The following is a 115,343-nucleotide window of genomic DNA, read 5'->3' as shown; positions in this document are numbered from 1 at the left end:
TGAAATTGCCGGTTCCTCACCTTTCTTAAAGCGTACCAGCGGCGTTTTCAAATCAACATTCGCAACAATACAATCCTTTGTAGTCAAATTTGGAATCAACAAATATTCACCAAAAGTTCTTGATGGTTCCTGAATAATCTTAGCCATAGCATTCCCTCTCTTTCTTTCGCAAGACTTTCCTGAGTCTTAATATTTTAGTTAGATTACCACAAAAATCTACAAAAATCAATTGATTATGAAAAATTTTCATCATTACTTAATCCGTCTGCTGGTTGTTCTTAATAAACTTCAATATAATTTCTTCCAAATGACTGCTGTTAATCCATAAATCAGGCTGAAAGCCTTCAAATTCCTGATAATACTCAGGATCATACTCACTCCATGAATTTCCAAAAGCAACCTTGATTTTAGAGTTAGGCAGTACCAGTACATTACCATTATCAGACTGCAGACATCCGGCAGACGATGTACCGACAAAGATTACATTTTCTACATTATGCAGGGCATCAATCATATACTCTGCTGCAGATGCCGAATAGCCATTCATTAATACAAACAGTACCCGATCATTGGCAACCGTCTCATTATGACAATTATTCTTCTGATAAATACCCTTACCAATCGGGGTAGCATTAAAATAATCAATGATCTCACTCATTTTCTGCGAATCATCAGCCAATAGATGATCATTTATCTCTAAGTCACCATCATAAATCATAATGCCGGAGCTATTCAAACCAACCCGCTGACCAACGTATCTTTCAATCCATTTTAATGGCAATAAGCCATTGCCGCCATTATTATTTCTTATGTCTAAAATTGCCGCGTCGCTCTTGCTTAACAGTTCAGCGCTGTTAAGGAACTGATCCGCCAATTTCCTATTCTCACCATATTCAGTAAACATTTCTCCAATCTGGACAATCGGAACACCTTCCAGAACACTCTCTGTATATGCCGGTGTATTTTTCAGATAAACATAATCAACCGAAATTGGCTCTTGTTCACCAGTATCATACGTCAATACATAAGAGGGCTGCGGATATTGCTTCAGCAATAAACCAAAATGCCAGCATACCTGTCCTTCATCATCCAAAGACAGATAGAAATAATTCTCTGCCGCCTGATCCTGATCAACCGCTGTAACCTGCCTGCCCTTCGCATCATAGATTTTATTATCCTTTTTATAAAATGACAGCTCTTCATTTGAGAAATACTTACTGGCCGCATTGGAACGTTTGTTGCCGATCGTAAAATGATTATCCTTTACAAAGTTAGTTGCTGTCAGCATGATCAATACAAGCTTATTTGTTTCAATCAAGCCAGTTTCATTCAAATAAGACAGACACTCTGCCTTTGCCTGTTCAAACCGCTCATCACCGCCAAAGTGCAGATATCCGCCATAGAACTGACGCAGCATCTGAAAGTAAAACTCAATATCCTCTCGGGCAGCCTCCATTGTTATCGCTGTCCTGGGAATTTCACCATTATAAAAATACGATAAATATTCATCGTAGCTTACATACTCGCCTCTATCGAATGTTTGGTATTGCTGAAAGTCTACCGTAGGCTTATTCAACCCCTCATGATCGTTGTTGAACTGTGATAAATACATATTAAAATCATCTGACCATTGCTTATTTTCAGTTGAGCACCCCGCAGCCATAAGGACAATCAATACCCCAATGATGAATTTCCTCATATGTCCCCCTCTGTGACTATTATTTATATAATAAACTTCATTCCATACTTCTTCAACTAATTATCGAAAAAACAACAATTTACTACAAAAAGAAAACAATGATCCTAAGCTTTCAGACAACCAACCAAAAAAAAGAGGCTTTTTCAGCCTCAAATTAATTCTAGTAGTTGTGAGCTTCTTCAGCAAATACAGCTTTAGGGTTTCCGCAAACTGGGCAAACACCAGGTGCATCTGTACCTTCATGACGGTAACCGCAGATACCGCATACCCATACAACTTTATCTTCTTTCTTGAATACTTTGTCGTTTTCAACATTAGATAATAAAGCAAGGTATCTTTCTTCATGATGTTTTTCAATCTTGCCAACAGCTTCAAATAAGAATGCTAATTTCTGGAAGCCTTCTTCTTTTGCTTCTTTAGCGAAAGTTGCATACATGTCAGTCCACTCATAGTTTTCACCAGCAGCTGCATCCTTCAGATTTACATCGGTATCAGCAATCTTATCTTCATGTAATGCTTTGAACCATAATTTAGCATGTTCCTGTTCATTGCGAGCAGTTTCTAAGAATAATTCAGCAATTTGATTAAAGCCTTGTTCTTTTGCTTTTTCAGCATAGTAAGTATACTTGTTTCTTGCCTGTGATTCACCTGCGAATGCAGCCATTAAATTTTGTTCAGTTTTTGATCCTTTTAATTCCATGATTTTGTTCTCCTTTTCAGTTTTTAATTTTACAGTTTTGACATATACCCGTAAAAGTAATGTCATGTGCTTCCGCATCAAAGCCACAGTTATCTGCGATCTGATTCACTTCTTCCATATATCCGACCGGCAAATCGATTAATTGATTGCACTTGCGGCAGAAGAAGTGATAATGCTTCTTGCACGTTTTATCGTATACATAGCCATAAGAAGGGTGCGCAATTTTTCGGATTTCATTCATATCCGCCAATATATTTAAGTTACGATACACAGTCGCCAAAGAAATTGGATGGATTTCATTTAGGTCCTGATAAATTTGCTCAGCACTTACATGACCCTGGATGTTTTTCATGTAACTAAGAACAAGATCCCGCTGTTTTGAACTTTTATATTGCATTGTCTCACTCCTTTCTTAAGAACTATTCTTAGTATAATTCTTAAGTTTGAATTTGTCAACACCTAATTAAGAATAATTCTTAATTTTATAAAAAAGATGCGCACAAAGTACACATCTTCATATTCAACTATAATTCACTGCCATTGGTTTTAATAACTTGTTGATACCAATAGAAACTATCTTTGCGGATACGCCTGCCGCTGCCATTGCCCCGATCATCCTGATCGACATAAATATAGCCATAGCGCTTGCTCATTTCTCCCTGTGAACAGCTGATGATGTCAATCGGTCCCCAAGATGCGTAGCCAAAGACCTCCGCCCCGTCTTTAATCGCTTCCTTCATGGCCTGAATATGCGCCTTTAAATAATCGATGCGGTACTGATCATGAATTTTTCCGTCCTCAGAAATTTCATCAAGCGCACCTAAACCATTTTCCGCGATAAACATCGGTTTGCCATAACGGTCCCAATAAAGATTCAATGAATTTCTTAGCCCGAGAGGATCAATACCCCATCCCCAAATCGAAGCTTTGATTGTAGGATTCTTTACCATAACGCCCGGCTGTTTTTTATCGCTGACTCTGGAATAGTAATAAGAGAAAGAAAGGAAATCAGCAGGATTTTCTTTCAACAGCTTCAGATCCTCCTCACTTCTTTCAAAGTGTATCTGATGATCCTCAAAATATCGCAGGGCATACCGCGGATATGCTCCCCGCATAAGAACATCGGAATAGAAATAAATCATCATCTGATTCTGCTGGGTGTTTAAAAACACATTATCTGGTTCACAGGTTGCCGGATAAAGAGCGTCATCCCCCAGCATCATACCTATTTTAAGATTACTGTTCAGTTCATGAGCCAGCTTTGTTACCATGGCTGAGGCGGTAAACTGATTATGCACAGCCTGATAAGTAGCGCTGCGCCAATCTTCATAAGCGCCTTCCAGCATGCCTAAAGAGCCAAACTCACCCCAGCCGCCCAAGCAGTTGATCTGATTAAAAACGATCCAGTATTTTACCTTATCCTGATATCGCTCAAGCATTGTACGCGCATATCTGACAAAGCAATCGATGACCCGGCGGTCATTCCAGCCATTATACTCGGTAACCAGATGCACCGGCATCTCATAATGCGACAATGTCATGATTGGTTCAATACCATTTCTTAATAGCTCGTCAATTAGATCATCATAGAACTGCAAACCCTTTTCATTCGGTAGCAGCTCATCACCATGCGGATAAATCCGCGTCCAATTGAATGAGGTACGGAAGCATTTGAAACCCATCTCTTTAAATAAAGCGATATCTTCCTTATAGGTATGATAGAAATCAATACCCTTCCGTCTTGGATAATAACCATCATGATCATTTAAGGCAAATTCAATATCTTCTTTTGTATGAGAAAATCCAACGACCTTCTGGCGGCTGTACGTCAGCGGCAGAATTTCTATATCGGCAATTGACGGCCCCTTGCCGTCAGCATCCCAAGCCCCCTCACATTGATTGGCAGCCACAGCACCGCCCCACAGAAAATTCTCATGAAAGCCCTGTCGGTTAACCATTGATTTTATCCTCCAGTTTCTTATATAGCTTAATCATATGTTTCACTAGCAGAAGTTCACTGTTAATCGTCATTAAAGTATCTTGGGCATGCGTAAACAATAACGAAGTCGGCTGATTTTCATCCATAATTGTCCCCTGAATCATCGCTGTCTGAAGTCTGTGCGCCTCTGTTATCTCTGCCTTCGCAATCTTCAGCTTCTCCTCTGCACCCGCCATATCATCCTCATAAACAGCATTAAGAGCATCATTTAAAACCTTTCGGCAGTCACCGGCATGTAGTATGATCTGCATTGCTGCCTGATTCAGATCTTCAATCGTATAATTTTCCATAACATCGCCACCTAACCTTTTTGTATAGCCTTTTGTTCTTCTTCTAAGCATTGTTTATCATAGATTTTAAAGAAGGGGTAATAAACGATCCATGATATTGCGAAAATAATTGCCAGTAAAATCAACCCCTGCATGCCGCCTACCACAAAGGCGCCAATCGGTTTCGGCAGATACCAGAACGACCATAAGATTGATATTCTAGGTACCAAATTAAAGTTTAATGCAAACCATGTAACAACTGGCGCGATGAAACCAATGATCCACATCGGTACCATTAAAATCGGGTTAAAAGCTACCGGTGCGCCAAATATTAAAGGTTCATTGATATTAAAAATACTCGGAATAATTGTTGCTTTGCCAATCAGTTTATTCTTCTTTGATTTTGCCATGAAGCAGAACATTAAAGCCAGAGCCAGCGTACAACCGCCGCCGCCAATCGTAATATAGTTTGTTACACCGTATACATTCAGTTTTGCCGCCATTTCACCGGCAGCCACCGCCGCTTGATTCTCTGCTAATGCCGCATAGACAATGGCTGATTCCAACGGCCAGATAACCCATGTAGAAATACCAAACGTATATAGAAATACATAACCGATAAAATATATAACCAGAAAACCAATCAGACTATCGCCAATTGATGCCACCGGCGCAAACGCATTTGAAATTACATCAAACATATTAATGTTCATAACAAATACTAACAGCCAGCCGGTAACCATGACAATCAGCATCGGAATCAGTGTATCAAACCAGATCGTAATAAAATCCGGAATCTGTGAATCCTCTTTAAAGAATGTAAAGCCGGCAAAAGCATTCATTACAAAACCGGCAAATAAACCTGCTACTAAAGAAGCAATCATACCGCCGCTGCCAAGATTCCAGAATGTAAAAGTTACATTGCCGTCAGCAAACACCGGGCCGCAGAGCATCAGGAATAATGACAAGCCGGCAATACCTGCTTCCTTTTTACATTTTCTATGCTTCTTCTTTTCCAGAATATTATATGGAATCAAATAAGCCAAAAAGACTGACAGCAGACCCATAGAAAAATCAATCAGCGGATTCACATCCGGAAAACCTTCAATAAATTCAGCAAGAATTCCAATCATTGTTACAAACGAACCGATAAAAATAATCGGCATACACGTAAGAATCCCTTCCTGAACAGCCGCAACCCAAGGATTACGGGCAATCTTATTCATTTTAGGAGCAACAACCTGAGTCATCCATTCAATTAGTTTATTCATTCATTTTCTCCTTTATTTTAATATTTCAACAATTAAATCAGCAACTGCTTCACCATCTAATGAACCATAAGCCTCTTTCGGAATAATTCTTACCGGAACATGATAAGGCTTGGCGATTTCTTCAAGATCAGCAAGCATATAATCAAGATGAGGACCTACTAATAATAATGATATATCTTCAATATAATCCTCTAAAACGGAATCACTTCTGGCCTTAACATCATAAGACAAGCCTCTAGCTTTGATTGCCTGTCTAATATTTTTAGCCATAAAACCACTGGAAGCGCCAGTACCGCATACTAATAAAATCTGTTTCATTTTCATTTTCTCCTATAAAATTGAATGGAATTTTGGTATACTAACCTTGAGATATTTGGAAAACACATGTGCCGCATTTGTTTATTTGAATATCTCTTTTTTATAGGACTACCCTCCTTTCTGTATCAGCCTTCCATCTGATTTCAGTATAAACAATGAATGAACTACCGACAAATAAACCAATTTCCTGCAAAGTGGAAATTTTTTTATTATATTTATTTTAATGAATTGATTAAAATAGATTTAGAAACAGGGGATCATATGAAAATCAATAAGAAAAAAATGCTTATTAATTATCTTAAAGATCACAGCAATCAGTATGTCAGTTCTCAAGAGCTTACTGATTTTTTACATGTATCCTCAAGACAGCTGCGCAATTATATTACCGATATTAATAACGGTCTTAGTGATCTTTTAATCTTATCAGCCAAACAGGGTTATAAGCTAAACAATGAAAGTGAAAATTTCCCGGCGCTTTTAAAACGCAGTCTGACGGATGAAGAATCACCTGACCGCCGTAAGGAAATCATCCTTCAGAAGCTGATCAGCTCCACAAAAGGTTATGATATCTTCGATCTTGCCGATGAGTGCTTTGTCAGTGTCCCAACCATTGAAGCTGATTTGAAAACGGTTCGCTGTACATTAAATCAATTTGATCTTCAGCTTAAAAGAGAGAAGAATATACTGTTTTGTCATGGCAAAGAAATCAATAAGCGCAATCTGATGAGTACACTGCTTTTCCATGCTGATGAAGCCTTCATTCTAAACAATCAGCTTCAGATCTTATCCCATGATTATCTATTAGGTAATTTCCGTCAGAAATTAAAGGATATCTTCACCGAGAATGACATCTTCGCCAACGATTATGCTTTAAACAATACCGCATTGCATCTGATTATCACGATTGATCGTATCCGCAGCGGCTGTGAAATCAATGAACCATGCAGCAGTCAAATTTTCAAAGGAACGAAGCCATGGAATGCCGCCATGCAGATAGCCGGTTTTATTCATTCAGAGTATCAGATAGAAATTAATGAATCAGAAATTGTCAATCTGACATTGATAATTTCAAACAACACATCAATTACTGATTATTCATTAATCAATCCAAGCAATATACAGAATTACATTGAAGAAGAATACATCCATATTACTAAACGTATCATTCATAAGGTAATTAACACTTATCATTTATTTGAATTTGATGATGAATTCTTTGTTAAGTTTACACTGCACATTAAGAATCTATTTTTAAGAATAAAGAATAATTATACAGCGAAGAATCCGCTGACCCAGAAAATTAAAACCGATTTTCCGCTGATCTATGATATTGCCGTTTACATTGCCCAAATATTAAACAAAGATTATTCAGTATTAATCGATGAAGATGAAATTGCCTTTATCGCCTTTCACATTGGCAGTTATCTTGAAAACTCAAACAAAAATCAGAATAAAATATCCTGTATCTTCATTTATACCGATTATTACAGTATGCATCAAAAAGCTGTCGAAACAATTATTAAAAATTTTGAAAATGAATTGAATATGAAAGCGGCGATTCCATTAGATCAATATGATTCAGCGCTGATGCATGCTGATTTAATTATCAGTACCAATACACTGCCTGATGTTGACGCGGATAGCTTTATTCATCTGTCCCCTTTTGTCAGTCAAAAGGAGTTAAAGCAAATAAAAAACAGTATTACCCTGATCCGTAATCAAAAGAAAAATGAGCGGCTGCGCAAAGAGCTGATTCAGTTATTTTCTAAGGATCTATTTTATAAAAATATCAATGCGAAATCCCGCGAGACAGTGATTCAGCTATTAGCGAATGAGGCTTATCAAAAGGGCTATGCCATGGCTTCTTTTCTTGATGATGTACTTAACAGAGAACGTTTATCAAGTACCGCATTTAATGATGTGGCAGTCCCGCATTCATTAGAAAATAATGTAAATCAAAGTTTCATTTCCATTTGTATATTTGATAAACCTATTCTATGGAATACTAATTATGTCTCCGTCGTTGCCTTGCTTGGACTGCATGAAGACAGTAAGGAATTATTTGCGGAAATCTTTGATTATTTTATTGAAATCATCAGTAATCCTAAGAATATAAGTATCCTGATCACAGTTGAAAATTATGAGGACTTTATTGAACGAATGACAGATATGATTAATGAATTATCTGACCATTAAAAAAGCAGGCTGACTAATCCAGGCTGCTTTGTTCATTGTTTAATTCTGATTCAGGATTTAACTGCTCCTTTTTTAATAATAAATGCTTTAATTTTTCATTCATTTCACCTAACACATAGATTATGACTGAAAATAAAAACGGACTTGCGCATTGTTCATAATAATATGAAATGACATCCCGCATGTTTTCACTGATAACAAAGCTTTGTTCAGTAACTAATGACGAGATATAAGTCATTGTGCCATAGAGCCGATAAATGGTAAAGAGTAATAGAAGTATGGATAAGCCATACATAAAGATTGTAATTCCTGATAATTTTCCTTTGTTCATATGTTCTCCTTCATCTGATTGGCCTATTATATCATTTTCAGCGTGTCAGAATGTGATGAACAAATGAAAGATTATAAGTAAAAATAAGGATACAGCTGTAAGTAACTGTATCCTAATGTTTCTTATTTATTTAAAATATATTCTGCAGCTTTTTCACCAGAAATTCTGCCAAATACAACAGATGAACTGTAAGCACCGGTAGTTGCGGTAACTTCACCAGCTGCATACAAGCCTTCAACCGGAGTGTCATCATTATTTAATACCTGGGCATTTTCATTTGCAACAACGCCGCCCTTTGTCATATGAATTGCTGATTCAACCTGTACACCATAATATGGGCCAGTTTCACTGAATGCTTCAGTAAATGGTTTTTCTCTGAATGGGTCAGCAGCTTCACCGCTTACGCCTTTGTTATAGGCATCTTTAGCAGCTACAAGATTTTCTGCAGGAATTCCCAGTTTTTCAGCTAATTCTTCTAACGTATCTGCTTTCACATGATAGCCTAAATTATTATGCTTCTCTAAGCGATATGAAGTATCATATAATCTTTGATCATAAATATAATAAGCTTTACCATCAGGCTGAGCAAGGATAGTGTGAGCCATTTCCAAGCCTGATTTGCTTTCATCAATGAAGCGATTGCCATCTTTATTAACAAGCATGAAACCATCACCAGCACCTGTCAGGTCACGGCGATTGGCAATGATCATCTTAAAGATACTTAAAGTATCCATGTTATCCATTTTCAGATCATATTTTTCAAATACCGGTACAAAATCACCTGTAGCTCCCATCTGATTAGAAGTATTTACATCTTCTGAACCAGGTGCATATTTAGCTAATAATTCTTTATTGAATGAGAAACCGCCAGTTGAAACGATAACTGCTTCAGCCATAATATCATAGCTTTCATTCTGATTATTAGTGACCTTTACACCGACAGCCTTGCCGTCTTCCATGATTAAGTCATAACCCTTAGTACCAGTGCGGATATCTACATTCAGTTCTTTAGCGCGTTTTTCTAAGCCTTCCTGAATATGTTCACCCGCGTAAGCATCAGCCTCTGCCATGTGGTTTGTGCCACCATTGCTTTGGTTTAATTCAATGCCCATGCCACGCAGCCAAGCATCCAGTGTATACTCGCCTTCAGCCCATGCTTCAATACGTTCAGGTGAATCCGTTGATGTTTTCTTATCTTCTATAAATTGTTCCTTTGTATATTCAATACCTGCTTTTTTCTGTGCCTCTGAATTAATCAGGTCAAAGAAGTTCATATCAAATTTACCGTTACCACTCAGGATATCCAGTTTTTCAATCAGAATGACATTTTCCAAGCCAGCTTCTTTCGCAGAGATTGCCGCAGATAAACCAGCCGGACCGCCGCCGACAATAACTAGCTGAGTTTGAACTGCTTCTAATTCTTTAGCTGGTTTCTCTTCACCCTTTGTAGTGAAAGTGATTTCACCAAAATCAACACCGCCCTGCTTAGCAGCTTCTGCTACTGCAGCCTTAACCGCATAAGATGAGAAGGTTGCTGCACTGACACTGTCTACAATTGGTGATTGTGCTTCTAAAATGCGTTCTTTGATAACTGGTAATGCACGGCTGAATACCGGTGATGATTCCTTATGTTCAATAACACGGATATCCTTGATTTCACTGCCAAGCATATCAACTTCAACCGTAAGCTCTCCGCCATAGCCGCTGCCTTTACCTGTGTAGGTGGCTAATTCTTGTTCTGTTTTGCCCCCATCGGTCGGTTCGTTTTTTGTTGTGCAGCCAGTCAATACCATGGCTCCAACACACAATAAACAAATCAATTTTTTCATACTATTTTCTCCTTGCAGCAGTTGTCATGTCTTTATTTGGACAGCTACAACTGTTCCTCAAAAACTGTCCAAGACAACAATTCATTTATAAAACATAATATTATACAGACATTACCCTTTGTCTTAAATACTGAAATGAATTGTCCATAACATTATATGATAATCAATTCATAAAATCAATCCTATATGAACAAATAAATACAACATTTTTTTGTGCTTATAGATTAATCACACATTTGTATAATTTGCCGCTTATCACCTTGCAGCTCATTTGGCTTTTCTATTCAGCTAAACAAAATAAAAAAGCTGACTAGCAGCTTCCTATAAATCGATTAAAGGCCTCAACACCTTGTTTATCTTCTTTAAATACACCAGCATCCTGAAGTACCCGCTTGAATACTTGGCCTACCGCATTTTGAATGATAGCTTCAACATTTTCCTCATTGATATCAGCTTCATTTTCTAATATCTGCTTTACAAATTCACTGTGTTTCTGCAAAGCCTCTTCTTTTAATTCAGAATCACGGCGCAGCAGATAAGGCTTCAATGCATTCATCTCATCCTTTAAACGTGCCGGCAGCACAGCTAATCCCATGACTTCTATCAAGCCGATATTTTCCTTTTTAATATTGTGAACATCGGCATGCGGATGGAAAATACCTAATGGATGTTCCTCTGAGGTACGATTATTGCGCAGTACCAAGTCCAGTTCATAATAATTTTTATTAAATCTGGCAATCGGAGTAATCGTATTATGCGGCTCACCATTTGTTTCCGCAAGTATATCTGCACTTTCATCACTATAACCGCGCCATACTTCAAGTATATGGTTCGCACATTCTATAATTTTTTCTTTATTGCGTGTTTTTAGACGCAATACCGATAAAGGCCATTTCAAACGGCTGATAACCACATCTTCATAACCAGCCAGCGTATAATTCTCCAACACTTCCGCAGTCTCCATCGCAAACTGATAACGGCCGCCCTGATAATGATCATGACTTAAGATTGAACCGCCGACTATTGGCAGATCAGCATTGCTGCCGACAAAATAATGCGGCAGTACCTCAATGAATCCCAGCAGATTCTCAAAGGTTTTCTTGCGGATTGACATCGGTGTATGATTAGCATTTAATACAATGCAGTGTTCATTATAATAAGTATAAGGAGAATACTGAAGGAACCAATTTTCACCAGAAAAGCTCATTGGTATTAAACGATGTGTATTTCTTGCCGGATGGTTCATATTACCATAAAAGCCTTCATTTTCACGGCATAATAAACATTTAGGATAAGCCGTAGACTTAACCAGCTTAGCCTTCGCAATTTCCTTAGGATCTTTTTCCGGCTTACTGAGATTGATTGTAATATCCAAATTACCATATTCAGTGGCTGTTTTCCAGCATATATTCTTATCTGTGCGATCCTTGCGGATATAATTACTGGCAATACTTAATTGATAAAAATAATCCGTTGCCTGCTTTGGACTGTTCTCATAATAATTATTATAAGTCTGAATCACTTCACTTGGCCGCGGCATCAGACAGTTCATTATTTTAGTATCAAGCAAGTCACGCTCAGTAACCGTATTCTCTATCAATCCACGGGATACGGCATCATCAAGCAAGCTCTCCAAAATCGGTGTTGCGGTAGGCAGTGCTTCTTCAATAGCTACATATTCAAATTCACTTAGACCCAGAACCCCTAATAATTGATTAGCGGCATATACTTTATCTTCTTCATGAATCAAACCTTGCTGAAGCGCAAAATTCAAGAGTCGATTAATTTCATTATTCATCAGGTTACCCCCTTTGTACTTTCTTATTTTAGCACAACTGACAGCCGCCTAACAGATAGAAATTTCATTTTGCGTGATCTGTCTGATTAATGTTTTGATAATTGGCAGCATATAGCGTTCTTTGTTATAAACTAAATAGATACTTCGCTGTTTAACTTCATCTAATTCTTTAAAGTACAAACTGCCTGTTTGGATTTCATTTAGAATCGTTATTTTAGGCAATACAGCGATGCCTAATCCCTTCTTTACTAAGGTTTTAATTACCTCACTGCTGTTTACTTCAATAATTTTATATGGCTCAAAGCCGCTGGATTTCAGCCATGATCTAGTAAATTCATAGGTACTGGATTGCTGGTCATGCATGAAAAAACATTGTGCATTAATCTGCTTCAAACATTCCTGACTGCCTGCCAATACCATCAGATCCTGACGCAGCGCAATTGACTGCAGATGCTCATTGTCAGGTTCATGGTTCATGGAAACAAAGCCTAAATCAATTTCTAGCTGTTCTAGCATTGTTAAGATAGTTGCAGCCGGATGAATTGACACACTTAATGGATTCTGCGGATATTCATGAACTAATTCACCGATGATTTCTGATAAATAATATTTACCTGGGATCAAGGAAGCCCCGATTTTCAAAGGCCGGCTTTTGAAATTATAGCTTTCCAGTACATTTCTTGCATCTTGGGATAGCCTTATGATTCGTTTTGCATAATGAAGTAATATTTCACCATTCTCACTCAATATGATTTTACCGCTGGCATGGATAAATAATTTCATACCATATTCTTTTTCCATATTTTTCATATGAAAAGAAATCGTCGGCTGAGTCAGTTTGAGTATTCTGGCTGTCTCTGTAATATTTTTTGTTTCATTGATAGAAATTAATATTTCAGCTTGTTTCTCATTCATTAATTTTCTCCCGCTTATTGATTTTTTCTTTCAGTATAGTTTAATCAATTGAATAATTCATGAATTATCTGTTAATATTCTGTAAATTTCAAGCATTAACAGCATTATAGATTTTATCTATGGATTTGAATAATGAATTAATTTTTTATTAACAATCTTTTAACGAACCATTAACAGAAAGAAAAAGACTCAGTATTATAATGCTTTTGTAATGGAGGAACACTCATGGAAATCAGAATCAGTAATCTATCTAAAAGCTTTGGCAGTAAACAGGTGCTGAAGAATTTGTCACTTACGATCAAGGATCAGCAGTTCACAACTATTCTCGGTCCTTCCGGATGCGGTAAAACCACCTTGCTGAGAATTCTTGCCGGACTTGAGAAGCCTGATGCCGGTGAAATTTATTTCGATGAACAGTGTGTATATTCTTCAATCCGCAAGCTTTGGGTACCAGCTGAAAAAAGGCATTTGGGATTTGTCTTTCAGGATTTTGCATTATGGCCGCATATGAGTGTTTTTGAGAATGTTGCCTTCGGTTTAAGAGCACAGCATAAGACGCAAAACCTTTCTGAAGATGTTTTATCAGCTTTAAAAACCGTGCAGCTGGAAGGCTATGAGCAACGTTATCCACATGAATTATCCGGCGGTCAGCAACAGCGTGTAGCCTTTGCAAGAGCGATGGTTATCAATCCTGACTGCATTCTTTTTGATGAACCGCTGAGTGCTTTAGATGCTCTGTTACGCGAAAGCATGCGGTTTGAAATCCGCAGAATTGTCAGTGAGCGTAAGATAACATCAATTTTTGTAACTCATGATCAGTTGGAAGCCATGAGTATGAGCGATGAAATTATTGTTATGAATGACGGTGAAATTGCACAGCAGGATACACCGGAAAATCTTTACAATCATCCTCAGAATCACTTTGTTGCCAATTTCATTGGGAAATCAAACTGGCTTAGTAATACGGACATGATACGGCCTGAAAAACTGAGTATTGATGCGGGGGGAAGGCTTGAAATGAAGGTTGCTGCCTGTCAGTTCATGGGCAGCAGTTATGAGGTTCTGCTTGAACATGGTGATCAGCCTTGGATCTTACTGTCTGATTATAAAATGAACATTAATGAGATGATTCGGCTGAACTTAAATGAAAATGCTATTATTCAACTTAGAGGAGAAGAACAATGAAAAAAATCACACGAATTGCAGCTGCCTTTTTAATGGCAGCAAGCTTAACTGCCTGCAGTAAGCCAAATGAAGAAACGGCATTGCAAGATCCGATCAATCAGCAGGAAGAGCCACAAAAATTAGAGGGAAAAGTTGTTGTGTACTGTCCTAGTCCAGCTGGCATGGCAGATAAGATTGCGGAAGCCTTTACCGCTAAAACGGGTGTTGATGTTGAAATGTTTCAGGGTACAACCGGCGAAATTTTGGCTCGTTTAGAAGCTGAACAAGCAAATCCGATTGCTGATGTAGTAATCATGGCTTCATGGGCTGACGGCTTAAGCATGAAAAAAGATGATTTGCTGCTTAGTTACACACCTGCAAATGCTGATAAAATGGTTCAGAATTGGATTGATGAGGATGCGATGCTTTATGGAACCAGCGCCTCTGCAGTTGGGGTAATTTATAATACTACTATTGTTTCTGAATTAAATGCAGATTGGCATGAATTAGCTCAAAACTCTGAATATAAAAATGAATTAGCAATTCCTGATCCAGTAAAATCAGGCTCGGTAAAAGATTTCTTATCTGGTTATGTTTATAAATATGGTGATGAAGCATGGCAGAACCTTGAGGGTATGGCTGATAACGGCATGATGATTCCAGGTGCAAATAAAGCTGCTTTAGAAGCCGTAACAACCGGTGAGAAAGGCATCTTAGTTGCTGGGGTAGATTATAATGCATATAGCTCTATGGCTAAAGGTGAACCATTAAACATTTATTATCCAGCAAGCGGTACAGTCATCAATCCCCGTCCGGCGATGATTCTTAAATCAAGTAAAAATGTAGACAATGCGAAAGCTTTTATGGATTTCCTGTTATCTGATGAAGGTCAGCAATTGGTAGTAGATGCTTATCTGCTGCCAGGCCGAGAAGATATCACTACGGATAAACGGACAAATGTTTCAGAAATACCGGTATTTGATCTTGACTGGGAATGGATGATGGACAACTCTGAGGATATCGCCCAGCAATTAATTGATCTCTGCAGTAAGTAATGAAAAGCTTTATCAGAGAATCTAAGCTGCAGCTTTTGCTGCTGATAGCTTTGACTATTCTCATTCTTTGTCCTTTATTGATGATTTTTACCAAAGCGGTCTTTGTCAATGGCCGCTTTGACTTTACCTATGCATTTGAAATCATCTTTAAAAATGAGAATATTCAAACTGTCTTCAACTCACTTTCACTGGCTTTCTGGGTTGTCATTGTTTCATCTTTGATTTCCCTGCCGCTGGCTTTTTTACTTTCTAAAACAGATCTTGGACAGCATCATTGGCTGGATCTAATACTAATGATTCCCTTTATGACACCTCCTTATATCAGTTCAATGGGCTGGATTTTATTTATGCAGAAAAATGGTTTGCTTCAGCAGCTTCTGCCTTCCCTTTCATGGCTGACTGACGCATTTTTCAGTTTCGGCGGTTTAGTGTTGGTTATGAGCCTGCATGTTTTCCCATTTATGCTGTCATTATTAAAAAATGCCATGCTGAATGTACCGGCATCTTTAGATGAAGCAGCGGCTCTCTTTGGCTTAGGCTTTATGGATCGAATTCGTAAGGTTCTGCTGCCCTTAGTTTCCGGCAATTTCGCGATTGGTGCGCTGCTTGTTTTTGTAAAAACGCTCTCTGAATATGGAACACCCGCTACCTTGGGTCAGCGAATCGGGTTCACTGTGTTTACTACTGATATCCACCGTTATTCAACAACCTCTCCAATTGATTTTGGACGTTCCGCCTCGCTTTCTGTAATCTTAATTCTGATTTGTCTGCTGCTATGGCGTTCACAGAATAAGATAACAGAAAAGAAAACATACCGGCTCGTTTCTGGCAAGGGCAGCCGAACGGCTATGATAACTCTTAAAGGTAAACAAAAAATCAGCGCATGGCTGTTTATTGGTTTTATTTTATTACTGGCACTTGGCATTCCTTATTTTTCAGTAATTTCCACATCATTAATTAAATTGCGTGGTTATGGTTTAGCCTTAGATAATTTTACTTTCAGTCATTATCTCTCCTTGTTTACCGAGAATACAAAAGCCGTGAAAGCAATTCAGACAACCTTTATGCTTGCATTTAGTTCAGCAATGATTGCATCATTGTTTGGCACTGCCGCGGTTTTAATCATCAGGAAAAAGAATCGCTTAAGCAAAGTTTTAGAAGCTGTCAGCCTGCTGCCTGAAATGCTGCCCAGCATTGTCTTAGTCATCGGCATTATGTTATTTTATAATCAGATTTATACTTGGCTGCCCATTTATAATACTTTGGGAATGATGATCATCGCTTATGTAATTCTCTATCTGCCTTATACGATTCAATATGTTACTTCAGCAATGACACAAATCAGCGATTCACTGATGCAGGCTGGCAAAACCTTTGGCGGATCACCGCTGATGATTTTTAAAAGAATCACATTGCCTTTAATTTTTAAGGGAATCCTCAGCGGCTGGATCATGACCTTTATTATTTCACTGCGTGAATTAGTGGCAGCCAGCATGATAGCACCGCCTAGTGTTTTGACAATTTCAACCTTTATTGTTCGTGAATTTGAGCAGGGATCAGTATCCAGCGGTATGGCTATGGCAGTGTTATGTGTGCTATTGACAACTATATCACTGCTGATTCTGAAAATCTTTGAAAGGAAGACAAAATGATAAGGTTATCGGTTGCTGGTGGTATCGGTGAACATGGACGCAATTGTTTCTTAATCAGACAGTCACCGTTTACCTATATTCTTGACTGCGGACTTTCACAAGATACGTTTGATCCTTACCCCCATCTTGATTCAACAGAAATAAATCAAGCTGACTTTTTGATTATCAGCCATTGTCACAGTGATCATGCCGGTGCTTTTCTATGGCTGAGACAGCAAGGTTTTCAAAAACCTTTGCTATGTACACGGGCTACATATGAATTGTTACATCTTGATTATGATAATACGATATTTATTGATGAGACTTTTCCAAGGATGAAAACATCTCTTTGTTTTCCAGGTCTTGAAATAAAATGGGGACGCAGCGGACATTGTATCGGTTCTATTTGGCTGACATTAGCAACTTCACAATCAAAATTGCTTTATTCAGGCGATTATTATCCTGACTCTCAATTATACTACTGTGATAGTATTGATCAGACAGATGCTGATCTGGCTATTATTGACTGTGCTTATGCAACACAAACATTTACAGCGGCGGATTGGCTGTATCAGTTCAACAACCTGCTTGAAAGATCCAATCATAATCTGCTGATGCCGGTGCCTAAAAATGGCCGTGGTCTTGAGTTAGCTGCTTTAATACTTAATCAAAAACCCGATTTAAAATTAATCCTTGATGAATCATTATTTAAACAATACACTCAGCTTGAACAAAATAAGCTGTGGCTGAAGCCTTATAACCTCAAATCTTCAGATGGCATTCGATCAGTACATCTGATCAGCGACCCGCAGATTCAGCTAGATAAAAGCCGTCAATTGGCTGAATGGTATTAAAAAAACGGTACAATCATTTTAAGCGGCACTTGTTATAAAGACAGTTATGCTGAACAAATCAGCCGCCAGCAGCATGTTCATACGCTCATATATCCAATACACCCTAATCTGACTATGGTTAAAGAATTAATCAAACATAATTATTTTAAGAAAGTTGTGCTGTTTCACAGTCAGGAAATTATTGAAATTTAAACAAGTCAATGCTCAATCATTGACTTTCTTTATTTCAAGAATAAAGCAGCTGACATATAATCAGCTGCTAATAATTTTAATCATATTTTGATCTTACTACCTTCATAAAATTTTCAACTAATGTCAAATCCACATGTTCTCCTTTCTTGAAACCACGGCCAACAATAACAGCATCAGCATATTCCAAATAATTAAGAACATTTTCGCATTTAACTCCAGCACCAATTATAATAGGGAAATCTCCTACTGCTTCACGCATAGCCTTTACTTCATCAATAGTGACCCGTTGATTGAAATCATTTTCAGTAATAATTACTGCTGCTGAATCATGATTTTTAGCATTTTGTGCCGCTTCATTAATCGGTATATTTGGCATACCATAAGTCTCTGCCGTATGTACATCGGTAAATAACAATGTATTTGAAGGATAATCCTTCATTATTTTAGCAATTGGTGTTGAACACGCTTCAAGATAACCAAAAGAACCTGCACGATTATCTACGAATGCCTCCAATCTTATAAAATCAGCACCTACAGCATAAGCCATAGCCCATTCCTGACGATATGCATTCATTTCGATATTGATGCCAAACGGAAGATTACAGAAAGCTTTAATTTTTGTTGCAATATTAAGCATTAGAGAATAAGCTTCTAACGGAATTTCCGTACTGTACTGCGGCCAATCACTGAAATTTTCTAATGCAATTGCATCGACACCTCCCTTAATTAAAGTTTTAGCATCTTCAATAGCTCTTAACTCAATCTCATCCTTATTATTCTGATATGCTGCATTACCAGGCAATGGCAATAAATGTACCATTCCAATAATCATTTTCTTTTTAAAAAATTCATTACGCATTTTACTATCCTCCTAGTTTTATTAATCACATAACTTTCCGCCATCAACAACGAGATTCGCACCATTGATATAGCTTGCTGCATCACTGCTTAAAAAATAAACAGCTTCTGCAATCTCGATTGGGTCCGCTGGCCTATTAATTGGACCAATATTAACTGTCTCTGACAATCCCAGCTGCTTATAATTGATTAATGTTTTTTTCATCATATCTGTATCTACCCAACCAGGTGATACAGAATTAGCCCGAATACCACAGCTGCCATATTCATTTGCTATATTTTTAGTCATACCGATTACAGCCCATTTACTTGAACCATATGCAATTTCATAAGTGTAGCCTCTCAACCCTGAGACAGAACCAAAATTAACGATAACTCCTGCTCGCTGATCAATCATAATTGGCAATACATTCTGCATCATTAGAAATGTACCAAATACATTTACATCATATATTTTTTTGAAATTGGAAATTGATGTATCAATTGCTTTTGCATATTCACCACATATACCTGCCGCATTAATTAAAACATCAATGCGCTGATATTGCTGAAAAATGTGTCTAAGAATATTTTTAACATCATTTTCATCAGTTATATCCAAAGGATAATAAGCTGCACGATTCAATTTAAAATCCATTGCCTTCATCACATTCTCAAGCTTTTCCTTATTGATGTCTAACAGGATAATATAATAATTCTGATCATAGAACTTTTTAGCTATTTGCGAGCCTATTCCTCCTGAGGCACCTGTGATAATACAATATTTTTCACTCATAATTGACAGCCTCATTTTTATCCATCAGTTTGAGCTTAGACATTAAATTCTTTACTCTCAAAAAATCAATTGGATTTAGAACTTTTCCCTCTTTTTTAAAACTGCTGCCTATGATTGCTCCATCTGCTTCACTCATAAAAGTTTGAATTGTATTTTCATTTACGCCGCTACCAATTAAAACAGGAACTGAACCAGCTAAACGTTTCATTGCCTTTACATCATCTAAGTCTGGACTTTTACCAGTAGTTATACCTGTACAGATCAATGCATCTGCACCGCCTTCAATTATTGACTCTACAGTAAAGTCTAAAGGTTGATCTACTATTGGAAATGTATGCTTAACATGGACATCAGCAAGTAATGCGATCTCCTTTGGAAACCTTCCTTTTAAACGCATTAACTGCGGACCACAGGCATTACATACACCATTAGGTCCCATACGGTTTTCTGCAAACACTTCAACTCTTATAAAATCAAAATCACCACTATATGCAATTGCCCATTCAGCTTCAAAATCATTGAATTGTACATTTATACCCATTGGTAATTTACATTGTTCCCGCAATTTGACAGCAATAGCTGAAAAAGCAATTGTAGTTAATAATTCATTTTGTGTTGGATAAGGAATATCGCCGAAATTTTCAATAAGCACAGCATTAGCACCACCTTGAATTAAAGCATTTAAATCTTCACAAGCTGCTTCATAGATATTTTTCATATCCCCCATATAAAGCGGAGAGCCAGGCAGCGGTTTTAAATGAATCATGCCAATAATTGGCTTTTCATTACCAAACACTTTATGATATACACTCATAATTGATCAACACCTTCTTTCTGAATCATTCATCAGGCACTTACTTCCAATATATTATCCTCGAAAGTGATAGCACGAACTTCTTTACCACCTACTGTTGCTGGCTCATAAAGTATTTCATAACCTGAAGCCTTAAATTTAGTGATTACCTCATTCAGCTTCTCTAAACTATCTACTTTCAAACAAATATGAATTAATCCTGCCTGATTTCGATCTTTTTTTATATCTACAATCTCTGGTTTATTCATTAACTCTAATTTAGGTCCTTCATCGAATTTTAAAATATAGGATTTAAATCCATTGTCCTCTTCATAAATATCATGTATTTGAGCATCGAAAGTGGTCATAAAGAATTCCTTTGCTCCCTCTAAATCATTTACATACATACCCACGTTACTGATTTTCATATCACTAGCTCCTAACTGTATTAATTTTTTTACTTATGCTATCAGACCAAGAATTCCCAAAACAAAACCTAAACCCATGGTCGCAAATGTAATTGTCGAACTTTTAACACCTTTTTTAGCTGCAAAATATACTCCAAGTGTCAGCAGCAAAGGCATAAGGTTGGGTACAATTGCGTCGAATACACCAGTCTGCAGATTAAATATTTCCACTTCATTTTGGACCATGACAATATTCCAATTGAATGAAACATAATTACAGATTAATGCACCTGCTACCGCGCAGCCAAGAATACCAGCTATTTCTATAACCTTATTAAACAAACCGCTCTCCATGAGCCTTAAAACAGTTTCACCACCGCTTTTATAACCAATAAACAGCATCCAATAACCAACACCATAAAATATAGATAAGAAAATTATTGTATATGCGATTGGTGCCCAAACAGCCCCCTGTGTTGCTAGATTTATAAAGATAACAGCTAATACAGGAATTAATACTACCTGTGATAATGTATCTCCTATACCTGCACATGGTCCCATTAAACCTGATTTTAATGAAACAAAAGCTTCATCAGGAATATCTGCTCCTAATTTCTTTTGTTCCTCCATCGATGTACATATACCAAGAATCATGCCGCCGAAATCATGATCTGTGTTAAAAAACATTGAATGACGTTTCATAGCTGCTATCAAACCAGCCTTATCATCCTTATAAATTTTATTTAATACTGGTACCATTGCAGTACAGAAACCGATCCCCTGCATACGTTCATAGTTATAGCAAGACTCATTATAATATTGCCAACGCAGCCAAGCATGAACTAACTCTTTCTTATTAATAATTTTATATGTATTTTCATTAGTATCGCTCACCTCTTTAAAAGCAGCAAAATCTGTGGCTGTAAAGCCTACTACCACGATTGCAACGATACCAAAAATAAGTGATACAGCAATTGTATTTAAGCCTAAAAAGCTAGTTGCTAAAAAGCCTAAGAACAGAAACCACTTTGCTCTGCCTTCAAAAATTGTCAACAACATCAGTCCTATACCAACAGCAGGTAATAAACCACCCATAACACTTAAAGCATCAAGCACTGGTCCGCTTAATGATTCAGAAATAGAAACTACTGCACTTGAACCAAAATATAGAATCACGTAGATTGCAACAAATCGAATAATCCATTTAATTGCATAAGGAATATATACATTGACAAACATTAAATGATTAGATTTACCCTCACTGATCCATTTATCAGCTAATGTTACAAAAAAGCATTGTCCAGTCATCGTAAGAACATTCAAAACTGAACCAAACAAACCTAAAGGAACAGCTAACGCCAAGGCAGCATTGATATCCAAGCCGCCAATTAATGCAAAGGAAGTTCCAAGTATACCAGCCATTCCTGAATCAGCAGGCAGTGAACCACCCGCAGAAATAATTCCTAAATACATAATATTAATCGTTGCGCCAATGATTGTACCCTGTACTGGATTTCCCAAAATCATACCAATAATAAGACCGGATACCATTGGACGATTAATAGTTGCCCATGTTCCCATTGAACCAAAAGGCCATGCAGTTTCAGCTAAACAATAATATAGAGCAATCAAACAAATCTGTATAATACTTACTTCCATACTAATCTCCTTTCTAATCTATCGATTATAGAAGCCCCTTAATATTTTCTTTTGAATCGGCAGGTATCATTTGACAATAAATAGACACCCCGCAATTAATAATTTCTCTCATATCCTGAATTTCTTCAGGACTTGCTGAAATATTTCTGCTGAACATCTTTCTTCCTTCTGCTCCGCCCATATTACCTAATATAATTTCATGTAATATAACACCCTCTTTAATAATCTGAAGCAATGGTTTCGGTACCTTTGTAATAATAAAAATTTTTTCACCAGGTTCAGATGCTTCCTTCAAATATACGGCTGCATCAGTATGTGTCATTACATAAACTTTTAACTCTTTAGGTGCGGCTGCCAGTAAAACACGTTTTAAGAAAGTGTTAGAAGCTGAGGCATCATCAATAATCAGCACTACATTAGCACTGCTTACTTTCAGCCATGATGTCATTACCTGACCATGAATTAATCTTTCATCAATTCGTGTTAATACAATATTCCTCATTTATAAACCTCCTTTCTTTTAAATTATCATTTCTATTTGCGCCCCTTAGAAATGAAATTTCCTAATTAATTACAATTCCAATGCTTTTCTCACATTAATGATTGAAGCAGGACCTTTATGCTCTATTAACTCGCACATTTCTTTTAAAGACAGGCTATTACTGTTAGCAATAACTTCCATTAGAATTGCTAAATTAACACCGCTAAAACATTCAATACAAGAATAATCATCACTTAATTCATTAAGTACACACGCTGTCATATTAAATGGTGAGCCACCATAAATATCCAGGAAAATTAATAATCCGTCTTTTGTATATTGCTTTTTTATTAGTGAAGCGATGCTATTTTTAAGTGAATCAATAGCTTCATTTGGATACAAACCTATCGTAAAAATATTTTCTACATCATTGCCGAAAAACATTCTCAAAGTTTCTTTAAATGCTTCAGCCAATGGTCCATGTGTAATAATTACATACTTAACCATGCATACGCCAACCTTTCTACTCATTAATCGAGATTACTTCATGTTTATCTGATATAGTTATATCATCGTTTCTTCATAGCAAATTCCAACCATTTGCAGTAAGCTTACTGCATCTTCTGCAATTCATCTAATACAATTCTAAATTCATTACTATTTCTGGCTTTTATCATCTTTTTAACTAAATTTTCATCACTAATTAAATTTGACAGATAATACCATAGCTGTAATGCTCTTGCATTATTCTTTTCAATACAAACCAAAAGGATCATTCTGACATTATGATTATCTTGCCATACAATTGGTTTCTTTAAGATAGCTAAAGCAATAAAAGTATCATTGCTGATCATTTGCTCAGGATGAGGTATAGCAACAAAATTTCCATAATAAGTTCCCCCAATTTCTTCCCTTCTCATTACCTGTTCATTTAAATTCTTCAATGCATATTTTCTTTCCGCTTTTAGGCATAATAATTGGATGATTTCTGTTTTATCTTCTGCATTGCCAAAATACATCAATTCATCATCGAAATAATTTTTTAACTGACTAACATCATTGATACCATTCAAAGCAAGCTCAATACGTAAATAATCTTTTTCATCAAGGAAGTAATTGATATGAATTGCTTGTATAGTATCGTTTACTACTTGCTCTTCAGTAGTAAAAATAACATCATAATCTGTTAAATTAATATCAGAAAATCGATAGGAAGGCGTAATTGATAAATCCTGAATCTGTTGGCGAAAACGACGGTAAATCTGTTGAGTTAATAGCAATGTTTCACTTTTGCGATTCGGGCAAATTAATAACACACGCTTTGGTTCTGCCATTTTCTTATCTTGTTCCATACACAAATTAATATGAATTGCCAAATAAGCAGTTTCATCATCAAGTGCTTTATACCCATATGATTCATAGATTCCCATCATGATGCTTGCAGCGATATCATAAGCAAGCGGATAGTTCTGCTTTACATTTAAAGTAATTGAATTTGTCAACTGCATGTGATACTGCATCCTTTTAAGCATAGGAGCTATATGTAAAGCTAAAGCGATTCTAAAATTCAAATCACATGTGAAATCTAGATTATATTCGTGATTTATTTTTATTAGTTCTTCTAAAATAAAATCATTCAGTTCCTGAGATATTACATCATCTTCATCATAATTTTTTTTACCTAGTAGATTAATTGACAATAAGTAAATTTCAGATTTTTTAAGTGGAAAACCAAATTTTTTAGATAGTCGTGTCAATATATCCAGTGCTATCAAATATTCTGTTCCATCCTCTTTTATCTCTTCTATTTCTTCATCATTTACAAAACTTCCTTGAATCATCCGTTGTACTGAAAGTTCAACATGAATAATCAAACTTTGAAAAATTACATCTGATACTATATACCTATGTGAATTTAAGACTTCTTCTACGATGATTGTAATTTCTTTATTGAAATTTTGTTGTGTTATTTGATTCATTGATTGAAACTGGATATTTTCCTTCAGGATTAGAATTCGCTTATTAAGTTCGCTGCCTCTTATTTGTAATCCTGAATGTGAATTATAGAATAGCTCAAGATGATATTCCTTTAGTAATTGTTTAACATTCTTTAGATCAGCTGATAGTGCTGATTTAGATATATATAATTCATTCTGCAGTTGTGTCTGTGTAAGAAAACTCTTTTTTGTTGTGAATAAGCGCATAATTATATAGTGATTTCTTGATAATGGATCATCAAAATGAAATTTTTGATAGTAATTGTTAAATAAATTATTCATATAAATTTGAAATTTTTCTTTATTTATTATCTGTAAACAATACCCTTTAGAACTTATTGCTTTTATTGTTGCATAATGATTGTCTAATTCAGTTTTTAAATATGATATATCCTGATAAATTGTTCTTAAACTCACATGAAAATAATCAGCAAGCTCATCAGCAGTCTGATATCCATCATCTTTTTCACTAAGCTTCATTAACAATTCAATTTGACGTTTAGTAATCATAAAATACTCCTTTCTAAGGTCATCCTAATCATAATCTATTATAAGATGATGGGTTTCAGGTAATTTTTTCCTTTTACAGGAAGCTTACTGAAATTTATAATTTCTGATTTTCTTATCGCTTTTCATAAAAAAAAGTGACCCTATACAGAATAAAATCTGTTGGATCACTGTTTTACTTTAAAATTTTAATACTTATCTTTTATTAGCATCATAAACAATCTTTAAGCGGCGGTCCTTACCTTCCCCTTCACTGATTGTTCTGATTCTTGGCATATTAGCAAGATATGTATGAATTGCTTTACGCTCATCATTTGGCATTGGATCTAAAACTGCATCAACCTTTGTTTTCTGCACTGTCTTGGCAATTCGCAATGCAGCGGAACATTCCTTGACATATTTATTTTCCTTATAGCCATTAATATCTGTTAATACCATAACCTTCTTTTTAAATTCACTAGATGCCGCAGCCTTCACAACGGTATTGATATCCTGCAGTGTCTGACCATTTTTACCAATCAGAATTGCATTGTTTTCAGCATTTAACTGTACCTTATACTGATAATCATCCTTAACGCATTCTACTTCAACTTCCATATGAATACCCTTGAAATAGTTATCAAGATAATTAATGATGAACTGACGAATATCATTGTCGCAGTATGCACTGACCGTTACCTTGCTGCCTATACCGAAAATACCCGCTTTTTCTTCAACCACTGTGTAAGTAAGTTCATCAACCGTACAGCCCTTTTTATCAGCCGCGATTTTTAAAGCTTCCTCTAGATTCTTTCCTGTATAAGTATCCATGTTTTTTACTCCTAGTCCTTAATAAAGAACGTATTAATTACGATATTTTGAATAATTCTCGCTACTGATGAAACTAACCAGTAGAATGACATACCCAATGGCCATGACAATGAGATAAATGCGATCATACCAACAGATACATAAGTCATCATATTCATTGAACCAGCCATACCGCCGGCAGGCTGTTCATTCGCATAAGCCTTAATCTTCTTACCTGATTTCTTTTTCTTCCATTCTGCCAGCCACATTGGGAATTTCATACTCAAGAACTGCATTACAACCATTAATGCAAAGATAACAAAATAAGAAATCTGTCCAGCTTTCATACCAGTTAATGGTGTCTGTGTTAAATCAATTCCCATAAAGCTTCCGTTAATAACTGCTTCAGCTCTCATAACTGCCTGATAAACTGCAAGAATAACTGGCAGCTGTACAAGCATAACTAGAATCGAACTGAATGGATTAATTTGATACTTAGAATATAATGCCTGCATTTCCTGAGCCATCATCATCTTAGAGCGCTCATCGGTCTTGCCTTCATATTTCTTTTGAATCTTATTCAGCTCTGGCTGAATCATCTGCATACGCTGTGTCGCAACCTGACTCTTGATTGAGAATGCCGCAATAACAATATTAATTAAGAATGTAACTACGATAATTGCGATACCCGCATCGGTTTTATCACCAATTAAGTTGATAAGCTGTGCAACTGGCCATACAAAGATACCTGTGAACCATCCCTCATCAAAAGATGCCTTCCATGTAGTGCTTAAAGATATAATCTTATCTACTGCTACACGGCCTGTCTCTTTATCAATGTAATTTGAACAGCCTGCTAATAATACTACCAAAAACACACTTAGCAGTATTAGTTTCTTTTTGTCCTTAAAAAATCTTTTCATTTAATTTTCTCCTCGCATTAGTCTTTCTTATATTTTAACTTTTTTAAGCAGCGTTTCCAAGTAGTTTTTATTAGTATTGTAACTTTCTTCGTTAAAATGGGGTCTAACAAGCACTATTGCATCAAAACTGCCGTCAAAATCAAAACATTCCTGAAGCATCATACGCAATTGCCGCTTGACTTTATTGCGCTGGACTGCACCACCAATTTTTTTCCCTACGGATATGCCAACACGGGCATGGGTTTCATTTTTAGGCTTCACATAAAGAGTTAAAGAGGGAGAAGCATAGAAACGTTTAAATTGCAGTATCTTTTGGAATTCTTCATTTTTTCTGATTCTAAACTCTTTCTTCATCGATAACCTCCACTAACACAAAAAAATCACCGGACGGTGATTTTTTATGCCGATAACACTTTTCTGCCTTTGCTACGACGGCGAGCTAATACGTTACGCCCTCCTACCGTTGCCATACGGGCTCTGAAACCGTGGGTTTTTTGGTGTTTTCTTTTGCTCGGTTGATATGTTCTTTTCATAGAGCCACCTCCACTTCTTTATTTAATTTTTACAAATAGAACATTGCTATTTGATTATACACTACCATATAAATTCCGTCAACTTAATTCTTTAAAAGCAAGGTGTTTATGAGGAAAAAACACACCATAAGTTATAAAAATTTCCATAAATTTTCATATTTGATGTCCATAAAGATAACTCAATATCATAATTTTTTATAAATCACTATAAGTCACCATTTCAATATTTTGCTTTGCCAGCCATGCTTTTACTTCAGGATTGCATGCCATTTCTACCTCTAAGGTTCTAGGTATGGTTAAGGATGAGGTTTTAAGAATATACGCATCTAAATAACCAGGATGACAAATAAGTACATCGCAGGCATCTTCATGAGCATTCAATACCATCTTTTTTAATGTCTTTATAGGATCATACTCAGGCAGCATACTTTCCATCCACATATAAACCTTATGGCGGCCAACTAAATGCGGTTCAGCTTCTGATGGCATCCCTGAATATTTTAAATCATACTTAGCAGCAACTATTTTAAGTCCCTTTATAAAATTATCACTGGATACCGCATGACCTTCAAAATATTGTGGTTTTCTTCCTGTCAGCTTTATAAATTGATGATATTGAGCTTCTATTTCTATGATTACTTCATCAAGATTAACAAAATCCTCCTTGGCGCTGCGATATTCTCTTGATGATTTAAATTCACCATTTTCATTTGTAATACTCGGTATCAATTTAGGATCACTCAGCGGCTTGCCAATGCAGATATTCGTATGCTGACCATAACATACATCAATATCCGCTAACAGCTTTAGACCTTGTTCAGCTGCCGGCATATTCGTCATTATTCCCACTGACTTAATAATTCCTTCGCGTACACTTTTCGCAATGCCATAATTAATGCCTTCACTGTATCCGAGATCATCAGCTCTTATTAATATCTTTTTCATTTTTTATCCTGTCTCCCCTATAAATGTCATTCTATAACTTTTAATAGTTGGTTTACCCTATCAAATCTTATACATTGATCAGACATTCGCTTGCAGTATTTCTTAAATTTATATACTTGATATTTTATCATGCATATTACTATTCATTAACTACCGGATTATTTTTATCATAGCCTACAAAATATGTCACAACGGCCGCTGTCAAAAATGAAATTGCACAGCTGATAACACCATGTACCATATTGATCGTTGGTCCACCGGCAAAGGCTGTCAGACCAATAAAACTAGCTACCGGCACCATTGCATAACATGTAACATGCATAATACCGGCATATAAACCACCAGCAAAGCCACCGGCTATCAAACCAATGAATGGCCGTTTAAACTTTATACCATTGCCATATAAGCCAGGTTCAGTAACACCGCCGATGATTGATGCAATAAAATAACCAAGCGTTAATGATTTCTCATCCTTGTCTTTAATTCTAAAGAAGGAACCAATCAGCATTCCAGCAACCGCAATTGACGCGATGCAGCCACCTACTGAAACTAAACTTTCTTGACCCGCCTGTGCAAATACCATAACCAGAGAAGTAATGAAAACGACATGCATACCGCTCATCACTAAGAATTCCCAGAATGCGGCAATCAAAGCAACCGCAAGGAATCCCACATATGGAATCTTATCTAAGCCTAAAAGGAAATCACAAATATAATTACCTGCGATAGATCCAATAGGACCTAACACACATAAGCTGATTGGCAGCATAACAATAATACTTAAAAATGGTACAAAAATGGTTTTAAGTGACTGAGGAAGCATGCTTTTAAAGAACGCTTCAACATAGCTCATCACCCAAATAGATAAAATAATTGGCAGCAGTGTCGAGGCATAGTTTTGTACGTTGCAGGTAATTCCAAATATAGTAAATGAAGTACCGGCCGCCGCCATGGAGGTGAAGGTTGGATGCATCATGATACAACCTAAGAACATGCCGATTACCGGTGTAACATTGAATTTCTTAGAAGCTGTATAACCTAATACTATCGGAAAGAAATAAAAACCAGCATCACCGACAAAAGTGAACAAAGTATATAAATCATCTGTTTCACTGAGAATATTCAGCATTGTCGGACCAAGGACAGCAACTAACATTTTAAACATCGAGGCTGCCATCATCAAAGGAATCAACGGCACAATACAGCCAGCCAAAGCCTCCATTATATTGCTGCCAACACCTTTTAAAGTCAATTTTTGTTTTACTTTTGGTTCATCATCAATAACCTTATTCATTTCAAAATGTCCAAGTTCACAGACTTCTTTATATACATGTTCAACGGTCTGTCCGATAATTACCTGAAACTGACCACTGGAAAATTGACAACCCAGCACACCTTCAATCTTTTTAATATTCTCTTGATTCACCTTACTTTGATCCTTTAAATTAAAACGCAGTCTAGTCATACAATGCGCTACAAAAGTAACATTTTCTTTACCGCCAATCTCATTCAATATTTCACTGGCTATTTGTTCATATTTTTTCATAATTTGCTCCTTTTTCATAAAAATACCCTTAACTCAAAAACCACATGATTTTCATGTAATTTCTGCGCTAAGGGTGATGCTCTATCGGTGACAATCCGCTCTTGCACATAATCGATTAATATGTAACATTAAATATAATAATTCTTCATCATTTAACGTCCAATTCATTTCATTCATTAAATAGTCCTTAATATTCAGAACACATTCATAGGTTTTAGGATATTGATCTTTAACATATACAAACATTGTTCTGTTTTCACTGGATATACTGTCCGCTTTATCCTGTCGTTTCAACAAATACAATAAATGAGAAACAAATCTTGAATAATTGAAACTATTTCTATCAATATGAATTTGAAAATATGCGCCAATCATTTCAATAATTTCCTCAATTACTTCATCGCTGTTTGGCATTTGACGTGAAATAGATGAAATTGTTTCTGCATTAACAAAATGCATTGCGATATTACAGGCTTCACCTTTAGGTAATTTAACTTTCATTGACTGCTGGATCATTTTTACCGCTGTCTCACCTAAATTAAACTCCGTTTCATATAAGTGCTGAATATCATTATACAAAGGTGTTTGAATATGAATGTTCTTTTTAATTCGTTCAATTGCAAAATTGATATGATCAGCAAGTGTAAAAACCACATTAGGACTTAATTCTGATTCAATCTTAAGACGGGCAATATCAACAATTCTGGCAGCTACCTCCAAAACCTCAACGGATATTTCATTCAGCAAATTATAATACATCGGATCGACATCATAAAATGTTCGCTGAATAGTATCGAGATTTTCAATTTCATAAGGACACTGTTTAAATCCTATACCGGTACCTACCGCGATTAACTCCCGATGATGATCATCAATACATAATGCGATATTGTTATTTATTTTCTTCATAACCTTCATCGGACATCACCTTCCCTTTTTCTGAAGTTCCATCAACAGAATTTCTATGTTCATCCCTTCTTTCTTAATTTTATCATAAAAATTTTTTCAGAAACAAATAAAAACTCTTCAAGCTGTACTTCACCCAAGATATTTGTTTCTTGATGGTGATGCCTCCCGAAGAGTGACAATCCTTTATTACTTTTTCATTCTAGCAAACGCTTACATCAATGTCAATAGCGGTTTTGATGGGATTTAGCAATATTATCACAGAAAATGCATGATTAATGTATTTAATGTAAGGCAGTATTGCATGATCCTTTCATAGCTTAAATTAGAAGCAGAAAAAGCTGGCATCAACTTTTCCACCGTCCTCCAAGCAGCGCTGAATATAAATTAAAAATAACAGGAAAATAATTAGATAGTAGAGCGGCAGTGTTGCTGTCATTTTTTGAATGAAACAATGAAGGACAGCTACCGCGATATTATGCTGTTATTTGACTGGCTGCATGAACAATTCCGCATAACATGAATCAATTCTCTGATAAATACTGCGATTTTCTGTCTTTTTTTGATCAAATTTATGCATGTTTTCCACCTTTTGCGCAAAGTTTCCACAATCTTACTTAAAATGACACATTAAAAGGGGATAAAGTATTTTTACACAACTGTGGAAAACCTTTATCAATAGTTTTACACATGCTTATCCGCAATCAAATTCACCATGTTTTCAACCGTATGTGGAAAACGTTGATATCAACACTAAACACTTATATAATAGGCTTTTTTGATGTTGATAACTTATGGAAAAGAAATCTGAAGGCATAAAGTTATCCACGTTTTCCACAATTTACTTTATCCACAAAAGTTTATCAACAGCTTTTCCACATCATAAAGTTGTGGAAAACTTAATAAATGCCAATGCTTAACAGCTATTTGAAGTTTTTCCTGTGGAAAACTTTTTTCGGCCCGATTTAACAATAGTATTTTAAGTTGAATTATAGTAAAATTGTCTATAAATAAAGGGGTTATGCTAATGTCTACGTATGTTAAGAACAACTTAAATTCAATATGGAACCAAACATTAACACTCATTAAAGAAAGCAATTATTTTGATTCAGCTACTTTTAACGCGTTTATTGTTAATTCCACACTCTATGATATAATTGATGATTTAGCGATTATTTTAGTCCCATCAGTCATCAATAAACAAGTTTTTATAAGTGTTGAATGTTTGTCATTTGTTCAGCAAAAACTAAGCGAAGTCATGGATCAAACCATGCAGTGCGAAGTAAGATTAAAAAAAGATATCGATGCTGCTAACGCGAATCAGCCGGCACCTAAAAAAGAGGTCATTCTTGAGGATAAGCTGCTTGATAAATATACCTTTGATAACTTCATTGTTGGTCAAAGCAACCGGGAAAGTCATGCTGCCGCTTTATCATGCGCCATGACACCCGGAAAATTTTTCAATCCATTATTTATATTCGGTAATTCCGGTCTAGGTAAAACACATCTGCTGCATGCGATCGGTAATTATGTAAAACAAAATCAGCCGGATAAAAAAGTATTATATATTTACAGTGAAGATTTTATAACGCTGGTCGTTAACTCTATCAAAGATAAAACGATTGAAGAAGTAAAAGAAGCAATCTGTAATGTGGATTATCTGTTAATTGATGATATTCAGCGGCTTGCGCAATGGGGCCGCAGTCAGGAAATCTTCTTTAATCTTTACAATAAGCTGATCAGTAATGATAAACAGGTAATTATCACCAGTGATATTCATCCATCTGAGCTTAAAGGAATTGAAACACGCTTAATTTCACGCTTTTCTTCTGGTTTATCAGTAGGCATTGACTCACCGGAGTTTGAAACAGCCTATGCTATTCTTGAAAAGAAGCTGGAGGGCAGGCAGGAAGAGGTGCTGGTACAAAGAGAAGTGCTTGAATACATAGCCAATCGTTTTTCTGCTGATGTAAGAAGTCTTGAAGGAGCTTTAAATAACCTTATTTTTAAAGCCATCCTCTTTAATCCTGAAATTATCGATTTAAAATTTGCGGTTGAAGTGTTTAAAGAAAATCCAGCTGTTGTAAATCAGGATGATACATTGTCGGTAATGAGGATTAAAAAGGCTGTTTGTGAATTTTATGGACTTACCCGCCAACAAATCGAATCAAAATCAAGAACCAAGAGTATATCTAACGCCCGTCATATTGCTATTTATTTATGCCGTAAGCATATGGATCTGCCATTCTCTAAAATCGGTGCTGAATTCGGCGGCCGAGATCATTCTACAATCATGTCTTCCTATGATAAGATGACAAAATCGATCAAACAGAATGATATGACGGCTCAGGCGGTAGGCAAGATTGAAAGCAAGCTTGGTATTTCTTAACTTTTTCCACGATTATAAACTATCATTCCACATCAAAATTTGATAAAATATAACCATTCATTAGGATATTTTAGGGTTTTCCACTTTTCCACATCCTAATAGTAGTAGTAATAGTATTAAAAAAAAGAAAATAAACAACTGTTTCAAAGGAGGAATCATCATGTATTTCAAAGTGTCAAAATCAGTTTTCTATAACGCGCTGTCAACAGTATCAAGAGCCATCTCTTCTTTTTCACCGCTGCCGGCTTTCTCAGGAATTAAGATTGAAGCTAAGCTGGATCATCTTGTGCTTACTGGCAGTGATTCAGATATTTCTATCCAAACAACAATCCACAGTGATAACGAAGAAACATTACAGATCAACGATACTGGCTCAATTGTTATTGAAGCTAAATATATTTTGGAAATTGTCCGCAAGATTGATTCTGATGAATTAGAACTTGAAATCTTAGACGGTACTCAAACTAAGATTAGCGGCAAAACGGCAGAGTTTAAAATCAACGGTATGAATTCCATGGATTATCCAATGATTGACTTTATCAGACCCGCAAACAATTTCACAATCAATTCAGATATTTTAAAAGAAATTATTTCACAAACATCTTTCGCAACCAGTACCAGTGAAACAAGACCCGCTTTAACCGGTGTTAATTTCTTCTGTGAAGGTCATACGATGCGCTGTGTTGGAACTGACAGTTATCGTCTTGCTAAGAAGGTTGTGGAGATTGAAAAGGAGTTAACTTTTAACATCACGATTCCATCACGCAATCTGAATGAGGTATCTAAAACGTTAGAAGCAGATGAAGAAATCACAGTTGCTATTTCCGATAAGAAAGCTCAGTTCATCTTAAAAAATACGGTTATTCAAACGCGTCTGATCGACGGGGTGTTCCCGGATATTTCCAGATTGATTCCGCTTGCTTTTGATTATGAACTGGAAATTGATACAGCAGAGATATTAGGTGCGATTGACCGTGCGTCTTTCATCAAGAGTGATGGTGTTTCAGTAATTAAACTGTCATTAGATGAAAAAGCTTGTATCCTTTCTTCACGTTCTCAAGAGGTAGGGTCATCAACGGAAAATCTCAGCAATGCGGTATTTAAAGGTGAGCATTTAGATATTTCATTCAATGGCCGTTATGTATTTGAAGCTTTAAAGGCAATTCGTCAAGGCAAGATTCGCTTTAGCTTCTGCGGAGAAATGAAGCCATTTGTAATTCAGCCGATTGAAGATGATTCAATCCTTCAGCTGGTATTGCCAGTCAGAACATACGCTTAAAATATTTAGTAAAATTTATAAAAAAATTAAGAGGGATTTTTTATCCTTCTTTTGCTTTTTTAGGTTAAAAAGAGTTGAGAAAATCCCCAAAAACACATGAAAATGTGGTATAATGTTTAAGATAGGTGAAAGAGGTTTTTTCTATGGAAATTAAAATAAATACAGAATTTATAACCTTAGCTCAAATGCTTAAAATGGCAGATATCGTACAGTCCGGCGGTGAAGCTAAATATGCTGTTAAGGAACTGGATATCAAAGTAAATGATGAGTTAGAAAATCGCCGCGGCAGAAAGCTCTATCCAGGTGACAGAGTGATTGTCAACGGTGAGCATTATACGATTGTTTGATGATTCTGACCAAGCTGCGTTTAAGAAATTTCAGAAATTATGATGACTGTATTTTTCATTTCCAAAAAGGAATTAACTGTATTTTAGGGAAGAATGCACAGGGGAAAACAAATCTGCTGGAAAGTATATATTATCTTTCAACTACACGTTCTCATCGCAGCAGTGATGACAGTGATTTAATCAGAAAAGATGCTGATTATTTCGGGATCGATGCGGTACTTGAGAAGAAAGAGCAGAAAGAAGAATTGCGCGTGAGTGTTTCAGCTTCTGGTAAAAATCTTTATATTTACCGTAATCCGGTTCATCGTGTTTCAGATTTTATCGGTGAATGCAATGCGGTAATGTTTTGCCCGGATGATATGATTTTATTTAATGCTCAGCCAAAAATTAGAAGAAGATTTATGGATATTGAGCTAGGTAAGCTTTCAAAAAGTTATATGTCTAAGCTAAACGATTATTCAAAACTTTTGAAGGAACGTAATGCTGTCTTAAAAAGAGAGCAATTCAGTGAAGAGTATATGAGCGTTTTAAATGAACGCATGGCCGAGCTGCAGGTTATCATACTGCGTCAGCGTGTGAAGTTTATGAGTGATCTGCTTAAAATCAGCGAAGGCTTTTATCATGAGCTTTCAGGTGATGAAACACAGCTTGAACTGAAATATATGAGCTGTGTTGATCCTGCGTTAAGTGAGGATGAAATGCGGCAGGGATTCATGGCGAAATACCAGGAAGCTTATGAACGCGACCGTTTTATGAAAACGACTGCTTATGGCATACATAAAGATGATTTTACGATTTTGATTAATGGCAAGGATGCTGCTGATTATGCTTCGCAGGGACAGAAAAGAACAATTCTGCTGGCAATGAAGATTGGGATTGTGCTGATGATCAACACGATTAAAAATGATACGCCGATCTTGCTGCTGGATGATGTATTCAGTGAATTGGATCAGTACCGGCGCAGCAAGCTGTTGGATTTATTACCCAAAGAAATTCAGATTTTTATTTCCGCTACGGATCTGATGAATTCGCTGAATGATCGAATGGTTAATTTCTATACGATCGAAAATGGGAAACTGAAGAACTAGGCAAGGAGGAACTAGCATGGAAGAAAAGCATGAGCATTTTGATTTAGAAGATAAGGTAGAGCATTCTTATACCGCTGATGATATTCAGGTTCTTGAGGGCTTGGAAGCTGTTCGTAAAAGACCGGGTATGTATATTGGTTCAACCTCTGAAAAGGGTCTGCATCATCTGGTATGGGAAATCGTTGATAACTCAATTGATGAAGCACTGGCTGGTTATGCTACTGATATCCATGTGCGTGTTACGAAGGATGATATTGTTGAAGTTGAAGATAATGGCCGTGGTATGCCGGTGGGTATTAATACCAAGAGCGGATTTTCAGCGGTTGAAACAATCTTTACAATCCTGCATGCCGGCGGTAAATTCGGCGGCGGCGCGTATAAAGTTTCAGGCGGTCTGCATGGTGTAGGTGCCAGTGTCGTTAACGCTTTAAGTAAATGGCTGGAAGTTACCGTTTATCAGGACAGCAAAGTATATTTTCTGCGCTTTGAAGATGGCGGAAAAGCTGTCGGTGAGTTAACATGCATCGGTGACTGTGATCCTGATAAGCATGGAACCTTGGTTCGTTTTGCGGCTGATCCAGAGATTTTTACGGAAACCACCCATTATGATTTTGAAGTCTTAAATAAACGTATCCGTCAGCTGGCTTTCCTGAATAAGAATATTAAGCTGACTTTCAAATATGATGAGCTGGATAAATATGTAGAGTATTTATATTCCGGCGGTATAAAAGAATATGTGGCTTATTTGAACAAGAATAAAGAAGTTGTGCATGATGAAATCGTTTATGTGGAAGGCGCTGAAGATGGCGTTATTGCGGAAGTTGCAATGCAGTACAATGACGGTTATGTGCCAAATATTTATTCGTTCTGTAATAATATCAATACGATTGAGGGCGGTACTCATGAAGAAGGTTTCCGCCTGGCTTTAACCCGTGTTATTAATAACTATGGGCGTGATAATAACTTAATTAAAAAAGATGAAACATTGTCTGGTGATGATGTTCGTGAAGGTTTGACTGCGATTATTTCAGTGAAGCATCCAGATCCACAGTATGAAGGACAGACAAAGACAAAGCTTGGTAATTCAGAAGTTAGAAAAATTGTTTCAAGTGTATTTGGTGATCAGCTTGAGCGTTTCTTCCTTGAAAATCCAAACGTAGCAAAGATGATTCTTGATAAATGTATTTTAGCAAGCAAGGCACGTTTAGCTGCGAAAAAAGCCCGTGAATTGACACGCCGTAAGAGCGCACTGGAAATTTCAAGTCTGCCTGGCAAGCTGGCTGACTGCTCAAGCAAAGACGCAAGTGAATGCGAAATCTATATTGTCGAGGGTGATTCAGCCGGCGGCAGTGCTAAGCAGGGAAGAAATAGTAAATATCAGGCTATTTTGCCACTGCGAGGTAAGATATTAAACGTTGAAAAGGCTCGTCTGCAGCGTATTTTTGAAAATAATGAAATACGTTCAATGATTACGGCTTTCGGCTGCGGTATTGGTGAAGAAATGGATGTCAGCAAGCTTCGTTATCATAAAATTATGATCATGACCGATGCCGATGTCGATGGCGCGCATATCCGTGCTTTGATGCTGACTTTCTTCTATCGTTATTTAAGACCTATTATTGAAGGCGGATATGTATATATTGCTCAGCCGCCGCTGTATAAGCTGCAGAAGGGCAACCGCATCGAATATGCTTATTCTGATGATCAAATGGAAAAAATTAAAGCGGATATGGGAGATAAATTCAATATCCAGCGTTACAAAGGTTTAGGTGAAATGAATCCGGAACAGTTGTGGGAAACGACAATGGACCCGGCAAACCGCACATTGATTCAGGTTAAAATAGAAGATGCAATGGAAGCCGATCAGGTATTTGAAATGCTGATGGGTGATGAAGTTGAGCCGCGTCGTAATTTCATTACTGACAACGCAATTTATGTTAAGAATCTTGATATCTAGGAGGGATACACATGGATATAAATAATGATAAACTCATTTATAGAGAAATATCGGATGAAATGCGTACTTCTTTCTTAGATTACGCGATGTCTGTTATTGTTGCCCGTGCATTACCAGATGTACGAGATGGTTTGAAGCCTGTACACCGCCGTATCCTGCATTCAATGAATGAATTAGGAATTGTGGCGGATAAACCTTATAAGAAATCAGCGAGAATCGTCGGTGACGTTATCGGTAAGTATCATCCGCATGGCGATACCGCAGTATATGACGCAATGGTACGTATGAGTCAGGATTTCTCATATCGTTATGAATTAGTTCAAGGGCATGGTAACTTTGGTTCGATTGATGGTGACGGCGCGGCGGCGATGCGTTATACAGAAGCCCGTATGTCTAAGATTTCAATGGAATTGCTGAAGGATATTCAAAAAGATACCGTTGATTTTATGGATAACTATGATGGTGAGGAAAAAGAACCAGTTGTTCTGCCAGCTCGTTTTCCTAATCTGATTGTAAATGGAGCCGTGGGTATTGCGGTTGGTATGGCTACCAATATCCCGCCGCATAATCTGCGTGAAGCTATCAACGCGACATTAGCAATTATGGACAATCCGGATATTACAACGATGGAGCTAATGGAAAATTATATCTACGGACCTGATTTTCCTACCGGTGGTATTATTTTAGGCCGTTCAGGTATTAAACAGGCTTTTGAAACAGGCCGCGGCAGCATCGTAACTCGATCACGTGTCAATGTTGAAGAAATGGATAATGGCAAGAAACGATTAATCGTTACTGAAATTCCATATCAGGTTAATAAGGCTAATCTTGTTGAAAAGATTGCATCATTAGTCAGAGAGAAAATTATCGAGGGAATTACCGATTTACGCGATGAATCAAATCGTGAAGGTATCCGTATCGTTATTGAATTAAGAAAAGATGTTCAGGCTGATGTGCTGCTGAACCAGTTATATCGAATGACTTCACTGCAGACATCATTTGGCGTTAATTTATTGGCATTAGTTGATGGTGCGCCAAAGCTTTTGGGTGTTAAAGAAGCACTTCAGTGTTACGTGGAACATCAGATCGATGTTACTGAGCGCAGAACTCGTTTTGAATTAAGAAAAGCCGAAGACCGCGCACATATTTTAGAAGGTTTAAAAATTGCTTTGGATCATATTGATGCGATTATAGCGTTGATCCGCGGATCAAGAGATAATGCGGAAGCATTGAATGGTTTGATGAGTCAATTTAATCTCAGTGAAATTCAGGCTAAAGCAATTCTGGAAATGCAGTTAAGAAGATTAACTGGTTTGGAAAGAGATAAGATTGAAAGTGAATATGACTCATTAATGAAAGTAATCACAGATTTAAAGGATATTCTTGCAAATCATTCCCGTGTACTTGAAATCATCAGAAATGAATTGACAGAAGTTCGGGATAAATACGGTGATGACCGCCGTACTGAAATCAGTGATGCTGATTTTGATATGCAGGATGAGGATTTAATACCTGTTGAAGATATTGTTATTACGATGACAACCAATGGTTATATCAAGCGTCTGCCTATCGATACATATCGTACACAGAATCGTGGCGGTAAGGGTGTGAAGGGCATGGCAGTTAATGAAGATGATGTAGTAGACTTCCTGCTGACAATGTCAACTCATGACAATTTACTGCTATTCTCTAATTTTGGTAAGGTTTATCGCATTAAGGGCTATCAGGTTCCTTTATCAAGCCGTACTTCTAAGGGAATGCCTATCGTTAACCTGCTTGAACTTGAAAAAGAAGAAAAGATTAAAGCAATGATTGCAGTTAAGAAAGACAGTGGTTCTGCTAATTATGTTTTTGCTACGAAGAACGGATTAGTTAAGAAAACAGCAACTTCAGAATTCACAAATATCATGAAGAAAGGTAAGATCGCTATTGTTCTGAATGAAAATGATGAATTAATCGGTGTGAAGGAAACTACGGGTGATGATGAAATTCTGATTGCTGCATCAAATGGTAAGGTTGCACGTTTCCATGAATCAGACATTCGACCAATGGGCCGTAAATCAATCGGTGTTAAGGGTATGAATGTTGATGGTGGTTATGTTGTAGGTTTGGCAACATCTAAAGAAGGATCACATATTCTTTCTGTCACTGAAAAGGGATACGGCAAGAAAACACCAATTGCCGATTATCGTATGTCTAAGCGAGGTGCTAAGGGGGTTCTGACAATTAATGTTTCAGAAGCAACCGGCAATTTGATTTGCATTCATACTGTAAATGGTGATGAAGACGCGATGATTGTCACAAATGAAGGTATTATCATTCGCTTAAGCTTAGAGAATGTCGCATCTTATGGCAGAAATACTAAGGGCGTTAGATTAATCAATTTATCCGACAGTGATGCAGTGGTTTCTAAAGTAACTATCGTTGAGAAAGAAGAAGCTGAAGAAATTACAGAAACAGAGGAAAATGCTGAGAATATCGTTGAAAATACAGCTGAAATAATTGACAATGATAACGAAGCATGATTAAATTATTAAGAATTAGAAAGCGATGATTGAGAGAAGTAAATGTCTTAAGCTTTCAGAGAGATAACGGTTGGTGTGAGTTATCAGTGGCAGGCATTGAAATCAGCTCATGAGTGAATCGGTGAAATTAGTATCCGATTACGGCAGCACCGTTATAGCTTAGAGATGACAAAAGGGAAGTTTACTTTTGTCAAGAAGGGTGGCAACACGAGGTATCGTCCCTTTAAACGATACCTCTTTTTTATTATCAAGGAGGACATTAAAATGATTGATATTAAATTGATAAGAGAAAATCCTGATTTAGTAAGAGAAAATATCCGTAAGAAATTTCAGGATTCAAAACTTCCTTTAGTAGATGAAGTTATCGCATTGGATATTGAGAACCGTAATACTAAAAAGGAAGCTGAAACTTTAAGAGCCGAAAAGAATAAGGTGTCAAAGTCTATTGGTGCTTTAATGGCTCAAGGTAAAAAAGAAGAAGCTGAAGCAATGAAGAAGAAGGTCAGCGAACAAGCAGACCGTCTGAAAGCATTGGAAGAAAAAGAAGTTGAACTTGGTGAAAAAGTTAAGAAGATCATGATGACGATACCTAATATCATTGATCCTAGTGTTCCTATTGGTAAGGATGACAGTGAAAATGTGGAAGTTCAAAGATATGGTGAACCAGTTGTTCCTGATTTTGAGATTCCTTATCACACAGAAATTATGGAAGCTTTTGATGGTATTGATTTGGACAGTGCTAGAAAAGTAGCCGGTAATGGTTTCTACTATTTAATGGGCGATATTGCGCGTCTTCACTCAGCAGTTATCTCTTATGCCCGTGATTTTATGATAAACCGTGGTTTCACATATTGCGTGCCGCCGTTTATGATTAGAAGTAATGTTGTGACTGGCGTAATGAGCTTTGCGGAAATGGATGCGATGATGTATAAAATTGAAGGCGAGGATTTGTATCTGATCGGTACAAGTGAGCATTCAATGATTGGTAAATTCATTGATACAATTCTTGAAGAAAAAGAGCTGCCAAAGACTTTAACGAGCTATTCACCTTGCTTCCGTAAGGAAAAAGGGGCGCATGGTCTTGAAGAACGCGGCGTATACAGAATTCATCAATTTGAAAAGCAGGAAATGATTGTTGTATGTAAGCCTGAAGAAAGTGCTATGTGGTATGATAAATTATGGCAGAATACCGTTGATCTGTTCAGATCATTAGATATCCCAGTGCGCACATTGGAATGCTGTTCTGGTGATTTAGCTGATTTAAAAGTTAAATCTGTGGATGTAGAAGCATGGTCACCACGCCAGAAGAAGTATTTCGAGGTAGGCAGCTGTTCCAATTTAGGTGACGCACAGGCTCGTCGTCTGCAAATTCGTGTTAGTGGTGATAACGGCAAATATTTTGCTCATACATTAAATAATACGGTAGTTGCACCTCCGCGTATGCTGATTGCATTCCTTGAGAATAACTTAAACGCTGATGGATCAGTGAACATTCCTGAAGCTTTACAACCTTATATGGGTGGTATGAAGAAGATAGAAAAGAAAAAATAATGTTTCACGTGAAACATATGGGAGTGATTTGATTCACTCCTTTTCTTTTGCATAGTTAATTCAATTGGACGTTATATGTCGATGATATTATTATATTGATTGCCATTCGTATAATACTGAATTATTAAGAAAAGCTCTTATGAAGTGTCTGCGTATACTATTTTATGGAATTTGACTAAAATAATCATGAAGCACTTGAAAGAATCACAATTGTTTAGTATAATAATATAGCTATCACAATGGAATCTACTGAACCTGGTCAGGTCGGGAACGAAGCAGCCATAAGGGAGCTCTTTCATGTGTGGTAGCTTTTATTATATCCGAATCGAGGGATGATATGGACGAAAAGTATATGAAGGCTGCTATCAAGGAAGCAATGAAGGCAGAAAGTATCGATGAAGTACCTATCGGTGCTGTTATCGTACTGGAAGACAAAATCATTGCCCGCGCACATAATCTAAGAGAAACTAAACAGGATTCATTAGCCCATGCGGAAATATTAGCTATACAGAAGGCCTGCAAGAAGCTTGGCACATGGCGGCTTGAAAATTGTACTTTATATGTAACCTTAGAACCATGTCCTATGTGTTCGGGTGCTATTCTGCAATCAAGAATCAAGCGTGTTGTTTATGGTGCTGCTGATCCAAAGGGCGGATGTATTGAAAGCTGCATGCAGATGTATGAAATCAAAGGTTTTAATCATTATCCAGAAGTAACGAAGGGTATATTAAAAGAAGAATGTTCTGAATTATTAAAAAAATTCTTTAAACGCAAAAGAGAAGAGAAAAAACAGAGAAACAATTAAATGTTTCTTTTTTATTTGGTATGTTATTTCTCAGTGCGATGGAAATCATTTTCTAGCGATATTCTGCTATTAATAAACGCTTATTTTTGATATAATAAAAAGGCAGGAAAGCAGGTGTTTTATGGCATATAAAGCATTATATCGTACATATCGGCCCACTAACTTTGATGAAGTTGCTGGTCAGCAGCATATCGTTAAAACGCTGCAAAATGCTGTTAGACAGAATAAAATAGCACATGCTTATTTGTTTTGCGGCCCAAGAGGTACAGGTAAAACAACAATAGCTAAGATATTCGCTAAAGCAATCAATTGTGAAGCTGATGATAACAAGCCTTGTTTAAAATGCAGCAACTGTCTTGCTGTTCAAGACGGCAGTCATCCCGATGTTATTGAAATTGACGCTGCCAGTAATAATGGTGTTGATGAAGTACGTGAATTAATAGAGAAAGTTAAATATGCGCCTTTAAAGGGTAAATATAAAGTTTATATCATAGATGAGGTACATATGATGTCAGCAGGTGCTTTTAATGCGCTGCTGAAAACAATTGAGGAACCGCCTGAGCATGTAATCTTTATATTTGCTACTACTGAGCCGCAGAAGGTGCTGCCAACAATTATTTCTCGATGCCAAAGATATGATTTTACTAAAGTATCGATAAATGATATGAAGCAGCGATTGATTACAGTGCTGAATTATGAAAATATAAAATACGATGATGAAGCCATTCGTCTTATCTGCCAATTAGCTGACGGCGGGGTGAGAGATGCGTTTAGTATCTTAGATCAGGTTATTGCCTATGCTCAAGATGAGGTACAGGTACATCATGTCAATGAAATTTATGGAATCATGACCGTTAAAGAAAAAATAGAACTTCTGCAAATGGTTGGTGATAAGGATGCATTGAATTTGATGAATAAGGTATCAGCTCTTATTGAAAAGGGGATTGATATTAAACGCTGTACAATGGATTTGATTGATATTCTGAAAGAAACTGTAATTCATGACTATACTCAGGACAGCGGTATGCTGAAAATACTGGCAGATGATGAAATTCATAGTGCTAAGATAAATAAGTCTACAAAAGAACGATTGAAAATGATAGAATATCTTATGGACGCGTATGATAAATACCGTTTCGCTGCCAATGTAGGATCTTACTTTGAAGTATGCTTACTGAATATGATTGAACCAGAAGTACAAACTACTCTTCAGACGCCAATAAAATCAGAGGAGAGAAAAAATGTTTCACGTGAAACATTAAAACCTGTTCAAACAATTCCAGAGCCTGAAGCGTTCTATATGCCTGAACCAGAATTTATGGACATGCCGCAGGAAATTGTGGTTGAAAGAAAAGCAAAACCAACGGTCGTTCGAGAAGCTAAAAGTGCAAAGCCATTAAAAGATGAAATGATTCTTCGTTTACTGGTTGGCGCAAATAAAGCTTTTAAACAGGCAGATTCAGATAAAATGAAAGCTCTTGATGATTATTATCATGATCCAGCTTGGGCTAAAGAAGCAAATCTGCTTCGCGGCAGTAAAATTGTGGCCAGTGGGGAGCAGTATGTAATACTCTCTGTGGACAATCAGGCAATTGCTAATCAGATTAATGAATTAGATAGTGATAATAAATTCTTAAGTTTCATGAACTTGGTTTTATCAAAATCTAAAAAGGTATTTGCCATTACAGCTACTCATCAGAGTGACGTGATTAAAGAATTTGTCAGACGTCAGAAAAACGGTACTTTACCAGAACCAATGAGTTTTGAGATAGAAGAAGAAAAAAAAACTGAAAAGAGTGATCGAGAGATCGTAACAGATTTATTTGGTGAAGAAAATTTAATTATTAAGGAGGACTAATCAAATGAATATTCAAAGTTTATTAAAACAGGCACAAAAAATGCAGGCTGAAATCGGAAAAGCTGAAAAAGCACTTAAAGAAAGAAAATACTGCGCATTAGTTAATAATGGTGTTGTACAAGTAGAATGCAATGGAGCATATGAAGTAACAAAGGTTGAAATCGATGAAACATTGCTGACTGCTGAGAATAAAGAACTTCTTGAAGATATGATTCTTATGGGTGTTAATGAAGCAGTTAAGAAAGCTGTATCTGAAAGAGAAGAAGTAATGAACCAATTAACAGGCGGAGTTAAATTACCGGGAGCATTCTAATGTATCCAGCAATATTTGAAGCCTTAGTTAATAACTTCAGAAAACTGCCAGGTGTTGGATTGAAAACAGCAGAAAGATATGCGTTTGAATGTTTAAAATGGAATCAAGAAGATACTGATGATTTTATTAAAAATATAACTAATGCTAAAAATCAGCTGAGGCCCTGTGTGGTATGCGGTAATTTGGCTGAACATGATAAATGTGATATTTGCTCAGATGGACAGCGCGATCAAACAATTATTTGTGTTGTAGAGACCATTAAGGATGTAGTCGCAATGGAAAAAACGCAGGAATATCATGGTGTCTATCATGTACTAAATGGTGTGATTTCTACATCAAAGGGCATAATGCCGGATGATCTGAATATAAATTCACTCATTGAGCGTATCAATGAGGATACAAAAGAAATTATTATTGCCACCAATCCTACCGTAGAGGGTGAAACAACAGCACTTTATCTATCGAAATTATTAGAAAAGAAAGCTGTAACTGTAACTCGAATTGCGCATGGATTGCCAATGGGCGGACATCTTGATTATGCAGATGAACTCACATTAATAAAGGCTATTGAAGGAAGAAAACAAATTGGACAGTAAAACTGTCCTTTCTTTTTGACTATAATTCTTATATAATTATTGTAGGTGAGGCGAGTGAAAAATAAAAAAGGTTTTACATTAATTGAACTAATTGTTGTAATAGCAATTTTAGGTATATTAGCATTATTCTTAGTGCCATCGTTTTTAGGTTATACTAAAGATGCACAAAAAGCAACTTGTGAAGCCAATAGACATATTATAGAACGCTCCTATACTTTCTATAAAGCAAAGAGTGCTAAGGAGATAAAATTGAGTGAATATATTGAAAGTGATGACGGAAAAGAATATCAGGGCAGTAAATGTCCAGCAGGCGGTGTTTATACATATGATGATGCTAACGGCAAAGTAATATGCAGCATTCATGGAGAAGATGAAGATAAAAACGAGGAAACGGGTGAAGAATCTGGCGATGGTGATAAGTCCGAAGATTCAGACCCAGAAGAATCAACAACTCCTAAAATTCCTGGAACTGAGTTAGATGTTAATTATGAAAACGTAATATCAGTTGTGAAAGGGGAAGAAATAAAAAAAACACTTCAACCAGGAACTATCGTAGAAATGAAAGATAGAGATGGCAAAGTTATAAGTTATTATATTGTCAAGAATCCAACTTGGATTGATAATATGAATGGTTCAATATACGGATTATTAGAATTAACAAATGAAAAGGCGGTTGTTATTGATGGTATTGGGAAAGAAGCTATAGAAAAAACTTTGGGAACTAATATAAAAGAAGGTCAGAAAATCTATTATGATGGTAAATATTATATTAATAGACAAAATACAGGAGATACACAAGTTCCGGGAACACCGGGTTCATATTATTGGTTAGAAATTAAGTAAGTAGGTGAAAGTATGGCGTCAATCGTTCATGTAACTGATAAAGATATGATAGAATTTCATCGTCTGAATGGCAATGATTCATTCAATTTTTGGCGCGCTGGATCTAAAATGAAATTCACTGATTTCAAAGTCGGTGATACACTTTTCTTTCTCGCAAAGGGAAGTGAGCGCAAAAGAGAAAAGGGCATCATTGGATATGGAAAATGCCGGCAAATCACTTCATGCAGTTTCAATACCATGTGGAGAAAATTTGGTACCTTGAACGGTTATCTGAATAAAAAGAGCTGTGCGGAAGCAATCATCAAAGTGAATAAAGATAAAAAAATGCCAGAAAAAATGACATGTATCTTATTGAAAGAAGTCGCATTCTTCAACAGTCCGGTATATCTGAGCGAATTCAATGCTAAGCTTTCTAACAAGCTTGAAAGCTATACTTATATAGATAAGGGAAACCAATGCTTGTCTGAAAAAATAATTATGAAAGCAATGAGTTTTGGTGTTGATTTATGGACAAGTAAATTGAATGAAGAAGAATTTAAAATTAAATTATATCAAGATGCGATTCGTCAGTCATGTGGTTTTATTTATCAGAAAATTAAGCTGAATGAGACAAAAATGCTTAAACAATTAATGAGAAAGTACAACGAAGCTAAAACTGGCGAATTTATTAACGGCAGCCAAGCTGATTCTCTTGAATGGGGCAAAGATACAATTATTAATGTACCTATGTTGGTTAATGATTTTAATAAAATACAGACTACAATTGGCCATATTACGTTATTCAGAAAGATGCTGACAGATATCAATCCGGAATATGAAAAAATTATTTTCAGAGTCTTAACGCAGAATATCCAGCCGGATATCGAAACTCAGCTTACTTCTCTTAATATTGAATATAAAAAGCTGTCCGATTAGGACAGCAGCTGGTAAAGCAATACAACTTGTAAAACAAATATCACTGGAAAGCCTATCAAAAACTTAGGCTTTCTATTTTTATGATGGAAGACAATCATGGCCAATATTGAACCTAAACTGCCGCCGATAATGGCAAGAATAAATAAGGTTTTCTCAGGAATTCGCTGTTTATGTTGTATAGCACATCGTTTATCCCATCCCATGACAAAGAAGGCGGCTATATTCATCAACAAACAATAAATTAAAAATATTTTCATAATTGACTCATTGCCCGCGCAATCTTTGACGGACAGTTCTCTTCGTAATGCAGCCCGGCAGCCGCAAGAATCTTATTAAATGTCTCAATCCCATTATGATCAGCGGTTAATTCATATTCTATTTCATAATCAGTAATGCCATTATATTCATTAATATCAAAACATAATTCCGCAATGCCAGTATCAACTACAGCCCGAGTAGTTTTTAAATTAGTTATCATAACGATTTCATCATGAATACCCAATTCATTCAAAAGCTTTTTAATTGATGGTTCATCAAAAACCTTGATAGAATTCTCATTCACAAAACATTCATGCTCCAAATGTCCGTCAGGATCAGGTGTCTTTAAAGTGAATAAGAATTTATTCTCTTTCTCACGGATACGCATTGCACATTTTAATTGCCGCAGCTGCATATCTTTAGTATCGTAGTATGTATTGCATTGCGGAATGAATGTTTTATTAGGGTATAATGCCGATAAGCACTCAAATTGTTCTTTTGTGACTAATAGCTTATATTCTGTTTCTAAATGATTAATCATAGAATCACCTCAAAAGGTATGATACAATAGGTAAATAGAAAAAGGAAGTGGCAGCGTGAATAAATTTTCAGTAGTAGCTAAAAAAGATGATTGCTCAAAGCAAATCGAAGAAATTATAATAAAACGCTTAACTGAAGCTGGTTGGCAGGAAGACAGAGAAAAACCTGAACTGATACTCTTTGTTGGCGGTGACGGCACCTTCCTTTATGCGGCACATAAATATATGCATCTGGAATATGCCGCCTTTGTTGGCATTCATACTGGTACCTTGGGCTTTTTCACCGATTATACAAAGGATGAATTAGATATTTGTATTCAGGATATTATCAATCAGCAAGGGGAAACACATGGTGTACCATTATTAAGAGTAGATGTTATCAAAGAAAATGGTACGCAAAGTGTCTATGCAATCAATGAAATGCGGATTGAAAATGTAATTCAAACCTTGGACTTAGAAGTGATGATAGACGATGAGTTTTTCGAAAATTATCGTGGTACTGGTATGTGTGTATGTACGCAAGCAGGCTCGACAGCTTACAATCGTTCTTTAAAAGGTGCGGTAATTGATGAAGGGCTGAATCTGCTTCAGCTTCATGAAATTACCGGTATCCATCACAGCCTTTATCATTCATTAGGTGTACCTCTGATACTGAATAACCGGCGTGTCATTTCAATGAAAAGCAAAAATTTTAAATCAGCTATTCTGTGTTACGATCATGAACATATGGAAATAGATGATGTGCTTGAACTTAAGATTTCAATGTGTAAAAAGAAGATTCTATTTGTGCATTACCGCCAGAACAGTTATTTAAAAAGACTGAGAAATTTATATTAGCAAATAAAAAGATCTGCATGTGAAACAGTTTCAGAAGCTATTTCCATGACAGATCTTTTTTAATCGGAATAAACGTAATCAGATAATTTCTTTGCTTTAGCACTGGCATTCATCACTAAACCGATAACGATGAAGTAAGAGAGCAGTGAAGAACCACCATAAGAAATAAAGGGGAGCGTTATGCCGGTAATTGGCAGTAAACCAACGACCATTCCCATATTTTGAATCTGCTGATATACCATCATGGCAAGGAATCCGCAGATCATATATTTCTCAATTGGATTTTTAGATTGTATCGTAATCGTATACAATTTAAAATCGAGCGCAAAACATAAAATCAAAATAAACAATGCGCCGATGAGTCCAAAGCTTTGACCAAAAACAACAAAGATTAAGTCAGTATGCGCTTCAGCGATGAAAATCGTGTCCGGCTGCAGACCGATGCCTGTCAAACCCGCTGATCCTAAAGCCAACAATGCAGTATACAGCTGATGACCTTCATCGATGTAATTCTTTTCCGGATAGATCCAACCATCAAATCGTTTCAGCTTATAGGAAGCAATGAATTGTTCAAGGAACGGGCGTTGAAATAAATAGAGATAGAAAAACAGCGCGCAGACAACCAGTACCAAAATCAATCCTATTGTGAACCATTCCTTGCGTACACCTGAACATAAAGTCATGATTGCGATGCTGATAAAAATAATGATACAAATACCGGTATCTGGCTGTAAAAGAATTAATAATACAGGCACCAGACATGTTTTAATGATTTTATAAAATAAATTCAAATCGCTTTCGTATGTATCTTCTGTTTTATCCTTGTTATGTTCATCTATGATGAGCGCAGTTTTCACAATCAATACAATTTTCATAAATTCAGATGGCTGAAAGGTTCCAATACCCGGTATCTGATACCAGGATACAGCACCGTTGATATCTTCAATCAACCCGCCGGGGAAGTGACGTCCGGTAATTTTCCAAAACATCATGTCCAAGAACAGAACCACCAGCATGACAAGCAAGATCCAATAAACGATTTTAATAAAATCATAAAGCGCATCATTGCCAAAGTACATAATTACGATAATGGCAACTAAACCTACAACCGCCCACATGAGCTGTTTCAAGATTAACCCATATCCGCCATAAGATGCCGGCACCAGCTTTAAAGAAGAATAAATAGAAAGCAAACTGGTCAGAATCATGACAACGATAATACTGGCTAATATGAAATCAAAACGTTTGGGTTCCTTTACTCTGGATAATTCCTGCTTCATAGTTCCTTCACCATCATTCGGTGCTGGATATCCGCATCGAGAAAAATATCTCCATAAGCATGATAACCTTGTTTCTCATAAAATGGCAGTGCGTGAAGCTGTGCACCAAGCTCGATTTTTTTATAACCCAGCTTTCGGCAATGCTTTTCTACTTCTTTAAGCATATAAGCTCCATAGCCATGGCCTCGAGCTTCCTTTAAAACAGCAACTCGGCCAAGATGTGCAACATCACCATGCTTCAGAACACGGCATGTTCCAACAGCTTTTCCTTCATCATCATAGAGACAATAATGAGTACATGTCTTGTCTTCTTCATCAAGCTCAAGACTGATATCAACATTCTGTTCAATCATGAATACCCGGGATCGAATGAGCATGCATGAAAAGAAATCAGATTGGTTTTCGGCAATTTTCAGATTCATAAAACAACTCCTTTCTGTTTGATAAGAAACTATAATAATGGTATCATATATGAAGAGGTGATGGTATGTCAAAATGGCATTCTTTATTAGAATTTATGCAATTTCCGTTAAAAATCCTCTTTTTAGCAACCGTTTTGTTAGGGGTCGGCAGCGCAATAATCAATCCTAATGTAGCATTTTTATGGTCAGTTACGAATCAAAACATCATTCGTGCCAGTGAAATGTTTCGATATATAGGTGCTTTTCTGATTAATATTTTTCCTGTGCTGGTATATTTAAAAGTTTTATCAAAGAAATTTGAAGACAGTGTGCCGGTTATTGTAGGTGTCATTGCCTATCTGTTGATTAATATATCCATGACTTTCTTTTTTGATACAACATTTCCATCATATTTCTATAAGGAAGTCTTAGGTATTTCAATCAACTTTGATGTTTTGCCAATCAGCGGTTCAGGGATTGTAGATCCATATAATATGGGTATTTTTTCATTAGTTATCAGTTATTTTATTACGATGAAATGCTATCAGCATTCGCGCCATCATTCAGTATATGGTATCTTTTCCTTCATTGATCATGATGCTTGGGCAGTAATCACAATTCTGATATTAAGTGTGGTCAGCGGTGTCGCACTGGCATTTATATGGCCTTATATAATCCAAGGGTTAAACCTTTTCTTTGACTTAATTGCCAAGGATATTACGAATCCGATTAACTTAATGCTGTATGGCATGTTTGAAAGAATAAGCGCTATTTTAGGACTGGTCGATATCCCAAGAAATATTTTCTGGTTTACAAGTTCTGGCGGAACATGGATGAATGAAGTAGGGTTAAATTTCTTTGGCGATGTCGCTATCTGGACAGCCCAAAAGGCACAAGGTGTTCAGGCGACGACTACCGGTGGTTTTATAACACCTTATTATGTGATTAACCTATTTATTATTCCGGCTTTTTATATCGCGTATTATAGTTTGTGTACGAGCCGCAAAGACCGCGGGCGTTATTGGCTTTTCTTTTTACTGGCTATCTTAATATCGGTATTCTGCGGGAATCCGCTGCCGGCGGAATTTCTGATCCTGCTGCTCTCACCGATGTTATATGGTTTCTATATTGTAATCGTTGGTTTGTTATATGCGTTCCTGCATATCTTTAATGTAATTATTGGTTATAATTTCAGCGATGCACTTTTATTTGCCAATCCGGGTGCAGGTTTAGATCTTATTCAGTATTTCCGCAGTGCCTACGTTTTGCCAAGCTTAATGAAAATGTTGATTATCGGTTTAGGTGCCGCGATTTTATTTGTTTTCCTGACCAGAGCTTATTTTAGTAAATATGCTTTCGGCCTCTTCCAATTTGTTGATAAAGAAAAGACAACAAATGAGATTATTAATGCTTTGGGCGGTATTGATAATATTATTGATGCCCAATCAACACCGGATAAATTGACGGTGGAACTGAAAAACCGCGAATTGATCGATTATGCTGTCCTGCAGAGTTATGGCGCTTATTTGATCTTGGAAGCGAAGGGCGGTTATCTGATTCGTTTGGGAAATATGTCAACGATTATCCGTAATGAAATATTGCGCCGAAGTAAATCGGTGGCTGAATTAAATCAGCGCAAAAAGCTGCGCGTACGGAAACATAATAAGGCTGAGGAGGCTTGATTCCAAGGCCTTTTTTCTTTCATTGAATAGGTAATTTTGTTATAATAGAGAAAGTGAAATGAGGGTGTAAGAATGTCAGAAGAAGTAAAATATACACCGATGATGATGCATTATCTTGAAGAAAAAAAGAAGTATCAGGACTGCATTGTTTTCTATCGGCTCGGTGATTTCTATGAGATGTTTTTCGATGATGCGAAAACAGCATCAAGAGAGTTGGATTTAGTATTGACAGGCAGAAATGCCGGTGCTGAGGAACGTGTGCCAATGTGCGGTATTCCTTATCATGCCGCGAATGGTTATATCCTGCGTCTGACTCAGAAAGGATATAAGGTTGCGGTTGTGGAACAGCTGGAAGATCCCGCAACGGCTAAAGGTATCGTGCAGCGCGGCTGTATCAGAATTATTACGCCGGGTACGGTAATGGATGAAAATGGCAATGAGAAAGAAAGTGTTTATCTGGCTTCATTGATTGATTATCAATATGGCATCGCTGCTGTTTATTGTGAGATGACTACCGGTGATATGCATGCGCAATTATTTGATCGCAATGCGGCGGGTATTCAGAAGATCTGTTTAAGCTGTAATGTTCGTGAAGTAATTCTGCCTAATAATTTTGATAAGAAATATATCAAGCTGATTGAGGATTTTGAAACTGTGACAATATCTATGTTTAATGATATTCAGCTTAAGGATGAATATCGGTCACTGGTGGAAGCGATTGATAACCCGCACGTTCAGCATGCGGTTGGTTTGCTTACGAATTATTTGGATGAAACACAGAAACAAAAGATGGAGCATCTGACACCAGTTGTACTGCTTGATGAGGAAGACAGCTTGCAGATGGATTTTTCTACCCGTCAGAATCTGGAATTAACGCAGACATTAAGAACCTCAAGTAAATCAGAAACGCTTTGGAGTTTTATGGATCACTGTCAGACGGCTATGGGATCAAGAATGCTGCGCCGCTGGATTGAGTATCCGCTTGTTGATCAGGCGAAGATTGAACAGCGCGAGGATGCAATCGATTATTTGAACAGCAATTTCATTCTGAAGGATGAGCTTCGGGAAGAATTATCCAATGTATATGATCTTGAACGCTTATGCGCCCGTATTGCTTACGGCAGTGCTAATCCCAAAGACTGCGTCAGACTCTTTGATTCATTGACGGCTATTCCGGCTGTTTTAAGATCATTTGCCGACTGCGCGCCTTACAGCTACCTCCAAAATCTTGATCCATGTACTGAATTAAAGACGATGCTTGACGGTGCGTTTGTTGAGAATCCACCGATCAGTATCAAAGACGGTAATATCTTTGTGGAAGGATACAATGCTGAATTAGATGAACTGAAGCGTATCGGTAAATCCGGGCAGGATTGGATTTTAGAGCTTGAAGCTAAGGAACGTGAACGGACACAGATCAAGAATCTCAAGATTGGTTATAATCGTGTGTTTGGTTATTATATTGAAGTCAGCAAGGGGAATGTTCCTTTAGTAAAAGATGAATATGGTTATATCCGCAAACAAACATTGACGAATGCGGAACGTTATGTAACTAGTGAATTAAAAGAAAAAGAAGATGCGATCCTGCATGCTCAGGAAAAAAGTATCCGAATGGAAATCGAATTGTTTAATCAGCTGATTTCACAAATTAAAACATATCTGCCAAAGCTTCATGAACTGGCATCGGCAGTGGCGATGATTGATGCTTTGTATTCATTAGCTATTGTATCAAATGAAAACGGTTATGTTCGGCCTGTGTTCCATAAGACCCATGAAATTGACTTGGTTGACGCAAGACATCCAATTCTTGAGAAAGTGTTAAAAAATAACCGTTATATCGCCAATGATTTAAAAATGAGTGAAACAAATGATATTGTACTGATTACCGGTCCTAATATGGGCGGTAAATCAACCTATATGCGTCAGCTTGCATGCATTGTCATCATGGCCCAGGTTGGCTGTTTTGTACCAGCTAAAAAAGCGCATCTGCCTATTTTTGATAAAATCTTTACACGCATCGGCGCCAGTGATGATATCATGAGCGGCCAGTCTACCTTCATGGTTGAGATGACAGAGGCAAATAATGCGCTGAAATATGCAACAAAAGATTCACTGATTTTATTTGATGAAATTGGGCGCGGAACTTCCACTTATGACGGTATGTCATTAGCTCATGCTATTCTGGAGTACATTGATCAGAAAATCGGCGCTAAAACATTATTCTCTACGCACTATCATGAATTGACCGCATTAGAAGAAAAATATCCTTCTATCCGGAATCTGCATGTCGAAGTACACGAAGAAAATGATCATGTAACCTTCTTGTATAAAGTGAATGAAGGCAGAGCTGATAAGAGTTATGGTATTAATGTAGCTCGTTTGGCGAAGCTTCCGGAATCAGTGCTTGAAAGAGCAAAACAGATATTGGCAGGTTTGGAATCTCAGCAGTCGCTTGATCTTGAAGCGGCCAGTGAATTCCAATTTCCTAAAGAGGAATATATTATCGAGCGTGATGTCTGCGATCAGCTGGCAGCAGTTGATTTAGATGCTATGTCAGCGCGTGACGCATTGGCATATTTATATGAAATCAAAGCAAAATTAAAACGCTGAGGAGGTGTTTCACGTGGCAAGAATTCATACGATGAATGAGCATTTAACGAATATGATTGCCGCCGGTGAGGTAGTAGAAAGACCGATGGGTATTGTTAAGGAATGTGTTGAAAATTCGATTGACGCGAAGGCTTCATCAATTGAAGTCAGAATCATCAACGGCGGTTTAGACTGCATTACAATTATTGATGATGGCATCGGTATGGATTTTGAAGATGCCCGCATGGCCTTTGAACGTCACGCGACAAGTAAGATTCAAAAAGATGAGGATCTGTGGAATATCCATACCTTAGGCTTTCGCGGAGAGGCACTGCCCTCGATCGCATCTGTGGCGGCGGTTGACCTTTTAACAAGTGACGGAACTTCATCGACAAAGGTTCAGGTACACTATGGCAAACAGCTGATGCATGAACGTTTTGCGGCACCAAAGGGTACACAGATTGATATCCGTGATCTCTTTCAAAGAACACCGGCTAGATTTAAGCATTTGAAGTCACCGCAATATGAATTTTCACTTATTTCTGATGTCATTCAGAAATTTGCCTTTGCGAATCCGGATATTGCTTTTCGATTGGTACATAATGATGTTGAGACATTCAGAACCAATGGCAGCGGCAATCTGCAGGAAGTATTAATGCAGATTTATGGCCGTGATCTCGCTAAAAGCGCTATCCGCATTGAAAACAGTGATGCCGACTATACTATCAGCGGTTATGCGGCACAGCCTAATTTCAACCGGGCAACTAAGTATTACATGCTGATTTATATCAATAAACGAATGGTGCGTTCAATGCGCCTGCAAAAAGCGATTCAAGATGCATATGCGCCTTATCTGCCCAGTGATCGTTTCCCGATTGTTGTGCTGAATATTGAAATGGACGCGCAGCTCGTTGACGTCAATGTGCATCCTTCAAAATGGGAAATTCGTTTATCAAAAGAAAAACAGTGTGAAAATCTGATTTATTTATCGTTAAGTGAAGGGTTAAAAAAGGCGCTTCAGGTCAGTGAGGTTAAAACCGTAAAAGAGAAAGTCATTGCGGAAATGCCTAAATTTGATTTTGATGAGAAAAAGGAACAGACCGTACAATTAAACAAAGAATTAGCGAATAGCTTTGAAATGAATGAGGCTGAGGCATATCCAATCTATACCGCTGATTTCACTAAAAATGAAGCACAAAGTAAGCCGATGGTACCAAAGGATTCAGCGCCAAAGCCGGTTCAGCCAATGTTAAAAGAATCAGCTTCCATTTTTGTGCCGCTTCAGCAGTTTGCGAAAAAGGCAGAGCCTGTACAAATCGAACCAGCTTCAAAACCTTTGCCTGAACCAGAAAAAGACGCTTGTATTCCAAGTCAGGAGGATCTCGTTAAACAGGTTGATAAGGTTAATGAATCATTTCCTGAATTAACGGTTATCGGACAATTCCATAATTGTTATATTCTGGCATCGGGAGAAAAGGGCTTGTATGTTATTGATCAGCATGCGGCGCAGGAGAAATATCATTATGAACAGTTAAAAAAGAATATTTTCGCAAAGGATGTCATGATGCAGCAGCTTTTAATACCTGAAACGATTAAATTAACACCAGCGGCTATTGTCCAGCTTGAGGATATTAACGCGATGCTTTCACCGATGCATATTGAGTTGGAATTATTTGGTGAAGACAGTGTGATTCTCCGTGAAATACCGCTATGGCTTAAGAATACAAATTTGAATTATTTTGTTCATGACCTAGTTGATTTGTTTTTAAAAAATAATGAAATATCAGAAGCGAAGCTGCGTAAATCCGCGTTAGCTTCCTTGGCATGTCATTCAAGTATTCGATTCAACCGGGCTTTAACCATGGATGAAATGCGTCAGGTCATTGAGGATTTAAAAAAATGTGAGCAGCCGTTTCACTGTCCGCATGGCCGTCCTACAATGATCTGCATCACCGACGCTCAGTTGGAAAAGGACTTTTACCGGGTAGGATAAATGATGGAAAAAATATTGATATTAGCTGGTCCGACTGGTGTCGGCAAAACAAAGTGCAGCATTGAATTAGCAAAATATTTTGATGGTGAAATTATCAGCGGTGACTCGATGCAGGTTTATCGCGGCATGAGTATCGGTACCGCTAAGGTCAGTGAAGAAGAAGCTGACGGCATCGTTCATGAATTGGTTGATTGTTACGACTTTGATGAAGAATATAATGTGATGATTTTTCAAAGTGAAGCACGTAAGGCAATTCATTCAATGACTCAGCGCAGCAAGCTGCCAATCATTGTCGGCGGTACGGGCTTATATTTGAAATCACTCTATTATGACTATGAATTTCATGAAGAAGAAATTGATGAAGAATTCAGTGCATTCTTAAAAGAACGCAGTAATGATGAGGTTTATCATATGCTTTTGATTGTAGATCCAAAAGCATGCGGCACGATTCATAAAAACAATCGCAAACGGGTGGAACGAGCTTTAATGCGTGCCCATCTTGGTCAGCGGAAAAGCGATGCCGAGCAACAGCAGCAGCATAAACCAATCTATGATGCGCTGGTACTTGGTTTAACCTGTGACCGTGATGAATTATATCGCCGGATTAATCTGCGTGTAGATAAAATGATCGCTGATGGACTTGAGGAGGAAATTCGTAAGCTGATTGAGCCTCATGATGAATCAGTTTGGGATTTACAAAGTATGCAGGGGATTGGCTATAAAGAATGGAAGCAGTATTTCCTGGGAAATCAGACAGTAGAAGAAACGGCGGAATTAATCAAAAAGAATTCCAGACAATTTGCCAAGCGGCAGTATACATGGTTCAACAATCAGATGCATGTGGAATGGTTTGACATTGGCGATGAAGATTGGCATAAGAAGCTGTTTGCCAGAGTTAAAGAATGGCTTGCGAATAAGGGTTAAGCATCATAAACATAGGGATGACAGCCCTTTTTTCTTTTTGATCATCCTATCAAAAGTGTCATAATTCGACCATTTTGTTGATTTGTGGTATATTATATTGCAAAGGAAGTGATTGCATGCGGATTGCATTTATTGCGGATGTACATGAAGATTATAATCATCATCATGATTTTGTTAAGTGCTTTTCGGAATTTTGCGAGGATAATAAGATTGATATCCTGATCTTTGCCGGTGATACATCTACTGGGGCAGTGAAAACTTTGTATTTTTATCGTCAGCTGCAGAAATCATGCCGCGCGAAGGTAATGCAGATTCCCGGCAATCATGAACTCTATTGTGAACTGAAAAAGAATCTGGCCGGTGAGCGTATTCAGACCATGGAAGAATCACAGCATTATTTTGAACGGCTGATGCAGGATGAGACAAGTCTTGCAGCGCATCCGATTGAAACAAAGAATTGGATCATTCTTGGTGAATGCGGCTGGTATGATTTTTCCTTTGATCCAAGCTATCCAAACTTAGATTATCAAAAGCTCAGCAAGAAAAAGGTTTCACTTATCCGCTGGCCTGACCGTAAATTTATCGACGGTAATATTGTTGATGAAAAACTAGATGTGGCACGCACTCAGGAAAGTCTTGACCGTTTGGAAAGACTGCTGGCCGCTGCCAAAAAAACCAATAAGAAAATTATGGTTGTTACACATATGCTGCCAACTCCGCAATGTATTAAAAAATGGAGGCTCCCGTATTTTAATACTGCCGCCAATTATTTAGGCAGCAGCCGCTTTTTAGAATTGTTTAAGAAATATGATGTAGAGATGAATATCTGCGCGCATTCACATATGCGGATGTCAAAAGAAATTGAAGGTATCCGTATTGTTAATGTATCGCTTGGATATAACTATCAATGGAAGCATATTTTAGATGCCAAGGCAGAAATCGCCGAAACATGTTATATATTGGAGGACTGAAGATGAACAATAGCACACGATTATTGAATGCGTTAGCATGGCTTTTAGCCAATTTAAAGAAGAAAGGAAACCGTTAAATGAATGAGGCTTTGCAGCGGGTTGAACTGCTGATCGGCGAAGCGGGTATCAAAACGTTAAATGATGCTTGTGTATTAATCGCCGGTGTTGGCGGTGTCGGCTCATTTGCCGCGGAAAGTCTGGCGCGTTCAGGCATCGGCACATTGATTTTGGTTGATGCGGATACCGTCGCGGAAAGTAATTTGAATCGCCAGATTCATGCCGTATATACAACGATCGGAAAAGCTAAAACGCAGGTGATGGCAGAACGGATTCATTCTTTTAACCGGGACTGTAAGGTAATTGAAAAACCCTTATTCTACTCAGCGGCAGTCAATGATGAAATTTTTGATCAGCCGATTGATTTTGTTATTGACTGTATCGATACAATCACCAGCAAAGCGGATTTAATTGAAGCATGCAAAGCAAGAAATATACCTTTTATTTCAAGTATGGGTATGGCTAACCGTTTCGATCCGACTAAGATTGAAATCTGTGATTTAATGAAAACCGCAAATGATCCGCTGGCTAAGGTTATGCGCAATATCGTCCGCAAACGCCGCATTAAAGGTAAAATACCGGTAATCTTTTCAAAAGAACTGCCGATTACTCAAACACGGGTAATCAATGAAGAAGGTAAGACACGAAAAGAGAAAATGCCGCCGGCAAGTACATCCTTTGTACCGGCAGCGGCTGGTTTAAGTGCCGGCAGTTATGTGGTGCGGGAGCTTATGAAAAAGGCAGAAATAAAAATAGTGTAATGCAGATTTTATCAGTAAAATTACAGAATTTTTATTAACTTATAAGAGGTGATTTGTTTCATCTCTTTTTTTCTTACTGAATCATTTAAAAATCCATGACAATCTTTTAAAAAGCTTCTAAATAGCTGATAGTCAAGGGCTTATGCTTTGAAAGGAATTGCCTTTTTATCAGCTCTATGATAGAATTAGACCATATAAGAATGTCGCTGAATTTAATACAGAACCATGAAAATTGACAGTTGATGGACATGGATAAGTTAACTTTTTTTTTCTTCAAATCCGTTTGTACTAGTATCCTGTATAATTCAAGGAACAAAGGGGGACATTGCATGTTTTCAAGAAGGAAGGTCTTGGTTGTTGAAGATAATGAGCTGAATCGAAGCTTGCTTTGTCAGATACTTGATTCCAATTATGATGTATTGGAAGCAGAAAATGGCGAAGAAGCATTAAAGAAGCTTAAACAATACGGTGAAGGAATTTCACTGATCCTTTTAGATATTGTAATGCCAGTCATGGATGGCTATACTTTTCTTTCTATCATGAAAGCTGATCCTTCTTATTCTTTTATTCCTGTTATTGTTACAACACAAAATGACGGCGAATCTGATGAGGTTGCCGCTTTATCTCATGGCGCTACGGATTTTGTAGCGAAGCCATATAAACCACAGATTATTCTGCATCGTGTAGCGAGTATCATCAATCTTAGAGAAACAGCCGCAATGATTAATCAGATTCAGTATGATCAGCTGACAGGTCTTTACAGCAAGGCATTCTTTTATCAGCGTGTAAAAGAAATTCTGCTGCGTAACCCGGATCGTAAATATGATATTATCTGTTCGGATGTTGAAAATTTTAAATTAATTAATGATGTATTTGGTATCCCGGCCGGTGACCGCTTATTGCGCGGTATCGCTGATATGTATAAAACAAGAGTGAATAATATCGGCATCTGCGGACGGCTTAATTCCGATCGTTTTGCGTGTCTTTTAGAACATAACAATATTTATACCAATGAATTATTCAGTGAAATCAGCACTGAGGTAAATAATTTTTTAGAAGTACGCAATATTGTGATGAAGTGGGGTATTTATTATATTGAAGACATCAGTGTTTCGGTTGAACAGATGTGTGACCGCGCGCTATTGGCTGCTCACAGCATTAAAGGTCAGTATGGTAAATATTTTGCTGTATATGATGATAAGCTGCGTAATGAATTATTAAAAGATCAGGCTATTACTGACAGTATGGAAGACGCTTTGGCTAAGGAACAGTTTTTGGTTTATTTACAGCCAAAGTATCGTATCAAGGATGAAAATTTAGTTGGTGCGGAAGCGTTAGTTCGCTGGATTCATCCTGAGCTTGGTTTTCAGCCGCCTGATAAATTTATCCCTTTATTTGAAAAAAATGGTTTTATTACGAAACTGGATCAATATGTATGGGATAAAACATGCGCTTTGATTAAGGAATGGGATGATCGTGGTTTTACTCCGATTTCAGTATCCGTCAATGTATCAAGAGCGGATATTTATAATGCTGATTTGGCTGATATTTTAATTAAAATTATTAATAAGTATGGTTTAGCGCCTTCACGGCTGCATTTAGAAATTACAGAAAGCGCCTATACGGAAAATCCTAAACAAATCATTGATACTGTAACCCATTTGCGTGAGTTAGGTTTTATTATCGAAATGGATGATTTTGGCAGCGGTTATTCTTCTTTGAATATGCTGAATGAAATGCCGATCGATATTTTAAAGCTGGATATGAAATTTATCCAGAATGAAACGGCAAAACCAAACAGTCAGGGGATTCTGCAATTTATTATTGATCTGGCTCGTTGGATGCATGTCAGTGTTGTTGCTGAGGGTGTTGAAACAAAGGATCAGCTGAGCCGCTTGAGTGAAATAGGCTGTGACTATGTGCAGGGTTATTATTTCGCACGGCCTTTACCAAAACTTGAATTTGAAAAGCTTTTATCTGCGGATAGTCGCAAAGATGCTGAAAGCGAACTGGACGATGTCTGTGAAATATTGACAGAGCTGCCGGTACTGCTGATTGCTGATGAAGATAAAACTTATTGCGAGAATATCCGCAAAGCACTGCGGGGTTCTTATCAGATTGTTGATACAAATAATAGTACAGAGACCTTCGGTTATCTTGAAGATCATCCGAATACGGCAGGCCTTGTAGTGTCGTTAACTTTGCCGAATGATGATGGTTTTAAAATTATCAATTTTATACAGAGTGAGAAGCAGTATTGGAATCTGCCGGTCATTGCGTCATCATCAGCTAATGCTGATTTGGAAAGCCGGGCGCTGGACAGCGGGGCTGATGATTATATTGCTAAACCGCATAATATGGACAGCTTATTAAAACGCGTACAGCGGTCTGTTCGTGACGCGGCGGCACAGCGCAAAATCCGTGAGCTGCAGGAAACCACCTATAAGGATCATCTTACAGGTCTGTTAAATCGTCACGGTCTTGAAAATGCAGTCCGCAGCTTAAATAAAAAAGATCTGCCAGCAGCGGTATTTATTTTTGATCTTGATGATCTTAATAATCATAATGACGAATGCGGACACCGCGCGGGTGATCAGGAATTGACTCAGTTCAGTATGATTCTTCGTGCCTGCACAAGCGAAAAGGATTTACTGGCGAGAATCGGCGGCGATGAATTTGTCATCGTGGCTACTCAGACATCCGCTGAAGGTATTGAAAAGCTGGGTCATGAAATCTGTACCGCAAGTAATAACAAGTGTATTAAAAATGAATATACATGGTCATGTTCAGCGGGTGCTGCCGTTATGGAAGAGCTGGATATTTTTAGTGATGTTTTGGAAAAAGCTGATCAGGCACTGCTTCAGGCTAAAAAGGAAAACAGAGGCAGCTGTTGTTTTTGGAAAGAAGGATGAATGGAATGAGAAATGTCGATGCCAAGCAAACAGCTGTAAATTTTTGTATCACCTGGTTTCAGGAGCGCGATCTAAAGCAGGCAGCTAATTATTTATGTGAAGATGTACAGTTTATCGGTACAAGTGAAAAAGAATTCGCAAATGGCAAAGACGAAATGATGAATTATATCCTTGAGGATATTAAGGAAATCAGTGAGCCATTTCATGTTAAGCTGGAATTTATTTATGATCGGCAGTTAAGTGATACGGTTTATACGCTTTCTGCACAGTTTACTCTTAAAAATTCAGTTTATGCGTGGCATCTGAACGGCTTTTTTGTGATGCGTAAAGATAATGAGGAATGGCTGATCTGTAATCTTCATTTCTCAGAACCAAGTGTAACCCAGCAGCAGGATGAACATTATCCGAATACCATCGTAATTGAGAATGTGATGAAACAACGTCAGGAACTGCTTAATGATGCAATTGCCGGCGGCATGATGGGCGGCTATATTGAGCCTGATTTTCCATATTATTTTGTTAATCAATGGATGCTGAACTATTTAGGTTATGCGAATGAAGCCGAGTTTGTAGAGGATATTAAGGGCTTAATTATTAATTGTATGCATCCGGATGATCAGCAGCGAGTGGATCAGGAAGTAAGTGAACAATTAGCTTATAAGGATGAATATATAGTAGAGTATCGGATGCGTAAAAAAGATGGCTCATATATTTGGGTTCATGATACCGGCCGTAAAATGAAAGCCGAAAATGGCAAAGATGCAATCGTATCCGTGTGCATCGATATCAGTGAACAGAAAAGAGCACAGGCAGAGATTTTAAATCTTTATAATAATATACCGGGAGCTGTTTTTCGCTGCCGCTTTGATGATGATTATTCCGTAATTGATGCCAATGACGGTCTTTTTGACTTTCTTGGCTATACCCGTGAAGAATTTAAAGCGATGGGCAATAAAATGTCGGCAGTTATCTATCCTGATGATTATAAAGTGATGAAGAATATATTAAATGAACAGCTTGCCCAAGGGAATACGATACATAATGAAAATCGTCTGATTTGTAAAGATGGTTCAATTAAATGGATTTCAATTAAAGCTCAGCTTTTTATTGAGGGAGATGAACCATGTTTCTATTGTGTATTTGTCGACATTACCGATGAAAAGAAAGTACAGTCCAGAGTTAGAGATCTTTATGAAGAAGAACTGGCTTATTTCACTGAGCTGTCTTCGGTAGGCGGAACGCTTCAGGGACGAATGAATGTAACTAAAAATATTATTGAAAATTATCTTGGCGCATCTGAAGTTACCGTGGCGCATGTTGGGGATACATATGATCAAACGATTGAGAGTCTGGCGGCTTCTGCTGTTGATATGATTGCCGGTGATCATATTCGAAAGACATTAAATCGTCAGAAGGTTCTCGCGGATTATCAAAATGGCAAAGTGAATTACCGGCTTGAATATCTGCGCCGGCGCAATGATGGATCTACTTTTTGGGTCAGTACCAATTTAAGAACTTATCTGAATCCGGAAACTGATGATTTGATTATATTCTTCTATACATTTGATACAACGAAACAAAAGCTTCAGGAGCAGCTGCTTAAGCGGATTGCAGATTTAGATTATGATGTGATTGTGGATATTGATATTATTCAGGGTACTTATCAGATGGTTTCATTCACCAATAAGCCTGAAAATATGCTGCAGCCTGAGGGTGATTTTCAAAAAAATATTCATGATTTAGCAAAGCGCTGCATGAATGAGAAAGCAAGTCAGGAATATCTTGAAAAGCTTGATTTTGAGTATATGAAAACTCAGCTGGAAAAGCAGGATGTCTATACCTTCGTTGTTGAAATGAACAATAAAGAAAATATCCCTTTAGTGAAACGTTTCCAAGTGTTTTATATTAATAAAGAGCTTGGCCGTGTCTGCATGGCAAGAACGGATGTTACCGATGTGGTGCGTAAGGAACAGAAGCAGAAAGCTGAATTAGCAGCTGCATTGGTAGCGGCTGAACAGGCTAACGCTGCTAAGACGGACTTCCTTTCACGCATGTCTCATGAAATTAGAACACCGATGAATGCAATCATTGGCATGAGCACCATCGCGGCTCGTTCGATTGGTGATGATGAGCAGGTTCAGGACTGTATTTCTAAAATTGGTATTTCTTCCCGCTTCTTATTATCACTGATTAATGATATTTTAGATATGAGCCGTATCGAAAGCGGAAAGATGCTGCTTAAAAATGAAAAGATACCAACAGAAGAATTCTTAAATGGTATCAATTCAATTTGTTATGCACAGGCAGCAGCTAAGGGTGTTGACTATGAATGCATCGTTGATCCAACGCTTGATGATTATTACATGGGTGATGCAATGAAGCTTCAGCAGGTTTTAATCAATATTTTAAGTAATGCGATTAAGTTTACCAATGAGGGAGGCAAGGTTACCTTCTCAGCAGCTCAGCATCGTAAAACGAAGAATGATGCCGTGCTGCGATTCATTGTGAATGATACCGGTGTGGGTATGGATGAAAGCTTCCTGCCGCATATTTTTGAACCATTTGCTCAGGAAAGCACCGGTACAACCGCACTTTACGGCGGTACTGGTCTTGGTCTTGCAATTTCTAAGAATATCGTTGATATGATGGATGGTAAAATTACTGCCCGTTCAATCAGAGGTATTGGTTCAGAATTCATTGTAGATGTGAAATTAGGAATTACTGAAGAAGAGAAGCTTCGTCATAATCAAAAGAAGATTCATTACAACTTCTCACATTTGAAAACATTAGTCGTAGATGATGATGTGGCGGTTTGTGAAAGTGCGGTAATGACACTTGAAGAAATTGGCATCAAGGCTGAATGGGTAGACAGCGGCCGGAAAGCAATTGATCGGGTAAAGCATCTTTGGGGCAGCAGTAAATATTATGAAATGATTCTTATCGACTGGAAAATGCCGGAAATGGATGGCATTGAAACCGCCAGAAGAATACGTGAAATCGTTGGCCCGGACGTAACGATTATTATTATGACAGCTTATGATTGGATTGCTATTGAGCATGAAGCGAAGCTGGCAGGCGTAAATCTATTAATGAGTAAGCCGATGTTTAAATCTTCATTGATTTCAGCTTTCTCAAGAGTATTAGGTGAAAAAGAAGAAAAAGAAACATCGTCAGCCACTCAGGATTATGATTTCACAGGCAAGCGGGTGCTGCTTGTAGAGGATAATGTAATTAATACTGAGGTAGCTGTTATGCTGCTTGAAGACAAGGGATTTATGGTTGAAACAGCTGAAAATGGGCTGCGGGCGATGGAGAAATTCAGTAAATCAGAGGCTGGATATTATGATGCAATTCTGATGGATATTCGTATGCCGTTGATGGATGGTTTAAGTGCATCAATGAATATTCGTCATTTAAGTAATCAGGACGCATCTTCAATACCAATCATTGCTATGACGGCAAATGCATTTGATGATGATATTGAGAAAAGCAAAGCGGCGGGGATGAATGCTCATCTTGCGAAGCCAATTGAGCCTGAACGCTTATATCAAACACTTTATGATTTCATTTTCGGCAAGGAGGCTTAAGCTGATGGAAGATTTTAAGGAAATATTCGAAAATTATGGCGGTGACTATAATTCAACAATGCCTCGTTTCATGAATAATGAATCGATGTATCGGAAATTTTTAAATATGCTTTTTAAAGATGATAATTTAAAAAAGTTAAATGATGCTATACAAAGCGGTGATTTAGAAAAGGCTTTTGAGGCTGCTCATACATTAAAGGGTGTTGTAGCCAATATGGGGCTGACACCGATGTATAATGCAGTTTGTGTCATTGTAGAACCACTGCGGGTTAAACGTGTGGATGCAGATTATAACGCGATGCTGAGTGATATTGAAAAAGAATATGAAAGAGTTCAGGAGCTTAGTCATTTGTTGGAGATGTAAAACTGAATCAGTAGTTATTGCTGAATTAAAATGCTTAAATAACCGCCTGTGGATGGATGATGCCATGGGCGGTTTTATTTATTGAGGTTATAATGCCTATTTTTCATTATAAATTCAATTAATGTTGCTGTAATGGCAGCATTTTTTCATTTTTGGTATTGACAATACCTATAACCTATTTTATTATTATATTGTCATATGAACAGATGTTCATATATTGAGGTGAAACTATGACAGATGAATTAGAACAAGGATCTGGTGTGATCCATCAAGAAATTATTGATAAGGTAAAAGCAGAACTTCCTGCAGATGAGATTTTATATGATCTAGCTGAATTATTTAAGGTTTTCGGAGATTCAACAAGAATCAAAATTATTTGTGCATTATTTGAAAAGGAATTATGTGTCGGAGATTTATCAGTGCTGCTGAATGTTTCTCAATCAGCGATTTCCCATCAGCTTAGAACGCTGAAACAGGCGCGTTTAGTAAAATTCCGCAGAGATGGTAAGGTCATCTATTATTCGTTGGATGATGAGCATATTAAGAATATATTCGATGCTGGTTATAAGCACGTAATTGAAGAATAGGAGGTTTAGTGAAATGAATGAGGTTAAATATTTACTTAAAGGTCTTGATTGTGCAAACTGTGCGATGAAGATTGAGAAGCAGCTTAATAAATTACCGGAAATTGAAACAGCGGTTGTAGATTTTGCTACCCTGAAGTGTGTTATTAATTATAAGACTTATTCAGAGGAGATTGAACAAAAGGTTATTCAATGCATTATTGATACCGAAGATGAGGTAACGGTAATAAAAAAGAATGCTTCGCATAAGCATGAGGAGCATCATCATGAAGGTGAATGCAGCTGCGGTCATGATCATAAGGAACACCATCATGATCACCATGACCATGAGGAACATCATCATGAGGATGGCTGTAATTGCGGTCATGAGCATCATCATGAAAAGCAGCATGAAGCACATTATTTATTAAAAGGTCTTGATTGCGCGAACTGTGCAATCAAGATTGAAAGCCAATTGAACAAGCTGTCTGAAGTTGAAACGGCGGCGGTAGATTTTGCTACATTAAAATGTGTGGTTAAATACAAGGAATTTTCTGAAGCGGCAGAAAAACATGTTATAGATACGATTACTGAGCTTGAGGATGAGGTTGAAGTTATCAAAAAGAATAGTCACCATCATCACGATCATGAATGCAGCTGCGGCCATGATCATGAAGCAGTGTCAGAACGTGTTCAAAGCGGTAAGCATAAATGGAATATCAGCGGTCTTGACTGTGCTAATTGTGCATTAAAGATTGAGGATAAACTTAATACTCTTGATGGTATTAAACAAGCTTCATTGAATTTCACAACCGGCGCCTTGCTGTTTGATATTCAGGAAGGCTATGATGAAAAGCAAGTTAAGGAACTCATGAAGAAAACCATATTATCAATGGAAGATGAAGTGGTCATTGAAGAAACTGAAACAAAGTCGGTTAAGAAAGCCAGTGATGGTGTGAAGCAGCAGCTAGTTCCAATTGTGATCGGTGCCATCCTGCTGATTCTAGGTATTGTTTTCAGAGAGAATAATGTACTGTCACTTGTATTCTATTTGACAGCGTATCTGATTACCGGCTGGAAGGTTTTAAAGAAAGCAATTAAAAATATTCGGCGCGGAGAGATTTTTGATGAAAATTTCCTGATGGGTATTGCGACTATCGGTGCATTAGCAATCGGGGACTATAAAGAAGCTATTGCAGTTTTGATTTTCTATGAGGTTGGTGAAATGTTCCAAAGCTTCTCAGTAGGCAAGTCAAGGGAATCAATTGCTAATCTGATGAATATTAAAAGTGAGATTGCCCACTGCATTAAAGACGGCAAAGAAATAGATGTGCATCCTGATACAGTAAAAGTTAATGATTTGATTCTTGTGAAACCAGGTGAAAGAATTCCGCTTGACGGCGTTATTGTGAATGGCAGCGGTTCAGTGGATACATCAGCGCTAACTGGTGAAAGTATGCCGGCTGAGGTTGAAGAAGGTAATGAAGTTATGGCTGGCTGTGTAAATCTAAACAGTGTTCTTCAGATTAAAGTAAGTAAGCCTTATGGTGAATCAACGGTATCAAGAATCCTTGAGCTTGTGGAAAATGCCTCAAGTAAAAAAGCTGTTACTGAACAGAAAATCACAAGCTTTGCGCGGATTTATACACCAATTGTCTGCGGCTTGGCATTGGCTATCGCGATTATTCCTCAATTCTTTAATACTGGCTATGAATGGACTGAATGGATCAGCCGTGCATGTACTTTCTTAGTCATCTCATGCCCATGTGCTCTTGTATTATCTGTACCTCTTGGTTATTTCGCGGGTATCGGTGCTGCCAGCAAAAAAGGTGTGCTGATTAAAGGCGGCAATTATCTGGAAGTATTAAAAGATTTAGATACAATCGTATTTGATAAGACCGGTACATTAACAACCGGCACATTCTCAGTGACTGAAATTAATGGCAATGATGAAGATGCTCTGCTGCGCTATGCCGCTTATGCGGAAAGCTATTCTACGCATCCTATCGCGCAGTCAATCGTGAAACGTTATGGAAAAGCGATTGATAAAGCTGAAATCAGTGATGTAGAGGAAATTGCCGGACATGGTGTCAGTGTAGTTGTGAATGGCGAGCGTATCTATGCCGGTAATATAAAGCTGATGAATAAGTTTAATATTCAGGCTCCAACGGTCGATGCTGACGGTACTTTAGTTTATGTAGCGAAGGATAATCAATATCTTGGTTATTTGGTAATTGCAGATACAATCAAGCCATCTACCAAGAATGCCTTAGCTGAACTTAAACATTTAGGAATTAAAAAGACGGTCATGCTGACGGGTGACCGTGAGAAAACAGCTTCTCATGTTGCTGAACAGGTAGGCATCGACGAGGTTCATGCGCAGCTTCTGCCAACAGACAAAGTTAATGAAATCGAAAAAATATTATCAAACGGCAAAAATGGCAAGGTTGCTTTTGTCGGTGACGGCATCAATGATGCACCGGTACTGGCTCGCTGTGATTTAGGTATCGCAATGGGCGGTATCGGCAGTGAAGCCGCGATTGAAGCCGCTGATATCGTATTAATGAAAGATAATATTGATGCGATTGGTGATGCTATTCGTGTCGCAAAGAAAACACAGAAGATTATGAATCAGAATATTGCCTTCGTATTGGCAGTTAAGTTTATAATCTTAATTCTAGGTGCATTTGGTTATGCTGATATGTGGATGGGTGTCTTTGCGGATGTTGGAGTGGCAGTGCTTGCGATTCTTAACTCAATGCGGATTCTTAAATAAAATAAACCTAAAGAAAGCAAGGTATTGTGTAATATATACACGATTACCTTGCTTTTTATTAGTTATATATGATCGAGCCTTCACTGCCTAGCTGATAACCTTCAATGATTGTATTAGCTGCCATACTGCCATCCTCATAGAAGAAATACCACTTACCATAAATAAACTTCCAGCCAATTACAGCTCCGTCATTTGTCCAGAAATACCATTTTTCATTTTCTGAATCTAGTTTCCAGCCTTCATGCATCTCACCATAGCTGTTAAAATAATAGGTCAGATTATCAATAGTCTGCCATCCTGTAAGAATATTGCCTGCTTGGTAATAAAGCCAATGACCTGAATCATTTCTTACCCAGCCATTTGCTGTATCAGGATCTATCATTATTTCCACAAAGCGATGCAGCATTGCTGAACCCTCTGCACGATTAACGTAAGCTAATGGATCAAATCGATTGCCGTCTTTTCCCTTGATAATACCTGCTTGATACAATGCCGTTACAGCTTTTTCTGATTCTTTGCTGATTAGATTCTTGTCTGTGAATGGCATTGAAACAAGTGTATCAGGAATTATATAGCCTATCTGTTTTGCGTAATTCATCATCACATCAGCCATTTGTTCACGTGTGATAGGCGCGTTGAGATTAAATAATTCGTACCTGTTTGGAATGATGTTTTCTTGTATAGCCCAATCAATGTAAGGCGCATAAGCAGCATCAGCTTTGATATCTGTCATAGATGCTTCAAATTGAATACCGGCAAGTTTACCCAATGCGGTGATAAATTCGGCATATGTCAAACCGTTTGGGGAAAATTCATTGGTTTTGCTTACTGTAAACAAATCTCTTGCAGCCGCGAATTCAATATCATTCTTTGCCCAATGATCAGTGATATCCGTATAGGTTGGTGTTGATATTTTATAAGCTACGGCATAGGTTGAGAAGTGATCGACACCTGCCATCATGAAACCATTATGATAACTGGAATGATTCAGCCATTCGATACTCTTATCGTCTATATAAACCATAAATAGTCTGCCAAGTGATTCATTTTCTAAAGGCGTATAGTTAAGCTGAATCGCAGCCGAGCCAGCCGGGAACTCTGCATTTACCGGTACATTAACGCCCTTATTGTTTTTATATGTGATAGAAAAATCATAAGCAGAATGTGAATCGATGATTGTCTTTATCTCAGGGGATTTACTTAAATCTGCAGGCATGGCTGTAAATGTCACCTTGCTGCCTGTTGTATTTGCCAGAATGGCTTTCAGCGCAGCCGGATCAAAGCTCATAACTACCATGTCAGATTCAAGCGTCAAGCCCATACCAGCATTCGCAAGCCTTCTAAGGTTAGTACGAGTGATTGACTGATTGATGCTGTTTCCAGAAATTTTATAGCTATCCTTAGGTATCGAAGGTGTATATGATCCACTTGAAGAAGTTGGTATTATATTACCATTGCTGTCATATTCTGTACGGTTTCCGTTTTTGTCAATAATAGTACAGTTTTGGTAGATTGGGTTAGAGACATTGGTGCCGTTATTTTTCATTATCAGTGTGGCCCCGTCCGTGACTGACAGACTGCCGCCGGTGCCAAAACTAAAGCGGCCGTGGCCGCCGCCTACATCGTAGCTGTTTTCGCTTTTTGTCTTGATACTGGTGTCCACACCGGAGATTTTCACATTGCCGCCGTTACCGCCGTTTTGTTGGCGCTGATCGATGCCCGCGCCGCCGATGCCCGCGCCGTCTGTGCTTTCAGCTATTACCGTTCCGCCGCTGATGGTGATCTCGCCGCCGTTGCCATTTTTGAAGGTGTAGCCAACGCCTCCGCCGATGCCCGCGCCGATTGTGCTTTTAGCTATTACCGTTCCGCTGCTGATGGTAATCTCGCCGCCGTTGCCGCCGCTGCCATTGCCGATGCCGCCGCCGATACCCGCGCCGCTGTAACTCGTGGCCGTGACCTGTGCGCTGCCCTGAATGGTAATCTTGCCGCCGTCACCGCCGTTGTCCTCGCCGAATCCGCCGCCGATACCGGCGCCGCCGTAACCCGTGGCCGTGACCTGTGCGCTGCCCTGAATGGTAATCTCGCCGCCGTCGCCGGCATCATAGCTGATGCCACCGCCGCCGATACCGGCACCGCTGTCATCGCTGCCCGTAGCTTTGACCATGCCGCCATTGATGGTAATCTTGCCACCGCCTCCGCCGATGCCGCCACCGATGCCGGCGCCGCCAATGCCCGTGGCTTCCAGTATGCCGGAACCATCTATATTTAGTGTGGAGCCTTCCGGAGCCTCCAATCCGGCGTGGTATTTACCGCTTTTCAGGGTGTTCTCTGAGCCGTCCGCTAGCGTTATATTTGCCTCGCCTTCTGGTGTGATAGCAAAGGCGCAAGCGCCTTTCGTGCCGCTCACGTTAATGTCCACACTAGAAAATGTAATGTCTGCGGTCACATCGGCTTCTACTGTAATCACAGCTTCTGGGTTGGAATAATTTGCGTTCAGCGTCCCGTTCCATGTACCAGAAATGATGTAGCTGCCATCCTTAGTCAGCGTAAAGCCGCTGCCCTCCGTATATTCCACCTTGCCGCCGTTGTCGTATATGATTTTGATTCCGCCCTGTTCGATGTAATTATTTTCCGTATAAGTATTCGTACCACTAAGCAGTACCCTGACTTCAATTGCTGACGCTTCTGAAGCGAGTGTATATCCGCTTGCCAGTTCCGCCACAAAGGTATAATCACCGAACAATGAGTTGTCCTCTGCATCCTGAATGAATGGTTCACAGCTCCAGCCAACGATGTCGATGATGCTTGGGGATATTTCATCCTCAATATAAGCATTGATTGCAGTGGGCAGCATAGCAACTACCTCATCGAAGCTGAACTGATTTTCTTTGCTTATGTTATCAAGATTAAGATTACCATTATTCAGTTGTTCACCATTTATAAACGTCCAATCAGTGATGGATTTGACAAGGGTGTTCTCTGTCTCAAAATCATCTGCCATTATCACCATTGGCAGCTGTGTAATCACAAGTGCTGTTGATAAAAGCAATGCCCTTATTCTTTTTCGTTTCATATAGTTTCCTCCTTATTTACCTTTTAAATTTTTACTGCTTTGCATCGGTGACTGCCGTCAGAAGTTCATGGCAATCATTTAGAATAGGCAGGCTCTGCCGTTCAGTGAGATATCCAGATTTAACCGCCATTTCCAGAATGTAGCTTATCTGTTGTAAATTATCAGCTGCTTCTTGATAATTATCTTTTTGGATAAAGATACCGGCACCGATAACACAGTCCAGCAGTTTATCACAAAGCGGAAAACCACTGTCGTTTTCCTTTAAATAGCGGACAATTTCAGCAATCCTTACGGAAAAATCATACATCCTGTCCTCAATTGCCATAACCTCACCACCTTTATGACCAAAGCATAGCACAGGGCTATAAAAAATAAAATCATACGGTATGAGGTTTTAGCAGCATTATTTTAAATTATGTTATAATGAAACGATAAAGAATGTTTAATATTTAAGTGAGGCGATGATCATATGAAAGAGAAACCCATTTTTTTAAGTGATAAATTTGTTCCTGCTCAGCTTCCTGAAATTTGTGCTCCACGTAAAAGTCTATTAACACGTTTTGATGAAGCAGCAATGGATGGTTTTGTTTTTGTTTCTGCCCAAGGCGGCAGTGGCAAGACTGTGACTACATTATTATGGCTGAATAAAAACAAGCGAATCCCTGTATGGATAGGACTGGATCATTATGATAATTCACCCTCTGTATTTTATAAATTGCTGGCTACAGGTTTATATTCTCTTCAGCCTGATAATGAAAATATGGGACGTATTCTCACAGATATTGCTTTTTCTGCGACACCGGTTGAACATACTGTGGAATTGCTCAGCGAATTACGTCCAGAAACGGAAAGATATGTCATTGTACTTGATGATTTTCATTTGATTACGAATAATGAAATTATAAAATCGCTGCCAATCATTTTACGTCGGCTGCCTCATACCTTCACTGTCTTTATCTTATCGAGAGGCGATGTTCCTGTTGAACTTGAGCCTTTCATCAAAGATAAAAAGAGGAATGTTATACGCCGTGAATCACTTAGGTTTACAGAGACAGAAATTCGCCAATATTTGAATAAACTAGGTCACTTTCTCACTCCTGATGAAACTAAATTCATTTATATGGCAACCGATGGCTGGGCCATAGGTGTTAATGCCATCGCGCTTTCCGGAAAGATTGCTGATGGCAGCGGGGATGATTTTGCTCATTTTTTTAAGGACTTAGCATGGAATGCTTGGGATAGTAAGCTGCGAGATTTCTGTATGCGTACATCAATTGCCAGTGAATTTAATGCAGAATTGGCCGCGGCTTTATCCGGCAGATGCGATGCTGCTGAAGTAATGGAAGATTTAAGCCGTTCTAATTCCTTTTTAAGCAGGCTTCATGGAGATGTCTATCGTTATCATCATCTGTTTCAGGAATTTCTTCAAAAACAGCTGAATGAATCAGGTGCTGATATTGCATCACTATATAAAATCGCAGCTCGTTATTACAAAGACCATGAAGACTATTCAAAGGCTCTGCGTTTCTGGCTGATGAGCGGTGACTACAAAGGAACAGATAATTTTCTATTTCTTTTTCTGTTTCGGGGAAATAAAAATGGCGTTGCTGATTATGCGGATTTTCTGCATAGCTTTTTTGCTAACCCGCTGCCCGAAAGAGCCGCTAAAGAAGCACCAGTTCTGCATGTCTTATATGCTTGGTATTACTATTTGACAAGCCGTTATGAAGAATATGCTAAGCATATGGATGCTATACTTTTGAACTTACCCCGCATCGCTAAGGCAGGGAATGAATTTGTAGAATTTGCAATGTTGGCTTTTCATGTGGATTATCGGAGATCATTGAAAACTCAGGTCACTTTGTTTTATCTGTTTCGCGGTGTGCTGAAAAACTATACTCAAGCAGGGCTTGCTACAAGCATTGCTTCTTTTACTCATAATCTTCCATATATGCACCGCAGTAATCGAGACTACTCTGAAATTGCTTTAAATCCAAAAATACTGGATAAAATTGATACAACTTATGCACCGTTATTAGGGAAGGAATGGGAATATCTGCGGCCAGGTATTCTGGCATCTTTCACTTATGAGAAGAATGAGCTTGAAACCGCGTTGAAACAGAATACTGAGGTTTTGAATATGATTAAAGCGGAAAATAAGCCAGATGGCCGCATCTGTGTAATGGTGCTTCAGCATAGTATTCTCTGGCAATTAGGTTTATACAGTGAAGCTGGAAAAGCAATGGAAAGCTTATCTTCATATATTAATGAGTCTGCTCAATATTTTAGACCTAACTTAAATGCCTATCATACAAAATGGGCACTGTTTAATGGTGACAAATCCGCAGCGCGTGAATGGATTGATTGTTACTATGTAACGGATATTGATCATATTGAATTTTTCCGTTCTTTCCAACATTTCACCACGGCACGAGCCTATGCAGCTTTAGGCAATATGGAAAAGGCTTTGCATTATCTGCATCTGCTTCGTTCATTTGGAAGCAATCTGAATCGCCCCTTGGACAGATGTGAAGCAGGTGCAATCCTTTCAGTGCTTTACTGGATGATGAATCGAAAAAAAGAAGCAGAAGTCGAACTGATTGAAACACTTGAGATTCTGCAGCCTTATGGATTTATTCGAGTGGTTGCCGATGAAGGTAAAGCCATTGTTCCTGTGCTGAAAAGAATTTTGTTAAGAATTGCTGAGAAGGAGTATACAGGCCCGCTTACTCGAGCCTATGTTAATGATATTCTGTTAGCGGCATATAGCTTTGGTAATAAACATGTGGGATATATAAGTCACTCAGATAAAAAGCAGGATAAACCAGTTAAGTTGTCAAAGCAGCAGACTTACATGCTGGAACTTCTTTCTCAGGGTTATAAGAATGCCGAAATTGCTGAAATGACAGGTTTAAGCATTCCTACCATTAAATCACATACTTCTCTGGCATATAAAAAATTAGAAGTGAATAATGCAATGGATGCGATACTAAAAGCAAAGGAATTAGGAATCATCGAGTAATTTTCAATCTATCAAAAACCTGTAAAGGCTGCACATTGATAAGGATGTCTTGCTGATACGCGAGCCGTATTTATCTATTTGTGCTTTATTTGAAATAATCAATCAACAAATTCGTAAATTAAGTGAATTAACGTTAAGATAAAAGAAAAGAAGAAAAACTAATAAATAATCTGAAAATTCAGGAATGTGTCCTTGTGTCTATATTCCTGAATTTTTATGTCTATGACCGATCTGTTCTGATTAAGGTATTACCGGCTGATAATTCCAAGAAGCTTAACTTTTTATATCAGGTCACTTGTGGTATAATTTATAAGTCAGAATAGGCTCTAACGCTTATTTTGAAGTTTTAGAACAAAGAGAGGATACTGATTCATGAAGGGATACTTTATCACATTCGAGGGACCGGATGGCAGCGGAAAAACAACAATAAGTACAGAGGTACAAAAGCGATTAACAGCGGCAGGTTATGATGCCATCTATACAAGAGAGCCAGGCGGTATTGATATCGCTGAGCAGATACGGCGTGTAATCCTTGATCCAAAAAATGTTAATATGGACGCTAAAACAGAAGCTTTGCTTTATGCCGCAAGCCGCCGTCAGCATTTAATTGAGAAAGTATTGCCGGCTCTTGAAAAAGGGCAGATCGTGATTTGTGACCGATTTATAGATAGTTCATTAGCGTATCAGGGATATGCTAGAGGCTTAGGCATCGAAGAGGTGTTCCGCATCAACGAATTTGCGATTGAAGGACATTTTCCAGATGCAACCGTTTATTTGAATCTTGCCTATGAGGAAGGACTTAAACGGATTGAAACAAGAGCATTTAAAGATCGTCTTGATCTTGAAACAACTAATTTTCATAAGCTGGTTTCTAAGGGCTATGAAGAAGTTCTTAAGAAATATAAGCACCGCATGAAAATCGTTGATGCCAGTCAAGATATTGAACATGTATTAAATGATTCCATGAACTATGTGCTGGAGCTGATTAAAAATGTTTAAAGAACGTCTGTGTAAAGAACAGCCAATTGCTTATAAAATATTAGAAAATGCACTTATTTCAGAACATTATGCCCATGCCTACTTGTTAGTTGGTGAAAAAGGTACACCTAAAAAAGAAACGGCGATTTTATTGGCACAAAGTCTGCTGTGTGATGAAAAAGGCTTCGCCTGTGAAGTCTGCAACACATGTCAGCGAATTGCTGAACATAATTATGCGGATTTTATCTTTGTGGATGGTGAGAAAACCTCAATTAAGAAGCAGGATATATTGGGAATACAAGAAGAGTTTAATAAAACCTCAGTAGAAGCTAAAGGTAAAAAAATTTATGTTTTGCATTATGCTGAAAATGCAACCTTAGATGCGTTAAACAGCTTATTGAAATTTCTTGAGGAACCTGTGCAGGATGTCTTCGCGATTCTCACTGTGGAACAGCTTGACCGCTTGCTGCCGACAATTCAGTCAAGATGTCAAAATATACCGCTGCGCAAAGCGAATGTCAGCACTTGCTATGAATATTGTATGAAAGAGAATATTGATCCATTAGATGCCTATTTGCTTTCGCATTTATCAGGATGCTGGGAAGAGATTGTATTAAAGCTTGAGGATGAAAATTATCAGCAGGCACGAATCATGGCAATGGATACGATACAGAAATTACATATAAGTCCGGATCAGGCGTTAGTTCATTTGCAGCGTGAAGGGTTTAAAGATAAAAAAGGTTCTGATAAGCTGCAGTTTATGATGTTTTTAGATATATTAAGTATCTTCTTTAAAGATTGTATCAAGGGTAAAACAATATGTACCAGTCAATCATGGTTAAATGCTATGAAGTCATATGATGCAAAGGATTGTATTGCTTATTTAAGCGCCTGTATGGAAGCAAAAGATAAATGCGGCCGTTCGGTTAATTTAAGTTTATTATGCGATCAGCTGATTGCGAAAATGAAGGAGTTGAAACAATGAGTGAAGAGAATGAAAAGAAAGTGACGGAGAATAAGAAACGTCCAAATCACAACCGACATCGTCAAAATAAAGAAAATAAAAAGAAGAATGAAGAAGCTGTTAATGAAAGTATCAAGACTGAACAGCCTAAGAATACACAAGATACGAAAAAGACAAGCCATAAGAATGAAACGAATCCTGAACCGGTTAAAAAGGAAGCTGTGAAAAAGGAAGTTCATCAGCAGGAGAACCGGCCTAGAGAAAATAAACCAGCTGGTAAGACAGTTCATTATGACTATATCGCTTTTGTATGTTTTAAAGAGTCTAAAAAGATTTATACTTTTGGTACTAATGACAGCAGTCTTAAGGTGAATGATTCTGTAGTCGTAGAAACGGTTCGCGGTCTTGAGGTTGGCGAAATAGTGAAAGAAAGCCGTGCTTTCTGTGAAGTGCCGACGGATTTGGAAATCAAACCCATTCTGCGTAAGGCTACACCAAAGGATTTAAAAGATATTGAGAATAATGTGAAAGCGGCTAAGGAGGCTATGAAGGTCTGTGAGGCAGCAATTAATCGTTTGAATTTAGATATGCGTTTGATTGATGCGGAATATACACTGGATCGCAGTAAAATCATTTTCGTTTATGTGGCGGATGATCGTGTTGATTTCCGTGACCTGCTTAAAGATCTTGCGACACAGTTTAAATGCCGTATTGAATTAAGACAGATTGGACCTCGTAATAAGGCAAAGATTGTCGGCGGTTTAGGCGCATGCGGAATGGAAACCTGCTGTTCACGGTTTATGAATGACTTTGATGTAGTATCAATTAACATGGCTAAGAATCAGCTTTTAGCATTAAATGTGCAGAAGCTGTCTGGTCAGTGCGGTAAATTAATGTGCTGTTTAAAGTTTGAGGATTCGCAATATAAGCAAATGCGTGAAGGATTGCCAAAAATGAATTCACAGATTGAATATAAAGGAAATCGATATCGGATCACAAGCTTAAATGTCTTATTGAAGCAAGTAAAAATTGAAAATAAAGAAGATGTTCAATTCCTTGACTTCTCTGAGCTATGGCCTGAAATTGATTGGTCAAAACGATGAAAAGGCAGAAAAGCTTTGAGAATGGCAAAGCGACTTTATATTTAGTAGCTACGCCTATTGGCAATCTTGAAGAATTAACACCAAGAGCAATCAGAATCCTAAATGAAGTAGATATTATTGCTGCAGAGGATACTCGTAATACAATGAAGCTATTGTCGCATTTTGATATTAAAACCCGCTGCATCGCTCATCATTCACATAATGAACATGAGAGTGCAAAGGGGTTGCTTAATCTGCTTGATGAAGGTAAAAATATCGCAGTTGTGTCAGACGCCGGTTATCCGCTGGTTTCTGATCCTGGCCAGGTGATTGTACAGCTGGTTATTGAAGCAGGTTACAATGTTGTGCCGATTTCAGGGGCCAGTGCCGGTTTAAACGCGTTAGTCGCGTCTGGTATCTGCGCACAGCCATATATGTTTGTCGGCTTTTTGAAGGCAAGTGAAAATGAGCGGCGTAAAGAGTGTCTTGAATTAAAGGGTATCAGACAAACTTTAATTTTTTATGAAGCACCGCATCGTATTAAGAAAATGCTGGAAACATGTCTGGATGTTTTTGGTGATCGTTTTATATGTCTGGCTAGAGAGCTGACTAAAAAACATGAAGAATTTATCCGCGGCAGAATATCCGAAATTATTGAAATTGTTGATGATTTAAAAGGTGAAATGGTTATTGTTATGGAAGGCAGCAAGGAAACAGCGATTCAGCCGGAAATCTTCCCGCCGCTTTATGAGCATATTAATTCATATATTTCACAGGGATACAGCACCAATGAAGCGATTAAAAAGGTTGCGAAAGAACGCGGTGTATCAAAAAATCAGATTTATAAAGAGTATCATGCCAGTTAGCTTGTAAAATCTGCTGACAGGTAATATAATTAAAAAAGGAAAAAACTGGGAACTAATTTTTTTATCGTCGATTAGGACAAATACCGACAGGTCGATGAGCGGGAAAGGGTAAATATGAAAAAAGGAAGTCTTCCAGTTATCAATGAGTATCATCCATTAACGGGGTTATATAATTTTGATGCCTTTTTTAAAAAAGCGGCAGAAATCATCGAAGAAAACGATAAATACCCCATGTGTATTATCAGTTTAGATATTGAGCATTTTAAGATTTATAATGATTGGTATGGCCGTAAAGCAGGTGACCGACTCTTAAATTTGCTGGCAGGGGATATTAAAAAAGCGGCTGAAAGTGCCGGAACTATTGCCGGTCATTTTGGGAATGATGATTTTGCGCTGTTATATCCGGTGACCGACGATTTAGAAAAATGGTTGGCTAAACAAATTGAGGAATTTGCTAAATATACAGATGCTATCAGAGAGTTTTTGCTGAAGGTTGGAATCTGTGAAATTAATCATTCTATGAGTCCGGCTGAAGCTTATGACTGTGCGCAGCTGGCATTAAAGTCAATTGAAGGAATTCATGATCAACGGGTTGTTAAGTATGACTGCGACATGAAAAGAAAACTGATGAGTGAACAGTTTTTAACGCAGGAAATAAGACAGGCATTAAAAAAGAAGGAATTCACTTGTTATATGCAGCCTAAATGTCAGATTGATACAGGTGAAGTGATCGGCTTAGAGGCATTGGTTCGCTGGCGTCATCCTAATGATGGAATCGTAGGACCCGATGTGTTTATTCCCATTTTGGAACGTAATCGAACAGTTCATCAGCTTGATCTATTCGTATGGGAACTAGTTTGCAGTCAGCTTCATGAGTGGATCAAAGAAGGTCTTCACGTAGTGCCTGTTTCAGTCAATGTATCACGAATTGATTTTTATTCTTTGGATTTGCTGTCTATCTTTAAAGGATTATTAACTAAATATGATCTGTCGGCTGATTTGATTGAGCTGGAAGTAACTGAAAGCGCCTATATTGAGGATTATAAAATTGTTACGGATACAATTGATCAATTAAGCAAAGCGGGTTTCAGGATATCAATTGATGACTTCGGAAGTGCCTATTCTTCGCTGAATATGCTGAAGGATATTGAAGTTTCAGTGTTAAAATTGGATATTAAGTTCATTCAATTTAACAGAAAAAACCTTTTGCGGACGATGGCAATTTTAAAAGCAATTAAACAAATGGCAAGAGATTTAGGGCAGACTATCATCGTAGAAGGTGTAGAGACGCAGGAACAGGTAAATCTTTTAAAACAACTGGATTATCATTATGCGCAAGGTTATTATTTTTATCATCCATTGACGATTGATCAGGCAGCCAGTTTGCTGAAGCCTGCAAAAGTTATGAATTAAAAGCTATCATTATTGAAGTTCAAAGGGATTTCAATAAGATAGCTTTTTTTGTTTATAATGGTTCAGAATGTGAACTGTGTCAAAAAGTATACTTTATGAGACACTTGATTTATCTCTATTATAGGCTGAATTATATCATTTGTAAACTGAATTTGGACATTTTTGTACTGAAAATGGTCTAAAAAGCACTGTCTTACAAAGTATACTTTATAAGATTTATACTTTGCTGACTGGCATTAACTTGATGATCTTACCCATAAGTTTATATATGGAGATAATCATCTTCAATGAGTATTATCTCCGCCGTTAAAAAGAGTGATGTTTTTTTCCCAAGTTCCATCACTCTTTTTTCTATACTGCAGGCTATTAAAAGTTGAATACACTGGCCCAATCAAATTCAGCGGATGCCTCATAGCTTTTCGGCCACTTCTGACACCATTAAACAAACCTCATCATAATAACGAAGCATGCGTACAAAAACCTGAGTCAGTTTTGAAAATTCACTGATTTTAAACATCATGAATTTCATTATAATGTCTGTTCCTTAATCAATGGAATAAAAATTTCAGTAATATATGCTAATTCCGAAGGCGGAATTTGAATGCCAAAGGTTTCATTCACATAACGCAGGTGATTTTCAATCAGCTGAATCAGCTTGCTGTGTTCCTTAGTGAAGCGTTTTAATTTCTGATAATCAAGCGGTTCTTTGCGGATTACCCTTTCCAGCATGCTGGTTGTATGAGTGATAAACTTTACTAGAATTGATTCATCTGATTGAATATGCAGTTCATCAAGGATACCGTTTAATGAAACCAATAAAGTATCCACTGCCTTCTGCGGATTGATAAAGGTTAATATTTCGCCAAGAAAATCATCTGTCAGCCTTTGAATAAATTGAGAGTTGCTGGCCTCATTTTCGATGGCCGGGTTTTCAAGATTCTCAAAAGCATCAAGTGAAATCGTATAATTAGCATCACTGCTGCGTAATTCATCAACAATTTTTATCAGCATTGGCAGATTTAAGCCGGTCATGACAGCGGTTTTTATCCCCGTTGCTTCATATACTGCGCTTTGTAAAGAGGTGAAGGGCATCATATCCGTAAGAATCAGTACACCGGAGCCTTGATTGACAAAGTGTGCCCGATCATAAATCTTAAGCAAGAATGCTTTTAATGATTCTTCATAGCCATAATCAAGCGCTTCAATTCTGAATTTATCCTTTTCTGTTGGGTTGATAAAACGCACCATTTCTTTCGCAATGCAGCTGCCATGACTGATTACTAAAACACCGATTGGTTTTTGATATAAGACCTGATAGATGGCTGATAAGAAATCACAGATACCTTCTTTTTCAATTTGACTGATCTTAATATTATAGATAGCATTCATGCTCTGTACGATATCATTGCTTAATTCAGTGAATAATGGCTGAGTATGTTCATTTACTTCTGGGGTGAAAGGTGCCGGTATATTATTTTTAGTACGCTTGATAGCATTGGCTACCTGTAAGATTAACCCAATAAATAAATTAGAGTTCAGGCTTAAATTGGTAAAAATCATTTCCCGGGTGATTATTTCATAGATTGTATCAACAGCGATGGGTGTAAGCATTGCTTTAATAGCGATCTGCTGACGCTTCGGCATGACTTTTAAAAGGGATAAACGCTGGGCTGTATATTCAGACAAACCGATATTGTCCTCGTTATCCTCTAATAATTGCACGTTATTCTCATCATGATATAAATACTGTGTATCACTGCATGTACCATTTTCATCAAAGAAGATGTTTTCATTAGGAAACTGATTCAGAATCAGCGAAATTTTCTTTTTGCTGTCACCATTATAAGTGCGGTTAAGCAGATCGTTTGATAGATGCTGGAAAGAAATTGTTAAGATCCTAGAATGGCTTTTTAGAATATCCAGATAAGCCCGTGAGCATGCGAGTTTGATCTCACTGCGCAGCTGAGTAATATTTGTTTTGTAGCGCGCTTGAACAAAACAGAATAAAACATCTTTAGAGAACCGAATCGGTAATTTAATATTTTTAGCTTCTTTACTGAAATAGCTTAATATTAATTCAATCTTTTCTTTAATATCACGCTGATCAATATCCGGCAGGCTGATTATGACTGGGAAGTATTTAGAAACAGAAATAATATTATCTGAATCAGCCTCTTCAGTTGTTGAGGCTAATATCATCGCGTTAACATCACGAAGATGTGACTCACCCGGTTTAGTATATGTACCCTTATGAATCAGATCAATCAGCAGTTCTTTTCCCTTGCTGTCAAGCTTCTGTACTTCATCAAAGAATAAAATACCGCCATTAGCTTGTTCAATTAAATTTTTAGTCCGTTTTTCTAAGCTGCCAAATAAGCGCAGCCGCAGCCGCTGAGCATTGTTTGCATAGTCCATACAGTTAATAATCACAAAATTAGCATTATGAGAAAACTTACCGGTTTCCATCGCGTAGTCATACATGTCATGGGCAAACTGCATTTTACCTATGCCAAGATTTCCGCACAATAAGGTAGGCAATCCATAAGGCGGGTAATTAATAGCTGCTTTTGCTGACAGAATTTGTTCAACAAGTGATCCGCGGGCGCCTACCTGCATATCGAATGAGGAAGCCTGATGTTTTGTTTTAGTTGGTTCATCACCAGCTTCCAGATAATCAGAAAGCTGCTTACCCTTGGGAATAAAGGTAGGTATATATTTAATAGGATATGCATTTACAAAATCCTCTAATGACAGATAAAGAATTGGTCTGCCTTGTATTTTAATTAATCGGCCTTCACGCCATAAGTCATTCAGCTCTTTAGAAGCATTGGAACGCTCGATTTTTAATATGATGGAAATGACATAAGCATCCATACCAATATTACTGTAATTCTTAGTGGCTATTGCTTTTTTGGTCAGATCCTGTACTACCTGATAGACTCTTTCTTTTCTTGAACTCTTAGTATCCATATACATCACAGCCTTTCTAAATAAAATTGTATCAAACTTTAATTATGAATAATACACAAGTTTGATAATATTTAAAAATATTTTATCTTATGTATCAAAATTGATAAAAAATTGATAAAAATATGTATTTATTTTAAGGTTTATCATTATAATATCGCTCATAAGCCTAAAATATCAATAATACACTTTAAATCTGTATTGCTTGTTTTGTATTTTTGACATGGATGTACTATGCTCATATAATGGTGTCAAAGGAAGTGGAAGAATGGCAAACTTATTAATTGTCAGTCATGGCAACCTGGCTAAGGAGATGACGGCGACAGCCAGAATGATTATGGGGGATTTTGAAGGTGTTCATGTACTTGGGCTTCAGGCTGATGATCACATTGAAACATTTTACGAAAAGATTAAAAAGGAATGTGAGCAGGCGTCTGAGGGTTTGCTGATACTCACTGATTTAGCTGGCGGAAGTCCTTTTATTCAGGCTTCAAGATGTTACTATGATATGTTTGAAAGAAAAACAATTGAGGTGGTTACAGGTACAAATCTCGCAATAGTAATTGAGTGCATCAGTCAGAGAGCCTATAAAGATGTGCATGAATTAAAAGAGCTTGCACTGTCCGTAGGGGCAGGATCAATAAAATCTTTTGAAATTAACAAGGAGGTGAAATAACATGAATTTCACATTAGCAAGAGTTGATGAAAGACTGGCACATGGTCAGATCATTACATCCTGGACAAAGTATTTAGGTGTATCAACGATATGGATCGTTGATGATCAGATCTGCAAGGATGATTTTATGAAGCAGGTGCTGCAGCTGTCTGCACCTTCCGGCATTAAGATTGAGATTTACAGTGTTCAGCAGGCCGTTGATAAAGCTGAACAGGAAAAAGATTCATCCGCTAAAGTATTATTATTGTTTAAGCGCATTCAGTATGTTTTAGATGCTGTGAAACAGGGGCTTGACATCAAGGAAGTGAATCTGGGTAATTTAGGTTCATTAGCTGGCCGTAAATCAATTTCAAAGAATGTAAACTTAAATCCCGCTGAAATTGAGATGGTTAAAGAATTAATGGAAAAAGGCCTGACCGTTTATCTCCAGATGCTTTATACAGATTCTAAAGTAGATATCAAAAATATGATATAGAAAGGTGGTAGAGTTTATGTTGCTGGTTTATGCAGTTATTGCAGGGTTGTTGTGCTGGATTATTTCATCTGGTGCGCCAATGTGGTCAAGATGGTCATTGTACTTTGGTGCTCCAATCATTGCAGGTGCATTCTGGGGACTTGTTCTGGGGGATTTAGGTTATGGTTTAGAAGTAGGTGCCACAATTATGATGGCATATCTTGGTTTAGTAGCTATAGGCGGCAGTATTCCAAGTGATCTCGCTTTAGCAGGTTATCTTGGTGTATTAATGACAATGCTTTCAGGTGCTGACGCATCTGTTGGCTTGGCAATAGCTGTTCCGCTTGGTGTTTTAGGATCATTATGTTCAACAGCCAAAATGTCATTAAATCCAATCTGGGTGCATATTGCGGATAAATATGCGGCAAAAGGCGATACCCGCGGTGTTATTTTAATGAATCGCGTAGGTTCACAAGTATTTCCATTCCTGACTTATTTTATTCCAGTATTCTTATGCGTCTATTTTGGTGCGCCGGTATTGGAAACATTAATGAATAATATACCTGCGAAATTATTAACGATTCTTTCGTTAATGGGTCATATGATTCCAGCCTTAGGTTTAGGTATGTTGTTTAATTCTATTTATAAGAAATCAATTCTGCCTTATTTGCTGATCGGTTTTGTATTTGCTTCATATTTTGGCGCTAATACAATGTCATTAGCAATCTTAGGTGTAGCAGGCGGCTTGCTGCATCTGTACTTCAAGAAGAAAGAGGAGGCGGCTTAATATGGAAGAAACAGTTAAAACTGAAAATCAGATTACTTTATCGAAAAAGGATTTGAATAAATCTTGGTGGTATTGGGTATGCTGGGGTCAAATCTGTTATAACTATGAGCGTATGATGGGACTTTGTTTCTGTCAGTCAATGATTCCGGTATTAAAGGGATTATATGGTGACGATAAAGAAAAGCTCGCGGAAGGTATGACGCGGCATCTGACGTTCTATAATACTGAAAATACATGGGGTGCGGTGATTCCAGGCATCGTAGCTTCTCTTGAAGAAGGAAGAGCTAACGGTCAGGATATTGATGATGAAACAATCGATAATTTGAAAACAGGTTTAATGGGTCCGCTGGCAGGCTTAGGTGATTCAATCACGCAAAGTTTAGTTAAGGTTATTCTGCTTTCAATTGCTATCGATATGGCTGTGCAAGGTTCAATTGTTGGCGTTCTGATTTTCGTTTTAGGCTTCTCAGCGTATGCGTTGGGTGTCAGCCACTTTGTATATTTCCAGGGTTATAAATTTGGTAAGACAGCAATTATGAAGATTCTTGGCAATGGCATGATTAAGGATATGACAGAGGCATTAGGCGCTCTGGGTATGATGATCCTCGGTGGCTTGATTGCGAATAATATTCCAGTAAAAACCGCTTTAACCTATTCTTTGCAGGGAATGTCAACAGAAGTTCAGGGCATGCTTGATTCAATTCTGCCTAATTTATTATCAGTTGCAACTTTTGGTGTTGTGGTCTATATGCTGAGAAAAGGCTGGAAACCGACTAAAATCATGATTTCTTTAATGCTCGCGTCGGTTGTGCTTGGCTTCTTTGGTATCTTAGCATAAGAAAGGATTCAATCTATGAACTATTTAGAAGAACACAAGAAAATATTCGGATGTGATAAACCAATTATTGGCTGTCTGCATCTGCTGCCTTTACCTGGCACCCCTTATTATAATGAGGAAACAACAATCGAAAAGAATATCGAACGCTTAAAGCATGATGCGGCGATTCTAATGGAAAATGGCGTGGATGCGGTAGTCTTTGCGAATGAGGGTGACCGTCCTTATCTGACATCAGTCGGCCCGGAAGTAATCGCTGCTTATGTGCGTGTAGTTACTGAAGTATTACCGATGATTCATGTACCATATGGCTGCGGATGTCTTATTGATCCGATTGCTACACTTGCGATTGCGAAAGCAATTGGCGCCAAATTTATTCGTACTTATGTAACAAATAGTTATGAGGGTACGTTTGGTCATCAAGAATTCTGTCCGGCTGAAGTATTCAGATACCGTCATCAGATCGATGCCGATGATGTGCATGTTTATACTTATTTTGATGCACACGCTGGAGTATGCTTGGATACACGCCCAATTGAAGCTCAAATTTCCAGCGGCTTAGCTGCGCTGCCGATTTCTGGTATTCTCGTTGGTGGGCCGCGGGCTGGATTACCGCCGGAAACGAGTGCATTTGCAAATGTAAAAAAAGCATTCCCGGAGATTCCATTGATTCTAGGAAGCGGTGCAAATAAAGACAATATTGCTGATTTAATGCCTTATTGTGATGGTTTGATTGTTGGCACAACAACAAAGCGTGATCAATATCTGTATAATGAAATGGACCCAGAGCGGGCAAAGGAATTCATTGCAGCGGCTAAGGCAGCAAGGAAATAACAAAATGAGGAGATCTGCAGTTAAATGCAGACCTCCTTTTTAGTACGATTTTTAATTATTTTATTTTGCAGGTGCTGAAGGGCAGCAATCATTGCAACTGGCAATATCTTGTATAATTTCGTATACTTATAATATCAAGGTGATAAATATGAAAAAAAAGCTGACGAGTTTCCTGTTGATGGTAATGATTACTGGCTGTGTTCAGACACCGCCAAATATAGAGAAGCCTAAAGAGCCTGTGGAACAGGAGAGTTCAAAAGAAACTAAATATGTTAAGAAAATTGATGAAACAAAAGATTGGTGTATATAGATAGTAAAATTGAATTGCCCATTGACACTAAGATTAGTTATCCATTAGTAGTTCAGAGTTTGATTGATGAAGAAACATTGTATATTGAAATACCTGTTATCAATATTCAAACTGAAGAAATTCAACAATTAAATGAGCGAATCAGAGAAAATCAGGAAGAACTTTACACAGAATTTGGTGAATTTGAAGGGGTGCCTACGTTCGCATTTTCTACAGTAAAAATATACCGATTTCAAGATATTTGTTCTTTAGTAATACGGACAAGGAGAACAGCATATAATGATATACCAAGACCAGAATATACAATATACAACTTAAACATAAAAGACGGTAAGTTACTGAGTAATTCTGATTTGTTAAGCTTATTCAATTTAAATAATAAGGATATTGAAGCTAATCTATTAAATTCATTAGAGGAACGCGGTATAAAAGCTTGTGAAATTAAAAAAGAAGAAGGTGCTTTAGCGCCTTCAATGCCATGTTACCCTGATCTCAATGAAACAGTAAATGGCACATTGCAGCCAATCATTCCTATTGATGAAGATTCAAAGATTTATATAGATAACGATGGAGGATTAAATTATTATCCTGATCTTTATAAAGTTTCACCTGATTTATCAGAGTTTAAAATTAACTAAAGATGTCTTGTTCAACTTAGAGTCAGCAAACGGACAAAGTAATGTTTAAAACTAACTGTTAGGATACTTCTACGCAAAAGGTATAGAAAACCAATTTATATAAAGATAACAGAGAATGTCATAGGATAATAAAAAACCGCCAGTTTTTTTTGAATCAAGAGCTCCAATTGCCCAACATTCTAAAACTGAACGGTTCCTTACATAAGGGTAGCATGAAATAATCAGAAATTCAATAATGAAAAAGCTTTTGATTACAAGATTGCTATGCAAGTGTTATGCATGATGGTAAAAAAAACGCCGATAATTCAGCGTTTTATTCAACAAATGGTGCAGAAGAAGGGATTTGAACCCTCACGCACGTGTGTGCACTGCCACCTGAAGACAGCGTGTCTGCCGTTTCACCACTTCTGCATCTGCTTGATAATTTTAACCTATTTTAACTAAATTATCAAGACTAAAAGTGATTTCTTTTGAAAAATAACCGATTTTCTGGCAGATTGTCTTAAGTTGAAGTTAGAATATGATATTATAATAAATTTCAAGATGGATATGCTCTCCGAACAAACGATATAGCTTCCCCTTAATCATCTGTTTATTTTTTAAACATTACAGTAAAAACAGTGCCTCTATTAGGCTGGCTATCTACATCAATTTCAGCATCATGTTTTTTTATTATATCATTCACCAACGATAAACCTAACCCTGATCCGCCCATTAACCGTGAACGGGACTGATCTGCACGATAAAATGGTTCGAATATATGCTGCATATCTTCATCATTAATACCGATGCCGCTGTCACTGACAGATACCTTGATTTTAGCACCCTCTTCGATAGCCGTTATCAGAATAGTGCCATTTTCAATATTATACTTAATCGCGTTTTCCACAAGATTAAACAAGGCGCGGTAAAGCATCACAGCATTTCCTTTAAGCTTTATATCATCAGAAATCTGCATTGTAACCTGTAAATGCCGGCTGTCGATTTGTGCTGTAAGCTCATCAACTATGCGTGTGAAAACATCTTGTATGTCTATGATATCATTCATATCACATTCTTTATCTGAGGATAACGTAAATAAATTTTCTACTAACTCAATCATTCGCTCAGTATTTGCTTTTGTAACTGTTAATGCCCATTCCATTTGTTCCTGTGTAGGCTTTTCATCAAGCTCTAAGACATCAAGACCAACCTGTATCGTTGCCAGCGGTGTTTTTAACTCATGAGCCGCGTTTGCGCTGAATCTTTTCTGCCGTTCAAAGGAACTATTGACTTTATCCATCATCGTATTAAATGATTTGCTTAACTGACTTATCTCATCCTCGCGCTCAGTAGTTTCTACATGCAGCGATAAATCATTGTCACTGACCTTTTCAATCGCTGAAGATAACTCTCTGACAGGCTTCAATGCCTTGCCAGCCATCAGCCAGGCTGCCGCGCCGCCAAGCAGAGTGATTAAACATAAGCCGGCGATTCCCCATAAGTTAAATTGGCGTGTGGCCTGTGTTAAAGTAACCACTATATCAATATTGTTATAGGAAGGATCGGTCTCTGACTCTTGATCCAACGTTTTAGAGTCAACAGGAGCAGCCGAAGGTTCAGCTGCCTTAAATGTTAATGCGACATCTGAATCAGGAGCGGTAAAAACGATTGGCAGATCCTTCACAAAAATTCGGTCTGCGTTAAACATAAAGAAACATGTCAGAAGAACAGCCATACTAGTAGTCAGCAGTGTGGATAACAATGTTAATCTAGCCCGCAGTGATAATTTTTTCAGCATTCAGCATCCTCCTTATTAATTACATAACCAGCCCCTCTTATATTTTTAATAATATTCTCATCACTGAAGGCTGCCAGCTTTCGCCGAATGGTACTGATGTATACCTTGATTTGATTGGAAAAAGGATCTGCTTCACTGTCACAGACATGTTCAAGCAATTCCTCAGCACTGACCGGCCGTCCCATATTCATCATTAAATATTCTAGAATTGAAAACTCACGCATCGATAATTCAATAGGTATACCCTTAAAGCTGGCCTGCTTTTTATTTGTATCCAGATAAAGACCGCCCCGTGAAAGGGCAGCCTCATTCTGAATAAAGGTACGCCGAAGCAGGACACGTACACGAGCCTCAAGTTCCTTAAAATGAAAGGGCTTGGTCATATAATCGCTGGCCCCTCCATCTAATCCTTCAATCTTATCACTGATATTACAGCGCGCGGACAGAATCAGCACTTTAGCTGGCAGATTCTTTTCACGGATATGTTTAAGCACATTTAAACCATCCATGCCGGGAAGATTAAGATCAAGGATCACTAAATCATAATCATTGTATTCACAAAGCTCGACAGCATCTTGACCGTTATCGGCAGTATCTACGGCATAACCGCTTTTTCGCATACCATAGCATAATGCCTGCTGCATATCTTTTTCATCTTCTACAATCAAAATCTTCATCTGCCTCACATCCTTATCTGTTTATTTAAACAATCACAATATTAAACTTTATTTTGCTTTTTTGAAAGTAATAGTCACATTACTGTCATCAAGAGTACCAGTTGTTGTGGTAATATAAACCTTTTCCCCGTTATCCATGATGAAGGTATCACCTTTTTCATCATTGCCTAATTCTAAATTCTGAATTTCACCTTCAGTATCGCCGCCGTCAATGACTATAGAGCTTTCTTCAACTGTAACACTAGGTGTAATTTCTGCCGCAATCTCTGTTTCACCAGCTGCGAATGCTGGTAATGCGGTAAGCATAGTAAGCGCTGAAGCGCTAAGTAAACCAAATGCAATTTTTTTAATCATGTTATGATCCTCCTTTAGTATTCATCAGATGTGAGTACTTGTGATTGCATGGTTACTATACCAAAACGATGGTTAAAGAAAAGTTAGAGGATCAAGGAATTTTTAAATGTCTGTTATCACAAACAATTAATATAATAAATATAACGCATCTTGTCGGTCATAGCAAAATTAAACGATGCATTATTTACGGCACGATGAATAAAAAAGCTTATATTTGCATTATTTTACGAAATAGCTTGACTATTGGGCTGATAAAGCTTATGATGAACAAGTAATTCAAAGCAATATCTATGATTCACTTATTCACATTCGAGAGTTGTATTTATGTCTTAGGTACAAGGAAGAATGTGTTTTTTTATACCTATCGACTTCAGCTTGTTTACAGAACAAAATGGAGGTACTAAAATGAGTACAGGAACAGTTAAATTTTTTAATGCAGAAAAGGGCTATGGTTTTATTACTGAAGAAAGCGGAAAAGAAATTTTCATTCATTATTCAGCAATTCAAATCGATGGCTATAAGACTTTAAATGAAGGTCAGCGTGTAAGATTTGCCATTGTTGAAGGAAATCGCGGCGAACAGGCTGCTGACGTTACTTTAATTGCTTAATTAAAAACATGAAAAGTGTTGAAATTCGTTATGAGTTTCAGCACTTTTTTATTATATAGGAAATTTCATTTTCAAGCATCAAAGCACCAATATCTCATTATGCAGAGAAATTAGAAAGAGCAGTCAGATTACCGCATAATACCGCCGGTAAAGCCGTAGCTTATGAACTCTATGACCATGGTGAATATTTCATCATCAAAGCGATCATTGAGGTGGAACCCAAAATGATAGTGACAGGCAGTATCGGTATCGATATCAATGTGGATCATATCGCGGTTGCCTACATCGATCGGCAAGGCAATCTGTGCAGACAGCAGATTCTGCCGATGAAGTTAAAGGGAAAGAAAAGGAATTTTCTTGTATTTAAACAGCCATGTGCTTTAAGCCTTACTGTAAGATAAATGAAGATTTGGCAGGATATATCAGCTAAGGATGACTTTTATTTCCGACAATGATACAATATCATGTAAGATTTATTTAAGAAAAGCGTTCTGCTTTTTGTAAGAACCGTGTTCTATTATATAGACAGGCCAAGGAGGGGTTAAGATGAATGAATGTGTGCTTGTAGTTGATGATGATCATGAGATTGTGAAAGCCATCGCAATCCTGTTAGAAAAGGAAGGCTATCATGTTTTAAAAGCCTATGATGGTGTACAGGCACTTGAGCTGATTGCTCAGCATTCCATTCAATTGATTCTGATTGATGTCATGATGCCTAAGTTAGACGGCTTATCTGCCATCATGAAGATACGCGAAAGACGTAATTTACCGATTATTGTATTAAGTGCCAAGAGTGAAGACACGGATAAGGTTTTAGGGCTGTCCATGGGAGCTGATGATTATATCACCAAACCTTATAACTCACAGGAATTAGTTGCCAGAGTCAGAAGTCATTTAAGACGCTATACGCGGCTTGGCGATATCAACAGTGTTAATTCAGTCAATATTGTTAATAATGGAAGACTGCGTTATCATGTGGATGAGCGTTCGCTGTTTGCGGATGATGAGCCAGTAAAGCTGACAGCGATAGAAACTAAAATCATTGACTTGCTGATGCGCAATTTAGGCAGAGTGTTTCCAGCTGAAGAAATATACCGCCGTGTCTGGGATGAAGAAGCTTATTCCTGTGAAAATACAGTAATGGTACATATACGCAGAATTCGTGAGAAAATCGAACTTAACTCTAAAGAGCCAGAGTACTTAAAGGTGGTGTGGGGCATTGGATACAAAATTGAAAAAATGGAAAAAAACATTTAGCTTTATCGCATTTTTCCTCGGTATAAGTATATTGCTTGGCAATCTGTCATCACTGTTTGTACGTTACAGCAGTGTAGACGTTTTAAAAAAAGATGTAAGCAGTGCTTTTTCCGGTGATTATCAGACAACAGATGAATTTAGATACTATGTGTCAGATTATCTGGAACGTTTTCTTGTAATGGCATCCGGCGGCAATATCAGCAGCTGGTATAATTACTATAATGGGTATACAAATGAAATCTATGAAGGCGATATTTATTCATCCTATGCTACAACTTATACTTTTAATAATTTAGTGCCGGATGATGAAGATGATGGTACTGTCAGCCGAAATCTTATCGATAAGCTGAATGACAGACTTAAAGATGACAAAAATGTCCTCTATCAGATATATCATGAAGGCAAGCTGTTATATTCCAATAATGATGATTTGAAATTAGATAAGAATGGCACGCTGCCGGAAGGCTATAATTTTTTCCTTCACTTTGATGGTAAAAAAGTCACTATGATTAAAGACGGGGAAGAGCTTGACGTATATGGTGACGGTTATTATCGCGATGAGAGTGATTGGTATGTGCCTGGATATAAGAATTTCACATTGGATGAGAAATCAGCAAAATCTGAGATTGTCATAGCCTTTGCGAAAGAACCTAAAATTTACATGTTTGGAAATTATTCTGAGAGCGGCAGTGTTCAGCGTGATAATTCATTATATTGGCTGAAAGTAAACTTTGACAACAGCAAATCAGAGTATATCTCACAGGGCTTGTCAATCATTTTTGGTTTAATCTTAATCGTTATCTATATTATTCTGCGCAAAGATAAAAAAGCAGCGGATAAGAAGATTGCGGAATTGACGGGTCATGTGTGGTTTGAGATAAAATTATTGATTTTAATTCTGCCGTTTTTATTGCTGCTTCTGTCTTTTAAAGAATATCTATATTATTATCTGAATGAGCTTTTCTATGGCTATGAATATATTGAATGGGATTATCTCTATTATGGTCTGCAGCGGATACTGGAAGGCAGAACTTATATCCTTCTTGTATGCTTCTGGCTGATTTATCTTGTAATTAATGATATGCGTTATAATCGAGGCCGTTGGTGGCATGGTATCTGCAGCTATGTTTATAACATATTTAAGACTAGTGAATTGAGACTGCCTTTTCAAAAACGTATTACGAATCGCTATCTGCCTGTATTTATTGCTGAGGTGGTTTTGGCAGCCGCTTCTCTCAGTGCGATAATTGTGGCATGGCGCAGCTATTATGAACCTATCAGTATTACGACTTATGCATTATTCTTCCTGCTGGTTGCCGGTCTGCTGATTTTCTTCCAGCTAGCCTATGCGAAGAATAACAAGACGATCAGTCAGGATGTCGGCGCGCTGATTAATCAGATCGAAGCGGTGTATAACGGCGATTTGACGAATACTCTGCGAAGACCTGAAGACGCTGATCTTGCGAAAGCGGTTAATGAATTAAATGATATTCAACAGGGTATGTTTACGGCGATGAATGAACAGATAAAGAGTGAGCGTATGAAAGTAGAGCTTATTTCTAATGTATCACACGACATAAAAACGCCGCTGACTTCTATCATCAGCTATATTGAATTATTGAAGCAGGAAGAAGAGCTGCCTGATCATGTTCGTGAATATGTTGCGATTCTGGATTCTAAATCTCAGCGTTTGAAAGAGATGGTAAAAGATGTGTTTGAGATCAGCAAGGCGGCCAGCGGTCAGCTGCCGGTCAATATTGAAGAGCTTGATTTAGGCAAATTACTGCGTCAGACTTTAGCGGATATGCAGGAGAAGATTGATGAGAGTGATATTATTCTGAGAACTGAAATCATGGCTGATCCGGTTATGATTTTAGCAGATGGTCAGCGTCTCTATCGTGTGTTCCAAAATTTAATTGGTAACGCGCTGCTATATTCACTGCCTGGTTCAAGAGTCTATGTAACCCTGAATCTTTCAGGTGAAATGGCGATTGCCTGTGTTAAAAATACGTCTAGGACAGAAATACCGACAGATCTTGATTTCACAGAGCGTTTTGTACGCGGTGATGAAAGCCGCACAGATGGCGGCAGCGGTCTTGGCTTATCTATCGCGCGCAGCTTTACTGAAGCTTGTAACGGTGAATTCAAAGTCGAAACAAATGCGGATCTATTTACTGTCACGGTTAGTTTTAAGCGGGTTAAAGAGTAATTACTAGAAAGCGGGGTGTCCTCCGCTTTTTGTTTTGGTTAATTTCAAAAGGTTTCTGAAAACGAGGAAAGCGTTTACAACAAAGATTGCTTGTGCTAGAATCAAAATGTCATGAATTTAACGTTAAATGTTGAGGAGAAGAATTATGGAGGCGAACATGCGGGTGATAAAAAAACAGGCAATTATCATGTATTCATTATTGAATGCAAATGAACCAATCAGCGGTTTAGTGCTTGCCAAACAGAGCGGTTTAAGTTTAAAAACTGTTAAAAAAGAGATCGATACATTAAATGATTATCTAAATACTGTCGGTTTTCAAATTGTAAGCCGTTATGGAGTAGGTTATGAATGTGAAATTTTAGATGAAAAGAAATTCAGCCATTTTGCGGAAAGTTTTAAATCTTTCTATCACAATCATCACTATTTTGAAAATAATCAACGTGAAAGAGTGCATTTTATCATTCGCCGTCTGCTGACCAATACAGGTAATTTATTTATCTCTGATCTTGCTGATGATTGCTGCTGTTCACCTTCCATTATAAATCGTGATATGATCGAAGCTAAGGCGCTTCTGTCAACCTTTCGTTTGCAGGTAAAAAATAAAACTAACAATGGTTTGATTGTAGTGGGCAATGAATGGGATATACGCTTAGCTCTGATTTATGAGCATAAGATTTATAAACGATTCCCATCGGAAATAGACTATGATGAATATGATTTCTCAAGGTTTTTCCTTTCTGGTTTAGGCATCTATAAGCAATTAAAATCCTTGATACTGGAGAAACTGAAGCAAAATAATCTGCATATGTCAGGTTTAGTCATGGGTAAGGTAGCTTATACGATCATATTGTCAATAACCCGAAAAGCATACAGTGATAATTTGGAACTGCCTGAATTTACATATACTCACGCATCGCTGCTGCCATCCTATCAAGCAGCCAAGGAAATTTGGGAATCATTAGCTGCCACGGATGATGTCACTTATACGGAAATAGATATTCTCACTTTAGCGGGGGTCATCAGCGCTTATCAGACTTATCTTCCCTCAGATCTGAATTTTCTTGAATATCCTGAGGATTTTTATAAGCTGGCAGATGAATTTCTAGATTACTTTGACAGCTTTTACAATATTAAATATTTTGATATGATTTCATTTCGAGAAGATCTTGCCTGTAACTTTGCTTCCTTATTTTTTAAAACGATTTATCATATATCTGTAGATCAAGATATAGTCAGCAATCTGTACAGCGATGGGTTGTCTACACTGGATTACTGTATGATTCTTTATAAATTTATTAAAGAGAAAACAAATCTGGAAGCTACAATTTATGATATCGCCAGCTTTTATTATATTTTCAATGAGTTTGTTACCGCGATGAACAAGCAGATTAAAAGAAGGGTATTAGTAACCCTGCGTTCAGGTTATTATAAAGCAAAGAATCTGTGTTCAAACTTAAGTACGATTAAAACACCGTATGATATAGAGTTCATACCTGCAGAATTCAGTGATTTATTTCGGTATAATCCCAATGATTTTGATTTTCTGGCAACCAATATAGAAGCTAAGGATTTAGATGATTCATTAAAGAGTAAGGTGCTGCCAGTCTTTTATTTCCGTAAAAATATCGACTTTGTGCGTTTCATTAATCAGGTGAATAAGCCAAAGTATTTCCGTACACATGAAATGGTTGCGATTGAAGATATCTATTACCCAAAAGATATAAAAAATGGTAAGGATTTGTATGATTATATTGCGGCTGAAGTATTAAAATCATGTGAGAATCTTGAAGCCTTCTTTCAGGAGGTTGATGAAAGAAATGCGATCTTATCACCGGAAAGGAAGAATCAGCTTGCTGTATTGCGTTCGTTTAAAGATATCCTGCATCAAACCTTCCTCAAGATAATTATTTGTGATAAGCCATTTCGCTTTAAGGATGAAATGATTCAGACAATCATTGTCTATAATTCTCGTGATAATAATGTCGAGCATCTTCAGTTTATGAGCCGTTTTATTGCTCGTTTAATGCATAGTGATGAATTAATCTTTACTTTTGAGCGCATGACTGATTATGAAATTGTACGGCGTGTGCTGGAAGAAAGTGAATAAAGTTGGCCTTAGGGCCAATTTTTATTTTACGCCTTTAGTTAAAGGTAAATTTATAAATTAAGTTATTGCTCCTTTTATTTTAAACTATGACTGACAAGCTGGTAGTACAGCTTAAAATGAGGAGAGTGATTGAATGGAGGCAGTTTTAAAAAAAGATAAAGTAGGCATTAATCTTACTGAAGGGAAAATTTTAAAAACGCTTCTTATCTTTGCCATTCCTATTATCTTAACTAATTTGATTCAGCAATTTTATTCAATGGTTGACTTGATGATTATTGGTAAGTATATGGGCAGTGAAGGTACAGTAGGGGTATCCACCGGCGGAGAATTGGCCGATATGCTGATGCCGATTGCCAACGCGTTCGCAATGGCGGGGCAGATTTATATTGCTCAGCTAGTTGGCGCTAAGGATGAAAAAAGGGTAAAGGAAACAATTGGCACATTGCTGACATTGATGATGCTGGTGGCTATTGTTTGTGCGGTATTTGGTGTTTTTTTCCATACGGATATTCTGCGCTTACTGAATTGTCCATCTGAAGCATGGGAACAGGCAGCTTCATATATGATTATAACCGCTTTGGGAGTTCCTTTTATTTTTGGTTATAATGCTGTCTGCGGAGTGTTGAGAGGTATGGGTGAATCAAAGCGGCCATTGTATTTTATTATGATTGCTGCCACGGTAAATATCGTGATGGATATTTTATTGGTTGCGGTCTTTAGAATGGAGGCTGCGGGTACGGCAATCGCTACAATCCTTTCACAATTTGGTTCATTTGCAGCTGCATTTTATTATCTTTACAAGCATAAAGAGCAATTTGATTTTGAATTGAAGCTTTCTTATTTCAAAATGAAATGGGAGCCATTAAAGCTGATATTAATTTTGGGTATTCCGCAAATGGTAAGATCAAGCTTTGTTCGCTTCTCTATGCTTTGGGTTAATTCTAATGTTAATTCATATGGATTGGTAATTTCCGCAACCAATGCGGTAGGCAATAAGATCAATAAATTCCTTGAGGTGTTTGTTTCAGGCGTTAATACAGCGTCAGGCGCCGCGATCGGGCAGAATCTTGGTGCCAAAAAGATTGATCGGGCCAGCAAGATCACATGGGTTACTCTGGCATGCTGTCTGGTACTGGCAAGTGTTTGCGCGGGTATTGCGTTATTTGCTCCAAAGGCACTGTTTGCCATCTTTACACCGGATCAGGCGGTTATTGATGAAGGTGTAATTTACATGAAGATTATGATTATGCATTTCTTTATGTCGGCAATCACAGGGACATTCCAGGCAATGGTTACAGGCTGCGGTTTCGTTTCGCTTGGCTTCTTAATTGGTATTCTGGATGGTGTTGTCTGCCGTATCGGCTTCAGTCTGCTGTTTGTTAATGTATTTAATCAAGGTGCTTATGGTTATTGGTGGGGTACCGCATTTGCCCGCACCTTACCAGGACTGCTGTGCTTTGCTTACTTTATGAGCGGCAAATGGAAAACGCGTAAATTGCTTAGTGATAAATAGGAGGTTAATGATATGAAAGGGTATCGAGAAATAGAGTCACAATTAAAATCAAAACGTATTGTATTCAGAGAAAGTGAAAGTCCGCTTAAGTGGCCGTTTATGAAAATTCTTCGTGAACAGTCAAAGACTAAAATGACGTTTGCATGTAATCCCTATGCGGAAGTATATAAATTCAGAGATAATGTATACGGTATTTTTACGGAAAGTCTTGATGGTATGGGTGATCCGTGGATGTATCTTATTGAGGGGCCTAAAAAAGCGCTGCTTGTTGATACTGGTTTTGGCTGCGGTGATTTAAAGGGTCTGATTCGTGAAATTATTCATGATAAAGAATTGATTGTTGTTAATACTCATTCACATTATGATCATGCTTATGGTAATGCTCAATTTGATAAAATATATTGTCATGAAAATGAAGTGTTCAGGATGAAACGAACACAGAATCCACATATCTGGGATTATTTGTTTGATAAAGACGGCAAATATATCTGGACAGAATTTGACCGCAACGATTTAGTTTCTTATAAAGACTATGAAATTATTCCTATACCGGATAATTATATCTTTGATTTAGGTGATGGCTATGAAGTTGAGGCAATGCTGATTCCTGGCCATACACCGGGCCAATGCGGTTATCTTGATAAGCATAATCATATTTTATTCTCAGGTGATACATCCCACTTTGGTCAGCAGATTGCTGAAGAACCAAATACTCATTTCTGTTCTGTGAATGAATATGTGAAAGCGTTAAGGAAAATTGTAGCGAGAATTGATGAGATTGAAGGAGTATTCCCCGGTCATGGCGCTGTGGATCAAACAAATACGGTGCTTACTAACTGGCTTGAAGCGGCAGAGGCAATATTAGCAGATCCGCAAAGTTATGATTATAAACGTGAAGTAGAAAGAAATGGTGAACGTTTTATACAATATGGGAAGAAGATTTATCAGGGCAGTCAGCTTACTTATACGATGCAGCATATCTTAAAGGAGGCAAGTGAATGAAGGGATTGGTAATTGTCAGTCATGGTTTGCTGGCGGCAGGGATGCTTGATTCCGCAAAGCTGTTTCTAGGCAGCGAGCTGCCGCAGGTTAAGGCTTGCTGTTTAAAAGCGGATGATTCACCGGAAGCTTTTGGAGATCAAATTCAGCAGGTGATTGATGAAGTGAATACAGGCGAGGGAGCTATTGTCTTTGCCGATTTATTTGGCGGTACACCATTTAATCAGACTTTGCCGCTGCTCAGCGATCAAATTGACTGTATCGCCGGTATCAATTTCGCGATGCTGTTGGAATATCTGTCTAAAAGAACCTTTGAAGAGGTGGATCTGCCTTCAATCGTACAGGGCGGCCAGCAGAATATCATTGAGGCAAAGGGCTACTTGTCAACGCTGACTTTAGACGATGATGATTAAAGCGGTGCTCTTTGATTTTGACGGTGTAATCGCACAAACAGAAACGTATAAGCTAAAACAGCTGATGCTCATGCTGGATCATTTTCAGGTAGCCTATACCAAGGAACAAATCTTTTCTATGGCAGGTACCATTGGCAGTGAGGTTTTGAAAAAAATGCAGAAGTTATTTTATCAGGATGCCGCATTTATTGCTCATCAGGATGAAATTCTTGCTTTTAAGACAACCCGGCCTGATTTAAAAGCATTAAAAACGAAAAATTTAGATGAATTGCTGACGGTTTTAAAAAATCGGTATCTCAAGCTGGCAGTGGCTTCTAACTCATCCGCGGCAAGACTGCAGATGGCTCTTGATTCACTGTCCATTGCTTCGGCATTTGATTTAATTGCCAGCGCAACTGATTTAGGTAGGCTTAAGCCTGATCCGTATGTTTATCAATATGCGATGGCAGTCTTTAATGTCCGACCTGAGGAAACATTAATTATTGAAGATTCTCAGTTAGGAATTGCGGCAGGTAAAAAAGCAGGCGCATATGTAGCAGCCTTAAAAGACGAATTAGGAGCTATTGATCAGCGAGGCGCAGATATAATCTTGGAGGATATCGGCAAGGTTGTTGAATTTATCGATTTTATAAATTTACCATGAGTAGAGGGAAATTTTCTGAATTGAGTTAAGCGCTTCCATTCGATAGAATGAACATGGAGATGGTAATATGAAAGCAAGCAGTGTAAGAATATGTCTGACACCTGAAAAAGAGTTTTATTTAATTGGCTATGGTAATCGCTATGAAAGCCGCCGTCAGCCTGCCAAGGGTGTACATGATGATATTTATGCAATATGCAGTTTAATTGAAGTAGATAATCAGCAGCTTTATATATTTAATGCTGATTATATTGAATTTGAAGAAGCTTCCTGTAATGAGATCAAGGCCATGCTGGCACAGAAGTATCAATTGAATCCTGATTTGATTTTCTTCAGTGCTACACATGATCATCATTCTGTTATGTCTTATCATAAGCATTGGTCTACAGGTATCTTTGATCAGCAGTATTATGATTCCTTTGTCGAAAAGGTGGAGGCAGGCTATTTGCAATGTGTTAAAGAGCTGCAGGAGAGTGAGGCTTATTATGGCAGCGGTCAATGTTTAGGTTATTATGGCAGCCGCATCTATTATGGTGAGGAAGCCGATAATGAGGTGATTCTGGTAGAATTTAGAAATGCTGAACAAAAAACAGTAGCTGCCTTATGTAACTGGGCAACGCATTCAACGGTTCTTGATCCGGAAAATGATTTGCTGACTGCTGATTTAGCCGGTGCTGTCAGGAATAAACTGGCGGCTGGCATCGGTGTTTATCCCGCGATGATTGTAGGAGCTGCCGGTGACTGCAGTAACCGTGCTTATCGGCAGGGAACAGATTATGACGAATTAGAACGCTGTGCGCAAGGCTGCGCTCAGCAGATTCTGAAGATTGAGGTTAATCAAAAGCTTGACCTTCACTTTGAATCATGTTCTACTGTAACGTATCATGTCCAATATAAAATTAATGATGAACGTGAATACTTAAATGCTTATCGTGAGAAATACAGTTTACAGCTTGCAGCAGCTCAAGATGCTCAGGCCCGCAAGCTGGCATTAGATAACATTGCTCAGATTGACCGTAAGCTGCAGATGCAGGATGTCGATCTGACGTTATATTCAACGATAGTTAAATGCAAGGATTTAGAAATTGTCTCTTCTCCCGGTGAGTTAGGCAGCGAGCTTGGCATCAGCATCAAGCGTCAAAGTCCAGCCAAGTGCTGCCTGATCTTCGGATATACAAACGGTTATTATTCATATATCTTACAGCCCAGATTATATCAGGACTCCGCAAGGGCAATCGGCAGCAAATACCGCAAGGAAGATGTCCTGGGATATATGAATGTTATTGAAGCGAATTTGTAGAATTAAGGATATAACATTGTATATGAATTAACCGTGCGCGCAGTTAATTTTTAAACCAATGAATATCATATATCAATAGCTATAAAGGGGGTAAATTACTTATGTTTACAGCTATGCAGATCATTCTTATTCTGTTATGGTTCACAGGCTATGACGTATACTCTAAATTATTTGGAGGCTTTACAGCCGGTGGATGTGTATTACATGGCGTTGTTGTCGGCACGATCATGGGAAACATGGAGGTTGGTTTATTTATCGGCGGTACTTATGAGCTGATGAATATCGGTTTAAATCCATTAGGCGGATCAACGGTACCTGATTACAATATGGGAACCGTTATTGGTACAGCCTTTGGCGCAATATCTGGTGTAGAAACAGGTATGGCAGTCGGTATTGTAGTAGCTACACTTTCCACAACACTTGATGTTTTTGGTAAAACAGCAGGATCATTCTTCCTACATAGAGCACAAGCTTGTTTTGAAGCTCATGACTTTAAAAAAGGATACAACTGGATTCATATTGGCTTAGCACCGCTGACTTTATTAAAAGTTACAATTCCAACAATTATCGTTTTGGTAGCCGGCAGTGCCTTAGTTGCTGGTATTACTGAAGCCATTCCGGTATGGCTGCTTCAGGGCTTTAAAAATGCCGGTAATATTCTGCCATGTTTAGGTTTTGCCATCCTGCTTCGTCAGTTACAGGTAAAGGGCAATTTCCAATACTTACTGATTGGCTTCTTCTGTTTCGCTTACTTGGGTGTTAATGCCCTGGGTACAGCATTAGTTGGTTTAGCATTAGCGTTATTAGCATTTAACCAGCAGAATAAATTTGCGGTTTTAGAAAAAGCATTAGGAGGTGACGATGATGAGTAAGCTTACTAAAAAGGATGTTCAAAAGGTACAGCTGCGCAGCTGGATGTATCAGTGGCAGTCCTTCTCTTATGAAGCGATGCAGGCAACCGGTTTTACACAGGCAATCGGACCAGCTATCGAAAAGATTTATGAGGGCAATGATGATGTGATAGCAGATAAGCTTCAAAAATATTTGGCATTTTATAACACAGAAAATACTATGTCACAAATCATCATGGGTGCTTGCTTAGCTATTGAAGAAACGGAATCCGATGCCGCTACGGATATTGCAATCGGTATCCGTACAGGTCTTATGGGACCCTTTGCCGGCTTAGGTGATTCATTATTCAAAATCAGTACGAAGGTAATTTTAAGTTCATTAGTTGGTTATATGGCATTAGATGGTTCAGCTTTTGGCTTAGTATTGGCATTCTTAGTGAACATTGTTGCTTTTTACTGCATAAAGTATTATTTCTTCTGGCTTGGCTATCGTGAAGGAACAGCCTTCATCACAACCAAACAGGATTAAATTAAAGCGCTGACAAATGCGGCAACCGTATTAGGTTTAACTGTGGTAGGCTGTATGATTCCTTCTACCGTTAAGCTGCAGGTTATCTTTGAATATGTCAATGGTGATGCTGCTCAGTCGATTCAGGCAATCCTCGATTCAATTTTCCCATTCTTATTGCCAATATGCGCTACGGTTCTGGTATACTTAGGATTAGGTATGAAGAAAATGACGACTGTAAAAATGGTATGGACGATAATTATCGTTGCCGTTTTACTTACCTTCTTCCATATCATTTAGGAGGACATTATGCAAACTATAGTTGCTGTACGTATTGACGAACGTTTAATTCATGGCCAGGTTGCCACAATGTGGGCTGGCGCATGGCGATGCACCCGCATCATTGTTATTGATGATAAATCGGCATCCGATGATGTATTAAAGGCAGTGTTAAAGATTTCCTGCCCAAATGGTATCCGTCTTTCAGTATTAACTGTTGATAAAGCTGCCACTAATCTGAAAAATAATAAACATGACACTGATCGGATCACAATTGTCTGCAAGAACCCAAGAGTGCTTTGGGAACTGCATGAAAAAGGTTTCGACGTCGAAAATATTACAGTAGGCAATATGAGTAAAGCCTCAGATAAAATAGCTGTATGTAAATCAGTAGCTGTTTTACCTGAAGACGCAGAGGCATTTCATAAGCTGGATGAACTAGGTGTTAAGCTGGAATATCAGCTTGTACCTTCAGAAGCCGCTACTGATTTTATGCCTATGCTGAATGCAGCTTTGAAATAAGGATCATGGGAGATAACCGTTTTGGCTATCTCTCATTTTTAATAAAAAGGAGATAATTAAATGAAACTAGTTATGAGAGCTGATGATTTTGGTTATACAAAAGCATATAATGACGGCATGATTAAGGCGGTTAGAGAAGGTGTTGTAACCTATGTGGATCTAATGCTTGACTGTCCTGGAACGGAGGATGCCATTGAACAAATCAAAGCCTATCCATGGGTTTCAGTAGGCTGGCATGGCGGCCATTTCTGGGGACGGCCAGTAGCTGATCCAAAGCTGATTCCATCCTTGCTGAATGAAGCGGGACAGTTTAAATTCAGAGTTGACCAGGCACTTAAAAATGATGTTGTTTATGAGGAAGCATTGATTGAATGCCGGGCGCAGATTGAACGCTGTATCCGTCTGTTAGGTCATGCCCCAATCTGTACGACCATAAATCATGATTTATTATTTGAAAAAGCCCGGGCGCAAGTATGCGATGAATATGGCATTGCTTATGATTTCATGCGCAAAGTTGACCGCAAAACCAGAAAAGAAGCAGTACCGGCGGATCAATGGAAGCATTTGAATATATTTATGCCGTGCCAGCATGACTCATGTTATAAGATTCTCTATTCTGATTATGCTGAAGAAAGAGAAAAGTATGATCCTGTCGGTTATTATCTGAATGATGAGGATCAGCTGTTAAAAGAGGATATCGTCATAACAGCTTGGCATCCAGGCTATCTTGATGATTATATATACTTTGATTCATCGAAACATTTTAATTTAGCTCGGGTGATTGACATCAAGGCAATGTGTGATCCGAAGCTGAAACAATGGATCATCGAGAATAAAGTTGAATTGGTGAATATTAAAGATGCCCTGTATGGCAGTCAGGATTATCAGAACTATCTGCACAGTATTCACAGCCGCTTGTATATGGGAGAATGATTGTTAAATTAAAGAAAGATTCAATTGTGAATCTTTTTTTCTTCATCATGCGAAGTTATCAGTTTTCAGCATTCAGCACCCACTTATCAAAGTATCATAACTGTGTTAAAATAGTGCTGACAGATTAATCGCTGAGGTGAAACAATGGAACGTAGCAGTTTTGGTATTCGATTAAAGGAATTAAGGGAAGAAGCAAACTATTCCCAAAAGGAATTAGCGCCGCTGCTTAATGTTTCAGTAAATACGATATCCTCTTATGAACGGGGTTTGATTCATCCCAGTGACCAGACTAAAATAAAAATTATGGAAGTATTTAATGTAACTATGGACTATCTGTTAGGTGTTTCTGACTTAAAAAGCTGTACATCTGAGAATGATGTAATTTATCTGCCTAGCGGTTTAAGCCGCCGCGCGCAAAGAGATATTCGTTTTGTGATTGAATTTATACTTGATAAAGAACGTAAAGGCTTCTACAAGTGAGGTGATCGTGATGGCTGAATTGAATCCATGTGTAACCTTTGCCAAAATTATTAAAAAAGACCGGCAGGCATGCATGAAAAGCGTTGCTGAATATTCATTAGCGCCAAATGAAATTGATGTATTATTATACCTTTCCAATAATCCTTCATTTAATACAGCTAAGGATATATGCAAATACCGCGGTATTTCAAAATCATTAGTCTGCCATTCTGTAGATTCTCTATGCAGCCGCGGTTTTCTGTCTATTAAGGAAGATCCCAAGGACAGAAGAATTTTGCGGTTAACGCTGAGTGAGAGCTCGGCACCCGTGCTTGCCAAACTGAAAAAGGCGAGACAGCAGTTTCAGGCTTCATTGTATCAGGGATTGAGTAAGGAAGAGATCAAGGCTTTTCAAAGTGTATTGGAAAGTATGATTAAGAATGCGCTAAGTGAGTAAACTGTTCTATTAGAATAGCAGGGGGAATAAGATGATAAAATATGATTCCTATGATAAATCAGTCAAAGTGCCGATTGGGCTGAATTTTATTGATGTACTCTATCTGGAAGGCCTGCGTGAGAACGGTATTCAGATCTTTATATCATGCTTTCTGCCGACCATTGCCTATCTGGCGCTGATCGTTACGATGAATCTTAAATTCGAGATGTTTGTCTTTCTGCCGATAGCGGTCATCAGCGTCTTGCTTTATCTGGTCATTCATACACGCGGTCTGCAGGCTGAAAGCAAAATATTAAAGGGGTATGAATATATTCAGCAGCAGCATTTTAAAACTGATAAAGTAAGGATTTTCCCGCTGAATGATGGGGATAAATATAAAGATTATGTGAGTCAGTATGGGTTTGCGACCAAAGATAATTTTGAGATTTGGTTTTATGGACAAACTTTAAATGATTTATTGAAGGCCAAGAAATTTAAACCGCGTTTTGAATATGAAGAGGAACGTTGGGTTGAGGAATACCGCAAGACCTTCTTTGGCTATCTCAATGAGGATTATGATGTTGATATCATCTTTGATACGGATTCAGTAAATGCTTATTTAAAAACGATTATGAGTAAGATGACAAAGCTGGAAATCTTTTCGATGCTGTTTAATAATGCGAAAATAATCATCCGCAAAGAGGTGCCCTCGGTTTTCACAAACAGTGAGGCAGAGCTAGCCGCGATGGAGGTAGAGAAGCTGATCATTAATAAGCTTTATGCGAATATGACGGTTGATATCTTTATTTGCGGGGGTCTTCAGACTTTTGAGTTTATACGCTATTTTGTTTTAAAGAAATAAGGAGACATTTATGAGATTACTCGCTGAAATTCTGCTTGCGGCCTTTTTTATCTCGTATTTCATCGATAAACGAACAGTTTTAAATGGCAAGCTGTTATGCGGCAGTATGCTCTGTTTTATGATTTATCTGCTGCAGTCTATGCAAAATAGTCCGCATTTGCTTGTTTCAGCTATGGGCTTTTTCCTGTTATGGGCAATCATGACGGTACTGCCGCTGCTGTTTTTTTCAGTGGGTGCGGCGATGATTTTTAACGGCTTTTTATTAATTAAATTTGAAGGAAAACGGTTGTGCAATCTGCTGTCTTTTGCCGTAGGCTTAGGTATGTTCACAATCTTCCTTTTTATTTTTTATCTGCCTATTTATGCCTCTAATCATGCCCTCTATCTGCCAATGCCGATTTATTACGGAATCGTTGGTTTAGTGGGTTATTTTACGTTTTTATTTGTCAGCTTTCTGGTCAGCTCAATGCTTTTTAATTTGAATAAGCCTAAGCTGGATCAGGATTTTATTATCATTCTTGGCTGTGGTTTGCTTTATGATAAACCCTCACCTTTATTGATGCAGCGTATTGATGCCGGGTATAATTTTTATAAAAAGCAGCAGCATTATAATGACAGCACGCCAATTTTTATCGTATCGGGCGGTCAGGGTGCTGATGAAAAGCTTGCGGAAGCGGTGGTAATGAAAATGGAGCTGCTGGCAAGAGGGATACCGGATGAGAAAATTTTAGTGGAGGATCATTCACGGACGACCTATGAGAATCTTATTTACTCTAAGGAAATGATGGATGCGGTTAAGCCAAAATATCGCTGTGTGATAGCGACGCATAATTATCATCTGTTTCGTGCAGGCATCTATGCTCGTAAAGCCGGCTTGAAAAGAGCTGAAGGAATTGGCGCGCCAACGGTTTCTTATTATCTGCCGATGGCCTTTCTGCGTGAATTTATCGCTTATCTGAATATGAATAAAGCGATAAATCTCTATATTATCTTATTTGTTCTGTTCGTTTCAGTGTTCTTTACCATCCGATCTGTGCTATAATCTAACGTGCCTTTAAGGAGGGATTGCATGATTGATGTAATAATTGACGCATTAGTGGATACAGTTAAACTGCTTCCGCTCTTATATTTATCTTATTTACTGATTGATTTTATCGATAAACGCAGTTCAGCTTACCGTTTAAATTATCTATTTATTAAAAATCTGGGTCCCTTATTCGGAGCCTTGCTTGGTTTAGTGCCGCAGTGTGGTTTCTCAGTTATTGCCGCCTCGCTCTTTGCGCAGCAGGGAATCAGTGCCGGTACCTTGGTTGCCTGCTTTATGGCTACCAGTGACGAAGCGCTGCCGATGCTGCTGGCTTATCCTTCAGAATATAAAAGTCTGGGACTGCTGTTAATATTAAAGCTGGTAATCGCCATTCTGTCGGGTTATCTGCTTGATTTTGTACTTTATAAAAAAACACTGAATGAAGAGGATGATTTTGAAATCGAACTCTCTGATCCGGGCTGCAGCTGCGGTTCAAATAGTTTTATTAACGCCCTGAACCGTACTTTGAAAACTACAATGTTTATTTTAGGTATTAATTTGGTAATAGGCTTTGTGCTGTTTGGTATCGGTGAAGATGCCCTGTCATCACTGTTGAATGTACATCCAATGCTTCAGCCGTTTGCGGCGGCACTGATTGGCTTTATTCCTAATTGCGCGGCTTCTATTCTGCTGGTACAGCTTTATGTGCTGGGCGGCTTGTCTTTTGGTTCAATGGTGGCTGGCTTATGTACGGGAGCGGGCATCGGCATGGCTGTTTTATGGAAGCAAAACAAGAATAAACGCGAGAATAGTCTGCTTTTGTTGTATATGTTTTTATTCTCATCAGCAGCGGGTCTGCTTCTGCAAATAATGCTTTAATTTTAAATTTTAGTACGCTATAATGATTGATACGCGAGGTGATTAGATGAAATTGATCGTAGGACTTGGCAATCCAGGCAGAGATTATGAAAAAACGCGTCATAACACGGGTTTCATGACACTTGATGAGGTTGCTTCAAGGTTGAACACAGATGTAAATACAAAAAAATTTAAAGCGCTGATCGGTAATGTCAAGGTCAAGGGTGAAACAGTGATCCTGATGAAACCGCAGACTTATATGAATCTTTCCGGAGAAGCGGTAGGCGAATGCGCGCGTTTTTATAATATACCGGTAAGCGATATTTTGGTGCTTGTCGATGATTTAGATCTGCCGGTGGGTAAGATTCGTTTAAGAGAAAAGGGCTCAAGCGGCGGCCAGAATGGTTTGAAGAACATCATCGCTCATTTAGGTACGCAGGATTTTAAACGGATACGCATTGGTATCGGCAAAGATCCGCTGATGCTGACGGCTGATTATGTACTCGGTAAATTTCCAAAGGCCGACCGGGCTTTGTTTGAAGCGGCCAGAGATAAAGCGGCCAGTGCGGCTATTGAATTCATCGACCGTCCTTTTGCTGATGTGATGAATAAATACAATCAGAAGGACGCTTAGTTATGAATTGTTTATTAAATGAACTGGTGAAGAATCCAGCGGTCGAGAGTCTGCTGCGCAAAGAAAGCTCATTAGGGAATTTATCATTAACTGAAGAAGCACTGCTTTATGCGGCATTATACAGACAAAGCCGGCAGTCATTACTGATAGTGAAGAATAATGTTTATACAGCACAGAAGCTGATCGAGCGGCTGACCCCCCTCGTTGATGTTGAGGTGCTGCCTTTTATCGTGGAGGAATCGCTGAGAGTTGAGGCCATTGCCGCCTCTCCGGAGAGTAAAGCGGTACAGCTGGAAACCATGAATGCCATGCTTGAAGGCAAGGCTAAAATTGTTGTGGCTCATACCGGCGCGCTGATGCGTTTTATGCCCTCACCGGAATTATTCAAGGCCGTCAGCATGGAGCTGAAGGTTGATGATGAAATCAGCATGGATACATTAAAAATGAAGCTGTTTATGGCAGGTTATGAGCATGTGTCAAGAGTTGACCAGCCGTTATGCTTTGCATCAAGGGGCGGTATTGTCGATGTTTATTCAATGAATGAGGATTATCCGATCCGTATTGAGTTCTTTGATACTGTTATCGAGAGTATCCGCTGCTTTGATCCGGCAACTCAGCGAACGATTGAAAAACGTGACCATGTGAAAATCATACCGGCTACGGATTTGCTGTTTACCGATGAAGATATCAGCACGATCATTGAAAAGGGCAATGTGCTGAAAAAGAAAGCACAGCGTCAGGCAGAAGCAGCCATACAGCGTCAGTTTGATATTTTTATTGAAAATGATTTTGATGCTTTAAGCAACCATCAAAGAGAAAATCACCTATACCGTTATTATGCTTTACTGGATCAGCATAGTTCATTGCTGGATTATGCCCAAGACGCATGTATCATTCTTTCCACTGATGAGGAAATTCATGAAGTTGAGAAAAAAGTCAATGAAGAAACTATTGATTACATTCAGGAGCTGAATGCCACAGGCCAGGGGCTGCCTGTCTATACACAGTTTAATTCAGTCGATAAGCTGACTGCCGGCCGTGACTGTATTCATGTTAATTTGTTTGTGAACATGGAACAGCCGATCGTCAGCGGTTTTCTGCAGCTGCCGCGCCCTGAGCTTTCTTTAGATAAATGCTTGGACATGGCTGTAAAGGAAAGCAAGAAAAAAAGCGTGCTGTTCTGTTTAGATCATTCAGAAATCGGTATTGTGAAAAAGTATTTTAATGATCATGAGATCCGATATCAAATGATTGATGAAAATGATAAAATTCCAGAGGGTATTTCACTCTGTGTCAAAAAGCTGGCAGAAGGGTTTGAACTAACCGAAGAAAAGATCGTTGTTTATTCATCTAAAGAAATCTTTCATGAACAGAAAAAGCTTGGCCGTTATACGAATAAATTTAAACAAGGTGAAGTTCTCGATGATTATCTTCAGCTTGAAAAAGGTGATTATGTCGTACATAACCAACATGGTGTGGGTATGTATAACGGGATTGTTACCAAGGAGATTGAGGGTCATCACAAAGACTTCCTGCAGGTAATTTATAAAGATAATGATGTTTTATTCATTCCTTTGGAGCAATTCCGTCTGATTCGAAAATTTGTTTCTAAGGAGGGTGCTTCACCGAAGCTGAATAAGTTAGGTTCTAGCGAATGGGAGAAGACCAAGAAGCGCATCAGTCAAAATGTCGCCGAGCTTGCGCAGCGGTTGGTTGCTCTTTATTCATTGCGCAGTGAAGATATCGGCTTTGCTTTTTCTAAAGATACACCTTACCAGCTTCAGTTTGAGGATGATTTTGATTATGATTTAACACCGGATCAGAAAAAAGCGGTGGATGAAATTAAACAAGATATGGAATCAGCGAAGCCAATGGACAGACTGCTTTGCGGTGATGTTGGCTTTGGTAAGACAGAGGTCGCAATCCGTGCGGCTTTCAAGGCTGTGGTTGATAATAAGCAGGTAGCTTATCTGTGTCCAACCACCATTCTTTCGCAGCAGCATTTTAAGACCTTCAAGAAACGTTTTAGAAACTATCCGGTGCGTATCGAAGTATTAAATCGTTTTGTACCGCCGCAGGAGCAGAAGAAAATACTTCAGGATCTGAAGGACGGCAATGTTGATATATTGATTGGCACCCATCGCTTATTGTCCAAGGATGTCGTTTTTAAGGATCTTGGCTTTTTGATTATCGATGAGGAGCAGCGTTTTGGTGTTCAGCACAAAGAGAAAATCAAGGAATTAAGAACCGGTATCGATGTTCTGTCACTTAGTGCGACACCGATTCCGCGTACTTTGCAGATGTCATTAATCGGTGTGCGCTCACTCTCTCAGCTAGATACGCCGCCGATGAACCGTATGCCGGTGCAGACCTATGTTGTTGAGAAGAATTTTAATTTGATTAAAGAAATCATTCAGCGCGAGATTGCCCGTGACGGACAGGTGTTCTATTTATATAACAATGTTAAGAATATTTATGCGACGGCAACGAAGCTGCGTAATGAATTGGATATGGAAATCGGAATCGCTCATGGCCAGATGGACAGAGAAGAAATCGAAGATGTCATGATGCGTTTTACCAACAATGAATATCAGGTATTAGTCTGTACCACGATCATTGAAACCGGTATCGATATTCCTAATGCCAATACCATTATTATCGAGGACGCGGATAAGTTTGGGTTAAGTCAGCTCTATCAGATTAAGGGCAGAGTCGGCCGTTCAGACCGCTTAGCATATGCATATCTGCTTTATTCACCGCAGAAGCAGCTTTCGGAAATCGCGACGAAGCGTTTAAAATCAATTAAAGAGTTTACGCAGCTTGGCTCTGGTTATAAGATTGCCATGCGTGACTTAACGATCCGCGGCGCCGGAGATATGCTTGGCCCGCAGCAGGCTGGCTTTATTGATACGATCGGTATTGATATGTATATTGAAATGTTGCATGACGCGATTAATGAACAAAAGGGAATAAAAAAAGCGGTGCCAAAGGAAATCAAACGTGCCAATGTCAATGTCGACGCCTATATCCCAAGTACCTTTACCGATCAGGATTATGAAAAGATTACGCTTTATCAGCAAATCGATAAAGTTGAGACTAAGGAAGAACTGCTGGCAATGATGGATATGATTGAGGATAACTATGGTTCACTGCCTAAATCTGTGCAGCTGCTGTTTGAAAAGAAACGTCTCGATATACTGATTAATGAGGCAAATGTAGAAAATTTCAAAGAAAATGCCAAGGATGCCGAGCTTACCTTTACAGAGCAGTGGTCGAAGCATGCTGACGGTGTGAAGCTATTTGAACAAATCACAGCTTTATCCCGTGATATTGTACTGCGTTATACACAAAATAAGATTAAAATCCGCTTTCCTAAAAACAAGAACTGGCTGAAACAGGTCATTGAGGTTCTGGAAATGAGCGGAACTGTTGTCAGAGAGTAAAAATTTGCATTAATCGGTTATAAAAGCTCATTCTTTGCCAATACTAAACGTGCAAGGAGTGTGAATGAATGAAGGCAACAGGTATCATTCGCCGTTTAGATGATCTTGGACGTTTAGTTATACCCAAGGAGATCAGAAAACAATATCGATTAAAAGAAGGCGATTCCATCGAGTTTTATATTGAAAATGATAAAATTATTCTGCAGAAATATGAGCTGCTTGATAAACATATGCGTGAAATTCAGGATATGTGTGAAACATTGCAGAGTGTATTAAACAAGAAAGTGCTGTTTATTAAGGATGAGGTAACGGGAACCCAGCAGCCCTGTGCGAAATCATTGTTCTCACATGCGGTTGTTTACCGGGATACTCCCTTTACCAAGGAAAAGATTTTTGAGAATGACGCGTCACTTTATGATGGCTGTTTCTTTCCCGTTGTGGTTGAAAGCTACTGGCAGGGCAGTTTTGTTTTATTGAGCAATGAGCCTGTAGATGTGAAGGAGAATCGCTGTGTCGCGGCGTTTGCGCAACTTTTATCTCGCAAATATGAGGTTTAAATGTTAAAATAGTTGCGAGGTGATGGCATGCGTTTAGATAAGTACCTAAAAGTAGCCAGAATTCTGAAGCGGCGAACCGTTTCAAAAGAACTGGCAGATAATGAACGTGTACTGATCAATGGCAGGATAGCAAAACCGAGCAGTGAGGTCAAGGTTGGAGATATCATAACGATTGTCTTCGGATACCGTGAACTGACAGTCAGAGTTTTGATGCTTTCTAAGCAGGTTTCTAAGTCTGATGCGGCTTTAATGTTTGAAATTATTGAAGAAAAAACCGAAAATCATGATTTTTCGACGCAAAATGAATAAATCTTATAAATTTTTGATTTTCATGGTTACATTTATGAAATTATGTTGTATAATGATGTTGACAAAGTTAATAGCTGATTATTAATTTGTTAGATATAACAATAGATTCACAGAAAAACCATTTTTCTCTTCCCCTTAATTATAAACATCTAGCGTTATATTATTAACTAAAGAATCAATCGAAAGATTGATTTTTTTGTATTATAGGAAATTTCATTTTCAAGCATCAAATCACTGATATCTCATTATGAAGAGGTATCTAAAAAATAATAAAAATAGATGAAATTATCGTGTGAATATGGTATACTATGAGTAACAAAAAACAATCTATTTAATCATTAAATTTCATATAAGCATCACCTAGTTTCCTTTGTATCAATCGAATCTCAGTGGATGCTTTTTTGTTCAAGGGGGGAACATCCATGAAGTGTCTATCGTATTCAAATCGCTTCTATTATAAAGAGTTATCAGAAGAAGATGCGAATTGTATTAAGAAGGATTTGATTCTGTATAATTCTATGCTTCATATGGCTTATAAGAAACTCTATATAACTTGTTTTTATGGTGTCAAAGAAGCTGTCTCTTTAGAGAAACAGTTAAAAGCAAGA

Annotated in this window: 103 protein-coding genes, 1 tRNA gene, 1 other RNA gene, 1 pseudogene and 1 other annotated feature (1 of these 107 running past the window's edge); of the genes and pseudogenes, 68 read left to right on the top strand and 38 right to left on the bottom strand. The window is 38.0% G+C overall.

Annotated elements, in window-relative coordinates; genetic code table 11:
• From DWZ33_RS13570 to DWZ33_RS13535, 8 genes are all read right to left on the bottom strand, one after another.
• On the bottom strand, window positions 1-147 hold the 5' portion of the coding sequence (locus DWZ33_RS13570) for an IMP dehydrogenase (protein WP_118455239.1). The gene continues 1,347 nt to the left of window position 1, outside the view; 147 of the gene's 1,494 nt are visible here — the first part of the coding sequence; it begins with the start codon at window positions 145-147; the stop codon falls past the left edge of the window.
• Between the two features lie 109 nt (window positions 148-256).
• Window positions 257-1,699, bottom strand: coding sequence for a S41 family peptidase (locus DWZ33_RS13565; protein ID WP_118455237.1), 1,443 nt, complete (start codon window positions 1,697-1,699; stop codon window positions 257-259).
• A gap of 160 nt (window positions 1,700-1,859) precedes the next feature.
• Window positions 1,860-2,399, bottom strand: coding sequence for a rubrerythrin (gene rbr / locus DWZ33_RS13560; RefSeq protein ID WP_022939357.1), 540 nt, complete (start codon window positions 2,397-2,399; stop codon window positions 1,860-1,862).
• A 16-nt stretch (window positions 2,400-2,415) separates the two neighbouring features.
• Complete coding sequence (locus DWZ33_RS13555; RefSeq protein WP_022939358.1) at window positions 2,416-2,796, bottom strand: Fur family transcriptional regulator; 381 nt, start codon at window positions 2,794-2,796, stop codon at window positions 2,416-2,418.
• 127 nt (window positions 2,797-2,923) lie between these two features.
• Window positions 2,924-4,357 carry a glycoside hydrolase family 1 protein gene (locus DWZ33_RS13550; RefSeq protein ID WP_118455235.1) on the bottom strand — a complete coding sequence of 478 codons (1,434 nt, stop codon included), beginning with the start codon at window positions 4,355-4,357 and terminating at the stop codon, window positions 2,924-2,926.
• A complete protein-coding gene (locus tag DWZ33_RS13545; protein ID WP_029471991.1) occupies window positions 4,350-4,688 on the bottom strand; it encodes a PTS lactose/cellobiose transporter subunit IIA in 339 nt (112 codons plus the stop codon). Before DWZ33_RS13545 ends, DWZ33_RS13550 begins: the two co-directional genes overlap by 8 nt.
• A gap of 11 nt (window positions 4,689-4,699) precedes the next feature.
• A complete protein-coding gene (locus DWZ33_RS13540; RefSeq protein ID WP_118455233.1) occupies window positions 4,700-5,938 on the bottom strand; it encodes a PTS sugar transporter subunit IIC in 1,239 nt (412 codons plus the stop codon).
• Between the two features lie 12 nt (window positions 5,939-5,950).
• The gene (locus DWZ33_RS13535) at window positions 5,951-6,256 is read right to left on the bottom strand and encodes a PTS sugar transporter subunit IIB (RefSeq protein ID WP_029471993.1); all 306 of its coding nucleotides are present in this window, start codon (window positions 6,254-6,256) and stop codon (window positions 5,951-5,953) included.
• 261 nt (window positions 6,257-6,517) lie between these two features.
• Here DWZ33_RS13535 and DWZ33_RS13530 point away from each other — a divergent pair, with 261 nt between their 5' ends.
• Window positions 6,518-8,452: a BglG family transcription antiterminator gene (locus DWZ33_RS13530; RefSeq protein ID WP_182425720.1), complete on the top strand. Its 1,935-nt coding sequence runs from the start codon at window positions 6,518-6,520 to the stop codon at window positions 8,450-8,452.
• A 13-nt stretch (window positions 8,453-8,465) separates the two neighbouring features.
• Here the strand turns inward: DWZ33_RS13530 and DWZ33_RS13525 are convergent, their stop codons facing one another.
• The 4 genes from DWZ33_RS13525 to DWZ33_RS13510 form a co-directional block, all read right to left on the bottom strand.
• A complete protein-coding gene (locus DWZ33_RS13525) occupies window positions 8,466-8,783 on the bottom strand; it encodes a hypothetical protein (protein WP_118455229.1) in 318 nt (105 codons plus the stop codon).
• Between the two features lie 122 nt (window positions 8,784-8,905).
• Window positions 8,906-10,612: an FAD-binding protein gene (locus tag DWZ33_RS13520; RefSeq protein WP_118455227.1), complete on the bottom strand. Its 1,707-nt coding sequence runs from the start codon at window positions 10,610-10,612 to the stop codon at window positions 8,906-8,908.
• Between the two features lie 310 nt (window positions 10,613-10,922).
• Complete coding sequence (gene galT, locus DWZ33_RS13515) at window positions 10,923-12,410, bottom strand: UDP-glucose--hexose-1-phosphate uridylyltransferase (protein ID WP_118455225.1); 1,488 nt, start codon at window positions 12,408-12,410, stop codon at window positions 10,923-10,925.
• A gap of 48 nt (window positions 12,411-12,458) precedes the next feature.
• Window positions 12,459-13,325 (bottom strand): LysR family transcriptional regulator, encoded by an 867-nt coding sequence (locus DWZ33_RS13510; RefSeq protein ID WP_022939366.1) that lies wholly within the window; start codon window positions 13,323-13,325, stop codon window positions 12,459-12,461.
• A gap of 225 nt (window positions 13,326-13,550) precedes the next feature.
• Here DWZ33_RS13510 and DWZ33_RS13505 point away from each other — a divergent pair, with 225 nt between their 5' ends.
• The 4 genes from DWZ33_RS13505 to DWZ33_RS13490 are packed head-to-tail and all read left to right on the top strand — an operon-like array spanning window position 13,551 to window position 18,029.
• Entirely contained in the window at window positions 13,551-14,510 is a 960-nt protein-coding gene (locus DWZ33_RS13505) for an ABC transporter ATP-binding protein (protein ID WP_022939367.1), read from the top strand.
• Window positions 14,507-15,544, top strand: coding sequence for an ABC transporter substrate-binding protein (locus tag DWZ33_RS13500; RefSeq protein ID WP_118455223.1), 1,038 nt, complete (start codon window positions 14,507-14,509; stop codon window positions 15,542-15,544). Before DWZ33_RS13505 ends, DWZ33_RS13500 begins: the two co-directional genes overlap by 4 nt.
• Window positions 15,544-17,196 (top strand): ABC transporter permease, encoded by a 1,653-nt coding sequence (locus tag DWZ33_RS13495; RefSeq protein WP_118455221.1) that lies wholly within the window; start codon window positions 15,544-15,546, stop codon window positions 17,194-17,196. Before DWZ33_RS13500 ends, DWZ33_RS13495 begins: the two co-directional genes overlap by 1 nt.
• Window positions 17,193-18,029, top strand: a complete 837-nt coding sequence (locus tag DWZ33_RS13490; RefSeq protein WP_118455220.1) for an MBL fold metallo-hydrolase — start codon at window positions 17,193-17,195, stop codon at window positions 18,027-18,029. The genes DWZ33_RS13495 and DWZ33_RS13490 overlap by 4 nt, the downstream gene beginning before the upstream one ends.
• Window positions 18,030-18,297: 268 nt before the next feature.
• On the opposite strand, the gene DWZ33_RS13485 is transcribed toward DWZ33_RS13490, so the two are convergent.
• The 15 genes from DWZ33_RS13485 to DWZ33_RS13415 all read right to left on the bottom strand — a co-directional run bounded on the left by DWZ33_RS13485 (window position 18,298) and on the right by DWZ33_RS13415 (window position 31,352).
• On the bottom strand, window positions 18,298-19,080 hold the full coding sequence (locus tag DWZ33_RS13485) for a BtpA/SgcQ family protein (protein ID WP_118455218.1): 783 nt from the start codon (window positions 19,078-19,080) through the stop codon (window positions 18,298-18,300).
• A gap of 21 nt (window positions 19,081-19,101) precedes the next feature.
• A complete protein-coding gene (locus tag DWZ33_RS13480) occupies window positions 19,102-19,854 on the bottom strand; it encodes an SDR family NAD(P)-dependent oxidoreductase (protein ID WP_118455216.1) in 753 nt (250 codons plus the stop codon).
• Complete coding sequence (locus DWZ33_RS13475; protein WP_022939373.1) at window positions 19,847-20,668, bottom strand: BtpA family protein; 822 nt, start codon at window positions 20,666-20,668, stop codon at window positions 19,847-19,849. The genes DWZ33_RS13480 and DWZ33_RS13475 overlap by 8 nt, the downstream gene beginning before the upstream one ends.
• A gap of 32 nt (window positions 20,669-20,700) precedes the next feature.
• Window positions 20,701-21,075, bottom strand: a complete 375-nt coding sequence (locus DWZ33_RS13470) for a VOC family protein (RefSeq protein WP_022939374.1) — start codon at window positions 21,073-21,075, stop codon at window positions 20,701-20,703.
• A 33-nt stretch (window positions 21,076-21,108) separates the two neighbouring features.
• Entirely contained in the window at window positions 21,109-22,713 is a 1,605-nt protein-coding gene (locus DWZ33_RS13465; RefSeq protein ID WP_118455214.1) for a PTS system mannose/fructose/sorbose family transporter subunit IID, read from the bottom strand.
• A gap of 25 nt (window positions 22,714-22,738) precedes the next feature.
• Entirely contained in the window at window positions 22,739-23,215 is a 477-nt protein-coding gene (locus DWZ33_RS13460) for a PTS sugar transporter subunit IIB (protein WP_118455212.1), read from the bottom strand.
• A gap of 69 nt (window positions 23,216-23,284) precedes the next feature.
• On the bottom strand, window positions 23,285-23,701 hold the full coding sequence (locus DWZ33_RS13455) for a PTS sugar transporter subunit IIA (protein WP_022939377.1): 417 nt from the start codon (window positions 23,699-23,701) through the stop codon (window positions 23,285-23,287).
• Window positions 23,702-23,805: 104 nt separating this feature from the next.
• Window positions 23,806-25,701, bottom strand: coding sequence for a BglG family transcription antiterminator (locus DWZ33_RS13450; RefSeq protein WP_118455208.1), 1,896 nt, complete (start codon window positions 25,699-25,701; stop codon window positions 23,806-23,808).
• Between the two features lie 192 nt (window positions 25,702-25,893).
• The gene (locus DWZ33_RS13445; RefSeq protein WP_022939379.1) at window positions 25,894-26,508 is read right to left on the bottom strand and encodes a R3H domain-containing nucleic acid-binding protein; all 615 of its coding nucleotides are present in this window, start codon (window positions 26,506-26,508) and stop codon (window positions 25,894-25,896) included.
• Between the two features lie 11 nt (window positions 26,509-26,519).
• A complete protein-coding gene (locus tag DWZ33_RS13440; RefSeq protein WP_022939380.1) occupies window positions 26,520-27,410 on the bottom strand; it encodes a YidC/Oxa1 family membrane protein insertase in 891 nt (296 codons plus the stop codon).
• Window positions 27,411-27,437: 27 nt separating this feature from the next.
• On the bottom strand, window positions 27,438-27,764 hold the full coding sequence (gene rnpA / locus DWZ33_RS13435) for a ribonuclease P protein component (RefSeq protein WP_022939381.1): 327 nt from the start codon (window positions 27,762-27,764) through the stop codon (window positions 27,438-27,440).
• Window positions 27,765-27,808: 44 nt separating this feature from the next.
• Window positions 27,809-27,943, bottom strand: coding sequence for a 50S ribosomal protein L34 (gene rpmH, locus DWZ33_RS13430; RefSeq protein WP_022939382.1), 135 nt, complete (start codon window positions 27,941-27,943; stop codon window positions 27,809-27,811).
• 195 nt (window positions 27,944-28,138) lie between these two features.
• The gene (locus DWZ33_RS13425; RefSeq protein WP_118455206.1) at window positions 28,139-28,888 is read right to left on the bottom strand and encodes a ChbG/HpnK family deacetylase; all 750 of its coding nucleotides are present in this window, start codon (window positions 28,886-28,888) and stop codon (window positions 28,139-28,141) included.
• A 139-nt stretch (window positions 28,889-29,027) separates the two neighbouring features.
• Window positions 29,028-30,434 carry a PTS transporter subunit EIIC gene (locus tag DWZ33_RS13420; RefSeq protein ID WP_220452441.1) on the bottom strand — a complete coding sequence of 469 codons (1,407 nt, stop codon included), beginning with the start codon at window positions 30,432-30,434 and terminating at the stop codon, window positions 29,028-29,030.
• Window positions 30,435-30,515: 81 nt separating this feature from the next.
• Window positions 30,516-31,352 (bottom strand): PRD domain-containing protein, encoded by an 837-nt coding sequence (locus DWZ33_RS13415; protein ID WP_118455202.1) that lies wholly within the window; start codon window positions 31,350-31,352, stop codon window positions 30,516-30,518.
• Between the two features lie 1,015 nt (window positions 31,353-32,367).
• On the opposite strand from DWZ33_RS13415, the gene dnaA reads away from it, so the two are divergent.
• The 14 genes from dnaA to DWZ33_RS13345 all read left to right on the top strand — a co-directional run bounded on the left by dnaA (window position 32,368) and on the right by DWZ33_RS13345 (window position 47,806).
• Window positions 32,368-33,729: a chromosomal replication initiator protein DnaA gene (gene dnaA / locus DWZ33_RS13410; protein WP_118455200.1), complete on the top strand. Its 1,362-nt coding sequence runs from the start codon at window positions 32,368-32,370 to the stop codon at window positions 33,727-33,729.
• A 160-nt stretch (window positions 33,730-33,889) separates the two neighbouring features.
• On the top strand, window positions 33,890-35,008 hold the full coding sequence (gene dnaN / locus DWZ33_RS13405; protein WP_022939388.1) for a DNA polymerase III subunit beta: 1,119 nt from the start codon (window positions 33,890-33,892) through the stop codon (window positions 35,006-35,008).
• Between the two features lie 143 nt (window positions 35,009-35,151).
• Window positions 35,152-35,355 (top strand): S4 domain-containing protein YaaA, encoded by a 204-nt coding sequence (yaaA, locus tag DWZ33_RS13400; RefSeq protein ID WP_022939389.1) that lies wholly within the window; start codon window positions 35,152-35,154, stop codon window positions 35,353-35,355.
• Window positions 35,355-36,443, top strand: a complete 1,089-nt coding sequence (recF, locus tag DWZ33_RS13395) for a DNA replication/repair protein RecF (RefSeq protein ID WP_118455198.1) — start codon at window positions 35,355-35,357, stop codon at window positions 36,441-36,443. The genes yaaA and recF overlap by 1 nt, the downstream gene beginning before the upstream one ends.
• Before the next feature lie 16 nt (window positions 36,444-36,459).
• Window positions 36,460-38,400 carry a DNA topoisomerase (ATP-hydrolyzing) subunit B gene (gyrB, locus tag DWZ33_RS13390; protein ID WP_022939391.1) on the top strand — a complete coding sequence of 647 codons (1,941 nt, stop codon included), beginning with the start codon at window positions 36,460-36,462 and terminating at the stop codon, window positions 38,398-38,400.
• Between the two features lie 11 nt (window positions 38,401-38,411).
• A complete protein-coding gene (gene gyrA / locus DWZ33_RS13385) occupies window positions 38,412-40,925 on the top strand; it encodes a DNA gyrase subunit A (RefSeq protein WP_118455196.1) in 2,514 nt (837 codons plus the stop codon).
• A gap of 16 nt (window positions 40,926-40,941) precedes the next feature.
• Window positions 40,942-41,151 (top strand) — a binding site (T-box leader).
• A 38-nt stretch (window positions 41,152-41,189) separates the two neighbouring features.
• A complete protein-coding gene (gene serS, locus DWZ33_RS13380; protein ID WP_118455194.1) occupies window positions 41,190-42,476 on the top strand; it encodes a serine--tRNA ligase in 1,287 nt (428 codons plus the stop codon).
• Between the two features lie 226 nt (window positions 42,477-42,702).
• An RNA gene (ffs, locus tag DWZ33_RS13375) (signal recognition particle sRNA small type) lies at window positions 42,703-42,792 on the top strand.
• 21 nt (window positions 42,793-42,813) lie between these two features.
• Window positions 42,814-43,281 carry a tRNA adenosine(34) deaminase TadA gene (tadA, locus tag DWZ33_RS13370; protein WP_118455192.1) on the top strand — a complete coding sequence of 156 codons (468 nt, stop codon included), beginning with the start codon at window positions 42,814-42,816 and terminating at the stop codon, window positions 43,279-43,281.
• A gap of 121 nt (window positions 43,282-43,402) precedes the next feature.
• Window positions 43,403-45,139, top strand: a complete 1,737-nt coding sequence (dnaX, locus tag DWZ33_RS13365) for a DNA polymerase III subunit gamma/tau (RefSeq protein WP_118455190.1) — start codon at window positions 43,403-43,405, stop codon at window positions 45,137-45,139.
• Between the two features lie 4 nt (window positions 45,140-45,143).
• Window positions 45,144-45,452: a YbaB/EbfC family nucleoid-associated protein gene (locus DWZ33_RS13360; protein WP_022939396.1), complete on the top strand. Its 309-nt coding sequence runs from the start codon at window positions 45,144-45,146 to the stop codon at window positions 45,450-45,452.
• Entirely contained in the window at window positions 45,452-46,048 is a 597-nt protein-coding gene (recR, locus tag DWZ33_RS13355; RefSeq protein ID WP_022939397.1) for a recombination mediator RecR, read from the top strand. Before DWZ33_RS13360 ends, recR begins: the two co-directional genes overlap by 1 nt.
• Window positions 46,049-46,102: 54 nt before the next feature.
• Window positions 46,103-46,891: a competence type IV pilus major pilin ComGC gene (locus tag DWZ33_RS18440; RefSeq protein ID WP_118455188.1), complete on the top strand. Its 789-nt coding sequence runs from the start codon at window positions 46,103-46,105 to the stop codon at window positions 46,889-46,891.
• A gap of 12 nt (window positions 46,892-46,903) precedes the next feature.
• Entirely contained in the window at window positions 46,904-47,806 is a 903-nt protein-coding gene (locus DWZ33_RS13345; RefSeq protein WP_118455186.1) for a hypothetical protein, read from the top strand.
• On the opposite strand, the gene DWZ33_RS13340 is transcribed toward DWZ33_RS13345, so the two are convergent.
• Both DWZ33_RS13340 and DWZ33_RS13335 read right to left on the bottom strand, forming a co-directional pair.
• A complete protein-coding gene (locus DWZ33_RS13340) occupies window positions 47,803-48,063 on the bottom strand; it encodes a DUF1294 domain-containing protein (RefSeq protein ID WP_118455184.1) in 261 nt (86 codons plus the stop codon). The genes DWZ33_RS13345 and DWZ33_RS13340 overlap by 4 nt on opposite strands.
• Window positions 48,060-48,605, bottom strand: coding sequence for a CYTH domain-containing protein (locus DWZ33_RS13335; RefSeq protein WP_118455182.1), 546 nt, complete (start codon window positions 48,603-48,605; stop codon window positions 48,060-48,062). Before DWZ33_RS13335 ends, DWZ33_RS13340 begins: the two co-directional genes overlap by 4 nt.
• Window positions 48,606-48,660: 55 nt before the next feature.
• Between DWZ33_RS13335 and DWZ33_RS13330 the strand changes: the two genes are divergently transcribed.
• A complete protein-coding gene (locus tag DWZ33_RS13330; RefSeq protein WP_118455180.1) occupies window positions 48,661-49,440 on the top strand; it encodes an NAD kinase in 780 nt (259 codons plus the stop codon).
• A 59-nt stretch (window positions 49,441-49,499) separates the two neighbouring features.
• On the opposite strand, the gene DWZ33_RS13325 is transcribed toward DWZ33_RS13330, so the two are convergent.
• Together DWZ33_RS13325 and DWZ33_RS13320 are read right to left on the bottom strand one after the other, a co-directional pair.
• Complete coding sequence (locus tag DWZ33_RS13325; protein WP_118455178.1) at window positions 49,500-50,720, bottom strand: FtsW/RodA/SpoVE family cell cycle protein; 1,221 nt, start codon at window positions 50,718-50,720, stop codon at window positions 49,500-49,502.
• Window positions 50,717-51,142: a GNAT family N-acetyltransferase gene (locus DWZ33_RS13320; RefSeq protein ID WP_022939405.1), complete on the bottom strand. Its 426-nt coding sequence runs from the start codon at window positions 51,140-51,142 to the stop codon at window positions 50,717-50,719. The genes DWZ33_RS13325 and DWZ33_RS13320 overlap by 4 nt, the downstream gene beginning before the upstream one ends.
• A gap of 65 nt (window positions 51,143-51,207) precedes the next feature.
• Between DWZ33_RS13320 and DWZ33_RS13315 the strand changes: the two genes are divergently transcribed.
• The 11 genes from DWZ33_RS13315 (at window position 51,208) to DWZ33_RS13265 (ending at window position 70,300) form a co-directional block, all read left to right on the top strand.
• Entirely contained in the window at window positions 51,208-52,803 is a 1,596-nt protein-coding gene (locus DWZ33_RS13315; RefSeq protein ID WP_118455177.1) for a PTS sugar transporter subunit IIBC family protein, read from the top strand.
• A 72-nt stretch (window positions 52,804-52,875) separates the two neighbouring features.
• Window positions 52,876-55,413 (top strand): DNA mismatch repair protein MutS, encoded by a 2,538-nt coding sequence (gene mutS, locus DWZ33_RS13310; RefSeq protein ID WP_118455175.1) that lies wholly within the window; start codon window positions 52,876-52,878, stop codon window positions 55,411-55,413.
• A gap of 13 nt (window positions 55,414-55,426) precedes the next feature.
• On the top strand, window positions 55,427-57,385 hold the full coding sequence (mutL, locus tag DWZ33_RS13305; protein ID WP_118455173.1) for a DNA mismatch repair endonuclease MutL: 1,959 nt from the start codon (window positions 55,427-55,429) through the stop codon (window positions 57,383-57,385).
• A 3-nt stretch (window positions 57,386-57,388) separates the two neighbouring features.
• Window positions 57,389-58,309: a tRNA (adenosine(37)-N6)-dimethylallyltransferase MiaA gene (miaA, locus tag DWZ33_RS13300; protein WP_118455287.1), complete on the top strand. Its 921-nt coding sequence runs from the start codon at window positions 57,389-57,391 to the stop codon at window positions 58,307-58,309.
• 116 nt (window positions 58,310-58,425) lie between these two features.
• Complete coding sequence (locus DWZ33_RS13295; protein ID WP_118455172.1) at window positions 58,426-59,280, top strand: metallophosphoesterase; 855 nt, start codon at window positions 58,426-58,428, stop codon at window positions 59,278-59,280.
• A 77-nt stretch (window positions 59,281-59,357) separates the two neighbouring features.
• Window positions 59,358-60,098, top strand: coding sequence for a tRNA threonylcarbamoyladenosine dehydratase (locus DWZ33_RS13290; RefSeq protein WP_118455170.1), 741 nt, complete (start codon window positions 59,358-59,360; stop codon window positions 60,096-60,098).
• Between the two features lie 329 nt (window positions 60,099-60,427).
• A complete protein-coding gene (locus DWZ33_RS13285; protein WP_118455168.1) occupies window positions 60,428-63,010 on the top strand; it encodes an EAL domain-containing protein in 2,583 nt (860 codons plus the stop codon).
• Between the two features lie 5 nt (window positions 63,011-63,015).
• Window positions 63,016-66,597 (top strand): response regulator, encoded by a 3,582-nt coding sequence (locus DWZ33_RS13280; RefSeq protein ID WP_118455166.1) that lies wholly within the window; start codon window positions 63,016-63,018, stop codon window positions 66,595-66,597.
• A 4-nt stretch (window positions 66,598-66,601) separates the two neighbouring features.
• Entirely contained in the window at window positions 66,602-66,961 is a 360-nt protein-coding gene (locus DWZ33_RS13275; RefSeq protein WP_118455164.1) for an Hpt domain-containing protein, read from the top strand.
• 230 nt (window positions 66,962-67,191) lie between these two features.
• Window positions 67,192-67,548, top strand: a complete 357-nt coding sequence (locus DWZ33_RS13270) for an ArsR/SmtB family transcription factor (protein ID WP_118455162.1) — start codon at window positions 67,192-67,194, stop codon at window positions 67,546-67,548.
• 13 nt (window positions 67,549-67,561) lie between these two features.
• Complete coding sequence (locus DWZ33_RS13265; RefSeq protein ID WP_118455160.1) at window positions 67,562-70,300, top strand: heavy metal translocating P-type ATPase; 2,739 nt, start codon at window positions 67,562-67,564, stop codon at window positions 70,298-70,300.
• Between the two features lie 58 nt (window positions 70,301-70,358).
• Here DWZ33_RS13265 and DWZ33_RS13260 read toward each other — a convergent pair whose 3' ends face one another.
• Together DWZ33_RS13260 and DWZ33_RS13255 are read right to left on the bottom strand one after the other, a co-directional pair.
• Window positions 70,359-73,373: an S-layer homology domain-containing protein gene (locus DWZ33_RS13260; protein ID WP_118455158.1), complete on the bottom strand. Its 3,015-nt coding sequence runs from the start codon at window positions 73,371-73,373 to the stop codon at window positions 70,359-70,361.
• A 31-nt stretch (window positions 73,374-73,404) separates the two neighbouring features.
• On the bottom strand, window positions 73,405-73,698 hold the full coding sequence (locus DWZ33_RS13255; protein WP_118455156.1) for a hypothetical protein: 294 nt from the start codon (window positions 73,696-73,698) through the stop codon (window positions 73,405-73,407).
• 144 nt (window positions 73,699-73,842) lie between these two features.
• On the opposite strand from DWZ33_RS13255, the gene DWZ33_RS13250 reads away from it, so the two are divergent.
• The 6 genes from DWZ33_RS13250 to DWZ33_RS13225 all read left to right on the top strand — a co-directional run bounded on the left by DWZ33_RS13250 (window position 73,843) and on the right by DWZ33_RS13225 (window position 81,698).
• Window positions 73,843-76,395, top strand: a complete 2,553-nt coding sequence (locus tag DWZ33_RS13250; RefSeq protein ID WP_118455155.1) for a winged helix-turn-helix domain-containing protein — start codon at window positions 73,843-73,845, stop codon at window positions 76,393-76,395.
• Between the two features lie 372 nt (window positions 76,396-76,767).
• Window positions 76,768-77,394, top strand: a complete 627-nt coding sequence (gene tmk, locus DWZ33_RS13245) for a dTMP kinase (RefSeq protein ID WP_022939421.1) — start codon at window positions 76,768-76,770, stop codon at window positions 77,392-77,394.
• Window positions 77,387-78,358: a hypothetical protein gene (locus tag DWZ33_RS13240; protein WP_022939422.1), complete on the top strand. Its 972-nt coding sequence runs from the start codon at window positions 77,387-77,389 to the stop codon at window positions 78,356-78,358. The genes tmk and DWZ33_RS13240 overlap by 8 nt, the downstream gene beginning before the upstream one ends.
• Entirely contained in the window at window positions 78,355-79,440 is a 1,086-nt protein-coding gene (ricT, locus tag DWZ33_RS13235) for a regulatory iron-sulfur-containing complex subunit RicT (protein WP_118455153.1), read from the top strand. Before DWZ33_RS13240 ends, ricT begins: the two co-directional genes overlap by 4 nt.
• Window positions 79,437-80,285, top strand: coding sequence for a 16S rRNA (cytidine(1402)-2'-O)-methyltransferase (gene rsmI, locus DWZ33_RS13230; protein ID WP_022939424.1), 849 nt, complete (start codon window positions 79,437-79,439; stop codon window positions 80,283-80,285). Before ricT ends, rsmI begins: the two co-directional genes overlap by 4 nt.
• Window positions 80,286-80,399: 114 nt before the next feature.
• On the top strand, window positions 80,400-81,698 hold the full coding sequence (locus tag DWZ33_RS13225; RefSeq protein ID WP_118455151.1) for a putative bifunctional diguanylate cyclase/phosphodiesterase: 1,299 nt from the start codon (window positions 80,400-80,402) through the stop codon (window positions 81,696-81,698).
• Window positions 81,699-82,226: 528 nt separating this feature from the next.
• Here the strand turns inward: DWZ33_RS13225 and DWZ33_RS13215 are convergent.
• Window positions 82,227-84,668, bottom strand: a complete 2,442-nt coding sequence (locus tag DWZ33_RS13215) for a PRD domain-containing protein (RefSeq protein WP_182425717.1) — start codon at window positions 84,666-84,668, stop codon at window positions 82,227-82,229.
• Between the two features lie 265 nt (window positions 84,669-84,933).
• Between DWZ33_RS13215 and DWZ33_RS13210 the strand changes: the two genes are divergently transcribed.
• The 7 genes from DWZ33_RS13210 (at window position 84,934) to DWZ33_RS13185 (ending at window position 89,199) form a co-directional block, all read left to right on the top strand.
• The gene (locus DWZ33_RS13210; protein ID WP_182425715.1) at window positions 84,934-85,341 is read left to right on the top strand and encodes a PTS sugar transporter subunit IIA; all 408 of its coding nucleotides are present in this window, start codon (window positions 84,934-84,936) and stop codon (window positions 85,339-85,341) included.
• Window position 85,342: 1 nt separating this feature from the next.
• Window positions 85,343-85,816, top strand: coding sequence for a PTS sugar transporter subunit IIB (locus tag DWZ33_RS13205; protein ID WP_022939430.1), 474 nt, complete (start codon window positions 85,343-85,345; stop codon window positions 85,814-85,816).
• A gap of 16 nt (window positions 85,817-85,832) precedes the next feature.
• Window positions 85,833-86,582: a PTS mannose/fructose/sorbose/N-acetylgalactosamine transporter subunit IIC gene (locus DWZ33_RS13200; RefSeq protein ID WP_022939431.1), complete on the top strand. Its 750-nt coding sequence runs from the start codon at window positions 85,833-85,835 to the stop codon at window positions 86,580-86,582.
• Between the two features lies 1 nt (window position 86,583).
• Window positions 86,584-87,420, top strand: a complete 837-nt coding sequence (locus DWZ33_RS13195) for a PTS system mannose/fructose/sorbose family transporter subunit IID (RefSeq protein ID WP_118455146.1) — start codon at window positions 86,584-86,586, stop codon at window positions 87,418-87,420.
• A 15-nt stretch (window positions 87,421-87,435) separates the two neighbouring features.
• A complete protein-coding gene (locus DWZ33_RS13190) occupies window positions 87,436-88,251 on the top strand; it encodes a BtpA family protein (RefSeq protein ID WP_022939433.1) in 816 nt (271 codons plus the stop codon).
• A 148-nt stretch (window positions 88,252-88,399) separates the two neighbouring features.
• Window positions 88,400-88,561: a hypothetical protein gene (locus DWZ33_RS18015; RefSeq protein ID WP_182425713.1), complete on the top strand. Its 162-nt coding sequence runs from the start codon at window positions 88,400-88,402 to the stop codon at window positions 88,559-88,561.
• A gap of 59 nt (window positions 88,562-88,620) precedes the next feature.
• Complete coding sequence (locus tag DWZ33_RS13185) at window positions 88,621-89,199, top strand: hypothetical protein (protein ID WP_147352895.1); 579 nt, start codon at window positions 88,621-88,623, stop codon at window positions 89,197-89,199.
• Window positions 89,200-89,524: 325 nt separating this feature from the next.
• Here the strand turns inward: DWZ33_RS13185 and DWZ33_RS13180 are convergent.
• From DWZ33_RS13180 to DWZ33_RS13165, 4 genes are all read right to left on the bottom strand, one after another.
• Window positions 89,525-89,610, bottom strand: a tRNA-Leu gene (locus DWZ33_RS13180).
• Window positions 89,611-89,791: 181 nt separating this feature from the next.
• The gene (locus tag DWZ33_RS13175) at window positions 89,792-90,979 is read right to left on the bottom strand and encodes a HAMP domain-containing sensor histidine kinase (protein ID WP_118455142.1); all 1,188 of its coding nucleotides are present in this window, start codon (window positions 90,977-90,979) and stop codon (window positions 89,792-89,794) included.
• Window positions 90,973-91,656: a response regulator transcription factor gene (locus DWZ33_RS13170; RefSeq protein WP_118455140.1), complete on the bottom strand. Its 684-nt coding sequence runs from the start codon at window positions 91,654-91,656 to the stop codon at window positions 90,973-90,975. Before DWZ33_RS13170 ends, DWZ33_RS13175 begins: the two co-directional genes overlap by 7 nt.
• A gap of 48 nt (window positions 91,657-91,704) precedes the next feature.
• On the bottom strand, window positions 91,705-92,010 hold the full coding sequence (locus DWZ33_RS13165; protein WP_118455138.1) for a hypothetical protein: 306 nt from the start codon (window positions 92,008-92,010) through the stop codon (window positions 91,705-91,707).
• Window positions 92,011-92,415: 405 nt separating this feature from the next.
• On the opposite strand from DWZ33_RS13165, the gene DWZ33_RS13160 reads away from it, so the two are divergent.
• From DWZ33_RS13160 to DWZ33_RS13045, 24 genes and pseudogenes are all read left to right on the top strand, one after another.
• Entirely contained in the window at window positions 92,416-92,619 is a 204-nt protein-coding gene (locus DWZ33_RS13160) for a cold-shock protein (RefSeq protein ID WP_022939298.1), read from the top strand.
• Window positions 92,620-92,843: 224 nt separating this feature from the next.
• Window positions 92,844-93,020: a hypothetical protein gene (locus DWZ33_RS18010; protein ID WP_182425711.1), complete on the top strand. Its 177-nt coding sequence runs from the start codon at window positions 92,844-92,846 to the stop codon at window positions 93,018-93,020.
• A 145-nt stretch (window positions 93,021-93,165) separates the two neighbouring features.
• Window positions 93,166-93,876: a response regulator transcription factor gene (locus tag DWZ33_RS13155; RefSeq protein WP_118455136.1), complete on the top strand. Its 711-nt coding sequence runs from the start codon at window positions 93,166-93,168 to the stop codon at window positions 93,874-93,876.
• Window positions 93,839-96,085 (top strand): sensor histidine kinase, encoded by a 2,247-nt coding sequence (locus tag DWZ33_RS13150; protein WP_118455134.1) that lies wholly within the window; start codon window positions 93,839-93,841, stop codon window positions 96,083-96,085. Before DWZ33_RS13155 ends, DWZ33_RS13150 begins: the two co-directional genes overlap by 38 nt.
• A 145-nt stretch (window positions 96,086-96,230) precedes the next feature.
• Window positions 96,231-98,192: a BglG family transcription antiterminator gene (locus DWZ33_RS13145; RefSeq protein WP_182425709.1), complete on the top strand. Its 1,962-nt coding sequence runs from the start codon at window positions 96,231-96,233 to the stop codon at window positions 98,190-98,192.
• A gap of 133 nt (window positions 98,193-98,325) precedes the next feature.
• The gene (locus DWZ33_RS13140) at window positions 98,326-99,705 is read left to right on the top strand and encodes an MATE family efflux transporter (RefSeq protein WP_022939294.1); all 1,380 of its coding nucleotides are present in this window, start codon (window positions 98,326-98,328) and stop codon (window positions 99,703-99,705) included.
• Between the two features lie 12 nt (window positions 99,706-99,717).
• Window positions 99,718-100,707, top strand: a complete 990-nt coding sequence (locus DWZ33_RS13135) for an MBL fold metallo-hydrolase (protein WP_118455130.1) — start codon at window positions 99,718-99,720, stop codon at window positions 100,705-100,707.
• Window positions 100,704-101,117, top strand: a complete 414-nt coding sequence (locus DWZ33_RS13130) for a PTS sugar transporter subunit IIA (protein ID WP_118455128.1) — start codon at window positions 100,704-100,706, stop codon at window positions 101,115-101,117. The genes DWZ33_RS13135 and DWZ33_RS13130 overlap by 4 nt, the downstream gene beginning before the upstream one ends.
• The gene (locus DWZ33_RS13125) at window positions 101,107-101,760 is read left to right on the top strand and encodes an HAD family hydrolase (RefSeq protein ID WP_118455127.1); all 654 of its coding nucleotides are present in this window, start codon (window positions 101,107-101,109) and stop codon (window positions 101,758-101,760) included. The genes DWZ33_RS13130 and DWZ33_RS13125 overlap by 11 nt, the downstream gene beginning before the upstream one ends.
• A gap of 67 nt (window positions 101,761-101,827) precedes the next feature.
• Window positions 101,828-103,057 (top strand): neutral/alkaline non-lysosomal ceramidase N-terminal domain-containing protein, encoded by a 1,230-nt coding sequence (locus DWZ33_RS13120; protein ID WP_022939290.1) that lies wholly within the window; start codon window positions 101,828-101,830, stop codon window positions 103,055-103,057.
• Between the two features lie 101 nt (window positions 103,058-103,158).
• Window positions 103,159-103,929: a PTS sugar transporter subunit IIC gene (locus DWZ33_RS13115; RefSeq protein WP_022939289.1), complete on the top strand. Its 771-nt coding sequence runs from the start codon at window positions 103,159-103,161 to the stop codon at window positions 103,927-103,929.
• Window positions 103,919-104,716 (top strand): annotated as a pseudogene (locus DWZ33_RS18315) (PTS system mannose/fructose/sorbose family transporter subunit IID). Before DWZ33_RS13115 ends, DWZ33_RS18315 begins: the two are co-directional and overlap by 11 nt.
• Before the next feature lie 9 nt (window positions 104,717-104,725).
• The gene (locus DWZ33_RS13100; protein ID WP_118455123.1) at window positions 104,726-105,217 is read left to right on the top strand and encodes a PTS sugar transporter subunit IIB; all 492 of its coding nucleotides are present in this window, start codon (window positions 104,726-104,728) and stop codon (window positions 105,215-105,217) included.
• A gap of 60 nt (window positions 105,218-105,277) precedes the next feature.
• Window positions 105,278-106,150, top strand: coding sequence for a ChbG/HpnK family deacetylase (locus DWZ33_RS13095; RefSeq protein WP_118455122.1), 873 nt, complete (start codon window positions 105,278-105,280; stop codon window positions 106,148-106,150).
• A gap of 144 nt (window positions 106,151-106,294) precedes the next feature.
• On the top strand, window positions 106,295-106,630 hold the full coding sequence (locus tag DWZ33_RS13090) for a helix-turn-helix domain-containing protein (protein WP_022939284.1): 336 nt from the start codon (window positions 106,295-106,297) through the stop codon (window positions 106,628-106,630).
• A gap of 10 nt (window positions 106,631-106,640) precedes the next feature.
• Entirely contained in the window at window positions 106,641-107,066 is a 426-nt protein-coding gene (locus DWZ33_RS13085; RefSeq protein WP_029472061.1) for a MarR family winged helix-turn-helix transcriptional regulator, read from the top strand.
• A gap of 31 nt (window positions 107,067-107,097) precedes the next feature.
• Complete coding sequence (locus DWZ33_RS13080) at window positions 107,098-107,907, top strand: hypothetical protein (protein WP_118455121.1); 810 nt, start codon at window positions 107,098-107,100, stop codon at window positions 107,905-107,907.
• Between the two features lie 10 nt (window positions 107,908-107,917).
• Entirely contained in the window at window positions 107,918-108,949 is a 1,032-nt protein-coding gene (locus tag DWZ33_RS13075; RefSeq protein WP_118455120.1) for a YdcF family protein, read from the top strand.
• A gap of 27 nt (window positions 108,950-108,976) precedes the next feature.
• Complete coding sequence (locus tag DWZ33_RS13070; RefSeq protein WP_118455119.1) at window positions 108,977-109,813, top strand: putative manganese transporter; 837 nt, start codon at window positions 108,977-108,979, stop codon at window positions 109,811-109,813.
• A 46-nt stretch (window positions 109,814-109,859) separates the two neighbouring features.
• The gene (gene pth, locus DWZ33_RS13065) at window positions 109,860-110,426 is read left to right on the top strand and encodes an aminoacyl-tRNA hydrolase (protein WP_022939279.1); all 567 of its coding nucleotides are present in this window, start codon (window positions 109,860-109,862) and stop codon (window positions 110,424-110,426) included.
• A 2-nt stretch (window positions 110,427-110,428) separates the two neighbouring features.
• Window positions 110,429-113,869 (top strand): transcription-repair coupling factor, encoded by a 3,441-nt coding sequence (gene mfd / locus DWZ33_RS13060; RefSeq protein WP_118455118.1) that lies wholly within the window; start codon window positions 110,429-110,431, stop codon window positions 113,867-113,869.
• A 68-nt stretch (window positions 113,870-113,937) separates the two neighbouring features.
• A complete protein-coding gene (locus DWZ33_RS13055; RefSeq protein WP_022939277.1) occupies window positions 113,938-114,426 on the top strand; it encodes an AbrB/MazE/SpoVT family DNA-binding domain-containing protein in 489 nt (162 codons plus the stop codon).
• 27 nt (window positions 114,427-114,453) lie between these two features.
• On the top strand, window positions 114,454-114,735 hold the full coding sequence (locus DWZ33_RS13050) for an RNA-binding S4 domain-containing protein (RefSeq protein ID WP_022939276.1): 282 nt from the start codon (window positions 114,454-114,456) through the stop codon (window positions 114,733-114,735).
• A gap of 422 nt (window positions 114,736-115,157) precedes the next feature.
• On the top strand, window positions 115,158-115,343 hold a 186-nt coding region (locus tag DWZ33_RS13045), incomplete at its 3' end, for a hypothetical protein (RefSeq protein ID WP_147352894.1).

The organism is Dielma fastidiosa, from assembly GCF_003475485.1.
Lineage (GTDB): Bacteria > Bacillota_I > Bacilli_A > Erysipelotrichales > Erysipelotrichaceae > Dielma > Dielma fastidiosa.
The sequence above is the reverse complement of the archived record's forward strand: the minus strand, read 5'-3'. Positions and strand labels throughout refer to the sequence as shown.

Coding starts and splice junctions, on each gene's coding strand:
- DWZ33_RS13565 (WP_118455237.1), bottom strand. CDS start 1,699: ATGAGGAAATTCATCATTGGGGTATTGATTGTCCTTATGGCTGCGGGG.
- rbr (WP_022939357.1), bottom strand. CDS start 2,399: ATGGAATTAAAAGGATCAAAAACTGAACAAAATTTAATGGCTGCATTC.
- DWZ33_RS13555 (WP_022939358.1), bottom strand. CDS start 2,796: ATGCAATATAAAAGTTCAAAACAGCGGGATCTTGTTCTTAGTTACATG.
- DWZ33_RS13550 (WP_118455235.1), bottom strand. CDS start 4,357: ATGGTTAACCGACAGGGCTTTCATGAGAATTTTCTGTGGGGCGGTGCT.
- DWZ33_RS13545 (WP_029471991.1), bottom strand. CDS start 4,688: ATGGAAAATTATACGATTGAAGATCTGAATCAGGCAGCAATGCAGATC.
- DWZ33_RS13540 (WP_118455233.1), bottom strand. CDS start 5,938: ATGAATAAACTAATTGAATGGATGACTCAGGTTGTTGCTCCTAAAATG.
- DWZ33_RS13535 (WP_029471993.1), bottom strand. CDS start 6,256: ATGAAACAGATTTTATTAGTATGCGGTACTGGCGCTTCCAGTGGTTTT.
- DWZ33_RS13530 (WP_182425720.1), top strand. CDS start 6,518: ATGAAAATCAATAAGAAAAAAATGCTTATTAATTATCTTAAAGATCAC.
- DWZ33_RS13525 (WP_118455229.1), bottom strand. CDS start 8,783: ATGAACAAAGGAAAATTATCAGGAATTACAATCTTTATGTATGGCTTA.
- DWZ33_RS13520 (WP_118455227.1), bottom strand. CDS start 10,612: ATGAAAAAATTGATTTGTTTATTGTGTGTTGGAGCCATGGTATTGACT.
- galT (WP_118455225.1), bottom strand. CDS start 12,410: ATGAATAATGAAATTAATCGACTCTTGAATTTTGCGCTTCAGCAAGGT.
- DWZ33_RS13510 (WP_022939366.1), bottom strand. CDS start 13,325: ATGAATGAGAAACAAGCTGAAATATTAATTTCTATCAATGAAACAAAA.
- DWZ33_RS13505 (WP_022939367.1), top strand. CDS start 13,551: ATGGAAATCAGAATCAGTAATCTATCTAAAAGCTTTGGCAGTAAACAG.
- DWZ33_RS13500 (WP_118455223.1), top strand. CDS start 14,507: ATGAAAAAAATCACACGAATTGCAGCTGCCTTTTTAATGGCAGCAAGC.
- DWZ33_RS13495 (WP_118455221.1), top strand. CDS start 15,544: ATGAAAAGCTTTATCAGAGAATCTAAGCTGCAGCTTTTGCTGCTGATA.
- DWZ33_RS13490 (WP_118455220.1), top strand. CDS start 17,193: ATGATAAGGTTATCGGTTGCTGGTGGTATCGGTGAACATGGACGCAAT.
- DWZ33_RS13485 (WP_118455218.1), bottom strand. CDS start 19,080: ATGCGTAATGAATTTTTTAAAAAGAAAATGATTATTGGAATGGTACAT.
- DWZ33_RS13480 (WP_118455216.1), bottom strand. CDS start 19,854: ATGAGTGAAAAATATTGTATTATCACAGGTGCCTCAGGAGGAATAGGC.
- DWZ33_RS13475 (WP_022939373.1), bottom strand. CDS start 20,668: ATGAGTGTATATCATAAAGTGTTTGGTAATGAAAAGCCAATTATTGGC.
- DWZ33_RS13470 (WP_022939374.1), bottom strand. CDS start 21,075: ATGAAAATCAGTAACGTGGGTATGTATGTAAATGATTTAGAGGGAGCA.
- DWZ33_RS13465 (WP_118455214.1), bottom strand. CDS start 22,713: ATGGAAGTAAGTATTATACAGATTTGTTTGATTGCTCTATATTATTGT.
- DWZ33_RS13460 (WP_118455212.1), bottom strand. CDS start 23,215: ATGAGGAATATTGTATTAACACGAATTGATGAAAGATTAATTCATGGT.
- DWZ33_RS13455 (WP_022939377.1), bottom strand. CDS start 23,701: ATGGTTAAGTATGTAATTATTACACATGGACCATTGGCTGAAGCATTT.
- DWZ33_RS13450 (WP_118455208.1), bottom strand. CDS start 25,701: ATGATTACTAAACGTCAAATTGAATTGTTAATGAAGCTTAGTGAAAAA.
- DWZ33_RS13445 (WP_022939379.1), bottom strand. CDS start 26,508: ATGGATACTTATACAGGAAAGAATCTAGAGGAAGCTTTAAAAATCGCG.
- DWZ33_RS13440 (WP_022939380.1), bottom strand. CDS start 27,410: ATGAAAAGATTTTTTAAGGACAAAAAGAAACTAATACTGCTAAGTGTG.
- rnpA (WP_022939381.1), bottom strand. CDS start 27,764: ATGAAGAAAGAGTTTAGAATCAGAAAAAATGAAGAATTCCAAAAGATA.
- rpmH (WP_022939382.1), bottom strand. CDS start 27,943: ATGAAAAGAACATATCAACCGAGCAAAAGAAAACACCAAAAAACCCAC.
- DWZ33_RS13425 (WP_118455206.1), bottom strand. CDS start 28,888: ATGAAAAAGATATTAATAAGAGCTGATGATCTCGGATACAGTGAAGGC.
- DWZ33_RS13420 (WP_220452441.1), bottom strand. CDS start 30,434: ATGAAAAAATATGAACAAATAGCCAGTGAAATATTGAATGAGATTGGC.
- DWZ33_RS13415 (WP_118455202.1), bottom strand. CDS start 31,352: ATGAAGGTTATGAAGAAAATAAATAACAATATCGCATTATGTATTGAT.
- dnaA (WP_118455200.1), top strand. CDS start 32,368: ATGTCTACGTATGTTAAGAACAACTTAAATTCAATATGGAACCAAACA.
- dnaN (WP_022939388.1), top strand. CDS start 33,890: ATGTATTTCAAAGTGTCAAAATCAGTTTTCTATAACGCGCTGTCAACA.
- yaaA (WP_022939389.1), top strand. CDS start 35,152: ATGGAAATTAAAATAAATACAGAATTTATAACCTTAGCTCAAATGCTT.
- recF (WP_118455198.1), top strand. CDS start 35,355: ATGATTCTGACCAAGCTGCGTTTAAGAAATTTCAGAAATTATGATGAC.
- gyrB (WP_022939391.1), top strand. CDS start 36,460: ATGGAAGAAAAGCATGAGCATTTTGATTTAGAAGATAAGGTAGAGCAT.
- gyrA (WP_118455196.1), top strand. CDS start 38,412: ATGGATATAAATAATGATAAACTCATTTATAGAGAAATATCGGATGAA.
- serS (WP_118455194.1), top strand. CDS start 41,190: ATGATTGATATTAAATTGATAAGAGAAAATCCTGATTTAGTAAGAGAA.
- tadA (WP_118455192.1), top strand. CDS start 42,814: ATGGACGAAAAGTATATGAAGGCTGCTATCAAGGAAGCAATGAAGGCA.
- dnaX (WP_118455190.1), top strand. CDS start 43,403: ATGGCATATAAAGCATTATATCGTACATATCGGCCCACTAACTTTGAT.
- DWZ33_RS13360 (WP_022939396.1), top strand. CDS start 45,144: ATGAATATTCAAAGTTTATTAAAACAGGCACAAAAAATGCAGGCTGAA.
- recR (WP_022939397.1), top strand. CDS start 45,452: ATGTATCCAGCAATATTTGAAGCCTTAGTTAATAACTTCAGAAAACTG.
- DWZ33_RS13345 (WP_118455186.1), top strand. CDS start 46,904: ATGGCGTCAATCGTTCATGTAACTGATAAAGATATGATAGAATTTCAT.
- DWZ33_RS13340 (WP_118455184.1), bottom strand. CDS start 48,063: ATGAAAATATTTTTAATTTATTGTTTGTTGATGAATATAGCCGCCTTC.
- DWZ33_RS13335 (WP_118455182.1), bottom strand. CDS start 48,605: ATGATTAATCATTTAGAAACAGAATATAAGCTATTAGTCACAAAAGAA.
- DWZ33_RS13325 (WP_118455178.1), bottom strand. CDS start 50,720: ATGAAGCAGGAATTATCCAGAGTAAAGGAACCCAAACGTTTTGATTTC.
- DWZ33_RS13320 (WP_022939405.1), bottom strand. CDS start 51,142: ATGAATCTGAAAATTGCCGAAAACCAATCTGATTTCTTTTCATGCATG.
- DWZ33_RS13315 (WP_118455177.1), top strand. CDS start 51,208: ATGTCAAAATGGCATTCTTTATTAGAATTTATGCAATTTCCGTTAAAA.
- mutS (WP_118455175.1), top strand. CDS start 52,876: ATGTCAGAAGAAGTAAAATATACACCGATGATGATGCATTATCTTGAA.
- miaA (WP_118455287.1), top strand. CDS start 57,389: ATGGAAAAAATATTGATATTAGCTGGTCCGACTGGTGTCGGCAAAACA.
- DWZ33_RS13295 (WP_118455172.1), top strand. CDS start 58,426: ATGCGGATTGCATTTATTGCGGATGTACATGAAGATTATAATCATCAT.
- DWZ33_RS13290 (WP_118455170.1), top strand. CDS start 59,358: ATGAATGAGGCTTTGCAGCGGGTTGAACTGCTGATCGGCGAAGCGGGT.
- DWZ33_RS13285 (WP_118455168.1), top strand. CDS start 60,428: ATGTTTTCAAGAAGGAAGGTCTTGGTTGTTGAAGATAATGAGCTGAAT.
- DWZ33_RS13280 (WP_118455166.1), top strand. CDS start 63,016: ATGAGAAATGTCGATGCCAAGCAAACAGCTGTAAATTTTTGTATCACC.
- DWZ33_RS13275 (WP_118455164.1), top strand. CDS start 66,602: ATGGAAGATTTTAAGGAAATATTCGAAAATTATGGCGGTGACTATAAT.
- DWZ33_RS13270 (WP_118455162.1), top strand. CDS start 67,192: ATGACAGATGAATTAGAACAAGGATCTGGTGTGATCCATCAAGAAATT.
- DWZ33_RS13265 (WP_118455160.1), top strand. CDS start 67,562: ATGAATGAGGTTAAATATTTACTTAAAGGTCTTGATTGTGCAAACTGT.
- DWZ33_RS13260 (WP_118455158.1), bottom strand. CDS start 73,373: ATGAAACGAAAAAGAATAAGGGCATTGCTTTTATCAACAGCACTTGTG.
- DWZ33_RS13255 (WP_118455156.1), bottom strand. CDS start 73,698: ATGGCAATTGAGGACAGGATGTATGATTTTTCCGTAAGGATTGCTGAA.
- DWZ33_RS13250 (WP_118455155.1), top strand. CDS start 73,843: ATGAAAGAGAAACCCATTTTTTTAAGTGATAAATTTGTTCCTGCTCAG.
- tmk (WP_022939421.1), top strand. CDS start 76,768: ATGAAGGGATACTTTATCACATTCGAGGGACCGGATGGCAGCGGAAAA.
- DWZ33_RS13240 (WP_022939422.1), top strand. CDS start 77,387: ATGTTTAAAGAACGTCTGTGTAAAGAACAGCCAATTGCTTATAAAATA.
- ricT (WP_118455153.1), top strand. CDS start 78,355: ATGAGTGAAGAGAATGAAAAGAAAGTGACGGAGAATAAGAAACGTCCA.
- rsmI (WP_022939424.1), top strand. CDS start 79,437: ATGAAAAGGCAGAAAAGCTTTGAGAATGGCAAAGCGACTTTATATTTA.
- DWZ33_RS13225 (WP_118455151.1), top strand. CDS start 80,400: ATGAAAAAAGGAAGTCTTCCAGTTATCAATGAGTATCATCCATTAACG.
- DWZ33_RS13215 (WP_182425717.1), bottom strand. CDS start 84,668: ATGGATACTAAGAGTTCAAGAAAAGAAAGAGTCTATCAGGTAGTACAG.
- DWZ33_RS13210 (WP_182425715.1), top strand. CDS start 84,934: ATGGCAAACTTATTAATTGTCAGTCATGGCAACCTGGCTAAGGAGATG.
- DWZ33_RS13205 (WP_022939430.1), top strand. CDS start 85,343: ATGAATTTCACATTAGCAAGAGTTGATGAAAGACTGGCACATGGTCAG.
- DWZ33_RS13200 (WP_022939431.1), top strand. CDS start 85,833: ATGTTGCTGGTTTATGCAGTTATTGCAGGGTTGTTGTGCTGGATTATT.
- DWZ33_RS13195 (WP_118455146.1), top strand. CDS start 86,584: ATGGAAGAAACAGTTAAAACTGAAAATCAGATTACTTTATCGAAAAAG.
- DWZ33_RS13190 (WP_022939433.1), top strand. CDS start 87,436: ATGAACTATTTAGAAGAACACAAGAAAATATTCGGATGTGATAAACCA.
- DWZ33_RS18015 (WP_182425713.1), top strand. CDS start 88,400: ATGAAAAAAAAGCTGACGAGTTTCCTGTTGATGGTAATGATTACTGGC.
- DWZ33_RS13175 (WP_118455142.1), bottom strand. CDS start 90,979: ATGCTGAAAAAATTATCACTGCGGGCTAGATTAACATTGTTATCCACA.
- DWZ33_RS13170 (WP_118455140.1), bottom strand. CDS start 91,656: ATGAAGATTTTGATTGTAGAAGATGAAAAAGATATGCAGCAGGCATTA.
- DWZ33_RS13165 (WP_118455138.1), bottom strand. CDS start 92,010: ATGATTAAAAAAATTGCATTTGGTTTACTTAGCGCTTCAGCGCTTACT.
- DWZ33_RS13160 (WP_022939298.1), top strand. CDS start 92,416: ATGAGTACAGGAACAGTTAAATTTTTTAATGCAGAAAAGGGCTATGGT.
- DWZ33_RS18010 (WP_182425711.1), top strand. CDS start 92,844: ATGATAGTGACAGGCAGTATCGGTATCGATATCAATGTGGATCATATC.
- DWZ33_RS13155 (WP_118455136.1), top strand. CDS start 93,166: ATGAATGAATGTGTGCTTGTAGTTGATGATGATCATGAGATTGTGAAA.
- DWZ33_RS13145 (WP_182425709.1), top strand. CDS start 96,231: ATGGAGGCGAACATGCGGGTGATAAAAAAACAGGCAATTATCATGTAT.
- DWZ33_RS13140 (WP_022939294.1), top strand. CDS start 98,326: ATGGAGGCAGTTTTAAAAAAAGATAAAGTAGGCATTAATCTTACTGAA.
- DWZ33_RS13135 (WP_118455130.1), top strand. CDS start 99,718: ATGAAAGGGTATCGAGAAATAGAGTCACAATTAAAATCAAAACGTATT.
- DWZ33_RS13130 (WP_118455128.1), top strand. CDS start 100,704: ATGAAGGGATTGGTAATTGTCAGTCATGGTTTGCTGGCGGCAGGGATG.
- DWZ33_RS13125 (WP_118455127.1), top strand. CDS start 101,107: ATGATGATTAAAGCGGTGCTCTTTGATTTTGACGGTGTAATCGCACAA.
- DWZ33_RS13120 (WP_022939290.1), top strand. CDS start 101,828: ATGAAAGCAAGCAGTGTAAGAATATGTCTGACACCTGAAAAAGAGTTT.
- DWZ33_RS13115 (WP_022939289.1), top strand. CDS start 103,159: ATGTTTACAGCTATGCAGATCATTCTTATTCTGTTATGGTTCACAGGC.
- DWZ33_RS13100 (WP_118455123.1), top strand. CDS start 104,726: ATGCAAACTATAGTTGCTGTACGTATTGACGAACGTTTAATTCATGGC.
- DWZ33_RS13095 (WP_118455122.1), top strand. CDS start 105,278: ATGAAACTAGTTATGAGAGCTGATGATTTTGGTTATACAAAAGCATAT.
- DWZ33_RS13090 (WP_022939284.1), top strand. CDS start 106,295: ATGGAACGTAGCAGTTTTGGTATTCGATTAAAGGAATTAAGGGAAGAA.
- DWZ33_RS13085 (WP_029472061.1), top strand. CDS start 106,641: ATGGCTGAATTGAATCCATGTGTAACCTTTGCCAAAATTATTAAAAAA.
- DWZ33_RS13080 (WP_118455121.1), top strand. CDS start 107,098: ATGATAAAATATGATTCCTATGATAAATCAGTCAAAGTGCCGATTGGG.
- DWZ33_RS13075 (WP_118455120.1), top strand. CDS start 107,918: ATGAGATTACTCGCTGAAATTCTGCTTGCGGCCTTTTTTATCTCGTAT.
- DWZ33_RS13070 (WP_118455119.1), top strand. CDS start 108,977: ATGATTGATGTAATAATTGACGCATTAGTGGATACAGTTAAACTGCTT.
- pth (WP_022939279.1), top strand. CDS start 109,860: ATGAAATTGATCGTAGGACTTGGCAATCCAGGCAGAGATTATGAAAAA.
- mfd (WP_118455118.1), top strand. CDS start 110,429: ATGAATTGTTTATTAAATGAACTGGTGAAGAATCCAGCGGTCGAGAGT.
- DWZ33_RS13055 (WP_022939277.1), top strand. CDS start 113,938: ATGAAGGCAACAGGTATCATTCGCCGTTTAGATGATCTTGGACGTTTA.
- DWZ33_RS13050 (WP_022939276.1), top strand. CDS start 114,454: ATGCGTTTAGATAAGTACCTAAAAGTAGCCAGAATTCTGAAGCGGCGA.